At 71.0% G+C, this 115343-nt stretch carries 95 protein-coding genes and 1 pseudogene (2 of these 96 only partly in view); 45 read left to right on the forward strand and 51 right to left on the reverse strand.

Going from position 1 to position 115343, the window contains the following annotated elements:
• On the forward strand, window positions 1–284 hold the 3' end of the coding sequence (locus tag OHA25_RS49905; RefSeq protein ID WP_327583868.1) for an SDR family oxidoreductase. Its footprint begins 514 nt before the window's first position; the window shows 284 of its 798 coding nt (coding positions 515–798); its start codon lies off the left edge, out of view; the stop codon is at window positions 282–284.
• A complete protein-coding gene (locus OHA25_RS49910) occupies window positions 284–1012 on the forward strand; it encodes an SRPBCC family protein (RefSeq protein ID WP_327583869.1) in 729 nt (242 codons plus the stop codon). The genes OHA25_RS49905 and OHA25_RS49910 overlap by 1 nt, the downstream gene beginning before the upstream one ends.
• On the opposite strand, the gene OHA25_RS49915 is transcribed toward OHA25_RS49910, so the two are convergent.
• From OHA25_RS49915 to OHA25_RS49940, 6 genes are read right to left on the reverse strand one after another with little or no spacing between them, the layout of a single operon-like run.
• Entirely contained in the window at window positions 966–2804 is a 1839-nt protein-coding gene (locus OHA25_RS49915) for an alpha/beta fold hydrolase (protein WP_327583870.1), read from the reverse strand. The two genes, OHA25_RS49910 and OHA25_RS49915, sit on opposite strands and share 47 nt — an antisense overlap.
• Complete coding sequence (locus tag OHA25_RS49920) at window positions 2801–3400, reverse strand: TetR/AcrR family transcriptional regulator (RefSeq protein WP_327583871.1); 600 nt, start codon at window positions 3398–3400, stop codon at window positions 2801–2803. The genes OHA25_RS49915 and OHA25_RS49920 overlap by 4 nt, the downstream gene beginning before the upstream one ends.
• Window positions 3401–3443: 43 nt before the next feature.
• A complete protein-coding gene (locus OHA25_RS49925) occupies window positions 3444–4265 on the reverse strand; it encodes an ATP-binding cassette domain-containing protein (RefSeq protein WP_327583872.1) in 822 nt (273 codons plus the stop codon).
• Window positions 4262–5260, reverse strand: coding sequence for an ABC transporter ATP-binding protein (locus tag OHA25_RS49930; protein WP_327583873.1), 999 nt, complete (start codon window positions 5258–5260; stop codon window positions 4262–4264). Before OHA25_RS49930 ends, OHA25_RS49925 begins: the two co-directional genes overlap by 4 nt.
• Window positions 5257–6990: an ABC transporter permease subunit gene (locus OHA25_RS49935; RefSeq protein ID WP_327583874.1), complete on the reverse strand. Its 1734-nt coding sequence runs from the start codon at window positions 6988–6990 to the stop codon at window positions 5257–5259. Before OHA25_RS49935 ends, OHA25_RS49930 begins: the two co-directional genes overlap by 4 nt.
• Window positions 6991–7001: 11 nt before the next feature.
• On the reverse strand, window positions 7002–8372 hold the full coding sequence (locus tag OHA25_RS49940; protein WP_327583875.1) for an ABC transporter substrate-binding protein: 1371 nt from the start codon (window positions 8370–8372) through the stop codon (window positions 7002–7004).
• Between the two features lie 245 nt (window positions 8373–8617).
• On the opposite strand from OHA25_RS49940, the gene OHA25_RS49945 reads away from it, so the two are divergent.
• From OHA25_RS49945 to OHA25_RS49955, 3 genes are all read left to right on the forward strand, one after another.
• A complete protein-coding gene (locus OHA25_RS49945; protein WP_305915960.1) occupies window positions 8618–8887 on the forward strand; it encodes a metal-sensitive transcriptional regulator in 270 nt (89 codons plus the stop codon).
• A 63-nt stretch (window positions 8888–8950) separates the two neighbouring features.
• Window positions 8951–10255 (forward strand): MBL fold metallo-hydrolase, encoded by a 1305-nt coding sequence (locus tag OHA25_RS49950; protein WP_327583876.1) that lies wholly within the window; start codon window positions 8951–8953, stop codon window positions 10253–10255.
• Window positions 10256–10290: 35 nt separating this feature from the next.
• Window positions 10291–10581, forward strand: a complete 291-nt coding sequence (locus OHA25_RS49955) for a rhodanese-like domain-containing protein (protein ID WP_442941981.1) — start codon at window positions 10291–10293, stop codon at window positions 10579–10581.
• Window positions 10582–10695: 114 nt separating this feature from the next.
• On the opposite strand, the gene OHA25_RS49960 is transcribed toward OHA25_RS49955, so the two are convergent.
• Entirely contained in the window at window positions 10696–12867 is a 2172-nt protein-coding gene (locus tag OHA25_RS49960) for a glycoside hydrolase family 6 protein (protein ID WP_327583877.1), read from the reverse strand.
• Window positions 12868–13068: 201 nt separating this feature from the next.
• Here OHA25_RS49960 and OHA25_RS49965 point away from each other — a divergent pair, with 201 nt between their 5' ends.
• The 3 genes from OHA25_RS49965 (at window position 13069) to OHA25_RS49975 (ending at window position 16431) form a co-directional block, all read left to right on the forward strand.
• Entirely contained in the window at window positions 13069–14586 is a 1518-nt protein-coding gene (locus OHA25_RS49965; protein ID WP_327583878.1) for an alpha-N-arabinofuranosidase, read from the forward strand.
• 43 nt (window positions 14587–14629) lie between these two features.
• Window positions 14630–15628: a LacI family DNA-binding transcriptional regulator gene (locus tag OHA25_RS49970; protein WP_327583879.1), complete on the forward strand. Its 999-nt coding sequence runs from the start codon at window positions 14630–14632 to the stop codon at window positions 15626–15628.
• A 107-nt stretch (window positions 15629–15735) separates the two neighbouring features.
• A complete protein-coding gene (locus tag OHA25_RS49975) occupies window positions 15736–16431 on the forward strand; it encodes an enoyl-CoA hydratase/isomerase family protein (protein WP_327583880.1) in 696 nt (231 codons plus the stop codon).
• Between the two features lie 2 nt (window positions 16432–16433).
• Here OHA25_RS49975 and OHA25_RS49980 read toward each other — a convergent pair whose 3' ends face one another.
• From OHA25_RS49980 to boxC, 6 genes are read right to left on the reverse strand one after another with little or no spacing between them, the layout of a single operon-like run.
• On the reverse strand, window positions 16434–16961 hold the full coding sequence (locus OHA25_RS49980) for a gamma carbonic anhydrase family protein (RefSeq protein WP_327583881.1): 528 nt from the start codon (window positions 16959–16961) through the stop codon (window positions 16434–16436).
• Between the two features lie 3 nt (window positions 16962–16964).
• A complete protein-coding gene (locus tag OHA25_RS49985) occupies window positions 16965–17801 on the reverse strand; it encodes an amidohydrolase family protein (protein ID WP_327583882.1) in 837 nt (278 codons plus the stop codon).
• Between the two features lie 8 nt (window positions 17802–17809).
• Complete coding sequence (fdxA, locus tag OHA25_RS49990; protein ID WP_327583883.1) at window positions 17810–18142, reverse strand: ferredoxin; 333 nt, start codon at window positions 18140–18142, stop codon at window positions 17810–17812.
• 15 nt (window positions 18143–18157) lie between these two features.
• Complete coding sequence (locus tag OHA25_RS49995; protein WP_327583884.1) at window positions 18158–19135, reverse strand: NAD(P)/FAD-dependent oxidoreductase; 978 nt, start codon at window positions 19133–19135, stop codon at window positions 18158–18160.
• Window positions 19132–20673 carry a benzoate-CoA ligase family protein gene (locus OHA25_RS50000; RefSeq protein ID WP_327583885.1) on the reverse strand — a complete coding sequence of 514 codons (1542 nt, stop codon included), beginning with the start codon at window positions 20671–20673 and terminating at the stop codon, window positions 19132–19134. Before OHA25_RS50000 ends, OHA25_RS49995 begins: the two co-directional genes overlap by 4 nt.
• A 2-nt stretch (window positions 20674–20675) precedes the next feature.
• Window positions 20676–22322, reverse strand: coding sequence for a 2,3-epoxybenzoyl-CoA dihydrolase (gene boxC, locus OHA25_RS50005; protein ID WP_327583886.1), 1647 nt, complete (start codon window positions 22320–22322; stop codon window positions 20676–20678).
• Between the two features lie 160 nt (window positions 22323–22482).
• On the opposite strand from boxC, the gene OHA25_RS50010 reads away from it, so the two are divergent.
• Window positions 22483–23388 (forward strand): PaaX family transcriptional regulator, encoded by a 906-nt coding sequence (locus OHA25_RS50010; RefSeq protein WP_327583887.1) that lies wholly within the window; start codon window positions 22483–22485, stop codon window positions 23386–23388.
• A gap of 6 nt (window positions 23389–23394) precedes the next feature.
• Here the strand turns inward: OHA25_RS50010 and boxB are convergent, their stop codons facing one another.
• Genes boxB through OHA25_RS50025 form a run of 3 tightly spaced genes read right to left on the reverse strand, consistent with a single transcriptional unit; the run spans window position 23395 to window position 27289 of the window.
• The gene (gene boxB, locus OHA25_RS50015; RefSeq protein ID WP_327583888.1) at window positions 23395–24873 is read right to left on the reverse strand and encodes a benzoyl-CoA 2,3-epoxidase subunit BoxB; all 1479 of its coding nucleotides are present in this window, start codon (window positions 24871–24873) and stop codon (window positions 23395–23397) included.
• 23 nt (window positions 24874–24896) lie between these two features.
• On the reverse strand, window positions 24897–26435 hold the full coding sequence (gene paaZ, locus OHA25_RS50020) for a phenylacetic acid degradation bifunctional protein PaaZ (RefSeq protein WP_327583889.1): 1539 nt from the start codon (window positions 26433–26435) through the stop codon (window positions 24897–24899).
• Window positions 26432–27289 (reverse strand): 3-hydroxyacyl-CoA dehydrogenase family protein, encoded by an 858-nt coding sequence (locus OHA25_RS50025; protein WP_327583890.1) that lies wholly within the window; start codon window positions 27287–27289, stop codon window positions 26432–26434. The genes paaZ and OHA25_RS50025 overlap by 4 nt, the downstream gene beginning before the upstream one ends.
• 293 nt (window positions 27290–27582) lie before the next feature.
• Between OHA25_RS50025 and OHA25_RS50030 the strand changes: the two genes are divergently transcribed.
• The 8 genes from OHA25_RS50030 to OHA25_RS50065 all read left to right on the forward strand — a co-directional run bounded on the left by OHA25_RS50030 (window position 27583) and on the right by OHA25_RS50065 (window position 36461).
• Window positions 27583–28776, forward strand: a complete 1194-nt coding sequence (locus OHA25_RS50030; RefSeq protein ID WP_305915943.1) for an ABC transporter substrate-binding protein — start codon at window positions 27583–27585, stop codon at window positions 28774–28776.
• Entirely contained in the window at window positions 28773–29645 is an 873-nt protein-coding gene (locus OHA25_RS50035; protein ID WP_327583891.1) for a branched-chain amino acid ABC transporter permease, read from the forward strand. The genes OHA25_RS50030 and OHA25_RS50035 overlap by 4 nt, the downstream gene beginning before the upstream one ends.
• Window positions 29642–30640, forward strand: a complete 999-nt coding sequence (locus OHA25_RS50040) for a branched-chain amino acid ABC transporter permease (protein ID WP_327583892.1) — start codon at window positions 29642–29644, stop codon at window positions 30638–30640. Before OHA25_RS50035 ends, OHA25_RS50040 begins: the two co-directional genes overlap by 4 nt.
• On the forward strand, window positions 30637–31413 hold the full coding sequence (locus tag OHA25_RS50045) for an ABC transporter ATP-binding protein (protein ID WP_327583893.1): 777 nt from the start codon (window positions 30637–30639) through the stop codon (window positions 31411–31413). The genes OHA25_RS50040 and OHA25_RS50045 overlap by 4 nt, the downstream gene beginning before the upstream one ends.
• On the forward strand, window positions 31410–32117 hold the full coding sequence (locus OHA25_RS50050) for an ABC transporter ATP-binding protein (RefSeq protein ID WP_327583894.1): 708 nt from the start codon (window positions 31410–31412) through the stop codon (window positions 32115–32117). Before OHA25_RS50045 ends, OHA25_RS50050 begins: the two co-directional genes overlap by 4 nt.
• 31 nt (window positions 32118–32148) lie before the next feature.
• A complete protein-coding gene (locus tag OHA25_RS50055) occupies window positions 32149–33843 on the forward strand; it encodes a sigma-54-dependent Fis family transcriptional regulator (RefSeq protein WP_327583895.1) in 1695 nt (564 codons plus the stop codon).
• Window positions 33844–33909: 66 nt separating this feature from the next.
• Window positions 33910–35016 (forward strand): NAD(P)-dependent alcohol dehydrogenase, encoded by a 1107-nt coding sequence (locus OHA25_RS50060; protein WP_327583896.1) that lies wholly within the window; start codon window positions 33910–33912, stop codon window positions 35014–35016.
• Window positions 35016–36461, forward strand: coding sequence for an aldehyde dehydrogenase (locus tag OHA25_RS50065; RefSeq protein ID WP_327583897.1), 1446 nt, complete (start codon window positions 35016–35018; stop codon window positions 36459–36461). The genes OHA25_RS50060 and OHA25_RS50065 overlap by 1 nt, the downstream gene beginning before the upstream one ends.
• Window positions 36462–36570: 109 nt before the next feature.
• Here the strand turns inward: OHA25_RS50065 and OHA25_RS50070 are convergent, their stop codons facing one another.
• The 6 genes from OHA25_RS50070 to OHA25_RS50095 form a co-directional block, all read right to left on the reverse strand.
• Window positions 36571–36759 carry a hypothetical protein gene (locus OHA25_RS50070; RefSeq protein WP_327583898.1) on the reverse strand — a complete coding sequence of 63 codons (189 nt, stop codon included), beginning with the start codon at window positions 36757–36759 and terminating at the stop codon, window positions 36571–36573.
• 120 nt (window positions 36760–36879) lie between these two features.
• Window positions 36880–39621 carry a glycosyl hydrolase family 95 catalytic domain-containing protein gene (locus OHA25_RS50075; RefSeq protein WP_327583899.1) on the reverse strand — a complete coding sequence of 914 codons (2742 nt, stop codon included), beginning with the start codon at window positions 39619–39621 and terminating at the stop codon, window positions 36880–36882.
• A gap of 48 nt (window positions 39622–39669) precedes the next feature.
• The gene (locus OHA25_RS50080; RefSeq protein WP_327583900.1) at window positions 39670–40959 is read right to left on the reverse strand and encodes a Gfo/Idh/MocA family protein; all 1290 of its coding nucleotides are present in this window, start codon (window positions 40957–40959) and stop codon (window positions 39670–39672) included.
• Entirely contained in the window at window positions 40956–41771 is an 816-nt protein-coding gene (locus OHA25_RS50085) for a carbohydrate ABC transporter permease (protein WP_327583901.1), read from the reverse strand. Before OHA25_RS50085 ends, OHA25_RS50080 begins: the two co-directional genes overlap by 4 nt.
• A complete protein-coding gene (locus tag OHA25_RS50090; protein WP_327583902.1) occupies window positions 41768–42655 on the reverse strand; it encodes a carbohydrate ABC transporter permease in 888 nt (295 codons plus the stop codon). Before OHA25_RS50090 ends, OHA25_RS50085 begins: the two co-directional genes overlap by 4 nt.
• Window positions 42656–43924, reverse strand: a complete 1269-nt coding sequence (locus OHA25_RS50095) for an ABC transporter substrate-binding protein (protein ID WP_327583903.1) — start codon at window positions 43922–43924, stop codon at window positions 42656–42658.
• 78 nt (window positions 43925–44002) lie between these two features.
• Here OHA25_RS50095 and OHA25_RS50100 point away from each other — a divergent pair, with 78 nt between their 5' ends.
• The 4 genes and pseudogenes from OHA25_RS50100 to OHA25_RS50115 all read left to right on the forward strand — a co-directional run bounded on the left by OHA25_RS50100 (window position 44003) and on the right by OHA25_RS50115 (window position 52314).
• Window positions 44003–45124: an ROK family protein gene (locus OHA25_RS50100; RefSeq protein WP_327583904.1), complete on the forward strand. Its 1122-nt coding sequence runs from the start codon at window positions 44003–44005 to the stop codon at window positions 45122–45124.
• A 27-nt stretch (window positions 45125–45151) separates the two neighbouring features.
• Window positions 45152–45693 (forward strand): annotated as a pseudogene (locus OHA25_RS50105) (IS5 family transposase).
• Between the two features lie 96 nt (window positions 45694–45789).
• The gene (locus OHA25_RS50110; RefSeq protein WP_327583905.1) at window positions 45790–48159 is read left to right on the forward strand and encodes a S1 family peptidase; all 2370 of its coding nucleotides are present in this window, start codon (window positions 45790–45792) and stop codon (window positions 48157–48159) included.
• Window positions 48160–48411: 252 nt separating this feature from the next.
• On the forward strand, window positions 48412–52314 hold the full coding sequence (locus OHA25_RS50115; RefSeq protein ID WP_327583906.1) for a DddA-like double-stranded DNA deaminase toxin: 3903 nt from the start codon (window positions 48412–48414) through the stop codon (window positions 52312–52314).
• Window positions 52315–52483: 169 nt separating this feature from the next.
• Here the strand turns inward: OHA25_RS50115 and OHA25_RS50120 are convergent, their stop codons facing one another.
• The 3 genes from OHA25_RS50120 to OHA25_RS50130 are packed head-to-tail and all read right to left on the reverse strand — an operon-like array spanning window position 52484 to window position 59426.
• Window positions 52484–55087 carry an NACHT domain-containing protein gene (locus OHA25_RS50120; RefSeq protein ID WP_327583907.1) on the reverse strand — a complete coding sequence of 868 codons (2604 nt, stop codon included), beginning with the start codon at window positions 55085–55087 and terminating at the stop codon, window positions 52484–52486.
• Window positions 55084–55776, reverse strand: coding sequence for a hypothetical protein (locus OHA25_RS50125; protein WP_327583908.1), 693 nt, complete (start codon window positions 55774–55776; stop codon window positions 55084–55086). Before OHA25_RS50125 ends, OHA25_RS50120 begins: the two co-directional genes overlap by 4 nt.
• Window positions 55767–59426 (reverse strand): nSTAND1 domain-containing NTPase, encoded by a 3660-nt coding sequence (locus OHA25_RS50130; RefSeq protein WP_327583909.1) that lies wholly within the window; start codon window positions 59424–59426, stop codon window positions 55767–55769. Before OHA25_RS50130 ends, OHA25_RS50125 begins: the two co-directional genes overlap by 10 nt.
• Here OHA25_RS50130 and OHA25_RS50135 point away from each other — a divergent pair.
• Window positions 59400–60962: an ATP-binding protein gene (locus OHA25_RS50135; RefSeq protein WP_327583910.1), complete on the forward strand. Its 1563-nt coding sequence runs from the start codon at window positions 59400–59402 to the stop codon at window positions 60960–60962. The two genes, OHA25_RS50130 and OHA25_RS50135, sit on opposite strands and share 27 nt — an antisense overlap.
• 268 nt (window positions 60963–61230) lie before the next feature.
• Window positions 61231–61425 carry a hypothetical protein gene (locus OHA25_RS50140; RefSeq protein ID WP_327583911.1) on the forward strand — a complete coding sequence of 65 codons (195 nt, stop codon included), beginning with the start codon at window positions 61231–61233 and terminating at the stop codon, window positions 61423–61425.
• On the opposite strand, the gene OHA25_RS50145 is transcribed toward OHA25_RS50140, so the two are convergent.
• Both OHA25_RS50145 and OHA25_RS50150 read right to left on the reverse strand, forming a co-directional pair.
• Window positions 61409–63058, reverse strand: a complete 1650-nt coding sequence (locus OHA25_RS50145; protein ID WP_327583912.1) for an AbfB domain-containing protein — start codon at window positions 63056–63058, stop codon at window positions 61409–61411. The genes OHA25_RS50140 and OHA25_RS50145 overlap by 17 nt on opposite strands.
• A gap of 76 nt (window positions 63059–63134) precedes the next feature.
• The gene (locus tag OHA25_RS50150) at window positions 63135–67613 is read right to left on the reverse strand and encodes a hypothetical protein (protein WP_327583913.1); all 4479 of its coding nucleotides are present in this window, start codon (window positions 67611–67613) and stop codon (window positions 63135–63137) included.
• A 356-nt stretch (window positions 67614–67969) separates the two neighbouring features.
• Here OHA25_RS50150 and OHA25_RS50155 point away from each other — a divergent pair, with 356 nt between their 5' ends.
• The 5 genes from OHA25_RS50155 to OHA25_RS50175 all read left to right on the forward strand — a co-directional run bounded on the left by OHA25_RS50155 (window position 67970) and on the right by OHA25_RS50175 (window position 72951).
• On the forward strand, window positions 67970–68731 hold the full coding sequence (locus tag OHA25_RS50155) for a TetR/AcrR family transcriptional regulator (RefSeq protein ID WP_327583914.1): 762 nt from the start codon (window positions 67970–67972) through the stop codon (window positions 68729–68731).
• Entirely contained in the window at window positions 68715–69662 is a 948-nt protein-coding gene (locus OHA25_RS50160; RefSeq protein WP_327583915.1) for an alpha/beta hydrolase, read from the forward strand. Before OHA25_RS50155 ends, OHA25_RS50160 begins: the two co-directional genes overlap by 17 nt.
• Window positions 69663–69793: 131 nt before the next feature.
• On the forward strand, window positions 69794–71380 hold the full coding sequence (locus OHA25_RS50165) for a flavin monoamine oxidase family protein (protein ID WP_442941982.1): 1587 nt from the start codon (window positions 69794–69796) through the stop codon (window positions 71378–71380).
• A 16-nt stretch (window positions 71381–71396) separates the two neighbouring features.
• The gene (locus OHA25_RS50170; RefSeq protein ID WP_327583917.1) at window positions 71397–72026 is read left to right on the forward strand and encodes a Rid family hydrolase; all 630 of its coding nucleotides are present in this window, start codon (window positions 71397–71399) and stop codon (window positions 72024–72026) included.
• A gap of 91 nt (window positions 72027–72117) precedes the next feature.
• Window positions 72118–72951: a CPBP family intramembrane glutamic endopeptidase gene (locus OHA25_RS50175; RefSeq protein ID WP_327583918.1), complete on the forward strand. Its 834-nt coding sequence runs from the start codon at window positions 72118–72120 to the stop codon at window positions 72949–72951.
• Here OHA25_RS50175 and OHA25_RS50180 read toward each other — a convergent pair.
• Together OHA25_RS50180 and OHA25_RS50185 are read right to left on the reverse strand one after the other, a co-directional pair.
• Window positions 72905–73795, reverse strand: coding sequence for a hypothetical protein (locus tag OHA25_RS50180; RefSeq protein WP_327583919.1), 891 nt, complete (start codon window positions 73793–73795; stop codon window positions 72905–72907). The genes OHA25_RS50175 and OHA25_RS50180 overlap by 47 nt on opposite strands.
• Complete coding sequence (locus OHA25_RS50185) at window positions 73782–74333, reverse strand: RNA polymerase sigma factor (protein ID WP_327583920.1); 552 nt, start codon at window positions 74331–74333, stop codon at window positions 73782–73784. The genes OHA25_RS50180 and OHA25_RS50185 overlap by 14 nt, the downstream gene beginning before the upstream one ends.
• Window positions 74334–74497: 164 nt before the next feature.
• Between OHA25_RS50185 and OHA25_RS50190 the strand changes: the two genes are divergently transcribed.
• The 3 genes from OHA25_RS50190 (at window position 74498) to OHA25_RS50200 (ending at window position 76751) form a co-directional block, all read left to right on the forward strand.
• Window positions 74498–75478: a C40 family peptidase gene (locus tag OHA25_RS50190; protein WP_327583921.1), complete on the forward strand. Its 981-nt coding sequence runs from the start codon at window positions 74498–74500 to the stop codon at window positions 75476–75478.
• A 50-nt stretch (window positions 75479–75528) separates the two neighbouring features.
• A complete protein-coding gene (locus tag OHA25_RS50195) occupies window positions 75529–76383 on the forward strand; it encodes an aldo/keto reductase (RefSeq protein ID WP_327583922.1) in 855 nt (284 codons plus the stop codon).
• A gap of 122 nt (window positions 76384–76505) precedes the next feature.
• Window positions 76506–76751: a hypothetical protein gene (locus OHA25_RS50200; RefSeq protein WP_327583923.1), complete on the forward strand. Its 246-nt coding sequence runs from the start codon at window positions 76506–76508 to the stop codon at window positions 76749–76751.
• Here the strand turns inward: OHA25_RS50200 and OHA25_RS50205 are convergent.
• From OHA25_RS50205 to OHA25_RS50225, 5 genes are all read right to left on the reverse strand, one after another.
• Entirely contained in the window at window positions 76746–78041 is a 1296-nt protein-coding gene (locus tag OHA25_RS50205) for an acyltransferase family protein (RefSeq protein ID WP_327583924.1), read from the reverse strand. The genes OHA25_RS50200 and OHA25_RS50205 overlap by 6 nt on opposite strands.
• A gap of 9 nt (window positions 78042–78050) precedes the next feature.
• Window positions 78051–78905, reverse strand: coding sequence for a zinc metalloprotease HtpX (gene htpX, locus OHA25_RS50210; RefSeq protein ID WP_327583925.1), 855 nt, complete (start codon window positions 78903–78905; stop codon window positions 78051–78053).
• A 142-nt stretch (window positions 78906–79047) separates the two neighbouring features.
• A complete protein-coding gene (locus OHA25_RS50215) occupies window positions 79048–81465 on the reverse strand; it encodes a glycoside hydrolase family 95 protein (protein ID WP_327583926.1) in 2418 nt (805 codons plus the stop codon).
• 48 nt (window positions 81466–81513) lie between these two features.
• A complete protein-coding gene (locus OHA25_RS50220) occupies window positions 81514–83388 on the reverse strand; it encodes a glycoside hydrolase family 97 protein (RefSeq protein ID WP_327583927.1) in 1875 nt (624 codons plus the stop codon).
• Window positions 83389–83494: 106 nt separating this feature from the next.
• Window positions 83495–86056: a helix-turn-helix transcriptional regulator gene (locus OHA25_RS50225; protein ID WP_327583928.1), complete on the reverse strand. Its 2562-nt coding sequence runs from the start codon at window positions 86054–86056 to the stop codon at window positions 83495–83497.
• A 77-nt stretch (window positions 86057–86133) separates the two neighbouring features.
• Here OHA25_RS50225 and OHA25_RS50230 point away from each other — a divergent pair, with 77 nt between their 5' ends.
• Window positions 86134–87195 (forward strand): phosphotransferase, encoded by a 1062-nt coding sequence (locus tag OHA25_RS50230; protein WP_327583929.1) that lies wholly within the window; start codon window positions 86134–86136, stop codon window positions 87193–87195.
• An 11-nt stretch (window positions 87196–87206) separates the two neighbouring features.
• Here the strand turns inward: OHA25_RS50230 and OHA25_RS50235 are convergent, their stop codons facing one another.
• The 6 genes from OHA25_RS50235 to OHA25_RS50260 form a co-directional block, all read right to left on the reverse strand.
• Entirely contained in the window at window positions 87207–87974 is a 768-nt protein-coding gene (locus OHA25_RS50235; RefSeq protein ID WP_327583930.1) for an IclR family transcriptional regulator, read from the reverse strand.
• 14 nt (window positions 87975–87988) lie between these two features.
• A complete protein-coding gene (locus OHA25_RS50240; protein WP_327583931.1) occupies window positions 87989–89122 on the reverse strand; it encodes a PDR/VanB family oxidoreductase in 1134 nt (377 codons plus the stop codon).
• Window positions 89119–89370: a hypothetical protein gene (locus OHA25_RS50245; protein WP_327583932.1), complete on the reverse strand. Its 252-nt coding sequence runs from the start codon at window positions 89368–89370 to the stop codon at window positions 89119–89121. Before OHA25_RS50245 ends, OHA25_RS50240 begins: the two co-directional genes overlap by 4 nt.
• A gap of 5 nt (window positions 89371–89375) precedes the next feature.
• Complete coding sequence (locus tag OHA25_RS50250; protein ID WP_327583933.1) at window positions 89376–90428, reverse strand: aromatic ring-hydroxylating dioxygenase subunit alpha; 1053 nt, start codon at window positions 90426–90428, stop codon at window positions 89376–89378.
• 87 nt (window positions 90429–90515) lie between these two features.
• Entirely contained in the window at window positions 90516–91622 is a 1107-nt protein-coding gene (locus tag OHA25_RS50255; RefSeq protein WP_327583934.1) for an NAD(P)-dependent alcohol dehydrogenase, read from the reverse strand.
• A 10-nt stretch (window positions 91623–91632) separates the two neighbouring features.
• A complete protein-coding gene (locus tag OHA25_RS50260; protein WP_327583935.1) occupies window positions 91633–93090 on the reverse strand; it encodes an aldehyde dehydrogenase family protein in 1458 nt (485 codons plus the stop codon).
• 154 nt (window positions 93091–93244) lie between these two features.
• Between OHA25_RS50260 and OHA25_RS50265 the strand changes: the two genes are divergently transcribed.
• Window positions 93245–93718 carry a MarR family winged helix-turn-helix transcriptional regulator gene (locus OHA25_RS50265; protein ID WP_305915902.1) on the forward strand — a complete coding sequence of 158 codons (474 nt, stop codon included), beginning with the start codon at window positions 93245–93247 and terminating at the stop codon, window positions 93716–93718.
• Here the strand turns inward: OHA25_RS50265 and OHA25_RS50270 are convergent.
• From OHA25_RS50270 to OHA25_RS50290, 5 genes are read right to left on the reverse strand one after another with little or no spacing between them, the layout of a single operon-like run.
• The gene (locus tag OHA25_RS50270) at window positions 93675–95228 is read right to left on the reverse strand and encodes an acyl-CoA synthetase (protein WP_327583936.1); all 1554 of its coding nucleotides are present in this window, start codon (window positions 95226–95228) and stop codon (window positions 93675–93677) included. The genes OHA25_RS50265 and OHA25_RS50270 overlap by 44 nt on opposite strands.
• Window positions 95229–95244: 16 nt before the next feature.
• Complete coding sequence (locus tag OHA25_RS50275) at window positions 95245–96552, reverse strand: MFS transporter (RefSeq protein ID WP_327583937.1); 1308 nt, start codon at window positions 96550–96552, stop codon at window positions 95245–95247.
• A 34-nt stretch (window positions 96553–96586) separates the two neighbouring features.
• A complete protein-coding gene (locus OHA25_RS50280) occupies window positions 96587–97045 on the reverse strand; it encodes a MaoC family dehydratase (protein ID WP_305915899.1) in 459 nt (152 codons plus the stop codon).
• Window positions 97042–97920 (reverse strand): amidohydrolase family protein, encoded by an 879-nt coding sequence (locus OHA25_RS50285; RefSeq protein WP_327583938.1) that lies wholly within the window; start codon window positions 97918–97920, stop codon window positions 97042–97044. The genes OHA25_RS50280 and OHA25_RS50285 overlap by 4 nt, the downstream gene beginning before the upstream one ends.
• Window positions 97917–98828 (reverse strand): SDR family oxidoreductase, encoded by a 912-nt coding sequence (locus OHA25_RS50290; protein WP_327583939.1) that lies wholly within the window; start codon window positions 98826–98828, stop codon window positions 97917–97919. The genes OHA25_RS50285 and OHA25_RS50290 overlap by 4 nt, the downstream gene beginning before the upstream one ends.
• 181 nt (window positions 98829–99009) lie before the next feature.
• On the opposite strand from OHA25_RS50290, the gene OHA25_RS50295 reads away from it, so the two are divergent.
• Window positions 99010–99855 carry a PaaX family transcriptional regulator gene (locus OHA25_RS50295; protein WP_327583940.1) on the forward strand — a complete coding sequence of 282 codons (846 nt, stop codon included), beginning with the start codon at window positions 99010–99012 and terminating at the stop codon, window positions 99853–99855.
• Between the two features lie 6 nt (window positions 99856–99861).
• Here OHA25_RS50295 and OHA25_RS50300 read toward each other — a convergent pair whose 3' ends face one another.
• A complete protein-coding gene (locus OHA25_RS50300; RefSeq protein WP_327583941.1) occupies window positions 99862–100335 on the reverse strand; it encodes a luciferase domain-containing protein in 474 nt (157 codons plus the stop codon).
• 136 nt (window positions 100336–100471) lie between these two features.
• Here OHA25_RS50300 and OHA25_RS50305 point away from each other — a divergent pair, with 136 nt between their 5' ends.
• The 5 genes from OHA25_RS50305 (at window position 100472) to OHA25_RS50325 (ending at window position 104230) form a co-directional block, all read left to right on the forward strand.
• On the forward strand, window positions 100472–101752 hold the full coding sequence (locus tag OHA25_RS50305; protein ID WP_327583942.1) for a LuxR C-terminal-related transcriptional regulator: 1281 nt from the start codon (window positions 100472–100474) through the stop codon (window positions 101750–101752).
• Between the two features lie 71 nt (window positions 101753–101823).
• A complete protein-coding gene (locus OHA25_RS50310; protein WP_327583943.1) occupies window positions 101824–102378 on the forward strand; it encodes a TetR/AcrR family transcriptional regulator in 555 nt (184 codons plus the stop codon).
• A gap of 6 nt (window positions 102379–102384) precedes the next feature.
• Window positions 102385–103593, forward strand: coding sequence for an FAD-dependent oxidoreductase (locus OHA25_RS50315; protein ID WP_327583944.1), 1209 nt, complete (start codon window positions 102385–102387; stop codon window positions 103591–103593).
• A gap of 62 nt (window positions 103594–103655) precedes the next feature.
• The gene (locus tag OHA25_RS50320; RefSeq protein WP_327583945.1) at window positions 103656–103976 is read left to right on the forward strand and encodes a type II toxin-antitoxin system Phd/YefM family antitoxin; all 321 of its coding nucleotides are present in this window, start codon (window positions 103656–103658) and stop codon (window positions 103974–103976) included.
• Window positions 103973–104230 (forward strand): Txe/YoeB family addiction module toxin, encoded by a 258-nt coding sequence (locus OHA25_RS50325; protein ID WP_327583946.1) that lies wholly within the window; start codon window positions 103973–103975, stop codon window positions 104228–104230. The genes OHA25_RS50320 and OHA25_RS50325 overlap by 4 nt, the downstream gene beginning before the upstream one ends.
• Window positions 104231–104625: 395 nt before the next feature.
• Here OHA25_RS50325 and OHA25_RS50330 read toward each other — a convergent pair whose 3' ends face one another.
• The 5 genes from OHA25_RS50330 to OHA25_RS50350 all read right to left on the reverse strand — a co-directional run bounded on the left by OHA25_RS50330 (window position 104626) and on the right by OHA25_RS50350 (window position 108649).
• On the reverse strand, window positions 104626–104760 hold the full coding sequence (locus OHA25_RS50330) for a hypothetical protein (RefSeq protein WP_327583947.1): 135 nt from the start codon (window positions 104758–104760) through the stop codon (window positions 104626–104628).
• Between the two features lie 27 nt (window positions 104761–104787).
• Entirely contained in the window at window positions 104788–105603 is an 816-nt protein-coding gene (locus OHA25_RS50335; RefSeq protein ID WP_327583948.1) for an ABC transporter ATP-binding protein, read from the reverse strand.
• Window positions 105593–106687 (reverse strand): FecCD family ABC transporter permease, encoded by a 1095-nt coding sequence (locus OHA25_RS50340; RefSeq protein WP_327583949.1) that lies wholly within the window; start codon window positions 106685–106687, stop codon window positions 105593–105595. The genes OHA25_RS50335 and OHA25_RS50340 overlap by 11 nt, the downstream gene beginning before the upstream one ends.
• Complete coding sequence (locus tag OHA25_RS50345) at window positions 106680–107765, reverse strand: ABC transporter substrate-binding protein (protein ID WP_327583950.1); 1086 nt, start codon at window positions 107763–107765, stop codon at window positions 106680–106682. Before OHA25_RS50345 ends, OHA25_RS50340 begins: the two co-directional genes overlap by 8 nt.
• A gap of 278 nt (window positions 107766–108043) precedes the next feature.
• A complete protein-coding gene (locus OHA25_RS50350) occupies window positions 108044–108649 on the reverse strand; it encodes a hypothetical protein (protein ID WP_327583951.1) in 606 nt (201 codons plus the stop codon).
• 162 nt (window positions 108650–108811) lie between these two features.
• Here OHA25_RS50350 and OHA25_RS50355 point away from each other — a divergent pair, with 162 nt between their 5' ends.
• The 6 genes from OHA25_RS50355 to OHA25_RS50380 form a co-directional block, all read left to right on the forward strand.
• Window positions 108812–109333 carry a hypothetical protein gene (locus tag OHA25_RS50355; protein WP_327583952.1) on the forward strand — a complete coding sequence of 174 codons (522 nt, stop codon included), beginning with the start codon at window positions 108812–108814 and terminating at the stop codon, window positions 109331–109333.
• A gap of 98 nt (window positions 109334–109431) precedes the next feature.
• Window positions 109432–110829 carry a PepSY-associated TM helix domain-containing protein gene (locus OHA25_RS50360; protein WP_327583953.1) on the forward strand — a complete coding sequence of 466 codons (1398 nt, stop codon included), beginning with the start codon at window positions 109432–109434 and terminating at the stop codon, window positions 110827–110829.
• Window positions 110830–111980: 1151 nt separating this feature from the next.
• Window positions 111981–112517: a GNAT family N-acetyltransferase gene (locus OHA25_RS50365; protein ID WP_327583954.1), complete on the forward strand. Its 537-nt coding sequence runs from the start codon at window positions 111981–111983 to the stop codon at window positions 112515–112517.
• 380 nt (window positions 112518–112897) lie between these two features.
• Complete coding sequence (locus tag OHA25_RS50370; RefSeq protein WP_327583955.1) at window positions 112898–113491, forward strand: ABC transporter permease subunit; 594 nt, start codon at window positions 112898–112900, stop codon at window positions 113489–113491.
• Window positions 113492–113508: 17 nt separating this feature from the next.
• Window positions 113509–114159: an ABC transporter permease gene (locus OHA25_RS50375; protein ID WP_327583956.1), complete on the forward strand. Its 651-nt coding sequence runs from the start codon at window positions 113509–113511 to the stop codon at window positions 114157–114159.
• A 10-nt stretch (window positions 114160–114169) separates the two neighbouring features.
• Window positions 114170–115343, forward strand: the 5' portion of a protein-coding gene (locus tag OHA25_RS50380; RefSeq protein WP_327583957.1) for an MDR family MFS transporter. The gene runs 113 nt beyond the window's last position; only the first 1174 of its 1287 coding nucleotides appear in the window; the start codon lies at window positions 114170–114172; its stop codon lies off the right edge, out of view.

The raw sequence follows: 115343 nt of genomic DNA on the forward strand, positions 1-115343 counted from the left end.
CCGAGCAGTACGGCCGGTACGGCGTGCGCATCAACACCGTCAACCCCGGCCCGGTCAACACCGACCGCTGGGACACGCTGGAGAAGGCGTTCGCCCGGGACAAGGGAGTGAGCCAGGACCGCGCGCACGAGCTGGCGGTCGCCTCGATCCCGCTCGGCCGCATCTGCGAGCCGGAGGAGGTCGCCTCGGTCGTCGCCTTCCTCGCCTCGCCGCGGGCGAGTTTCGTCAACGGCGCCCATCTGCCGCTCGACGGCGCCCAGCGCAAGGGCATCATGGACACCTGATGCGACTACAGCACACCTTCACCCTCGCCGAAGAGCCGGCCCGCGTCTTCGACCTCCTCCTCGACGTCGAACGGATCGCCGCGTGCATGCCAGGCAGCCGCCTGCTCGGCCGCACGGGCGACGCTTACGAGGGAGAGGTGAAGGTCAAGGTGGGCCCGCTCAGCGTCGCGTACCAGGGCAAGGTCCGCTTCCTGGAGGCGAACGAGGCGAGCCGGCGCGTGGTCCTCAGGGCCTCCGGCGCGGAGCGGAACGGCAACGGCAACGCCGACGCCCACGTCGTGGCAGAGCTGGCGCCGGACCCGGCAGGCACCAAGGTCTCCCTCGACACCGACCTGATGATCCGCGGCAGGGTCGCCCAGTTCGGCCGCGGGGTCATCGCGGACGTTTCCCAACGGCTGATCGACGAATTCGCCACGAACCTCGAGACCCTGCTCACCCAGCCCGAGCCCGCTCCAGCGGCAGACACCAGAGGATCCGCCCAGCCGGCACCGGCGCCATCGTCCGGGTCTGGAGGATCCGCCGGCCGCGCGGCATCATTCCCGTCCGGCGTCTGGGGATCGGCCGATCCCGCGACGGCGTCGACCTCCGAGCCGGAGACCCCCGCGCTCGACGGTCTGCGACTCGTCGCCCTACCGCTGCTACGGCGCGCCGCGCCGGTGCTCACCGCCTTCGCGGCCGGGGTCATCGCGGGAGCCCTCGCCACCCGCTCCCGCCGCCGTCGGCGCTGATGTGAGGCCCGAGGGCGTGCTCCCGGATCGTCCGGGCGAGTTCCTCGCCGTGGGTGAGCTGCGGGTGGTGGCCCACCCCGGCGATCGTGGACACGCTCGCCCGCGGGCCGAGCGTGTCCACCAGCGCCCGGCCTTCGCCGGACAGCGGGTCCTCGGACCCGACGATCACGTGGACGCGGCCCGGGTAACGGCCGAGCTTGGCTCGAAGGTCCCGCCGCCATCGTTCGCGGCCGGCGGCGGACAGGAGCTGCGCCACGTGGGCGGCAACGCGGGCCCGGCGCAGGTCCTCGGCGCTGGACGCGAGCTGGTCCGCATGGGACGTGTCCCCGGTGAGCAGCCGTGACAGGGCGCCGGGACGTGCCCGGCGGAGGTAAAGACGGGTGAGCGGGGCCAGGCGCGTGGCGAACGGGGCGCCGGCCTGCAGGAAGAAGGGCGACACCAGAGTGAGCTGCTCGACGCGATCCGGGCGCGCCAGTCCGGCCTCGAGCGCCGCGGCGGCCCCGAGGGAGTGGCCGACCAGGTGCGCAGGGCCGGTCTCCTCGACCAGCGCGGCCAGCCACGCGGGCAGGTCCCGGGGACGGCCCGCGCTGAGGCCGAGGCCGGGAAGGTCCACCACGCGCGCGTGGCCGAGCGCGGCGGCGACCGGCGCCCAGGTGTCGGCGTTGACGGGAAGACCGGGCAGCACCAGGACCGGCGCGCCCGGGTCGCCGATTCCGAACGTCCGCACGCCCGCGTGCCGGGTGAACCGCCGCGCCGGTCCCTCGGCGGACGCGGCCCCGAACCGGTGGGCGGCCAGGTGGTCGGCCCATCGCAGGATCGACTCGACGGTGTCGGGGAGCTCGAGTCTGTGACGTCCGGCGAACTCGCGGGCGGGCCCCGTGGGATAGCGGTCGGAGGACATGAAGGTCAGCGTCTCCGGGTCCGCTTTGGTCAGCGCGGCGGGCAGCCGCCGGATCACCGGCACGGGGACCCTCAGCCGCGGGACCTTGACCTGATAGTGCCGGCCCACGAGCGAGAGAAGATCCGGCAGCGGCGGAGTGTCGTCGTCCAGGATCCAGAACGCGGCTCGCGCGGCGGCCGGGTCCTCAGGGAGCAGCGTCATGAATCGAGCCAGATAGTCCACGGGGATCACAGGGACGAACGTCCGCGCGTCGCCCGGCAGGGCCGCGACCGAGCCTCGCCAGATCTCCTTCAGGGTCGCGGCAAGACCGAGCTGCTGATCGGACTCTCCGCTCGTGCTGACCCCGATCACACTGGACGGGTTGACGATGGACCAGGGCACGCCCAGCTGATCGGCGAGGGCCCGCAGGACGGCGTCCGCCTCCATCTTGGACCCCTCGTAGGCGCCGACGCGCTGGTAGACCTGCCGGACGAGCTCGTCGCTCCACGGCACCGTCGCGGGGTCCTGGCCTCCCACGCGGTAGCCCGAGACGTGCACGAGCCGCCGCAGGCGCGGCAAGCGCGCGGCGAAGGACACGATCGCCCTGACGCTGTCGACGTTGGCGCGACGCGCCTCCGCTACCGTCATCCCGAACCGGTAGGCCCCCGCGCAGTTGTAGATCTCGGTGACGTCGTCCGCGTCACCGTCGATCAACGCCGGCGCGTCGAAGCTGACGCGTACGCCGTCCACGGCGGCCCGGCATCCGTGCGCGGCGAGCCAGCCGCTCAGCCTGGCGAAGGACCTGCTGTCCCGCGTGGCCGCGGTGACCCGGACACCGGTCTGGTCCAGCGCGAGGATCACATGGCGGCCGATGAACCCGGAGGCCCCGAACACGAGCGCATGCCGGTTCACGAGGTCTCCTCTTCGGCGGGCGGCTGGTCGAGAAGTGCGCCGAGAACCAGAGCGGCGTTGCGCAACGCCTCCACGTCGCGCCGGGCCCTGGACATGATCACCGCGCCCTCCAGCGTGCTGACGACGGTGGTGGCCATGGCACGTGCCGTCGCACGCGCGTGGCCGCGGCCGGCGAGGTGGTCGGTCATCGGGGCGATCCACGATTCGAAGGCGGCCGCGCAGGCCGTGCGCAGGCGCTCGCTGTGCGCCCCCATCTCCAACGTGACCACCGAGACCGGGCAGCCGAGCCGGTAGTCGTTGCCGGTGAGGATGCCCGCCAGCACGTCGACGACGCGCCGGAGCACGTCCCCTGGGCTCGCGGCCTCCGCCGCCATGTCGGTCACGAGCCTGCGGAACTGCTCGGCGGCCAGCTCGACGGCCTTCTCGCCCAACGCCTCCTTGCCCTCGGGGAAGTGGAAGTAGAGCGACCCCTTGGGGGCCTGAGCGTGCTCCACCACCGTGTTGAGGCCCGTGCCGCTGTAGCCGCGGGCCTGGATCAGTTCGAGCATCGACTCCGTCAGGCGCGCGGTCGTCCGCGCTCCCTTGTCAGTGACCATGAAATAAAGATAGACCGGTCTATATATTTATGCAATCGTGCGTTCATGGCGTGAGGCGGGCGGCAGCGAGGAGCTCTCGGGTGTAGGGGTGGGCGGGCGCGTCCCAGACGCGATCGGCCGGGCCGGATTCGACGATCCGGCCGTGGTGCAGCACCGCGACCTGGTGGCGGGCCACGTGCCGGACGAGGGCCAGGTCGTGGGCGATGAACAACTGGCTGAGCCCCAGCTCGTCCCGCAGGTCGGCGAGGAGGTTGACGATCCCGGCCCGTACGGACGGATCGAGCGCGGACACGGGCTCGTCCAGCACCAGGAGCCTAGGGTCGCAGGCGAGCGCACGGGCGATGCCGACGCGCTGGCACTGGCCGCCGGACAGCTCGTGCGGTCTGCGGCGGGCGAGTGAGCCGTCGAGGCGTACGAGGTCGAGCAGCTCCGCGACGCGGGCCGGTCCGGTCAGCGGATCCCAGCGTCCCTGGACGCGCAGCGGCTCGGCGATCGTGTCGTGCACGCGCAAGCGAGGGCTGAGCGAGCCGTAGGGGTCCTGGAAGACGGGTTGCAGCGCGGGCCGCAGCCGGCGCAGGGCGCGCTCGTCGAGCCCGGTCAGCTCGTGGCCGTCGAACCGCACCGACCCGCTCTCGGGTCTTCGCAGCATGAGGACGGCGGCGGCGATGCTCGACTTGCCCGATCCCGAGCCGCCGACGAGGGCCAGGGTCTCGCCGTGCGGCACGGTGAAGGAGACGTGGTCCACCGCGAGGACCGGCGGCGTACGGCGGCCGCGCGCTGGATACCGGACGGTGAGGTCGCGGACGCCCAACAGGGGCGGCGGCGTCATGCGGGGGCCCTCCGATCGCGTGGCCTGCGGCGTCATGCCGGCTCCTCGAACAGCTCGCTCACCGGATCCGGCAGGTCGCCGACCCGGTGGCAGGCGACCAGCCGCTCGTCGCCGGCTTCGTGCGGCTGCGGCTCCCGCTGCCGGCACTCGTCGGCGGCGGCCGGGCAGCGGGGCGCGAAGGCGCACCCTGGCGGCAGCGCGCCGGTCCGCGGTGGGAAGCCGCCGATCGACGGCAGCCGCCGGCCCGTCGCGGCCCGCCCTGGCAGGGAGGCGAGGAGCCCGCCGGTGTAAGGGCTGCGGGGGCGGCGCAGCACCGGGCCGACCGGGCCGGACTCGACCAGCCGCCCCGCGTACATGACCAGCACCCGGTCCGCGTGCGCGGCGGCCACCGCCAGATCGTGCGTGACCAGCAGCAGCCCCGGCCGCGTGCCCTCGCGCGGCTCCCCCAGCATGCGCAGGATGCGATCCTGGACCACCGGATCCAGCGCCGTGGTCGGCTCGTCGGCGACGATGAGGGCGGGTTCGTTGACGGTGGCCATGGCGATCACGACCCGCTGCCGCATCCCGCCGGAGAACTCGTGCGGGTAGGCACGCGCCCGCCGGGCCGCGTCGGGGATGCCGGCCCGCTCCAGCGCGGCCACCGCCCGTTCCGCCGCGGCCCTGCGGCTCAGCCGGCGCACCGATCTCGCGGCCAGGGCGAGCTGGTCGCCGACGGTGTGCACGGGGCTGAGCACCGACAGCGCGTCCTGCGGCACGAAGGCCACGCGTCGGCCTCGAACCTGCCGGTAGCGGCGCTCCGGCGCTCCACGCAGTTCCCGCCCGTCCAGGCGTACGCTGCCGGAGACGCGCAGGCCGGGTGACAGCAGCCCGAGCACGGCGCGCGCGGTGAGCGACTTGCCCGCGCCGGACTCGCCGACGACGGCCACCGTCTCGCCGTGGTCCACTTCGAAGGACAGGCCGCGGACGAGCTCGGCGTCCGGACCGGCGATGCGCAGGTCGCGCACGCGCAGCAGCGGTTGGGCGCCCGTCATGCCGGCCGTCCCCGCGTACCGGCGAGGGTGGACAATGAGACCGCGAGAGCGGCCAGGAGCAGGAGCATCCCCGCCGGGACCAGCGACGCCCACGGGCCGCGTTCGACGTACGGGAGCGACTCGGCCAGCGTCAGCCCCCACTCGGGAGCGGGTGGCTGAGCCCCCAGGCCCAGGAAGCCGAGGGAGGCCATGGCCAGGGCGATGCTGGGCAGGCGCAGCACCGCGTGCCGGGCGAGCGGACCGGCGACCGCGGGAAGGACGTGACGGGTCAGGATCCAGGAGGGTGGCGAGCCGATGGCGCGCTGGGCCACCAGGTGGGCGGCGGCGCGGGTCTCGGAGACCAGCGCGGCCGCGTGGGCGGCGAGCATGGGCCAGGACACCAGAGCGACCGCGACGGACGCGCCGAGCGTGCTGGGACCCAGCAACGCCGCGGCCAGGATTCCGGCGATCGCCGGCGGCACGGCGTTGCCAATGTCGGCGGCCCCGGAGGCGACGCCCGGGAGGAAGCCGAGGGCAAGGGAGACGACGTAGGAGGCGGCGCAGACCAGCGCCGCCACCCCGACCGTGGCCGCCGCCCCGTGACCGGCCCTGGCCAGCACGTCCCGGCCGAGCGCGTCGGTGCCCAGCGGATGGTCCCAGCTCGGACCGGCGAGCCTGGCGGCCAGGTCCACGGCCAGCGGATCGAGGAGCAGACCCCAGCCGATGGCGGCCGCCAGCACCGCGGCGCAGGCGGCCGGGATCAGGCGGCGCGCCCGGCCGTCACCCGTCACCGGCGCGGGCAGTGACAGGGCGGCGTCACGCAACCCGGGGCCGAGCATCCAGCGCCGTGCGGCGCCCGACAGGATTCCGGCGAGTACGCCGAGCAGGACGAGGGCGAGCACCGCGGCCTGCAGCAGCGGCAGGTCCTGCGCCTCCGCCGCGCCCAGCGCGGTGCGGCCGATACCGGGCACCGCGAACACCGTCTCGACGGCCACCGCGCCACCCGTCAGCCCCACCGCGACCAGCCCGAACTGCGGCACGAGGGCCGGCAGCGCACGCCGCAGCACCGCTCGCGCGAGCACGCCGGGACGGCAGCCGGCCGAGCGCCACAATCCGACCCACGGCTCGGCGAACGCGGCCGGCAGCGCGTCGTCCACCAGCCGTCCCAGCATCCCGCCGGCCGGGATGCCCAGCGCGAGCGCGGGCAGCACCATGTCCTGCGGGTTGTGCCAGCCGTAGGGCGGCAGCCAGCCCAGCCACACCGACAGCGTGATCAGCAGCAATGTCGCGACGAGGAACTCGGGCAGCGCGGCGAGCACGGCCGCCGCGGACCCCGTGCCACGGGCGCCGCGCAGGGTGCCCCGCGCGCCGCGCACCACTGTCGGCGCGCACAACACGCAGGCCAGGACCAGCGTCACGACCAGCGCCGCGCCCATCAGCGTCAGCGAGACGCCGAGCCCCGACACCACCGAGGGCAGTACCGGGCCGCCGTCCACCCAGGAACGGCCGAAATCGCCGCGCAGCACTCCTGCCAGCCAGTCGCCGAGCACCGCCACGGGACCGCCGTCCAGGCCCAGGTCGCGCCGGATGGCCTCCAATGCCTCCGCCGTCGGCTCCTGCTCGGCCGACCGGGCGCGCAGCAGAGACAGCGCCGCGTCGCGGCCGGACAACCAGGGCAGCAGCCCGACCGCGACGATGATCGCGACGAGGGCGACAGCCCGCGCGGACAGCACGCCGGCGCGCTCCCTCACTGCCGCCGCCGTCATTTCAGCCGCGTGTCGGTGGTGATCAGGATGCGCTCGCGCGGGTCCTTCGCCGAGTCCACCACCGTGGTGGCGTCACCCTGGATGACGCGCTCGTGCAACATCGGGATCGCGGCGTCGGTTCTCAGGATCGCCGCCTCGGCCTCCAGGATCGCCGCGCGCCTCGCGGCGCCGGCCTCCGTCGCCGCGGCCTTCTTCACGGCCTGGTCGACGTCCTCGTCGCACAACTTGGCCAGGTTGAAGGAGCCTTCGCAGGTGAAGTCGGCCTGCAGGTACGCCACCGGGTCGCCCGAGTCCAGCACGGTCGCGCGGGAGAGGATGAACGCGTCGAACGCGCCGGCCAGCGCGTCCTCCTCGATGTGCGCGTACTCGCGGACCACGAGCTTGACGGTGAACCCGGCGGCCTGGAGGTGTTGTTGCAGCACCGAGGCGACCTCCGGCAGCTCCGGCCGGTCGGAGTAGGTGGCCAGGGTGATCGACACGCCCTTGGCGTCCGTGGGCGCCGTGCGCCCGGTCAGGGGGCGGCGGCCCTCGGCGGCCCACGGCAGCGCGGGTCCCAGGAGGCCGCGGGCGAGGTCGGCGCGGCCCTCGTACACGCCCGTGACCAGTTGGGCGGGGTTGATGGCCGTGCGTGCGGCGGCGCGTACCCCCGGGTCCTTGAAGGGACCCGACTTGGTGTTCAGGTAGAGGGTGTTGGTGCGCGGCATCGGCACCTCGCTGATCGTCTCCTTCTGCAGCAGCGCGGCCTGTGAGACCGGCACCGCCTCGGCGATGTGCGCCTGGCCGCTGCGGATGGCGGCGGCTCGGGCGGTGCCGTCCGGCACGAAAGCGACGTCGATGCCGGTCGCCTTGGCCTTCTCACCCCAGTAGCCGTCGTAACGATCGAGGGTCGCGGTCGTGGTGCCGTTGACCCTGGTCAGCTTGAAGGGGCCGCTGCCGGTGCCGACCGGGTTCACCGTGCCGTCCGGGCCGTAGGCGCTCTCCGCGAGGATCGACAGCTGCGGCGAGGACAGACGCTGCGGTACGAGCGGGTCCGGCTCGCCTGTGGTCACCACCACCTTGTCGCCCTCCGCCTTGGCGGTCAGCTCGACGCCGTCGAGGATGCGGGGTTTGGGGGTGGCCTTGGTGGCGCGGGTCAGCACGTTGGCGGCCACCTGGGCGGTCAGCCGGGTGCCGTCGTGGAACGTCACGCCGGGGCGGACGGTGAACTCCCAGGTCCGTGCGGAGGTCCGCGCCCACGCGGTGGCGAGCCCCGGTCGCGCGTCGCCGATCTCGTCCAGGTTGATCAGGGTCTCGGCGGTGGACCAGCGCGACAGCTTGAAGGCGTCGTCGCTGAACGGCGACAGGCCCGTACGCGGGGGCAGGAGCATCGCCAATTTGATCCGCCCGCCGGTCGAGGCGGAATCCGTGCTCTGCCCGCCTGCCGGCACCGAACATGCGGCCGCGGAAAGGGCACAAGCTGCCGCCAGGGCACGCAAAAAGCTGGGGTAACGCACTGAATGTCCCTAGTTCAGGGGGATTGGGGCGATCGCGAGATTAGCACATGAAAACCGTTTCCATAGTCGGGTCTCGCCCCATTGGTGAGCATGGATACCCCTCGGGGTATAGTCGAGACATGGAACTGACCGAGGGCATGGTGGGCGACGCGCTGACCCGGCTGAAGCGGGCGCATGGCCAGCTGGCCGGGGTGATCGCGATGATCGAGGCCGGCGAGGACTGCACAAAGGTGCTGACCCAGCTGGCGGCGGTCTCCAAGGCGCTGGACCGCGCCGGATTCAAGATCGTGGCCACAGGGCTGCGGCACTGCCAGGACGCGCAGGACCGCGGCGAGCAGCCGCCGATGAGCGTGGCCGAGCTGGAAAAGCTCTTCCTGGCCCTCGCCTAGTCCAGCGGCCGCGGGCTCCGCGGCCGCATTTTTGTACGATCTACATACCCCTGGGGGTATTTTATGGACGTCATACCTTTTCGCACCCCTGGCTTGGGCGACCAGACCTATCTGCTGACGCACGAGGGCAAGGGTGCCCTCGTCGATCCGCAGCGGGACATCGACCGATTCCTTGCGGCCGCGGCCGACGTCGAGCTGCGGTTCGTGCTGGAGACCCATCTGCACAACGACTACGTCTCCGGCGCCGCGCAGGCCGCACAGCGGACCGGCGCGGAGCTGGTGCTGCCGGCCGCCGCGGCGGCCGCGTACCGGCACACGCCCGCTTTCCATATGGAGGACATCGAGGGCGGCGGGCTCACCATCCGGCCGATCCACACGCCCGGCCACACCCCTGAGCACACCAGCTACCTGGTGCTCATCGACGGCGAGCCGGTCGTGGTGTTCTCCGGTGGCAGCTTGCTGGTGGCCTCGGCCGGCCGCCCCGACCTGCTCGGCCCCGAACGCGCCCCGACGCTGGCCCGGCTCCAGCACCTCTCGCTGCGCCGGCTGGCCGCGCTGCCGCCCGGCGTCGGCCTGTACCCCACGCATGGCGAGGGCTCGTTCTGCACGGCCACGGGCGCGGGCCGGCTCACCTCCAGCATCGGCGCGGAGCTGACGGACAACCCGTTGCTGGCCATCGACGATGCCGGCGAGTTCGCCGATCGGGTGCTCGCCGATCCCCTGCCCATCCCGGCCTACTACCGGCGCATGGGCCCGGCCAACACCCTCGGTGGGGCGCCCATGCCTCCGGTCGGGGTCCCCGAGCTCGACGCCGTGTCCGCCGGCTCGCACGTGGTGGACATCCGGCCCCGTCAGGTCCAGGCGCGCGGGATGCTGCCCGGCTCGCTCGGCATCGAGCTGGACGACGACTTCGGGGCGTGGGCGGGCTGGCTGCTGCCGTACGAGGAGCCCATCACCCTCGTCGCCGAGCCCGGCCAGGACGTCGCCGAGGCCGTCACCCAGCTGGCCAGGATCGGCATCGACACCGTCCGGGGCGTCGTCCGGGAGCTGGGTGAGGCCGCCACGCAGACGTACGAGCTGCTGGAGCTGAAGGCGTTCGCCGAGCGGCTCGCCCGGCCCGGGGCGCAGCTGCTGGACGTGCGGATGCCGAGCGAGTGGGCGGCGGCCCGGGTGGAGGGCGCGGTCGAACGCTTCCTGCCCGACCTGTTCACTCTCGGCGTTCCCGCGGAGCTCGACCCGGCGCGGCCGGTCCTGGTCGCCTGCGGCAGCGGCCGCCGCTCGGCCATCGCCGCCGGGCACCTGGCCCGCCTGGGATACCGCACGGCGGCCCTCACCGGCGCCGGCGTGCCCGACCTCGCCGCCGCCTGACCCCCGACATCCGCGAGCTCTGAGGAGAACCTTCCTTGTCCCGTTTCAACGCCGCCCGCATCGACGCCGTCTCCGCCCGCTCGCTGATCGCGGCCGACCCCGGCGTGCTGCTCGTCGATGTGCGCACCCCGGCGGAGTTCCGGTCAGCGCACCTCGACGGCGCCGTCAACCTGCCGCTCGAGCAGATCGACGCCGCGCACCTGCGGCGCATCGTCGCGAGCGCCGGCGGCCCCATGGTGCTCATCTGCCAGTCCGGCAACCGCGCGGAACGCGCCCGGCAGGCGCTCGCCGGAGCCGGGTCCACCGATGTCGCCAGGTCCGTCTGATCGCCGGCACGATCGTGCTCGTCTCGGTCGTGGCGAGCCCGTGGCTGCCCGCGGCGACGATCGCCGCCGGGGTCATCGGCGGCGGCCTGACGCTCGCCGCTCTGCGCCGGGCGGCTACCGTGCCGCGGGCGGCAGCGGCGGGACCGCGTTCTTCGCCCGTTCGAGGGCCTGGTCAGGCCACCACTGACCGGCGGCCGGGGTGACGATGCCGTACACCGGGTCGGCCGGTCCCGAGGTGCCCCTGGTGCACTGGCCGTTGGAGAACCCCGGGCTGTTGAGCCACAACAACGCGTCGGCCAGCGGGCTCCCCGTGTCGGCGGTCGGCCGCGCGCCCGCACCCCGGCCGGGTGGATTGCACCATTCGTCCGGCACGGGGAACCGCCCGGCCGGCGGCTCCCATTCCCCCGCCGCGTTGCGGCTGGTGTCGACGACGAAGTGGGGCAGGCCGGGCGCGGAGTCGGGCACGGCGGCCAGAGCCGCGTCGGCGCACGGCGCCGTCCTCGACGCGACTCTCAGGTAGACACATCTGGACAGCTTGGCGGCGTACGCGAGCGACAGCTCGGTCGTGCGGTAGCCGACCATGTTGACGTAGAAGCCGTCGGCGTGGACCACCCCCGCGTTGACCAGCCGGTCGGCGATCTGGGCGAAGGCGGGCCACCCCGCCAGCCCGCCGTCGAGGTACACGGCGGTGCGGGCCAGGCCGGTGAGGGTCTCCACGGCGTACGTGAGATCGGCGTACCGCTGGGCGGCGGCGCCCTGCCCACCCTGTGGGCACTCCGGGCTGCCGGGCATCCGTGCCAGGCCGCTGGGCTCCAGGGCGACGACCGCGGGCCGGCTCCCGATGCCCTCGGCCACCGCGTCGATCCACGCCCGGTAGCTCTCGGCGTTCGGGGCGCCGCCGTTCCAGCAATCACGTCCGGGGATGTGATCGGTGACGAACGCGGGGACGGTCCGCTGCCGGTCCGCCTCGGCGACGGCGTCACGGACTGTACGGGAGATGTCGGCGGGCGAGCCTCCGGCGAGCCACATGGCCGCGGGGACCTCCGACAGGGCCCGCATGAGGGCGGCGTCGGCCGTCCTGCCCTGCGTGGACCAGGTCTGTGCCTGCCGCGCCGCGTCGTTGTCCGGCTGCACGTGGAACCGCACGCCGTCAGCGTGGAGCGGGTTCTCACCGGGGAGTTTCCGCCAGCGTGTGCCGGCGTCCTGCGCGGACGGTTCATGAAGGGCCAGTTCGGCAGGCAGGAGGCTGCGGTTGGCGGCCGCCTGAGAGACGAGGACCGCGCCTGCCGTCACCAGGGCGAGCGCGGCCAACGCCGCACCGCCCCACGCCCAACGCCGGTACGGGGCCCGACGGCGTCTGCGCCCCTTTCCCGGCCTGGTGATCGCACGCGGCTCCGGGTCGGCCGGCCGGGCCTCGGGCTCCTGGCGGGCCCCCGGGATGGTCGGCGGGAGCCGGAGACCGGTGCCCCCGGCGAGCAGGTCCACGAGCTCCGCTGCCGACGGCCGCGCCGCCGGGTTCTTGCTCAGCGCCCGCGACACCAGTTCCCCCAGCACGCCGTCCAACGCGGGAAGCACGGGGTCGTCGTGAACGACGCGGTAGAGCACCTCGTGCCCCGCTCCCCTGCCGAACGGCGGCTGCCCACCGGCCGCGAAGACCACGACGCCGGCCCAGGCGAAGACGTCGGAGGCCGGCGAGAGCGGCAGCCCGCGCACCTGCTCCGGAGACATGTACGCCGGCGTGCCCATCCTGGTGAACGACAGGGTGGTGGAGTCGGCCGCGAAGGCGAGACCGAAGTCGATGACTTTAGGCCCCACGGGGGACAGCAGCACGTTCGACGGTTTGAGATCCCGGTGGACGACGCCGGCCGCGTGGATGGCCCACAGGGCGACCGCCGTGCTCATGGCGAGCCCTTCGAGCTCCGAGCCCGACATCGGGCCCCGCTCCTTGACCGCGCGGAACAGCGTCGGCCCGGGCACGTATTCGGTGACGACGTACGCGAGGTCGCCGTCCAGATCGGCCTCGAGCACGGGCGCCGTGGAGAAGCGGGCGACCCGCTGCGTGGTCGCGACCTCGCGGCGGAAGCGCCGGCGGAACTCCGGGTCGCCGGCGAGATGCCGGTGGATGATCTTGATTGCCACCAGTCGCCGCGAAGGGCTCTGCGCCAGGTAGACGACGCCCATCCCGCCCGCGCCGAGCCGGCGGATCACGCGATGGCCGCCGACCTGCAGGGGGTCACCGCCGGTTCGCCCACCCACCGCCTCGCCGCGCTTGGTGCCGTGTGCCATCGCCCGCCCATCCAGGACCCGAGGGTCCTCCTGAGACCAGAACGCAACAGGACTCTCTCCTCCAGACAGTCGACAGGAGGTACGGATCCGGCGGCCTCCGGGTTCAGCCCTTGACAGTTGTGGCTGTATCGATAAAGTTGCCTCGCTTTACCGATCCATGTATCGGTAAAGCAACCTCCACCACCCCTGAGGGATTCATCCATGAGCAATGTCGTCGTGCCTGCCATCATCAATGTCGACGTCGAGGGTCCGGTGATCAACCGGCATCTCTACGGTCATTTCGCCGAGCATCTGGGCCGCTGCATCTACGGCGGGTTCTATGTGGGCGAGGACAGCGACCTCCCGAACGCCGGCGGCATCCGCCTGGACGTCGTCGACGCGCTGCGTGCCCTGAACATCCCCAACCTGCGCTGGCCCGGCGGCTGCTTCGCCGACGAGTACCACTGGATGGACGGCATCGGGCCGAAGGACCAGCGCCCCGCGATGGTCAACACCCACTGGGGCAACGTCGAGGAGAACAACCACTTCGGGACCCATGAGTTCATGGCCCTGTGCGAGTTGCTCGGCGCCGAGCCGTACATCAGCGGCAACGTCGGCTCGGGCACGGTCAAGGAGATGAGCGACTGGGTCGAGTACCTCACCCGCGAGGGCGACTCGCCGATGGTGCGCCTGCGCAAGGCCAACGGCCGCGAGGAGCCCTGGCGGGTGCGCTTCTGGGGGCTCGGCAACGAGACCTGGGGCTGCGGCGGCCACATGACCGCCCAGCACTACGCCGACGAGGCCCGCCGCTACGGCACCTACTGCCGCGACCACGGCGACAACAAGCTCTACCGCATCGCCGCCGGCGCGAACACCGACGACTACGCCTGGACCGAGACGCTCATGAAGCAGCTGGGCGACCTGGGCTGCGCCTACCGGCCCCAGCCGTTCTACCAGGCGCTCTCCCTGCACTACTACACGATTCCGGGCACGTGGCAGGACAAGGGCGACGCCACCGTGTTCGACACCGACGACTACTACCGCACGATGGTCCAGGCGGCGCGCATCGACGAGCTCCTCACCGGCCACTCGAACGTCATGGACTGCTACGACCCGGGCAAGAAGGTGGGCCTGGTGCTGGACGAGTGGGGCACCTGGTGGAACGTCGAGCCGGGCACGAACCCGGGCTTCCTCTACCAGCAGAACACCCTCAGGGACGCGCTGGTGGCCGGCCTGCACTTCGACATCTTCCACCGCCACGCCGACCGGCTGGTGATGGCCAACATCGCCCAGACGGTGAACGTGCTCCAGGCCATGATCCTGACCGACCCCGACTCCGGCGCGCTCGTGCTCACGCCCACGTACCACGTGTTCGAGATGAACAAGGGCCACCAGGACGCGGCCTCGCTGCGGGTCGACCTCCCGGCGGGCCTGCCCGGCAGGGAAGCGCTGAAGACGGTCTCGATCTCGGCGAGCCGCAAGGACGGACGGATGCTCGTGTCGATGTCGAACCTGGACGCGGCCGAGGCCGTCGACGTCGAGCTAGACCTGCGTGGCGGCGCCGTGGCCGGCGCGCGCTCCCGGATCCTCACCGCGGAGAAGCTGCAGGCCCACAACACGCCCGAGACGCCGGCCGCCGTCGCCCCGAGGCCTCACGAGCAGGTCACGGCGACCGCTTCCGGGCTGCGGGTGCACCTGCCCGCCCACTCCTTCGTCACCGTGGAGGCCCGCCTCGGATGACGGTCACCAGGGCCGCCGAACGCACCGCGATAGGCTCACAGGCATGGTGACCATGAACGACGTCGCCCGGCTGGCGGGTGTGTCGAAGATGACGGTCTCCAACGTGGTCAACAACCGCGCCGGGGTCAGCGACCCGGTCCGCCGCCGGGTGCTGGAGGCCATCCGGCAGTCGGGCTACCGCGTCAACCTCTCCGCCCGGACGCTCAAGTCCGGGCGGACCGGCATCATCGGCCTGGCCGTGCCGGAGATCCACAGCCCCTACTTCGGCCACCTCGCCGCCCACGTGATCGACGAGGCCGCGCAGCGGGGGTTCCACGTCGCGATCGAGCAGACCGGGGCGGCCGCCGCCGGGGAGATCGACGCGATCGCCCATTCGCACACGCTGCACTTCGACGGCCTGATCCTCAGCGCGGTCGAGCTCGGGCGGGAGGATCCACGGCTGGCCGGCGCCGGCTACCCCATCGTCATGCTCGGCGAGCGGGACTTCGGCGGCCGTTTCGACCACGTCGCCATGCCCAACGAGGAAGGCACGAAAGCGGCGACCACGCACCTGATCGACCGGGGATGCCGCAGGATCGCGATCGTCACAGGCGACGCCCTGGAGGGGGTCAACGTGGTGACCCGCCGCTACCAAGGCTACCTCGCCGCCCTCGCCGAGCACGGGCTCGAGCCCGATCCCGGGCTGCTCTTCACCGTGGGCAGGATGACGATGGAGGCCGGCCGCGAGGCGGCGCACCGCCTGGCCGGCTCCGGCCGCGAGGTCGACGGCGTGATCGCGGTCACCGACACCGTCGCGCAGGGAGTGCTCCGCGGCCTGGCCGACCGCGGCCTCCGGGTCCCCGGCGACGTCCGCATCGTCGGCTTCGACGACATCCCCGAGGCGGAGTTCATGGTGCCCTCGCTGTCCACGGTGGCGCCGGATCACCGGTGGATGGCCGCGAAGGCCGTCGAGCTGCTGACCGGCCGCATGGGGGCGCCCGCACGCGAGGCCCGTGAGCACACCGCTCCCTTCGAGCTCATGGTCCGCGAATCCACCACCTGACCGTCGCTCTACGTTAGAGTGTCGTATCATCATGGATCTGTAGCACGTTCTGGATAGAGGAGCGTCCGCTGAGCGACACACTGAGGATCGAGGACGGTCAGGATCGGGTGCTGGTCCGGCTGGACCGCCCGCACGTGCGCAACGCGATCGACGCGGCGATGGTGGCCGATCTGCACGAGGTGTGCGCCGAGTTGGAGCGCCACCCCCGGATCCTGGTGATCACCGGGTCGGACGGCGTGTTCGCCGCCGGCGCCGACATCCGGGAGCTGCGCGAGCGCCGCCGCGAGGACGCGCTCGCCGGCATCAACAGCGGCCTGTTCGACCGCATCGCCCGGCTGCCGATGCCCACGATCGCGGCCATCGACGGGCCCGCCCTGGGCGGCGGCGCGGAGCTGGCCTACGCCTGCGACTTCCGCATCGCGACCCCGCGGGCCCGGTTCGGCAATCCCGAGGCGGGGCTCGGCATCATGGCCGCCGCGGGCGCGTGCTGGCGGCTGCGCGAGCTGGTCGGCGAGCCGCTCGCCAAGGAGATCCTGCTCGCGGGCAGAGTGGTGTCCGCCGAGGAGGCGCTGGCCGTCAGGCTGGTCAACGAGCTGGTCCCCGAGGAGGAGCTGGCGGCCGCGGCGGACCGGCTGGCCGCCCGCATCGCCAAGAACGCGCCGCTGGCGCTGCGCCTGACCAAGCTCGCCCTGGCCGCGCCTCCTGGCGCGCATCCGCGCTTCGACGACGTGGCGCAGGCCGTGTTGTTCGAGACCGAGGACAAGCACGCGCGCATGACGGCGTTCCTGGACAAGCGCCGCTGACGTCAGGGGTCGAGCCTGCGCAGTTCGTGCCGGTAGCGCTTGGCGTTGCCGCGGTATTCGTCCACGCCGAAGTCGATCCACTCGCTCTGCGCGGTGCCGTCCATGGGCCTGGGGCGGGCCGGCACGCCGAGCGCCAGGTGGCCGGCCGGGACCTCCAGCCCTTCCGGTACGAGCGCCTGCGCGCCGACCACCGACCCGGTGCGGACCAGGGCGCGGTTCAGCACGACTGCGCCCGAGCCGATGAGGCAGCGGTCCTCGACCGTGCATCCTTCGAGATGGGCGTTGTGCCCGACCACGCAGTCGCTGCCGATCACGGTGGGCCACTGCTCGGTGGTGTGCACGACGGTGCCGTCCTGGACGGAGGTCCGCTCGCCGATCTCGATGCGGCCGAAGTCGCCCCGCAGCACGGCGGCCGGCCACACCGACGACTCCGCGCCGATGGTGACGCTGCCGATGACGACGGCGTCGGGGTGGACGTACGCGTCCGGATGGATGCGGGGCACCTGGTCGCCGAGGGCGTAAACGGGCACCGGTCACACCCCCGCGTACACGCGCGTCGCGTTGCCCGCGAGCACGGCCGCGGCCACATCGGCCGGCAGCAGCCCGGCGACGGCACGCGCGTTGGCGGCGATGCCGGGCACGCCGGGCCAGTCGGTGCCGAAGATGCACTTGCGCGCCAGGCGGGTGAGGTCGTAGCGCGCGTAGTACTCCGGCAGCCGCTTGGGCGGCAGACCGGACAGCTCCAGCCACACGGTGTCGTTCGACAGCGCCAGGAAGGCCGCGGCGTCGTACCACCAGCCGCGCCCGCCGTGCGCGAGCACGACGTTGAGTCCGGGGAAGTCGCGCACGACCGGGATGAGGAAGCGCGGGTCGGCGTTCTCGTTCATCGAGCCGGGGAAGGAGCTCGTGCCGCAGTGCACGACGAGCGGGACGCCCCGCTCCTCGAGCACCTGGTAGGCCGGGTAGAGGGCCGCGTCGTCGCAGCGGAACCCGCCGTGCACCGGATGCAGCTTCAGCGCGGCGGCCCCGAGGTCGAGTTGCCGCCGCACCTCCTCGGCGATCGGGAAGTGCAGGTGCGGGTTGACGTTGGCGACCGGGCGGAACCTGGCCGGGTTGTGCTCGACGATCGGCAGCAGGTCCTCGAAGGACTGCAGGCCGGTCGCCTTGGGGCTGTATTCGCAGAACAACAACGCCACGTCCACGCCCTGAGCGGCGAAGATCTCATCCAGGCGGGCCGGGCGCGGCCTGCCGCCGGAGTCCCAGGCGTCCTCCATGAGGCCGTGCTCGCCGAAGTCGCGGGCCCACTCCAGCCAGGCCGGCTTGAGGGTGTCCAGCACGGGGATGTGCACGTGCGCGTCGATGAGTCGCATGCCATCGATCATGACCGGTCCGCCACCATGGGAGTGTCCACGCCGATGCGGCCCGTCTTGTTCGACCCTCCGGGCGTGCCGATGGGCGCCTCGCGTCCCGGCAGCACCTCGATGAAGAAGCGGCGGTTGTCCTCGACGAAGCCGGCGTGCTCGGGGTCGACCCGGCGGTCCTGGCTGATCGCCTCGACGGGGCACACGGGCTCGCACGCGCCGCAGTCGATGCACTCCTTGGGGTTGATGTAGAGCTTGCGATCCCCCTCGTAGATGCAGTCGACCGGGCACTCCTCGACGCACGACTTGTCCATGACGTCGATGCAGGGTGCGGCGATGACGTACGGCATGTGAGAACTCCTGAACTAGACCGGGGCGGGGTTGTCGGTCGAGTGCCCCGGGAAGAGCTGGGCGGCGGGGTCGATGTGCACCGCGGCGTTGTTGACGGCCGTCGCCACCTCGCCGAACCCGACCGCGATCAGCCGCACCTTGCCGTCGTAGTCGGCGATGTCGCCGGCGGCGAAGATGCCGGGCACGTTGGTGCGCATTGCCGAGTCGACGACCAGGTGGCGGTTGTCGTGCAGGTCGAGCCCCCACTCGCGCAGCGGCCCCAGGTTGGCGGTGAAGCCGAGGGCCGCGACGAGCCGCTCGCACGGGAGGGTCTCCCCCGTGCTCAGCTCGACGCGTTCCAGCCGGTCGCCGCCGTGGGCGGCGGCGACCTGGGCGTTGGTGACGATCTCCACGGGCGCGGCCCTGAGCCGCTCGACCGAGCCGTGGTGGGCGCGGAAGGTGGCACGGCGGTGCACGAGCGTGACGCTGCTCGCGATGGGGTGGAGCATGAGCGCCCAGTCCACCGCGCTGTCGCCGCCGCCGACGACGACCACGTCCTTGCCCGTGTAGCCCGCGGCGTCGGGCACGAAATACTCAAGGCCCCTGCCGAGGAACTCTTCGCCGGCCGGGAGCGGGCGGGGCGTGAAGGTGCCGATGCCGCCGGTCACGACGACCGCCCGGGCGGTGATCTCGGTCCCGCCGCCGGTCTTCACCACCAGCAGGCCGCCGGGCGCGTGTTCGAGCCGCTGGGCCTCCTCGCCGAGCACGTACGCGGGCCGGTACGGCGCCGCCTGCTCCACCAGATTGGCGATGAGGCGGCGGCCGGAGACGGCGGGGAACCCGGCGATGTCGTAGATCTCCTTCTCCGGGTACATGGCGCTGACCTGGCCGCCGACCTGGCTGAGTGAGTCGACGACCGCGGTGCGCAACCCGCGCACCCCGGCGTAGTAGGCGCCGAACAGGCCGACCGGGCCCGCCCCGACGATCAGCACATCGACGTCGAGCACGCTCATCCGCGTACCTCCCGGTGGACGAGGAGCTCGCGGACCTTGAACCGCTGGATCTTGCCGGTCGCCGTCTTGGGCAGCTGATCGAGGAAGACCACGTGCCGGGGGCGCTTGAACGAGGCCAGCCCGTCACGGCACCACTGGACGAGCTCCTCGGCGGTGACCCCTCCCCTGGTGACGACGCACGCCACCGGCTTGTCGAGCCCGTTCTCGTCCGCCACGCCCACCACGGCCGCCTCCGCGACCTGCGGGTGCTCGAGCAGGCGGCTCTCGACCTCGGTCGGCGAGACCCAGATGCCGCCCGCCTTGAGCAGGTCGTTGCTGCGGCCCAGGCAGGTGTAGTAGCCGTCCGGGGACCGCACGTACGTGTCGCCGGTGTTGAGCCACTCGCCCGCGAACACGGTGCGGCTGGCGTCGGTGCGCCGCCAGTAGCCCAGGGCGATGGACTCCCCGCGGACGTACAGCGCCCCCGGCACGCCGTCGGGCACCTGCGCGCCTTCGGCGTCGCGCAGCTCGATGTCGTAGCCGGGCACCGGCACGCCGGTCGTGCCGGGGCGCACCTCACCGGGCCGGTTCGACAGGAAGATGTGCAGCGCCTCGGTGGAGCCGATGCCGTCGATGACCTCGACGCCGAAGCGCCCGGTGAACCGCTCCTGCAGCGGCGCGGGCAGCGCCTCCCCCGCCGAGGCGGCCAGGCGTACCGACGTGAAGGTGTCCTCGGGCAGGTCGGCGGCCAGCAGCGCGGCGTAGAAGGTGGGGACGGCGAAGAACAACGTCGGCCGGTCCGCGGCCATGCGCGAGGCCGTCACGGCGGGGTTGGGGCGGCGCGGCTCCAGCACTGTCGAGGCCCCGGCCGAGAGCGGGAAGAACATCGAGTTGCCGATGCCGTAGGCGAAGAAGAGTTTGGCGATGGAGAAGCAGACGTCGCCGGGGCCGATGCCGAGCACCTGGTCGCCGTAGGTCCGGCAGACGTGGCGGATGTTGGCGTGGCGGTGCATGGCGCCCTTGGGCACGCCGGTGGTGCCGGAGGTGTAGAGCCACAGGGCCCAGGAGTCCTCCTGGGTGACGGCGGGCTCGCGCGAGTGGCCGTCGCCCCCCTTGAGCAGCTCGGCCCACGTCATGGACGTGTCGCCCGGCGGGGCGTCGCCGTCCCACACCAGGTGGCGCACTTCGGGCGCCAGGGTGAGGGCTTCCTGGACCTGGGGAGCGTAGTCGGCGCTCGCCACGACCACGGCGGCGCCGGAGTCGGCGATGATCGTGCCGAGCTCCTTGGCTCCCAGCATGGTGGAGACGGGCACGGCCACGAACCCGCCGCAGAAGGCGGCGAGGATCCCGGCGAACATCGGCACGTCGTCGTTGGTGACGAACACGACGCGGTCGTCGCGCCGCAGGCCGAGAGAGCGCAGCCCGGCGGTGACGGTCCCGACGACCTCCGACAGCTCGGCGTAGGTGAGGGTGGCGGCGCCGCGCACGGCCATCCGGCCGCCGTGGCCCTCCTGGACGTGGCGGTGGACGAGCCAGGTTCCCGCGTTGAACTCGGTCATGGTCAGACCCGCCCGAGGTCGTAGTCGCCCTTGCGGCCGGTGCCGTAGCGGCGCAGGGCGCCGTCGGGGCCGGAGGCGTTCGGCCGGATGAAGATCCAGTTCTGCCAGGCGGTGAGCCGTCCGAAGATCTTCGTCTCCAGCGTCTCGGGGCCGACGAAGCGGTGGTTGGCCTCCATGCCGGTCAGCGCGTCGGGCGAGAGCGAGGCGCGTTCCTCCAGGACGATCCGCAGCTCCTCTTCGAAGTCGATGTCGTCCAGGGCCAGCGTGACCAGTCCGAGCTCCACCGCGGCGGCCGCGTCCAGCGGCTCGCCGATCCTGGCGCGCACGGCCTGCAGGTCCTCCTCATGGCCCCAGAAGCGCGACTGCAGGCGGGACAGGCCGTTGCCCATGGGGTAGTCGCCGTCGTTGACCGGGGTGAGCACGATGGTGGCGGGGACGGCATCGTCGTCGCGGTCCTCGTAGACGCCCTCCAGCATGTACTGCCGGTCGGCGGCCAGGGCCAGCTCGGCCAGCAGTCCGGCGAAGGCCGTGCCCGGCTCGATGACGGCGATGAGGCTGCGGCTGGTGACGTCGAGGCGCTTGAGCGTGCGCTTGTAGTAGTGGCGCACCTCGTTGACGAACCAGTCGCCGGTCAGCTCGCGCAGCTGGGCGTCGTAGGCCAGCACCCGCTCGTGATCGCCTGCCGCCCGCAGGACCCAGATGCCCAGATCCAGCTCATTGGTCCGCAGGTGCAGAATAAGGTCGTCCAGCGCCCGCGTCACGGCGAGCGGCCAGTAGTCGGCGCCCTGGGCCGCGGGGTCGGCCGGCGGGGCGTCGTGGGGGCCGCTCACGGTGATCTCGACGAGGCGGGCGGCCCGGTCGATCCGCGCCGACAGATACGGGTAGGTGATCACGTCGCCCTCATCCTTGCGGTCGAGCGGCGTCAGCGCCACGCCCTTCGCCTCCGAAGGCCGCTGGGACGTCGCCGCGGCGGCCGCGGCGCGCCTGGCGACCTCCTCGTCCAGGGCGTTACGCGGGACGGAGGCGTCCACCAGGCCCCACTCCACGGCCGTGCCGCCGCGGAAACCCTCGGACTTGGTGGCGAAGAGGTCGGCGCGGTCCTTGCGCACGTGGCGCTTGTCCACGACGCGGGTCAGGCCGCCGGTGCCGGGCAGCACGCCGAGCAGCGGCACCTCGGGCAGGGACACGGCCGAGGACCCGTCGTCCACGAGGACGATCTGGTCGCAGGCGAGCGCGAGCTCGTAGCCGCCGCCGGCGGCGGTGCCGTTGAGCGCGGCGATCCAGGTCTGGCCGGAGTGCTCGGTCGCGTCCTCGATGCCGTTGCGGGTCTCATTGGTGAACTTACAGAAGTTGACCTTCCAGGCGTGCGTGGACTGTGCCAGCATCCTGATGTTGGCCCCGGCGCAGAACATGCGTTCCAGGCCGCCGGTCACCACGACCGCCTTGACCTCCGGGTGCTCGAAGCGCAGCCGCTGGACGAGGTCGTACAGTTCGATGTCGACGCCGAGATCGTAGGAGTTCATCTTGAGCTCGTAGCCGGGGACCAGGCCGCCGTGCTCGTCCACGCGCAGCGTGACGGTGGCCACCGCCCCGTCCACCTCGAGCTTCCAGTGACGGTAACGGTCCGGGGAGGTCGCGAAGCGAACCACCGGCGGAGCCGAATGCGTTGTTTCACTCAATGCGTGCTCCAGGAGGTGCAGGGGGGCTTGCGCCTCCAATGTTCGACGTTTCGCAGATGTATCGTCAAGTGTTTGTAGCATTTTGGGGGAACGGTACGTCACGACGCGCAGGCTTGCCTAACCTGGCAGAATGCGCCTCACCAGCGAGACTGACGACAGGAGGGCGGACGTGGCCCCGCGCGAAGCGCACACGGAGACCGGCCAGGCGGCCGAGCGCCGCCCGACCGGCGCCAGTGCGCGCTCGCTGCTGCTGACCGTCCTCGGCGAGTTCGTGCTGCCGCGCAGCGGCGAGGTCTGGACGGGCACCCTGGTCACCGCGCTCGGCGCCCTCGGTGTCGAGGAGAAGTCCGCGCGTCAGGCTCTGTCCCGCACCGCGGCCGAAGGCCTGCTCACGTCGGTGCGGCACGGCCGCAAGGTGCGCTGGAACCTGACCGAGGCCGGCGACCGGCTGCTGCGCGAGGGCACCGAACGCATCTACGGCTTCATGCGCGGGCCGCACGGGTGGGACGGCCGCTGGCTGGTCCTCACGGCCGGGGTGCCGGAGGCCCAGCGCCAGCTGCGCCACCGCCTGCGCACCAAGCTCACCTGGCTCGGGCTCGGCTCGCCCTCCCCCACGCTCTGGATCGTCCCCGACGCGTCCAAGGAGGCCGCGGTCCGGGAGGTCATCCGCGAGCTCGACCTCGCCGACCGCGCCTACGCCTGGACCGGTCCGTCGGCGGGCATCGGCGACACCGCCACGCTCATCAACGCCGCGTGGGACCTCGACGACGTGGAGAAGCGCTACCTCGGCTTCATCGAACGCTTCGAGGGCCTCCCCGTCGAGTCCGACCGCGACGCGTTCGTCAACCAGGTGCTGCTCATCCAGGAGTGGCGGCGCTTCCCGTTCCTCGATCCCGACCTGCCCGCCGAGCTGCTCGAGCACGACTGGCCCGGCCCGCGGGCGGCGGCCGTCTTCCACGACCTGCACAACCGGTGGCACCGGCGGGCCCAGGCCGAGTGGGACCGCATGGACGAAGGCGCCGCCGCCCGCTCCTAGATCTTTCTAGAGGAGACCTTCGTCGGCCAGGTGCACGTAGTCGAATTCGACCGGCTGGTCGTTGATGCCGGTCTTCGGCGGGGCGATCCAGCCGGCGAACTTGCCGTACTCGTACTCGGGGACCATCAGGCCCGCCACCGCCTCGCGGTCGGCCGGCGTGGGCAGCCACTCGTCGGTCCTGGCCTGCCAGGCGGCCTCCTCGATGACCTCGCCCTGCGGGGTCACGTGGTGTCCTGCGTACACGCCGACCTTGCGGTTGAAGCCCTCGTGCGGCAGGTACAGCCGGTCGCTGAGCCCGGCGTCCTCCAGGGCCTGGTTCCAGCGGCGCACGCCGTTGGCGCAGTCGGCGACGTACTCGTCGCGCAGGTCGAGGTTGAGCGCGCTGAGCATCGGCACGGTCTTCGTCTTGATCTGGCCGTCCTCGACGTAACGCAGCTCGCGGGTGTCTTCCAGCAGCACGTGGTCGTCCTTGCGCCGGGTCTCCATCCACCGGCCCTTCAGGCCGGAGCTGTAGTAGTTGCCGGCGTTGGTGGACTGCTCGGAGCCGAACAGGTCCATCGACACCGAGAACTGGAAGTTGAGGTATTTCTGGATGATGTCCAGCGGGATGCCGCCGTGCGGGAGGACGTCGGCCGTGCCGTGCTCCTTCATGAGCTCGGCGGTGCGCTCCAAAATCCGCTGCACGCCGGTGGTGCCCACGAACATGTGGTGGGCCTCCTCCTTCAGCATGAACTCGCAGGTACGCGCCAGCGGGTCGAACGCCGACTCCTTCAACGTCCCGAGCTGATACTTGCCGTCCCGGTCGGTGAAGTACGTGAACATGAAGAACTGCAGCCAGTCGGTGGTCGCCTCGTTGAAGGCGCCGAGGATCCGCGGCGAGTCGAGGTCGCCCGAGTTGCGCTTGAGCAGCTGCTCGGCCTCCTCGCGCCCCTCCCTGCCGAAGTAGGCGTGCAGGAGGTAGACCATGGCCCACAGGTGGCGGCCCTCCTCCACGTTGACCTGGAAGAGGTTGCGCAGGTCGTAGATGCTGGGCGCGGTGTTGCCGAGGATGCGCTGCTGCTCGACCGAGGCGGGCTCGGTGTCGCCCTGCACGACGATCAGGCGCATCAGGTCGGCCCGGTGCTCGCCGGGCACCTCCTGCCAGGCCGGCTCGCCCTTGTGCTTGCCGAAGTTGACCTTGCGGTCGGGGTCCCGCTCGGCCAGGAAGATGCCCCAGCGGTACTCATCCATGGGGACGTGCTCGAAGTGCGCCCACCCGTCGCGGCCCACCGCCACGGCGGTGCGCAGGTAGACGTCCTTGGTCGGCAGGGCCGGGCCGAGCTGCTTCCACCAGTCGAGGAACTTCGGCTGCCAGCCTTCGAGCGCGCGCTGCAGGCGGCGGTCACCGGCCAGGTTGACGTTGTTGGGGATGCGCTCGCTGTAGTCGACCCGGCTGAGGGGGCCGGCGGGCGCGGGGGCGGCGCCGGTGCGGGAGTCGGTGCTCATCGCTGCTCTCCTGTCTGCATGTCTCAGTTGACGATCGCGTCGAGAATCTCTGGGCCGCCCTGGAGAGCGGTGCGCTGCAGGTGGGCGTGCACGGCACGCAGGCCGCCCTCCTCCTCGCCGCCGCCGGCGCGGCCGGGTCCGCCGTGGACGAGCTGCGGCATGGGCGTGCCGTGCCCGGTGGACTCTCCCGCGCTGTCGCGGTCGAGCACGAGAAGGCGGCCGTGGCAGGCGGCCGCGCCGAGCACGACCTGCCGGACGAAGTCCCGGTCGTGGGAGACGACGGACCCGGCCAGCGAGCCGTCGCCCCGGGCGATCAGCTCCGCCAGCTGCGCGGTGTCGTGGTAACGCATGAGCGTGCTCACGGGGCCGAACGCCTCCACCTCATGGGGCTCGGGGCGGTCCACGTCGTCGGCACGCAGCAGCAGCGGCGACAGGAAGGCGCCGCGTTCGGCGTCGGCGCCGACGACCTCGACCTTGTGCGGGTCACCGTACACAAGGGAGCCGGCCTCGGAGAGGCGGGCGACGGCGGCGCGGACGTCGTCGCGCTGCGCGAGACCGACGAGCGCCCCCATCGTCACGCCCGCCGCGCCCGGCGCGCCCGCGACCACGCGCGCGAGCCGTGCCTCGACCGCCTCGGACACCGGGTCGATGAGGTGCGCGGGCACGAACGCGCGCCGGATGGCGGTGCACTTCTGCCCGGCTTTGACCGTCATCTCGGTGACGAGCGCGTCGGCGAACAGGTCGAACTCCGGCTGCCCGGGCACGGCGTCCGGGCCGAGGACCGAGCAGTTGAGCGAGTCGGCCTCGGCGTTGAAGCGGGCCGAGCGGCGCGTGACGGCGGGGTCGGCCCGCAGCCGGGCGGCCGTGGCCGCGGACCCGGTGAACCCGATGTGGTCCTGCCCGCCCAGCAGCTCGAGCAGGCCGGGGATGCCTCCGGCGACGAGCTGGATCGCCCCCGGCGGCAGCGCGTCGGCGATGATGCGCACGGCGTGCGCGGCGATGTACACGGTCGGGGTGGCGGGCTTGACGATCGTCGGCAGCCCGGCGAGCAACGCGGGGGCGAGCTTCTCCAGCATGCCCCAGACCGGGAAGTTGAACGCGTTGATCTGCAGGGAGATCCCGCGGGGCGTGGTGAGGACGTGCCGGCCCGCGAACGTGCCGCCCTTGCCGAGCGGGATCAGGTCGTCCTCGACGATGAGGGTGTGGTCGGGCAGGCCCTTGCGGGCGAGGCTCGCGTAGACGAGGGCCGTGCCGATGCCGCCGTCCACGTCGACCGCGGCGTCCCTTCGAGTGGCGCCGGCCCGCGCCGACAGGTCGTACAGCTCCTGCTTGCGCTCCTGCAGTGCCAGGGCGGCGGCCTTGAGCGCGGCGGCCCGCTGCGGGAAGGTCAGCTCGCCGAGTGCGGCCAGGCCGGTGCGGCGCGCGTACGTCACCGCGGCGGCCAGGTCGAGCCCGTCGCTGGTGACCCGGGTGACGAGCTCGCCGGTGACCGCGTCGGCGACGGGCGTCCCTTCGCCGGCGCCGGTGCGCCAGGCGCCTTCGAGATAGCTCGGCAACGTCATGCGTCACTCCAGTCGTAGAAGCCCTTGCCGGTCTTGCGTCCGAGATGGCCCTGTTCGACGAGCCGGACGAGCAGGTCCGGCGGGGAGAAGCGGGGGCCCAGCTCGCGTTCGAGATAGCGGGCGATGCCCAGCCGCACGTCCAGGCCGATGAGGTCGGTCAGGCGCAGGGGTCCTGTCGGGTGGCCGTAGCCGAGCGTCATCGCGGCGTCGATGTCCTCGGCCGTGGCGACGCCGGACTCGACCATGCGGATCGCCTCCAGGCCGAGGATGACCCCGAGCCTGCTGCTGGCGAAGCCGGGCGAGTCGCGGACGACCACGGCGGTCTTGCCGATCTCCTCCACCCAGGCCGTGGCACGCTCCCGCAGGGCGGGTTCGGTGGCGGAGGCGATCACCACTTCGACGAGCTTGCTCGCCGGGACGGGGTTGAAGAAGTGCAGCCCGAGGAAACGTCCTGGCCGGGCGAGCGCCTCGGCGAGGGTGTCGAGCGAGATGCTGCTGGTGTTGGAGGCGATGACCGCCTCCGGCTCGACGGCGTCCTCGACGGCGCGGAGTGTGACGAGCTTCAGGTCGAGGTCCTCGGGCACCGCCTCGATCACCAGCCCGCATCCGGCCAGGCCGGCGGCGCCGGTGACCGGGTGCAGGCGGGTCATCGGCTCGTCGGCGTCCTTGATCAGGCCACGCTCGGCGCTGCCCCGGACGGCGCGGGCCACCCGGGCGCGGGCGGCGGCCGCGGCCTCCCCGTCGCGCTCCACCAGCGTGATCTCACAACCGGCCAGCAGAAGGGCGTGGGCGATGCCGGCGCCCATGCGCCCGCCGCCCACCACGCCGCATCGGTCCGGCAACGTACGGGTCATCGCAATCCTCCGCTCACATCCCAAACTTGCCACACTTTCATCGCGTTGCGAAAGGCTTATGTAGCAGATTGTGTTACCGCAACGCCGCGTCACACCAGCGTGACCTGCATCGACACACTAGATCCGACCTGGCTGGGAGCCGAATGGACCCGCCGACACGATCCACACCTGACGCCCCGCAGCTCAACGAGGTATCGATTTGTTACAGACTCTTGACGCCACAACACTCATCTGTGGATTCTGTGCGCACTGTGTCAGCGCAATGACGCCGACGTCACCCCCGGGAGTCGCACATGGGTGTTCTCTCTACTGTTCTCCACACGCTACGACCCGGCACCGCCGTCGTCCTGCTCGCGCTGTCGGGTTGTGCGGGTTCGAGCCTGACCCAGTCCGGCGGCGAGTCGACCGCGGGCTCCGTGAAGATAGGTCTGCTGGTGCCGCTGTCGGGGGTCTACGCCCCACTCGGCGAGGACATGCGCAATGGATTCCAGTTCTACCTGGACCAGCACAGCGGCAAGCTGGGCGGGCGCACGGTCGAGGTCGTGTCCGCCGATGAGGGCGAAGGGCCGCAGACCGGCGTGCCCGCCGCCCAGAAGCTGGTGACCCAGGATCAGGCGACCGCGGTCGTCGGAGTCGTCAACTCCGCCACCGCGCTCGGCCTGCGGGACTTCTTCCATGAGTCCAAGAAGCTGCTGCTGATCGCCAACGCCGGCGCCGACGCCATCACCGGTGCCCAGAAATCCGACTATGTCTGGCGTACCAGCTTCTCCAACGGCAAGGTCGCGGCCGCGCTCGGCCCCGAGGTGGCCAAGGAGACCGACGGCGGCGTCTACCTCATCGCCGCCGACTACGCCGCGGGCAAGGAGATGGTCGCGGGCTTCCGCAAGACGTTCGAGGCGGCCGGTGGCAAGGTCGCCGGCGAGAAGTACACGCCGTTCGGCAAGACCCAGGACTTCCAGCCGTTCCTGTCGGCGATCCGCGGCTCCGGCGCCAAGGCCGTCTACAGCTTCTACGCGGGCGCCGAGGCGGTCAACTTCGTCAAGCAGTACCGGCAGTTCGGGCTGGCCGACAAGACGCCGCTGTACGCCACGGGCTTCCTCACCGAGGGCGGCGTGCTGGACGCGCAGGGCGAGGCGGCGGTCGGCGTGAAGACCTCCCTGCACTACTCCACTGAGCTGGACAGTCCACGCAACAAGGAGTTCGTTGCCGCCTACCGCAAGGCCTACAACGAGGCGCCCACGGTGTACGCGGTGCAGGCCTACGACTCCGCGGCCGTGCTCGACAAGGCTCTCGCGAACGCGCCGAGCGGGAGCGGTGACGAGCTGGTCAAGGCGCTGGGCGCGGTCGGTCCCGTCGACAGCCCGCGCGGCCAGTGGAGCTTCGACGCCAACCACGACCCCCAGCAGGCGTACTACCTGCGCGAGGTCAAGTCCAGCGGCGGCGCCGTCGTCAACGCGGTCGTCGGCCCGCTCAGCGGGACGCCATGACCGGCCACCTGGTCAGCGTGCTCAACGGGCTGGCGATGGGCTCGCTGCTGTTCGCCATCGCGCTGGGATTGTCCCTGGTGTTCGGCATGATGGACGTGCTCAATCTCGCGCACGGCGCGGTCTACCTGGTCGGCGCCTACGTCGCGGTGGCGCTGGTCGCCGACGGCGCCGGCCTGGCGGCCTTCGTCCTGGCGGTGCTGCTCGCCGCCGTGCTGGGGGCCCTGCTGGGTGGCGTGCTCGCGGGCCTGACCCGGGCCACGCCGCACCATCTCGACCAGGCGCTGCTCACGCTTGGCGTCTCCCTCGTGGTCGCCGAGCTGCTGTCGATCTTCTTCGGCAACGACGTGCACTCCATCGCCGCGCCGGCCCCGGTCGCGGGGAGCGTCGTCGTGTTCGGCGAGACCTACCCGGTCTACCGGCTGCTGGTGATCGGGTTCGGGGTGGTGCTGGCGGTCGCGGTCTACGTCCTGGTCGAGCGGAGCGTGCTCGGCTCGGTGATCCGCGCGACCGTCGCCGACCGCGGCATGGTGTCGGCGCTGGGCATCAACACCGGACGCGTGCTGGTGGGGGTGTTCGCGGCGGGCGCCGGGCTGGCGGCGGTCGGCGGGGTGCTGGCCGGGCCGATCCTGGGCGCCCAGCCTGGCCTGGACGAGAAGGTGCTGCTGCTGGCGCTGGTCGTGGTGGTCATCGGCGGTCTCGGCTCGGTCCGGGGTGCGCTGCTCGGCGCCGTCCTGATCGGGCAGGTGCAGGCGCTCGGCACCTCGCTGCTGCCGGAGTACGCGTCCTTCCTGATCTTCGCCGCGATGGGTCTGGTGCTCCTGCTGCGCCCGGCCGGTCTGCTGCCCGCGGGCGGGGCGGTGCGCGCGTGAAGGTCACCACCACCATGGAACGGACGGAGACCGTGACTCCCGAGGTGACCCGCTCCTCGCCGCGCAAGGTCGTGATCGTCGCCGCCGTGCTCGCGGTGCTGGTGGCGGCGCCGGTGGTGCTGGGGGCGTACCCGGTGACCACGATGACGCGCATGCTGGCCTTCGCGGTGCTGGTGCTCAGCGTCGACCTGCTCACCGGGGTCGCCGGCCTGCCCACACTCGGGCAGGCCGCCTACTTCGGCGCCGGCGCCTACACGGCCGTGCTCATCGGCCTCCACATCACCTCGGACGCGATGGTGCAGGTGGTCGCCGGGCTCGCGGCCGGGTTGATCGCCGCGGCCGCCACCGGATGGGTCGCCGTGCGTGCCCGGGGCATCGTCTTCCTCATGCTGACGCTGGCCATCGGCGAGTCGGTGCATCAAGTGGCCGACACCTGGTCGGCCGTGGGCGGCAGCAACGGCCTGGCGGGGATGCCGCCGATCAGCCTGTTCGGCGCTCCGCTGCTGGCCAGCGGGTTCGTCTACTGGTGGGTGCTGGCGGTGGCCATCGTCCTCATCGCGGCGGTCGCGCTGGTCGTCCGGTCCCCGTACGGCAGGACGCTACGCGGCGTACGCGACAACGAGGCCCGGATGCGGGCGCTCGGCTACCGCCCAGCGCTCGCCAGGTATGGCGTGTTCTGCCTGGCGGGGGCCGTCGCGGGAGCCGGTGGCGCGTTGTGGGTGGCGCAGGCGCGGTTCGTCTCGCCCGGGGACCTGGGTTTCGAGGTCGCGGCGCTCGCCCTGCTCAGCGTCGTCATCGGCGGGTCGGGCAGCCTGTGGGGACCGTGCCTGGGCGCGGCCCTTGTGCTGCTGGTGCGCGACAACCTGTCGGCCTCCATCGACGGGCACGGCCCGCTGCTGCTGGGGCTGCTGTTCGTCGCGGTCGTCTTCGTCATGCCGCGCGGGCTGGCCGGCGTCCGCCGGAGAAAAGGCCGCGGAAAGGAGCGCTCGTCATGACGCCTCTCCTGGAGCTGCGGGGGCTCACCCGCGCCTACGGCTCGCTCACCGCCGTGGACCACGTCGACCTGGCGGTGTCGCCGGGCGAACGGCACGCCCTCATCGGGCCGAACGGCGCCGGCAAGTCGACGTTGTTCGCGACCGTGGCGGGCACGTTGCCGGCCACCGGCGGAAGCGTGATGTTCGCCGGCCAGGACGTCACGGCCCTGCCCGAGTCCGAGCGGGCCCGGCGCGGGCTGCTGCGCACCTATCAGCATTCCAGCCTCTTCCTGGACTGCTCGGTGCTGGACAACGTCGCGCTCGCCGTCCAGCGCGTTCACCGGGTGGCGTACCGGTTCGACCGGGCCGCACGGCGTTTCCGGCGCACCGAAGCCGAAGCCCGCCGCCACCTGGAATCGGTGGGGCTGGCCGGGCGGGCCGACGACCGGGCCGCCGACCTGTCCCACGGCGAACGCCGGCAGCTCGAAGTGGCGATGGTGCTCGCGGCGCAGCCGGCTCTCGTCATGTTCGACGAACCCACCGCGGGGATGTCCGCCGCCGAGACCGAGCGCTTCGCGGCGCTGGTGGAGCGACTGCCGGACGAGCTGACCCTGCTCATCGTCGAACACGACCTCGACGTGGTGTTCCGCCTGGCCGATCGCATCACCGTTCTGCACCTGGGACGCGTCCTGGCCACCGGGACCCCGCAGGAGATCCAGGCCGACGACGAGGTGCGACGCGCCTATCTCGGCTCCGCCAGAACCGACGAGCTCTTCCCGGGAGGTCTCCGATGACGGACCTGCTGACCGTACGCGACCTGCGCGCCGGCTACGCGGGCAGCACGGTGCTCGACGGCGTCGACCTCACCGTGCCCGCCGGCGGCGTCGTGGCCATGCTGGGTCGCAACGGTGCGGGCAAGAGCACCTTCGTCCACACCGTCATGGGCATGCTCAAGCCGTACTCCGGCAGCAGCATCCGCCTCGGTGACCGGGAGCTCGCTGGGGCGGCCGCGCACGTGGTCGCCCGCAGCGGCGTGGCGATCGTCCCCCAGGGCCGCCGCGTGTTCGCGCCGCTCACCGTGGCGGAGAACCTGCGCATCGCGTCCGGGCGCGGGCAGGACGGCTGGACACCGGAGCGGATCTACGAGCTGATGCCGCGGCTCGCCGAGCGCCGCGGCAACCGCGGCGACCAGCTGTCCGGCGGCGAGCAGCAGATGCTGGCCATCGGCCGCGCGCTGCTGCGCAACCCGCGCCTGCTGCTGCTCGACGAGCCGTCCGACGGCCTCGCGCCCGCGGTCGTCGACCAGGTCGCCGAGCTGCTGGAGGGGCTACGCGGCGAGGGCATCGCGGCCGTGCTCGTCGAGCAGGACCTGCACCTGGCCTTCCGCCTGGCGGACGAGGTGGCGGTCATGCAGAAGGGGCGCATCGTGCACCGGAGTTCCACCGCGGACTTCCGGGCGGATCGCGCCCGCGCCCACGCCCTCCTCGGCGTCGGCTGACCACGTCCACCCGGCCCTATCGGAGGTCGCCGTGCGTACCAGCGACATCGCACCGAGCCTGCGTCCCGAGATCGCGCTGTCATGGCGACGGTGCCGGATGAGCGGCCTCGAGCCCGAGGCGCCCGATCTGCGCATCGAGCCCGACGAGGTCGATCCGCGCAGCCGCCTCGTCGCCGCCGCCCAGCCGGTCCTGGAGCAGCTCGCCGAGCAGCTCGGCGACACCGACTACTGCGTGATCCTCGCCGACCGGGAGTCGCGGCTGGTGGACGTGCCCCTCGGGGCGCGTACGCTCCGCAGCCGGCTGGAGGCGCTGGGCGTGGTGGCCGGCGGGGTCTTCATGGAGGAGACCACCGGGACCAACTCGATCGCCACGGTGTACGAGCTGCGCCACGGCCTCGCGGTGCACGGCGAGGAGCACTACCTGGAACCGTTCAAACGGTTCAGCTGCTACGGCCACCCGATCAGGCACCCGGCGACGCGCCGGCTGGAGGGCGTGCTCGACATCACCTGCCTGGCCGAGAACGACTCCCCGCTGCTGGGCCCGTTCCTCGCCCGGGCCGTGAGCGACATCGAGGAGCGGCTGCTGCTCAGCGCGCGCCGGGCCGAGCAGCACATGCTCGCCGCCTTCCAGGCGGCCGCGGCCGGGCGCAACCGGCCGGTGCTGGTGCTCGGCGAGGGCGTGGTGCTGGCGAACCCCGCGGCGGTCGAACTCCTCGACCCGATCGACCACCTGCGGCTCCGCGAGCTGGCGGCCGACCTCGGGCGCCACCACCGGCACGAGGAGCGCGCGATCGAGCTGTCGTCGGGGCGTCACCTGCACGTCCGTCTCAAGGCCATCGCCGCCACCGCGGACGGGACCTTGTTCGAGTTCACCGACCCCGGCGAGGCCCGGCCGGTCATCGGCGGCGGCACGCGGCCTTCCGCCGCACCGGCGCGCGCCTGGGTCTCCACGGGCGCCGTGGCCTCCACAAGCGCCTCGAGCGCCTCGGTCTACATCGGCGGGGAGCCGGGGACCGGACGGACGACCACGGCGAGGTCGCTGGCCGGGGAGACCGGGTTCGTCACGCTCGACGCCTCGGAGGCGGCCGTCCAGGGCGAGGCCGCGTGGCTGGCCGCCCTGGAGCAGGCCTGTGCCTCCGGCCTGCTGCTCGTGGAAGACGCGCACGTGCTGCCCGGTGCGTGCGCGGTCCGGCTGCGGCGGCTCATCGAGCGAGCCCCCAGCGGCCAAGCAGCGGGGCGGATCCTCCTGACCGGGGCCCCGATCGCCGAGCTCGCCGGGGACGCCGCGGCGCTCGCGGCCGGGTGCGCCTCCCGGGTCGAGCTGCCGGCCCTGCGCGACCGTCCCCATGACCTGCCGGGGCTGGTGCGGGCCATGCTCGACGACCTCGGTGTGGGTGACCGGGTGCGGTTCACGCCCGCGGCGCTCGCGGCCCTGGCCGCGCACCCGTGGCCGGGCAACCTGCGTGAGCTGCGCGCGGTGATCGGCGCGGTCGTGGCACATCGCTCGGCCGGTGACGTGACACCGCGCGACCTGCCCGAGAGTTACCAGGTCAGCCCGCGGCGGGGACGGATGACGCCGTTGGAGCGGGCCGAGCACGACGCCATCGCCGCCGCCCTGCGCGAGTACGACGGCAACAAACTGCGTGCCGCGCAGCGGCTCGGCATCAGCCGGACGACGCTCTACAGCCGGATGCGCGCCCTGCAGATCACCGTGTCCAATAGTTGAACAGTGCACCGGGCGCGCGCCGCCATATGTTGCCGGTGAGAAACCCACCGGCAAAGGAGTCGTAACGTGCGCATCACCGCGGCACTGACCGAGACCAAAGGCGCTCCCTTCGCCCTCACCCCCCTCGAACTGGACGACCCGCGGCCGGGCGAGGTCGTCGTGCGGATGGTGAGCTCCGGCGTCTGCCACACCGACCTGATCGTCCGCGACCAGTGGTACCCGGTGCCCCTGCCCGCCGTGCTCGGCCACGAGGGCGCGGGTGTCGTGGAGGCCGTCGGCGACGGCGTCACCTACGTCGCCCCTGGCGACCACGTCGTGCTCACGTTCAACTCCTGCGGCTCCTGCCGCATGTGCGACCAGGGCCGTCCGGCGTACTGCGACCAGTTCTTCGCCTTCAACTTCGCGGGCTCGCGCGGCGACGGCAGCACGACGCTCCACCGGGACTCCGGCGACGTGCACGGCGTCTTCTTCGGCCAGTCGGCGTTCGCCACCTACGCCCTGGCCACCGAGCGGAACGTCGTGAAGGTGGACCGGGACGCGCCGCTGGAGCTGCTCGGCCCGCTCGGCTGCGGCATCCAGACCGGCGCCGGCGGTGTGCTCAACTCGCTCAAGCCGCCTGCGGGCAGCAGCATCGCGGTCTTCGGCGCGGGCTCGGTCGGCATCAGCGCCGTCATGGCCGCCGCCGTCGCGGGCTGCACCACCATCGTCGCCATCGACCTGAACGACCAGCGACTGGAGCTGGCCGAGCAGGTGGGCGCCACGCACATCATCAACGCGGCCGCGGGCGACACGGTGGAGCGGCTCCGCGGCCTCACCGGCGGCCTCGGCGTGGACTACACGGTGGAGACCACCGCGGTGCCCGCCGTGCTCCGGCAGGCGGCCGACGCGCTCAACCAGGGCGGCACCTGCGGCCTCATCGGCGCCGCCGCGCTCGGCACCGAAGTCTCGCTCGACATGTCCTCGCTGCTGTTCGGCCGCAGCGTACGCGGCATCGTCGAGGGCGACAGCGTGCCGCGCCAGTTCATCCCCAAGCTCGTCGACCTGTACCGGCAGGGCCGGTTCCCGTTCGACAAGCTGATCAAGACGTACGCCTTCGAGGACATCAACCAGGCAGTCGAGGACTCCGAGAAGGGCACCACCCTCAAGCCCGTCCTGACCTTTGGAGCGCACTGATGAACCTCCGCTACGACACCTTCTTCATCGGCGGCACCTGGGTCAGCCCCGCCACGGACCGAGTGATCACCCCGGTCAACGCCAGCACCGAGGAGCCGCTCGGCCAGGTCCCCGAGGGCGTCGAGGCCGACATCGACGCGGCCGTCGCCGCCGCCCGGCGGGCCTTCGACGACCCGTCCGGCTGGGCGAGCTGGGAGCCCGCCCGGCGCGCCGACGTCATGGACCGCCTGGCCGACGCCATCGACCGGCGGGCCGACGGCTTTGTGGAGCGGGTCAGCGCCCAGAACGGCATGCCGGTCGCCGTGGCCCGCCAGCTGGAGACCGGCTACCCCAGCGCCGTGCTGCGGTACTACGCCGGACTGGCCCGCGCGGCCGAGTTCACCGAGACCCGGGACGGACTGTTCGGCGGCTCGATCCAAGTGCGGCGGGTGCCGGTCGGCGTCGTGGCGGCCATCGTGCCGTGGAACTTCCCGCAGGCGCTGACCATGTTCAAGATCGCGCCGGCGATGGCGACCGGGTGCACCCTCGTCATCAAGCCGTCGCCGGAGACCGTACTGGACGCCTACCTGCTGGCCGAGGCCATGGAGGAGGCCGGCGTCCCCGCCGGGGTCGTCAACATCGTCCCCGGCGGACGCGAGGTCGGAGCCTATCTGGTCGCCCACCCGGACGTGGACAAGGTGGCCTTCACCGGCTCCACCGCGGCCGGCCGGATGATCGCCGAGACCTGCGGGCGGCTGCTGCGCCCGGTCACTCTGGAGCTCGGCGGCAAGTCCGCGGCGATCGTGCTCGACGACGCGGACCTGGACCTGGCCAAGATCGGCGAAGGGCTGTTCGGGTCCACGCTGCTCAACAACGGCCAGACGTGCTTCCTCGGCACGCGGGTCCTGGCCCCGCGCAGCCGGTACACCGAGGTCGTCGACGCCTTCACGGCCCTGGCCGGCTCCCTGACCGTGGGCGACGCCGGTGACCCCGCGACCCAGATCGGGCCGATGGCCACCGCCCGGCAGCGCGACCGGGTCGAGTCGTACATCGCCAAGGGACGTGGCGAAGGGGCCCGGATCACGGTCGGCGGCGGGCGTCCGGCCGGACTGGACCGCGGCTGGTTCGTGCAGCCGACCGTCTTCGCCGACGTCGACAACGGCTCCGTCATCGCCCAGGAGGAGATCTTCGGCCCCGTCCTGTCCCTCATCCCGTACGACGACGTCGACCACGCCGTCCGCATCGCCAACGACTCCGACTTCGGGCTCGGGGGCACGGTGTGGACCAGCGACCCCGAACGCGGCGCCGCCGTCGCCCACCGGGTCCGTACCGGCACCATCGGGGTCAACCGCTACATCCCCGACCCCGCCGCCCCCTTCGGCGGCGTCAAGGCCAGCGGCCTCGGCCGCGAGCTGGGCCCGGAGGGACTGGCCGGCTACCAGCAGATCCAGACCGTGTACGTGTAACCCCTGCCCACGCCGCCCGCCTGATCGCCGGCGGGCGGCCACGTCGGGAGTCGAGATCAGTGGGCGGACCGGAGACAGAACTCAGGCCGGCACCTAACCGATGGGCGAGTCACGTGCCCGTCCAAGCCGGCGTCATCCAGCAACTAGCCGGCCAGGTCCGCGACTCGTCCTCGGCAGCCTGATCGACAAAACGCGAGAACCCCTGGGGACCGGTCCGGCTCTCGATCTCCTCGGCGAGCGAGCGGCGAAGGGTCACCGACTTCTTGATCGTCGGATCTGTGGGCGGTGTCAAGGCCATGGCCTCATTGTGCTACTTGAAGTCGCATAAATGAGGCCATGGATCATCACCAGGTCCCGCAGATGAGCGGTCGCCGTAGCCCCAGCCAAGCCGAACGGTTGGCAGGGCGTGCGTGCCTCGTTAGCGCGCGGACACCTTGTAAGTACGGCCCGGGCTGGTGGGGAAGGAGAAGGTCGTTTCGCCGGTGTCGGCGTCCCGGCCGAAGGTGAGGGGCACGGGACGGTGGGTGGACCGGTCGATCACGACCGGCCGCCCCGTACGCCACGGGCTGGCGAGCGTGGCCGTGCCGCCCTTCTCGCTGGTCACCTCGATCTCCGAGACCTCCTTACCTGCCTTGCGCTCGGCGGACACCAGGAAGGCGCCCTTCGCGCGCAGCCGGACGAACTTGCCGTCCCGCCCGGCCGGCCAGGCCGGGAAGACCCGGATGACGTCCTCGAACGTCTGCAGGAACATCGAGTTCACCGTCTCCAGCGACCCCGACGTCTCCTGCGCGCCGCCCGACTGGGACACGGTCAGGTTCGGCCGCCACAGCCGGTTGATCACCGTCGTGAACTTGCCGATGAGGTCCTCGGGATCCCACCCGGCTCGGGCCGCGATGGTGAACGTCTTCGGGAAGCCGTTGATGGACGAGCCGCGCGAGCCCGGCAGGAACGGGTCCACCCACTGCAGGGTGTTACGGACCATTCGCAGCTGCTCGGGGTTGCCGCCGATGGCCAGGTTGTCGCTCGGGTGGACGACACCTTCCAGGTTGATCGGCTGGTCGTTCTTGTTGAGCAGCGCGTTGCCCTTGATCGGGTTCTCGATCTTCGAGGCGAGGAGGATGACGTCCAGTCCATCCATGGTCGCGGTCGGGTACGGGGCCAGGTCGTCGAGGTAGCTCTGCCAGACCGGCCGCAGCTCAGCGTCCACGCCGAGCACCTCGCTGTACTCGATGAGCGCGGTCAGCGTGCGCCGGATGTAGCCGAGGTCGTAGACCGAGTCGACGTCGTCGCCGCCTTCGTTCACGGCGCTGTGGTAGACGTGGTACTTGCCGTCCTCGCCCTTGACCACGTAGTCCATCCAGAACTCGCCCAGCTCCTTCAGGAACGGGTAGGCCGTGGTGCGCAGGAACGCCTCGTCCCGGGTGTACTCCCAGTTCCACATGAAGGGGATCGCGACGAAGGTGCCGTTCGTCTTCTGGTCCGCGAGCTTGCCCGGCGACTTGGGACCGGTCACCGGGACCTCGGCGGGGGCGGGCCGGGTCTGGTTGTACGGGTAGACGGTGCGGCTGAAGGTCAGGCCCTTGTACCCGGCGGCGTGGGTGGTGTTGCGCTGGTACGGGATCTCGGCCGTCATCGTCTTGTAGTACGGCGCGGCCAGCTCGGGCCGGTTCGACGAGTAGACACCGTAGAACTGGGCCTGGGTGTTGTAGTTCAGCCAGTAGCGGTTGGCTCCGCCGGTCTGGTCCATGGTGCGCCACGGCGAATAGGTGCCGGGCAGGAAGTAGCCCTCGCGACTGGCCGCGCCCATCGCGTACAGGGCGCCGTAGTAGAACTTGTTCAGGGTCGTGTCGCCGGTGTCGACGTACGACTTCAGCCAGAACTTCTTCCACCAGTCGCGGTGGGCGGACTTGGCGCTGTCGAGGTCGCGGTCGCCGACATCGCCCGCCCGGTCCACCGCCTTGGTGACGAAGTCGGCCAGCGGCGTGGGGTTGGCGTAGCCGCCGTTGCCGTGGAGTGAGGTGACGAGCCGCACGGGCCGGCCGGGGGCCAGGTGGAAGGCGAGGCGGGCGAGGTTGCTCGACGGAGTGCTCGCGGTGACCGGGGTGCGCGAGCCGACGATCTTGGCTGATGCGGCCGCCTTGGAGGCCCAGCCGCTCGCGCCGTCCGCCCCGGTCGTGCGGGTGATCCACACCTGCCCGTCACCGGCGACGCCCGTCGTCCCGGCCGGCACGGTCAGATCGATCTGGAGCGGCAGCGGCTGCGCGTCGTCTTCGGGCAGCGACACCTCGGTGACCAGCAGGTTCTCACCGTCGGCGATCCAGGTGCGGGTGTTCAGCACCTGGCCGTCGACCGTCTGCGAACCCTGCACTTCCGCGTTGAGGATGTCCTGCCGCTGGCGGTAGTTCGGATCGTTGCCGAGCGCGCCCGTGACGACGTTCATCTGGCCGTTGAACAGCTGCAGGTCGCGGATGAAGGCCTTCTGGTTCGGGTCGGCGGGATCGCGCACCGCACCGGTGATCAGCAGGCGCACGTGGCGGGCGGTGAAGGGGGGCGCGGTCCGCTCGGTCAGCTCGGCCGTGTTGCCCGTGACGGCGTCCACGTCGGTCCAGGTGGTTCCGTCGTCGCTCTTCTGCAGGGTGAAGTGCTGGGTGTTGAGCCGCTGGAAGGCGTCGGCTCTGCCCTGGTAACCGTTGTGCCTGACCACCCAGCGGTCGATCGTCTTCGTCTCGCCCAGGTCGACGGTGACCCACTGCGGGTCGGACGCGCTCGCGTTGGTCTGCGACACCCAGCGGGTCTCGGGGTCGCCGTCGATCACGCAGGCGGCGCCGCACTCCAGAGTGTCCTTGGCGGAAGCGGTGGCGGGGGTGTGCGCGGGGCCGATGGAGATCTTGCCGAAGGGCATCTGCCCGTTGCTGCTGTGCCAGAAGTCGGACTTGGACAGGTAGTACGTCTGCCGCTGGTCGCGGGCGTCAGAGGCGACATGTAGGTCGCCGTTGCCGAGAAGCAGGCCGGAGGTGTAGCGGACGGTCTGCACGGTGTTGATCGCGGGCGGGGTGGTGTAGGCGTCGTCGATGGAGGAAAGGATCTTGCGGATGTCCTGCCACTCCGACAAGTCCGCCTGGGCGGGTGCCGGGGTGATGCCGACCATGGTGGTGGTCATCAGGGCAAGGGCGAGTAAGGCACGGTGCCTCATAGGGGTGCTCTCCGTTCAGCTGGACGAGAGGGTTTGTACGGTGGCCGTGCGCCGGGCCCGTTCGGCGGCGAAGACGACACGGTGGCTGTCGACGCTCTCCTGGATGCCGGACAAGATCAGCTCGGGCCGGCCCTCGTGGAGGGCGGTGACGAACGACTCGATCAGCGCGGCGTCACCGCCGGCGTGGCCCTCGGCCGTGCTGGAGCCGTCCAACGAGGTGTCGATGGTGGTCGTTTCTTCCGACAAGAAGTCATAAATGTTGATAAAGCGGCCGTCGCCGGTCAGCTGCCCTTGGGTGCCGAACAGCTTGGTGTGCCGGTTCTCCAGCGGCGTGAAGGCGGTCATCGTGAACGCAGCGGTGATCCCGCCCTCGTACTCGATGGTCACCACTTGGTGGTCCACCACGTCGTTGTCGCTGGCGTACACGCAGCGCCCGTAGGGGCCCTCGGCGAGCGCCCTGGTGACCGCCTCCTCGGTGAGCACGCCGCCGGTCGCGACGCGGGTGAAGTACTGCTTGGTGCCGCCGTGACGCAGCCCGTCGCGGTAGAGCCGCACGGCCGAGTACGCGCATGCGCGCTCGACCGGGCACTCCAGGCACCGGTCCGCGGCACCGGCCGGCCGGCGGTCGGCGCGGAAGTGGCGCAGCCCGCCGAAGGAGGAGACCCGCTCGGCCCTGCGGCCCACGACGTGGCCGAGCCAGTCGATGTCGTGGCAGGACTTGGCCAGCAACGCGAAGGTGGTCTCGTCCTCGCGCCGCCAGTTGCCGCGGACGAAGGAGTGGGCGAAGTGGTACCAGCCGATCGGCTCCAGGTGCTCGACGCTGACGATGTCGCCGATCCTGGGCAGCACCTCGCGGAGCTTGCGCGTGTAGGGGGTGTAGCGCATGACGTGGCAGACCGCGATCATCGCGCCGGTGCGGGCGGCCGCCTCGCCGATCGCCACGGTCTCCGACTCGGTGGGGGCGATGGGCTTCTCCAGCAGGATGTCGTAGCCCTGCCCGGCGAAGACCTCCGTGGGCGCCAGATGGTCGGCGTCCAGCGTCGCCACGATCACCGCGTCGGCGATCCTGCCGAAGTCGGCCAGCTCCTTCCAGCACCGGAAGACCCGCTCGGGCGGCAGCTCGTGCCGGGCCGCGAACTCCTGGCGGACGCCGGCCCGCGGCTCGGCCACGGCCACCACCCGCACCCGGTCGGGCCACCGCGCGGCCAGCTCGGCGTAGGCCGCGCCGCGTGCGCCCGCCCCCACCACGGCCAGGGTGATCGGCCGGTCGAGGGCCTCCCCGACATGGTCCCTCAGGTTGATCATCCTTTGACCGCTCCCCCGGTGAGTCCTTTGACGAAGTGCTTCTGCAGCAGGAAGTAGAAAATGAGGATGGGCAGGGCCGACAGCACCATCAGGCCGAACATGCCGCCGTAGTCCCGCTGGAACTGGCCCAGCGCGCGGTAGACGCCCACGGTGACCGTGGTGCCGCCGGCCGGGCCGAGAATGATGAGCGGGTTGAGGAAGTCGTTCCAGATCCACACGCCCAGGAAGATCAGCACGCTGGCCGTGGCCGGCCGCAGCAGGGGGAAGACCACCCGCCAGAACGTGCCGAACCGGCCCGCCCCGTCGATCGAGGCGGCCTGCTCCAGCTCGACCGGGATGGCCCTGATGAAGCCCGAGAAGACGAACACCCCGAACGGCACGTAATAGCCGACGTTGAACAGCACCAGCCCGCTGATCGTGCCCATCAGCCCGGTCACGTTGAGCACCTGCGTGACCGGCACCAGGATCACCTGGGGCGGGATCATGAGCCCGGCCAGCAACACCAGCAGAGTGATCCGGGCGAAACGCGACGGCGTGCGGCAGATGTAGTGGCCGAGCATGGCCGAGACGACCGTGAGGAGCACGATCGACAACAACGTCACGGTGACGCTGTTGATCAGGCCGTTCCAGAACAGGTTGTCCGGGCGGGTGAGCGCCTGCGTGATGTTGTCCAGCGTCGGCGGTATCGGCAGCGCGGCCGGCGACGCGGTGATGTCCGGGCCGTGCTTGAAGACGTTCGCCGCGACCAGGTAGAGCGGCAGGAAGAAGGCACTGGCCACGACGATCGCGACCAGCGGGCGCAGCTGCCTCATAGGTCCACCTCCCGGCGGTTGAGCACGCGCAGCACAATGCCGGACACCGTCGCGATGATCACGAGCATGAGGATGGCCATGGCCGACGACTCGCCCGTGCGGTTGGCGGTGAAGCCGATCTGGATGACGTTGAAGGCCACGGTCGCCGTGGTCCCCAGCCCGGGCCCGCCCGCGGTGAGGACCTGGATGTGGTCGTACGCCTTGAAGCCGGTGATCAGCAGCATCACCGTGTTGGTGGTCAGCGCGGGCGCCAGCAGCGGCCAGGTGATCTTGCGGAAGCGGGTCCACGTGCCGGCGCCGTCGATCGACGCGGCCTCCAGCAACGACTGGGGCACGCCCTGCAGCGCGGCCAGGTAGACCACCGAGCAGAAGCCGAGCATCTGCCAGCTGATGATGAAGCCGATCGAGTAAAGCGCCAGATCAGGGTCGGACAGCCAGCCGACGCGGACGCCGAGCAGCTGGTTGATCAGGCCTTCGTCCTGCAGCATGGCCATCCACACCACGCTGACCACCACCGAGCTGAGCACAACGGGGATGAAGAAGACGCTGCGCAGCACGCGGTAGAGCCAGCCGGTGCGGTCGAGCAGCACGGCCACGCCCACGCCGGCCACGTTCGGCACGATCACGATGATCAGCGTCAGGATCGTGGTGACCTTGAGTGAGGTCAGGAAGGCGGGGTCGCCGAGCAGGCGCAGGTAGTTGTCCAGCCCGACGAAGCGGGTCCGCGTCGCGAAGAGGCTGGCGTTGGTGAGGCTGTAGCCGAAGCTGAGCAGGATCGGCGCGAGCACGAAGCAGGCGTAGACCAGCACGCCGGGCGCGACGAAGCTCAGCAGGTACGGCAGCCGCCCCGACGAGGCGGCCGCCCGCAGGTGACGCAGGGGCATTTACTGGCCGCCCGCCTTGACCCACTCCTCGTCGAGCGCCTTGGCCGCGGCTGCGCCGTCGGTCTTGCCCGCAATGATCTCCTGTGCCAGCGCGAACACCTTGTCGCCCACCCCGGGCAGCAGGGAGTCGTCGCCCGTCTCGACCGTGAAGGCGTTGACGACCTGGCCCGACTTGAACACCTCGAGCGTGGCGTTGTAGACCGGGCCCATCTGCGGCGGCTGGTAGCCGTTGATCGCGATGATGGCCGCGTCGGTCTTGACGAGCACGTCGTTGTTGGCCGCGTTCTGGTTGAACTCCAGGGCGAAGGTCCTGGCCGCCTCCAAGTTCTTGGACTTGGCGTTCACGATGGGACCGCCGCCGGTGTACGACGGCACCACGACCTTGCCGTCGTCGGTGGGCCAGGCGAAGACCCCGATGTCGAACGGCGGCTTGCCGGCGTCGGCCGAGGCGGCGAACCACGACCCCATCGGGTACATCGCACCCTTGCCGTCCAGGAACGCCTTCTCCGTCGACGGGTAGTCGCGCGACAGCCCGGCCTTGTCGATGTAGCCCTTGCCGACCAGGTCGGCGAACTTCTGCGTGGCCTTGACGAAGACCGGATCGGTGAACTTCGCCTGTCCGCCACGCCGCTTGACCAGGAAGTCCGGCTGCTGGGCGTAGACGTCGGCGCCGACGAGCGCGATCCAGATGTAGCCGGCCGCGAACGCGTCCTTGCCACCGCCGCCCACCACGAACGGGTTGATGCCCTTGGCCTTGAGCTTGGCTGACACCTGCAGCAGCTCGGCGTACGTCGTCGGCGGCGCAGTGACGCCGGCCTCGGCGAACAGGGTCTTGTTGTAGTAGACCAGCGGGGTCGGCTGGGAGTTGTAGGGCAGCTGGTAGATCTTGCCGCCCAGCGGGTTGGAGCGCGGGTAGGTGTAGTTCTTCAGCTCTTCCTCGCTCCAGGCGTACAGGTTGCCGCTCTCTGCGAGCCCACTGGGCGCGATGGCCTGCAGGACGTCGGGGAGCTGACCGGAGGCCAGCAGCTGCTTGGCGTAGGCGTTGCGCTCGCCCGCGCTCGGCGCCACCAGCTTCTTGACCGCGATGTCCGGGTGCTTGTCGGTGACGCGCTTGATGGCCGCGTCCCAGTACTCCGGCGTCAGGTTGGGTGTCTCGAACACCAGGAAGGAGATCTCCTTCTTGCCGCTCGCCGCTGGTTGTTGCGACCCTGCCGGCGCACACGCGACAAGCGCCAAGGCAGCGGTGGTCAGCACTATGGCCTTCTTCACCTGGGGGTCCTCTCTCAAGGGGTGCAGATATATTTTTAGGGGTTCCTCTAATAATTCGCAATGCCCTACCATCACTTCGTGACCTTGACCGGACAGGACCCGGCGCTCCTTCGCCGCCTCAACTCCGCTGCCGTGCTGCGCGCGCTGCACGCCGCGGACGAGCTGACGCTCACGCAGCTCGTGAAGACCACCTCCATCTCCCGCGCGACCGTCGAGGACGTGATCGCCGGGCTCGACGACCTCGTCGAGGAGGTAGGGCGCAAGGAGGGGGATCCCCGTCCGGTCGGCCGACCGGCCAGGCGCTACCGATTCCGCGCCGACGCGGGGCACGTCGTCGGCCTCGACATCGGCCCCCACAAGGTGCTGGCGCTCACCGCCGACCTCAAAGGGCGCATCGTCGACCGCAGGCGCACCGTCGTCACACCCGAGACCAGCACCGGCGACCGCATCGCCGCGGCGAAGTCGGTGGTGCGCAGGACCCTGCGTGCCGCCGGTGTCGAGCCAGGTAGGGTACGGGCGCTGGGCGTGGCCACGACCGGCGTCGTCGACCCCGCCACCGGCACGATACTGATCAGTGACCGGCTGCCCGGCTGGGCAGGTGTCGATCTGCCTGCCACACTCTCCGGCCTGGCCGACGGGCCCGTCCTGGTGGGCAACGACACCAACCTGGCCGCGCTGGCCGAGCACTGGTGCGGCGCCGCGGTCGGGGCCAAGGACGTGATCTGCATCCTGGCCGGGCGCAGCATCGCGGCCGGACTGCTCATCGGCGGCAAGCTCCACCAGGGCCGCAACGGCGCCGCCGGCGAGATCGGCGTCATGCGAGCCTTCGGGTGGTACACCGCGTTCGACCGTTTCCTCGCCTACGGCGGCGACGTCCCGGCTGCGGAGGCCGCCGAGCGCGTGTTCGAGGCCGTGCGGCAGGGCGACGCGGAGGCGGCGGCCATCGTCCGCGCCTTCGCCCGTGACCTGGCCAAGGGCGTGGGTGCGGCCGTGCTCACGATGGACCCCGAGCTGGTCGTCCTGGGCGGCGGGCTATCAGGCGCGGGCGAGTTGCTCGCCGCGCCGCTCCGCGAGGAGCTCGCCGAGCTCTGCCTCTTCCCGGTGCGGGTGGAGACCTCCGCCCTGGGCGGCGAATCCGTGGCGCTCGGCGCCGTACGGCTGGCGCTAGATCACGTCGAGCACACGCTCTTCGAAGTGTGACCCATCCACACAGTGGATGAGGAGCGTCTGAGTTGCCATGATCTGACCGACGAGGAGTGGGAGCGGCTGGTGCCGTTGTTGCCCGTCAATCCGCGGCAGGGTGGTCGTTGGGCCGATCACCGGATGGTGATCAATGGGGTGTTCTTCCGGACGCGGACCAACGTCAGCTGGCGTGATCTGCCGCCCTGCTATGGGAACTGGAAGACCGTCTACAACCGGCATCGCCGCTGGTCGATGGACGGCACCTGGGCGGAGATCCTGGACGGGTTACAGGCTGGATGCGATGCGGAGGAGGGTGCGGACTGGACGGTGTGTGTGGATTCCACCGTGGTGCGCGCCCACCAGCATGCCGCCGGAGCGCACCTGGCGCTGCCGCCCGATCGCGACGATGGTCAGTCCTGGCCAGCATGGGGACAGCCCGTACTTCCGGCAACCCCGTCGAACGCTGCGTGAACAAGCTCCGCAACAACCGGGCGGTGGCCCTGCACACCAAAAAACGCGAGCGAATCTACCAGGGCACCATCGACGTCGCCTCGATCAGGATCTGGCTCCGTGACCCAACTCCGTGATCCACAGGACACGCCCTCGGCCCTGCTGAGCAAATGGCCGCTTTATGTCCGGTAGATGCCCTGGTTCACCCATGTCTCCACTCGCACACTCGTGCCGTGAACCTCCAGCGAATGATCCGGATATTACACATCACGACCCTCTCCCTCCTGATGGTCGCCTCCTCAGCGGTGCTCTGGGCAGGGGCGACGCCGGCCCAGGCCGTCAAGGGAGCCAGCCCGGTGGCCGACGGCACGTACGGTTTCGTGGCGAAGGTGAACGTCGGCGAGACGCACAGCTGCACCGGAGCCCTCGTCAGCCCGCAATGGGTGATCACCGCCACCAGTTGTTTCGCCTCCCAAGGGCAGTCCGTCACGAGCGGAGCGCCGAGGACGGCGACGACGGTGACGGTCGGCAGGACGGATCTGTCCGGTACGAGCGGGCGGGTGCTGCCCGTGGAATGGATCCACCCGCACCGCGACCGGGACGTCGTGCTGGTCAAGCTGGCGCTGCGAGCAGTCGGCATCACGCCTGCCGTGGTCGGCTCCGCCGTTCCTGCCGCGGGGGACGCGCTGCAGGTCGTGGGCTATGGACGAACGGCTGAGCAGTGGGCGCCCAACCGGGTGCATGCCGCGCCGGTCGTGGCGGGGGCCGTGGACGCCGGCTCGTTCGGCTGGACCGGGGCGAACGGCAGTGACGTGAGCGCCTGTCAGGGGGACGCGGGCGCGCCGGTGCTGCGCACGAGCGGGGGCCGCGCGGAGCTCGTCGGGCTCAGCTCCGGCGCGGGCCAGGGAGGCTGCCTGGGCGCGGCCGGCGACGGGGCGCGCGGGGGCGATGCGGCGCGGGTGGACGACCTGGCGAGCTGGATCCGCACGGTGGCGATCGAGCCCACCACGTCCTTCGCACAGTACGGCGGCAGCGTGACGGGTATCGGCGGCTATGACATGGATGACAACCGTGATCAGGCGGTGGCCTTCGATTACGACCATTCGGGAAAGCTGGATCACCTGCTGCTCTACCGTCCGGGCTCGCAGATCGTCTTCATCGTCAAGCGGAGGACGGACGGCACCTACGCCCCGGTCTTCTCCTCGACCACTGGTATCGGTGGCTATGACCTGAAGGACAACCGGGACCGCATCATCGCCTTTGACTACACGGGTTCGGGAAAGCTGGACCATCTGCTGCTCTACCGTCCGGGCGGGCAGACGGCCTGGATTCTCGAGCACGGTTCGGGCAACACGTTCAAAGCCGTCTTCCACAGCTCGGCAGGCATCGGCGAATATGACCTGAAGGGCGCCGAGGACCAGATCATCGCCTTCGACTACGAGCATTCGGGGAAGCTGGATCATCTGCTGCTGTACCGGCCGGGGACCGGTATGGCCCGCATTCTCCGGCACAACGGTAATGCCACGTTCACGACGGTCTTCGCCACGGCCGATGGTGGGATCGGCGGGTACAACCTGAAAGATGCCCGGGACCGCATCATCGCCTTCGATTACACGAGTTCAGGTAAGCCAGATCACCTGGTGCTCTATCGTCCGGGCGGGCAGACGGCCTGGATTCTCGAGCACGGTTCGGGCAACACGTTCAGAGCCGTCTTCAACAGCGCGGCGGGCATCGGTGGCTATGACCTGAAGAGCACGGCGGATCAGATCATCGCCTACGACTACGAGCACACGGGCAGGCTGGATCATCTGCTGCTCTACCGTCCGGGCGGAAAGACGGCCTGGATCCTGCGGCATGGCGCGGGCAATTCGTTCACGGCGGTGTTCCACAGCTCGACCGGCATCGGTGGCTATGACCTGGAGCTGGCGAAGGACCGCATCATCACCTTCGACTTCACGAGCACGGGCGGGCAGAGCCATCTGTTCGCCTACCGTCCGGGTGACCAGATCACCTATTTCACGGGACGGGCCCTTCCGCCGGTACGGGTGGTTCCGGTCACCGTGACGCCCGTCATCGGCCCGGACTCCATCGTGGAGAGGTTCGCCTACCCCGCGCACTTCCCGCACGAATACGCGGGCACCTCCGGTCAGACCGATTGGGGTACGGAAAAGGCCGAGGAGAAGAACTTCGAGCTGATCTCCGGGAACGGCGGGATCATCTGGGTCTCGTGCAGCTCGTCCCCGGAGAACGGGGTCGGCGTGCTCAAGGTGTTCCCGGGCCTGCTGAACGGCCAGCCCGTGGTCGGCGAGCCGCACCTCGGGGTGATGGCGGTGTGCTTCAAGGTCCTCGCGCCCACGGGATGGGTGAAGCTCCGGATCCCGAACGTCTTCGAGGTTCAAGGAGACAGCCGCTCGCCGGGCGCCGGCCACGACGTGGACGCGACAGTCGTCAACGTGGAGACCGGAACGGAGCGGACCAAGCGCGTCGAACGGGACGAGAGCGAGCAGTTCGGACGCTCGGATACCACCACCTGTGACGCGAGCCACCCCGATTATCCCGAGAACTGCAGCGAGACCCTCCTGGAGCTGCGGGTCGTCAGCTGAGTACTGAACGGCCGGTCGGGCGCATGAGCTCCGGCCGGCCGTTCAGCCCGTTCATTGACCACATCGACGGAAATGGTGGAAGTGAATACGATTCGAGCGTTACGTGGTGGCAGGACGGCAGGGGCCATCGGCACCGTGCTCTCGCTGCTTCTCGCAGGCAGCCCCATCACCGAGGCAAAGGCGGCGGCGGACCCGCCCCCAGCACCGGTATGCGAACGTCAGGTGGTTCTGGAAGCGTGGGTGACGGGCGGCGTGAACGTGCGTCCGGCCGCCGAGAGGGCGCTGCTCGGGGACAGAGCGGCGGTCTGTGCCCTGCTCGCCGAGCTTCCCCGGCTCGTGGCGCAGGACGATCGTGAGCAGGTCGGCCGCATCAAGTCCCAGGGCGAGCCTGAGGTGGCCGCCGCCGCCAATGCCGCTCTGGTCTCGGACGACCCCAGCGCCGTGGCGAAGTTCCTCGACGGTGGCTGGGAGACCGCCCGGGAGATCGACCTGCGCGCCAGCGTGAACAAGATGAAGGCGGCCGGCGGACCGGAGGTCAAGGCTGCCGCGAACGCGGTGCTGCGCAACGGGTCGCGTGCGGACCTGGGGAAGTTCATCGAATCTGGCTGGCGGGTGCCGTACCGGATGGACCTGCGCGTGGTCGTCAACCGGGCGATGTCCGAGGGGGGCCCGCAGGTGCAGGCCGCGGCGAACCGGGCGCTCCAGGACGGCAGCCAGGAGATGCTGGAGCGTTTCGCCCAGATCGACTGGGGGGTGGCCCAGGCCCGGGACAACGAGGCCCAGACCTTGAACGATCTCCGGGCGAGCGCCGCGGAGGCGACCCGCCGCGCGGCGTTCGAGACGGTCTCCGCGGTCGCGCAGGCCGACCGTGCGAAAGCCGAGGCCGCTGCGGCCAAGAGCGACGCGGAAGAGGCGCAACGCCTCGCCGCGCTGGCCGGGCAGGAGTCGGCGGAGGCCAAGCGTCAGGCCCAACGCGCTGCTGAGGCCGCCGACCGCGCCGCGGCCGCGTCCCGGGTCGCCGTACAGGCCGCGCGGACAGCGGCGACGGCCGCGCGCGCAGCCTCTGGGGCCGCCGCACGCGCGGCGACCGCGGCGGCGCGGGCGCACACGAAGTCGGACGAGGCGTGGGCGGCCGCGACGGCGGCAGAGCTGGACGCGGCAGCCGTTGCCAAAGCGGAGAAGCACAACCGGGACATGCAGCGGATCGGTCCGGAGATCACCGCGTTGATCTCGCCCATCAATCAGATCATCGCCGTGACCGAGCAGGCGCACGCCGCGGTCGCCGCCGCCAATTCGGCCAGGGCGAACACCGAGGCCGCCGGACGCGCGGCCGAGGCCGCCGGGCGTTATGCGGGGCAGGCCAGCGCCGAGGCCCGAAACGCGTTCGCAGCGGCCGCGCGGGCGAAAGCGAGCGCGGACCAGGCGAGGCGCGCCACCGAGGAGACGGTACGTCAGGCCGACATCGCCAAGGACGCGGCCGGAAAGGCGCGCGACGCGGCGACGCGCGCCGTGACCTACGCGGAGCAGTCGGCAAGCGCCGCGGCGAGCGCGGCCCAGCATGCGGGCGGCGCCGTCAACGCGGCCGAGCTGGCGACGCAGCACGCGAACAACGCCTACCGCGCGGCGGAGGACGCGTTGCAGGCGGCTGAGACGGCCCAGATCGTTTACAAAGCGGCGCGTGAGGTGGACGCCGAACGACTTCAGAAGGAGCTGGAACTTGAGCTGTCCTTCGCCCGGCACATCAGCCAGAAAGCCGCCGAGGCCCGATTGGGGGAGGCTCGCGGCTTCGATGTGCCAATGGGCCAGTACCACACCCCGCAGATCGACGCGCTGATCGCCGAGGTCGCCAACGCGCCGGAGACCGAGGCCGCATCGGCGGCCCTCAAGGCGCGGGAGGTGGCCCGCTACTTCGCGACCGTGCCCGGCACGTGGACCAGTTCGGCGGCCATGACGGCTCTCGGCGAGGACGATGACCTCATGGTCATCGAGTTCGTCAAGAGCGGACTCGCCTCCGCCGAAGAGCAGGACGACCGCACGAGGCTGACCGGCCTCATGATCACCGGCAGCGCGGCCATGAGAGCAGCCGCTCAGGACGCTCTCGACAGCGGATGGTCCGACGTCATCGAGTTCCTCAAGGACCCGGACTACCCCGAGCGACCCGCCGAGGACCGGGAGGAGGTCAACGGCATCCTTTCTGACGCCCGCAGCACCGGCCACACCCACATCGAGGAGGCGGCGAACATCGCCCTGCGTTCGAACGACCCGGACGCCCTCAAGAAGTTCCTCGATAAGGAGCACAACACCGCTTACGCGATCGACGTCCGGGCGAAGGTCGGCGCGATCGCCGGGGACGACTCTCACGGGACCGAGGTGCGCAACGGCGCCCAAATCGCGCTGGCCGGCACGACGGCGATGCAGGTCGAGTTCCTGGAGGTGGAGCGGCACCGTGCGGCCCAGCGCGACTACGCGACCGCGACGCACAACTACATCGCCAGTTCCTTGATGATCGAGACCTCGCAGATCGCGCAGCAGGCCGTCGACTTCGCGCGCACCGCGCAGGCTGCGGCGGCTGAGGCCCGCGGTGCGGCGGAGGAGGCCATCGGTTACGCGAACGACGCCGGCAAGGCGGCCGAGGAGGCGAAGAAGTTCGCGACCGATGCCGTCGCCCACGCCCGCGACGCCGCCGCGTCCGCGGAACGGGCCGCCGAGGCCGTCCGCACCGCCGCCGCAGCGACCAAGCAGGCCCAGCAGTCGGCCAGGTCGGCGTCCCTCTCGGCCCGCTGGGCCCGCGCCTCGGCCGTCTCGGCGGCAAAGGACGCGGCCAGCGCCTACGCCGCCTATGACACCGCGTACGCCGCGCAAATCGCGGCCGGCAAGAGCGCGTCCGAGGCGGCTCGCATCGCCGCGGAAGTGTTCGAGACTTATCGGCTCGAGGCCGAGGGACATTTGCGCGAGCTCAAGAGGGAGTTGAAAGAGCACTGCGAGAATGCACCCAAACTCGGCAACCCTGGATACCACGACTGCGACGCACGCGCTGAAGAGATCCTGAACGACCCCAAGGGGCCGCTCCACGATCCGGACGGCTTCGCCAAGGACAACATCGAGCACTGCAAGAGGCAGTTCGTCGGCAAAGCCCAGGACGCCTGCATGTCCATCGTCCTGAGCCCGATATTCTCCTTCGCGGCAAGGGAAATCGGTAACCGGGAGACTGACGCTCAACGCCTCGCCGAAGAGTACATAGCTCTGACCGGCATGGACCTGATCAACGCCGCCTCCCAGTACGGCTTGGTCGGCGATTGCAAGAACGCCCTCAAGGGCGGTGTCGCGGATGCGGCGCAGTCGGTCACGGACTGCCTCACTGGAGCCCTGGAACTGTCCGAAGATCCCGACTGGGACGAGTATGCGTCCCAGTGGAGGGGGACCTTCGTGGAGTCGCACGTCCCGGAGGAACTTCGGTTCGGCGAGTACAACTCGATCTGGGGAACGATGTACCTGCTCGCGCGCCAATCTGATCTATCCATCCTGTGGGCGACCCGCGAGACCGAGCTGGCAACGTCGATACTGCGCACTATTCCGATCGGATGCATCCAGGAAGGCGGACACTGCCCGTTCGAGGACGCGGCGCGCCAGCTCAAGGACGTGAGCGAGACCATCAAACGGCTCAACAACCAGGGCTACATCGTGGACGAGTCCGGACGGGTGCTCGATGCGAACGGCCTGCCGATCGCGACTCTGCCACCGGTCACCGATCTGGAGAAGTGGGCGAACTACACCGTCGAGAGCGGTCTGCACGACGACCTCGCGGCCCTCGAACAACGTCTCAGCCTGCTGTACACGCAGCAGTTCGGCCTGCCCATGGCGCCCCCGGCCTGGCACCTTGAGACGCAGCTCGCCTATCGCGTCGCCACGCGGGAAGTGGCGCTACGCGAGAACACGCTACGGCTTGTCATGAACAATCCGGGCGGTGTCTGTGACGCGGTGCCGATCGATGGCACCGGACCTGATCAGCGGCGCCAGGCCGTGGCAGGATGCATCCAAGCCGTCAAACTGCTGCTTCCGGCCGGCACGACCATGATCATCCACTACCCGGACCCGGACAATCCGGCAGAGCTGCTTGAAGTCACCGTGCGTGGCGTCGGCCGCTGGCTGGACTGAGCCTGCCAGACGCATGCGGATGGTTCCGTAGCGAACTGGCCGACTTGAGATATGCGCCGTCCCGGCGTCAACCGGTGTTCTCTCCGCTCACCAGGTAGCGTCCATCCTGCCTGGTGAGCGCTTGCCCATGGAGCGCCGGGCAGTGCCGAAGGCGATCAGCGCGCGCCAGCTAACGACCTTCAAGCGGCTGACCAGCTAGTTCGCTGGACAACCCCAGATAACGACTGTCGCCCTCGGACGGGGTCAGGAAGTCCTGGAGTTCGCGGTGCCGGAATTGGTAGGTGGCGCCGCTGACGCGCAGCAGCCGTGCCTCGCAGGCCCAGTCGAGAAAGGTCCACAGCCGCAGCGGAAGCACCCCACGCGCGGCCGCGATGATCAAGCCGATCATGGTGCGGGACCAGGCGATCGCGCCAAAGGCGAGTCCGAACGTCACCCCGCCGACGACCGCGCACGCCAGCGACGTGAGGACGCCCTGATGCATGACGAACACGAGAAAGGCGGCGACGCCGCCGATGAGGCCGAAGGCCACGCCGATCAATGGGTTGCGGTGGAGGGCCTCTCGCGGATGGGCCAGCTCCGCGTCCTTGCTCCAGCCCCCCGTGGCGATCTTGAACACGATCCCGAGGGCGAAGGCCAGGGTGAAGGCCCCCATGACCTCCGCGGCCAGTGCGACCGGGCCGGCGCCGACGAGGCGCAGCGGCGGCAGCCCGGTGAGGGCGCCGCACAGCCCGAACCCCAGCAGGGTGACCGGCTCGGCGCGGACCGCCTCGGATACGGTCATGCGCTCGGCTCCCCTCCGCGCGGCGGCGGTCAAGCCGATGACCGCTCCGAACACCGAGCCCCCGGCCGCCCCCGCGGCGATGGCGAAACCAGGACCGAAGACCCCGCCTCCGGTCAGCACGAGTCCGGCCAGGCCGCAGAGCACGCCGATCGGGCTGCCCGCCAGAGCGCCGAGCAGACCCCCGATCACGCGCCGCCTGCGAGGGACGTTGGTCCGCCCGCCGGCGGCGGCCGGCCACGGCGACAGCGACAGGCCGGTGGCGATGGCCACCCAGCTCCCCATGAGCGCCAGGGTGAGCCCCTCGCCCAGGTCGAGCGAGTCGCGCAGGTCACCGGGGCGATCGGCCGCCGACCCCGCCCAGAACGCCAGCATGGCGATGACGGCGAAGATCGCACAGCACAGACCGTGCAACGCCCGGACCCGGCGCCGGCCACCGATCGGCCACAGCAGGTGCGGGACGATGTCGATCGGTGTCAGACCGGGCGGCGGCCGATCCGTCTCGGCGGTGTGGGCAGCCTGCCACCGCAGGTGGGAGGCCAGGTTCTCCAGCCAGGATCGCACCTGTTCGGGACGGTACGGAGCGCCGTGGGCGGTGCGTGGGGTGAGTTCGGTCGCCGCCGGGACGTACGCGTCGAGCAGCCTGCGGGCGATCCGCGCCGCCGCCACTCGAGGGTCGGGGTCCGGGTCGGCGTCGAGCAGCTCGGCCGGGTCGGCGCCGGACTCCACGGCGGTCACGGTCAGCAGCAACCGCCAGGGGGTGGCCAGGGCGGTGTGGACGGCCGTCCCCGACGGTCCGGACAGTGCCGCGTGGATGCCGTCGCGGTGGGTGTCGCAGGAATGGCCGTCCGGCCAGCGGGTGCGCAGGTACGCATTGATCTGTTCGATGGTCAGGTCATGCAGATGGATCCGGGTGGCGTTGTCGAGCCCGCTGCGTGCTTCGGCCAGCTCGGTGTAGCGGCCGGCTCGGCAGGTCACGACGACCGCCCCCGGCCGCCGTCCGGAAAGGTCGCTGTACCGGTTGAGCTCGGTCAGCAGGCCGATCGCCCGGCGAGGCGTCCCCATGGACGGCTCGGGGTCCAGTTCGTCCAGACCGTCCAGCACCGGCAGCACCTGGCGGTCCCGCACCAGCCGATCCGCGTCCTTGGCCGCGAGCCCGAAGTCCTGCACCAGCTGTTCGGCCAGCCATGGTTCGAACGGGCTTCCCAGGGTCCATCGTGCGGCGTTCAGGCGTACCGGCACCATCTGCCGGTGACCGGGTCGTCCGCCGGTGGTCAGCAAGGGCTCCAGCAGCTGCAGCACCAGTTCGATGGCGAGCACCGTCTTGCCCGCTCCTGACTCGCCCACGACCAGCAGGCGCTGCGGGTGCAGACCGCCGAAGAACTCGCCGATCGCGTGCAGGTCGGCACCGGTGCCGACGTCGTGGCGGATCAGGTCCGCGTGCGGCCCGAAGGAGACCGGCGCGATGCTGTAGCCTCCGAGCAGCCCTTTGCGCGCCCTGTCCTCTTCCCGGGCCACCCGACGCGCCAGGAGATCAACGGCCGGGTCCGGCCCGAGAGGACCGGTGGTTTCCGCGATCCCGGCCGCGACCGCCGGCGGCTCCGGCCCGACCGCCGAGGACGTTCGCCGCTCGCCGCCGGATGGTGTACGGGTGTCCGGCTCGGCCAAGGCGGTCCTGGCCGCGCGCCAGCGTTCGAGTTCGCCGGGAATCAGCTCGGCTGGATAGTCGCGGTAACGGAGGCAGGCGGTGACGAAGGCCTTCACGAAATCCCACCGCGGCAGCCTGTCGGTCTGCCGGAGAACGTGTGAGGTCGTGCTCTTGGGCAACGCGTCGATCGTGACTCCGTCCGAGGTCACCGTCTGGCCGCCGAGAGACCGCAGCCTGCTCAGGGACGGCTCGCCCGCCCACTGTTTGAGACGGACCAGCGACCGGACGAAGTCCGCGGCGCTTCCGGCCTCGGTGGGATCGGGCGGGCAGGGGTGGTCTGCGGTCATCCGCGCCCCGTCCTCACCAGCGACCATTCGAACCTCGCCGCGCCGCGTCGCGGCCACCGGCCATCCACGCAGGTCCCCGCCAGGGTCTGAACATGACGACACTCCATCAGGAAGTTGCGCGCCTCGTCGGACTCCACCAGGTCCCGCCCGACCGCGATGGGAACGAATCCGTGCCGCGGAATGTAGACCCATCGGCCGCGGTCCCAGTCGTAAGGGTCGAACCAGTGGTGGCGTACCGTGCCGGACACCCGTACCTCCGCTCCGGTCCTGGTCAGGACGAACGAGCCCTGTGAGCGCAGCAGGCTCATCCTGCTGACGTAGAAGAGCTCCGTACCGATGAACGCGTTGATCCGCGCGTCCCAGTGATCGTGCAACCAGGTGGAGGCGCCGTCGCCCAACCGCCCGGCCTCCCGCGCGAGCTGCCGTTCGAACCGGCGCTGGTTCTTGCGCTCGGCCTTCTTGATCACTCTGAACGAGCGCAGCCAGCGCAGTGACATCGTCCTGGAGGCGCCGGCGCCGTCCATGAAGTGTTCCAGGAAATCGGAGGCCATCGGGTGGAGCTGGCGGCCGCCCTCCACGATCGAGCGGAACAACTCGACCAGTTCCGGGACGGGCCTGCCCGTCCGCCGCCGCAGACCTCGCAGGAACATGCTCGCCTTCTCCATGATGGGGTCCAGGGTCACGGACACGTCTGGCGGTACTTCTCCTGCGGCACGAGATTCTCCCATTCCTCGCGGGTGAGAGACCGGCCCGCGTTGGCGCACGCCGCGGCGACCAGGTCGGGGGGCCTGCGGACGTTCCACAGCCGCGCGCTGTTGTCGCCCGCGACCGTGGCGACGATGGTCCCGTCCCGAGCGTAGGCGAGCGCGGTCACACCGCTCTTGTGCCCGACCATCGGGGCGCCGAGCCGCCGGTAGGTCCGCAGATCCCACAGCTGCACATCCCCGCCGGTCAAGCCGGTGGCGAGAACCTGACCGTCCGCGCTGAACGCGAGGCTGTACGTTACGTGGTCCTCGACGATCAGACCGACGCCGACCGAGTGGCGGCCGGGCACGTCCCAGAACCGGACGCTGTTGTCGGAGGCCGTGAGGGCCAGCCTGCCGCCATCGGGACTGAACGCCAGGGCGTTGACGAACCCGCCAGCGCCCTTGAACGGCGGGCCCGGGATCTCGCGGCCGGTTGTCACCTCGAAGAGCCGTGTCCGGTTGTCCCAGCCCGTGGTCGCCACCATCGCCCCGTCGGGGCTGATCGCCATCCCCGTGATGATGTCGGTGTGGCCGGGTACGCGGATGCGCGTCCCGGTCTCGCGGCGGCGCGCGATGTCCCAGAACACGATGGCGTCGTCCTCGTTCACGGCGGCGAACCTGCCGTCGGGACTGATCCTGGCCACACCCTTGAGCGCCGGGTCATGGGCTATCTCGCGGCGCCCCGCGACGTCCCAGAGGCGCAGGCCGTCCGCGTGGGACGTCAGGAGCATCCGCCCGTCGGGGGTGAATTCGACGTGGTACACCGCGCGGCGCGTGCCCTTGGGACTGAGTGGCGGGCCGAGGGGACGCTGGGTGGCCACGTCCCACAGCTGGATCGCGGGGTTCTTGTCGTCGGGCACACCGGCGGCCAGGATTCGTCCGTCAGGGCTCAGCGCGACGGACGACATCGCGGGCATGGGGGTCCCGAGCTGCTGGAAAACCTGCGGGTCGGCCAGCCGTACGTCGCCGTCGTCGCTGGCGGCGGCCAGCAGCTTTCCGTCCGGGCTGAACGCCACGCCGTTGACACTGCTGAAATTGTCGGCGAGCACGAACACCTGTTGCCGGCTGACCGTGTCCCACACGACGGTGCGACCGCTGTCTCCGCCGGTGACGATCCGTGTGCCGTCGGGGCTGAAGGCGATCGACTCGTAACCGGCGGTGCGGTCCTTGAGCCTGCCTGTCTCCTTATGCGTGGCCATGTCCCAGAGGCGCCCCGTCCGGTCCCAGCCCACGGTCGCGAGGGTGGTGCCGTCCGGGCTGATGGCGAGATCGGTGACGGATTCGGTGTGTCCTGCGAAGGGGGCGCCGAGCCGGCGGGAGGTGGCGGTGTCCCATAGTCGTACGGTGTTGTCCCCGCCGGCGGTTGCCAGGATCTTCCCATCCCGGCTGAACGTCACCCTGGTGACGGAGGTCTCGTCGCGCGACTTGTCACCGGGGTGGCGTATGGGAGTGCCGTGCGGGCGGCGCGTGGTCGCGTCCCACTGCCGGACGACGCCCTTGCTGTCTCCGGTCACGATGGTCTTCCCATCCGGGTTGTACGCGAACGCCCTCACGACCGACTCCTGGTCCAGCGGGGCGCCCACCTCGCGGTGGGTGGCCACGTCGTAGAACCGGACGGTGCTGAGACACGCCGTGGCCAGCGTACGGCCATCGGGGCTGAAGGCCAGCTTGGTGCCGCTCAAGCAGCTGTACTTCGGCCGGGTGATCGGGGCGCCGAGCTGCCGTCGCGATGCCGTGTCCCAGAGCCGTACGGTCTCGTCGTCGCTTCCTGTCGCGATGATCGAACCGTCAGGGCTGAACACCAGGCCCGTGACGCCTCGCGTGTGCCCGGTGAGGATCCCGCGGCCGGTGCGGGTGGCCGCGGACAGCACGCGGTTGCGGGCCTCGTCGGTGTCAGCGATTCGCCACGCCGCCACAGCCAGCATCGACGACAGGGCGGAGTCGCCGGTGACCTCGCTCTGCGCCGCCAACTGGCGGGAGCTCGCCACGCTGCGTTGCCGATCAGCCTCGTTCGCCGCATCGACGGCGTTGCGCGCCGCGTTGACGGCGGCGCCGGCCGCGACGAGGGCGAGAGCCGACAGCGCCCCGAGCCCTGCGATGACGAGACGCCGACGGCGGCCCGCCCGCCGTGCCGCCTCGGTCGACGCCGCGAGGAATCTCTCCACGGTCGGACCGGGCGGCGGGAAGCTGTCGGGGTCGCGGTCCCAGCGGGGCCGGCTGTCATCGACCGCCAGCAGACGGGCGCCCCGGTAGAGGAAGGCGGGGTCGCGGTGGTTCTCGGCCCACTGGGCGGCGTCCGCGGCGAGCTGGTCGTACACCGCCTGTGCGGTCATGTCCGGTTCGAGCCACTGCCGCAGGGTGGGCCAGGCGGTCAGCAGGGCGTCGTGGGCGATCTCGACGCTGTCCTCGTGCAGCGTGAGAAGGCGCCGGTCGGCGAACGCCGAAAGCAGCTCCTCGACCTGGGCACGCCGCTCCGCCGACTGCGCGGCCGCGGCCGCGTGGACCTCGGCCGGCGTCACCCGGCGCCGCCCCAGCCGCCCGCCCGCGGTGATCAGCGTCATCCGCCGGAAGATCCGGAGCGCGGCCTTGCTGTCCTCCGGCGACAGCCGTCCGAGGACCTCGTCGGCCGTGCGCCGCACGGAGTCGCGGACCCGGCCGGATTCCTCATAGCCCCGGAGGGTCAGCCGGCCGTCCTCACGTCTCTCCCAGGTGTTGCGCAGCGCCTGCGAAAGCAGCGGCAGGGCCCCGGCCTCGTAGCGATCACCGGCGGCCTGGTCGACGCGTAGTTCGCCCAGGATGGTCTCCACCAGACCGGGCTCGATCTCCAGGCCCACCGCGGCCGCGGGGCCGGTGATGGCCAGCCGGAGGTCCGACTCCGTCATCGGCTCGACGATGACCTGGCCGTCCTGGATGGCCTCGGCGAACTGCGGGTAGGCCGCGCAGCGGTCCCAGTAGTCCGCACGTACACCGATGATCACTCCGGCGCCGGACGGGCCTTCGGTCAGCGCGTGCAGAGCCCTCACGAACGATTGGCGCTCCCGCTCGTCGGTCACCAGAGTGAACAGTTCCTCGAACTGATCGACGACCAGGACGAGACGGCGGTCCGGTGAGAAAGCCTCTGACACCATCTGCTTCGGATCGTCCCGCAGTTGCTCGTGCACCGTTTCGACGTGCCCGCCGAACGCCGCCATCCAGCCTTCGGCAAGTGCCTGTAACGGCCTCGAGGTCGGCGTGATGAGCAGGCGCGGCCAACGCTGCGATCCGGCGAGCGGCAGCAAGCCCTTGGTCAGCGCCGGCATCAGCCCCGCCCGTAACAGCGACGACTTGCCCACACCCGAGGCGCCCGAGACCAGCAGGATGGACCCGTGCTCGTCCAGGCGCGGGCCCAGGCGCTCGAGCAGACCGTGCGTCGCCCGCGCGCGTCCGAAGTAGAACTCGCTCTTCTCGGTCTCGAACGGTGCGAGGCCTTGGTAGGGGCACACGTCGTCCGAATGGTCGGACGGCAGCGGGACACCGCCACTCCGGGGCGGCCGGAGACCGGTCGGCGCCTGTGCCCGCGGCGGTCGGTGGCCGCCCCCGTCACCCTCACCCATGGCCTCATTCTGGCCAATCGCGGCGAGGCCGATCAATCGAGATACCCGCGAATCGCGATCATGCGGCCCCACCTTCAGTGCGTCCAATTCCGTTCGCTTTCGTCCGACCGTGGTCTGAACAGCCGGGACGCGCCTTTGATGGACCTGCGGATCTCAGCGGCCAGGGGGCGACGAGACGGGGGGTGTCGACCGACCGTGATCACTGGTAACAGACTTTCGACGGAGTGGCCCGACGCCGGGCTGCCCTTGGGAACGCTCCTGCGCAGGTGGCGGGAGCGGGCGTTGCTGACACAGGAGCAACTGGCCCAAGGGGCCGGCCTCAACGTCCGGACGGTTCGCCGGTTGGAGAGCAGCGGGCTTCAGCAACCTCGCATGGAATCGATCCGGCTGCTGGCGGAGGCGTTGGGGCTGGACGGGGAAGAGCGCGCGACGCTGGCCGCCGTCGCCCGGAGCCTGCCGGCTTCCCCTGAACGCGATGATCCGGCAGGCACACCGCCGGCAGCGGTGACCGTTCCCCGGCAGTTACCGGCCGGTGTGGCGGCGTTCGTCGGCCGAGAGCGCGAACTGACGGCCTTGGAGGATTACGAGAACGCGAACACGGCAACCGTCGTCGCCATCGACGGCATGGCCGGAGCCGGCAAGACGGCGCTGGCGGTTCATGCCGCCCATCGGCTCGCACCCCGGTTTCCCGACGGGCAGTTGTTCGTGAACCTCCACGGCCATACCCAGGGAATGACACCGGTCGATCCGGGCGACGCGCTGGCCCGCGTGCTCAGAGCACTCAGCGTTCCCGGCGAGCGTGTCCCCGAGCATGTCGACGACCGCGCCGCGCTGTACCGCAGTGTGGTGGCCGATCGCAAAGTCCTGATCGTGCTGGACAACGCCGCCGATGAAGATCAGGTCTGCCCGCTGCTGCCCGCCGGCCCGGGCTGCCGGCTGATCGTCACCAGCCGGCGCCGCCTGATCGGCCTCGACGACACCCGGACCTTGTCGTTGGACGTCCTGCCGCGGGAGGAGGCGGTCGCCCTGTTCACCCATACGGTTGGGCGGGAGCACGTCATGGACGCGCCGGGGGGTGTCCTGACGGAGACCGTGGAGCGGTGCGGGCTGCTCCCGCTCGCCATCCGCATCGCCGCCGTCCGGCTTCAGGCGCGTCCCACCTGGAGCGTGAGACATCTGCTTGACCGGTTGAACGATGATCGACTGGCCGAGCTGACGGTCGGGCGGCACAGCGTCACCGCCGCCCTGGATCTGTCCTATCAGCGGCTTTCCGAGGACCAGCGGCGTGTGTATCGGCTGCTGGGCTCGCTCGTCGGCGCCGAGTTCGGCGTTGACGAGGCCGCCGCCGTACAGGACACGACCGTGGTGCGGGCCAGGCGGGAACTGGACCAACTGCTGGACGTCCATCTCCTGCAAGAGCCCGCCCCCACCCGGTACCGGTTCCACGATCTGGTCCGCGACCATGTCTCGGCGTTGTCGCCTGGCGGGGCTCCTCGACGAGACAGAGATCCACCTGGTCCCGGTCCTGCTCGGTGAGGGCCGCCGGCTCTTTGAACACCTCGGCGCCGACGGCTGTACGCCCCGAGCTCCCACAGCGAGGCCGGCTCCAGCAGCGTCGCAGCCCCATCTGATGAGCGCGAGGTCGTAGGTGCAGTCGAGCGCGCCGCCGTACTCGGGAGAGAAGGCCGTCGGCAGGCGCCGGTAGTAGTTGATCGATCGGCGCAGCAGCGGGAACAGGACGTCGCGGAGCACGTCGGTGTCCATGGTGTGCCGGTAGGACAACCAGACGTTGTGCAGGGCCCAGGTGAGGTTGCCGATCTCGGGAGCCGTGCGCGTGCCGTACGAGGAGCTGGGCCGCAGTGCCGTGCGGCTGGGGTTGGAGCTGAAGGAGGGGTGGGCGCGCAGCGGCTCGGAGCAGCACGCCGTGTTCGGCACCCACGTCGTGGTGCGCCAGTCCGTCGCGCCACCCGCCCGCGAACCGGTCAAGCCCAGGCGGTGACGGCCGTGAAGGAGCTGTCGTCGCGGAATCCGCTCGTGCCGTCGTAGGCGTCCACCCAGAGCTCGTAGTTGCGGTGCCGCAGGTAGCGGCCGGGGTAGTTGCTCGATTCGAGACGCACCGAGCCGCTCGCAACGCCGGGGACGGCGTAGAAGGTGGCGTCGCTCTTGAACGTGGCCGTCCCGTCGTCGGCGGCCAGGCGCACCCGGAAGTCGTAGTGGCGCAGGTATTGCCCGTTGGCGGCGCGCAGCGAGTAGCCGTTCGGCGCGGCCAGGCCGGGCACGATGGTGAAGGTGGCGTCCTGCCGGGTCTGCGCGTCGCTGGAGGCGCTCACCTCGTGCAGGTAGCCGAGGTAGTTCTCGTGCCTGATGAAGCGGGCCGGATAGTTGACCGACCGTAATGATCGCGTCGTCCCCGTCGGGAGGGTGGCGGCGCCGGCGGCTCTCGTGTGCGTGAGCGTGCCGAACCCGAGCTGGTCGAAGCCGCCGCTGGTGGTCCCGTAGTCACCGCCGCCGCCTTCCGGCCGAACCTGGGCGACGAACGCAGCCGCGTACGGCATGGGCAGGCCGCGCCTGACCGCGTAGTGGTTGTAGACCGTCTCCCAGACGGGGCGCACGTGGCCGCGGCCCGCCGACGAGATGACGGTGTGCGTCTGCTGGGCGCAGTTCTGGCCGGTGCCCCAGGTGTAGGCGGTGAACGGGACGTCCTCGCCCAGGTTGTACTTGGCGATGTACTCGCACGCCTTCATGAACCGGTTGTCGGCGTAGCCGTACAGGTCGATGCCCTGGTTCCAGGCCATCTCGCAGAAGGCGCCCATCTGGCCGACGCCCATCACAGTGTGGCCCTGGTCGCGCCCGCTCTCCTGCCACTGCGCGAGCCCGCCGCTGTGCAGGAACGGGACGGCGTGCATGATCGAGCCGTTGCCCGCGCCGGTCCTGAAGTAGGTGACGGCCCGGTCGATGAGGTCCTGGCGGTCGCAGAGCACGCCGATGGCCAGGACCGAGTTCATGGTGCACAGGTCCCAGTTGGCCCAGTAGTTGGTGATGCAGGCGCCGTTGTGGTTGGTCAGGAACTGGTCGTTGAGCGGATAGAAGACGTTGAGCATCATGCGCTGGAAGCGGGCCAGGTCGAAGCCGCTGTAGCCACGCATGATCTCGCCGACGTTGGCGAACTGGTAGCCGTAGATACCCGCCGCCAGGAACCTGTCGGCGTTGCCGGTGACCGTGGTGAGCGTTCCCGACCAGGCGTTGAGGATGTCGCGGGCCTTGTTGCCGTGCGCCGTACTGCCGCTGACCTTCCACCGCAGCGCGTTCTGGTAGGCGGCGTGGATGTCGTTGTAGAGCTGCGGGTAGTTCTGGCCGTCGCCGCCCCGGATGATCGTCGCGGTGGGGCGGGGCGTCCAGGTGCTTTGGGAGTGGGCGTTGGCCACGAGCCGGTCCCAGCCCGCCTTCCACGGCTGGGCGCCGGCGTTGACCTGGGCCCGCATACGGTCGAAGTCGGCCTGGGTGTGCAACAGGCCGGGGTGGGTCGCGGCGGCGGCGGGTTCGGCGCGGATGAGCAGGGCCGCGCCGACACCGGCGGCGAGTCCCGTCTTGAGCGCTGTCCGGCGGCTGACGTGGGGCGTGCGAGCGGACATGATCTCTCCTTCGGGCGTGCTCCTTCAGGGGTGTGGAGTGGTGGTACGGCCCGTGGCGGGCCGTACCACCGGTGGTTCACAGGTTCGCGAGCGCGAGGCGCAGCCGCTCGGCCGCCGCGTCGATCTGGTCCTGGCCGGCCAGGTCGGATCGGGCGTGCTCGAGTGCCGCGGTCAGCTCGGCGGTGTGCCGGCTCGGGTCTATGGCCTCGGCCTCCTCGATGAGCAGGTCGAGCAGGGTGCGGTCGTCGGTCATGGACAGGAACTCGATCTCGGCCACGTTCGTGTTGCCGGTCGGGAAGGCGACGCGCAGCCATGGGTGGGCGGCGGTCCGCGGGATCGGGACCGTGTACCACTGCGCGGCCGCGACCCCGCTGACCGTGTGCAGGTCGGTCCAGGTCGCGCCGCCGTCGGCGGATGCCCTGAACACGGCCCCGTTCAGCCTGGTGACGTGCGTGACCCGCGGGTGGTAGCGGAGGGCGTCCAGCGCCACCGCCTTCGGCAGGCGCACGTCGATCCAGCCCGACGCCGTGGTCGTGTCGGTGGCGGTGGCCAGGTCGCCGTCGAAGGCGCGCCAGCCGTTCTCGGCCTTGGTGCCGCCGCCTCCCCACGCCTCCGTGGACGCCTCCACCATGGACGGGTCGACGGTCACCTTCTGCAGCAACGCGCCTATGGGCACGAGTTGCTCGACGGCCGCGTAGATCCGGTCGATCAGCTCGCCCTCGTCACCGCCTGCCTTCGCCTCGGCGATCGCCTGGGTCAGCAGGTAGTAGCTGCCCTTGGTGTAGTCGGCCGCGGGCAGCTTCTCCGCCTCGGCGATCACCGCGGCGAGCGGCTCGGCCGTCGCCATCAGCAGGCCGGTACCCGGCCGCTCGGCGCCGTCGGCGCCGAGCGTCGTGATCCGGTAGAAGCGGGTGCCGTGGCGCAGCGGCTCGTCGGTGAAGCTGAAGGTCAGTGCGTTCGACAGCACCGGGCGCCACGTCCCGGCCGCTCCGTCCTTGCGGTACACGGTGAACCGGGTGGCGGTGTCCGGCTTGCTCCAGTGCAGCGTCACCTGGTCCCTGACCCGCTCCACGCGGGCGTACAGGGTGCCGTCGCGGTCGGGCGAGACCGTGACGTCGGTGAACGTGGCCGCCGTGGCTGCCACGACTCCGGCGTACACGCCTTCGGGAAAGGGGGTGAACAGCTCGGCCACGAACGACCACGACCGGCCGTCCTTGCTCGCCCACGCCCGCACGAAGTGGGAGTCGGCGTCCCGCACCAGCTTGACGAAAGGGTACTCGGCCGCGGTGTAGCCATGGACGTTCGCGTTGATCGGGCTGCGCCGGTCGTCCTGCCAGTCGTGGCGGGAGTCGCGGGTGCGGTTCTGCAGGACGAGCCGGCCCTCGGCGTCGGCGCCGAAGTAGATGTAGCGGGCGTCGGCCCGGAGCATGACCCCGCTCGCCGGGCCCTGCGCCTGCTCGATCCTCGCGCTGACCGATCCACTGCCGGTGAGCACCTCGTTGGAGAACAGCAGGGTGTCCTGGATATCGCGCTTGTCCAGGTAGTAGTCGTCGCCTTCGCCGAGCCCCTTCCCGTTGCCGCCGGTGAGCTCGACACGTTGCTTGCTCGTCTTGACGCGGCCGGTGATCTCGCCGATGCGGTCGACCGGCTCGGCGGGCGGCTCGACGGCCTGCGACGCCCACCCTTCGCCGTGCCGGTTGACCCCGGTCACGGTGTAGGCGCCCTGCTGGTCGGCCGTGAACGTCGTGCCGCGGACGCCGGTGGCGATCACCTTGCCGTCGCGCCTGATCGTGTAAGACTCGGCGCCGGCGGAGGGCTTCCAGGTGAGGGTGACGCCGTCGCGGTCGCGCAGCGCCTGCACGAAGTCCACATGGTGTGGCCTGGGCCGCTCCGTCACGTCCAGCTTCAGCACCATCGCCGTCTCGGGTGGCACGCTCACCGTGCCCTTGGCCACTTGCTTGCCCGAGACCAGGTCCACGGCGTCGCCGGGCACGTCCAGGGAGAACGACCGCTCGTTCCCGTAGACGTCCCTGGTGGTGTTGAACGCGAACAGGTAGCTCCCGTAGCGGGCGGTCAGGAAGTCGGCGTAGCCCGAGTAGGGGGTGTCGAACTCGTAGTTCTCCCGCCGGACGGTGCCGACGCCCGGCTGGTGGACGGCGGGCAGGATCTCGCCGGCCAGCGCCTGCGGCAGGCCGCCGTCGCCCTTCTGCTGGTCCTCCATGAAGTCGACGTCGATGTTGTCCATCCGCACGTTGTAGTCGCGGAAGGTGAACTGCGTGTCCGTGGCGAGCTGCACGATGGCGTGGTGGTTCTTGGCCAGGACGTGCAGCCGCCCGTTCCCGGCGACGCCGCGCTGCCGTTCGAACAGCGAGCCGAAGATCCTTGTGTCGCCATCGCGAAGGGAGACGAACATGTTGTCCACGTCCGCGAAGGCGAACCGCTCGTAGCGGGCCGGATCGACGCCCATCGCGGCAAGCTGCTCGGACGTGTACGCGGCGAAGTCCGTCTGCGGGAGCACGACCCCGGCCGCGGGCCTGCCGCGCAGGTAGGCGTAGGTCTCGGGCAGCCACAGGTCGTACTTCCGCTTGGCCTCCACGGAGGAGAACGTGTTGAAGTACTGGTTGTCGGCGAGCTGCTGCTGGACGAATCCGACGGCCTCGTTCGCGTAGCGCCGGTACGGCTCCCACTCCGCGCCCGCGTAACGCTCGGCGTGCTCGGCCATGTGCTTGTCGAGCGCGACGTACTCCATCGTGCGGCCCTCGGTGTTGCGCAGGGCGTAGGCCGGCCAGCCCGGGTAGCTCGCGTTGCGCTCGTCGACGACCATCTCGGCCAGAGCGACGCGCTTGCCGTTCGCGTCGACGCCGGTGTAACGCGTATAGCCGCGCGCGTGCAGGTTCTTCAGCGCCAGCTTGAGGATCTCGTCGTTGATCTTCTCGTCGCCCTTGTGTCCCCAGGTGCGGAAGAACCACTCCGGCAGGTAGTTGGTGGCCTCGCCGTAGTTGGCGACGAAGGTGTTCTCCCTGGTCAAGCCCGCTTTCGTCAAGCCGGTGTAGTGCTCGCCGTACGGCAGGCGGCGCACCACCTTCCCGTCCGCGTCGAGCTTCGACTTCGCCAGGCCCTTCGCGACGATCTGCGCGAAGTCGTCGGTGAAGCGGGCCGTCTGGTCGTGGTAGAAGAGCGAGTGGTAGAGGTCCAGGTCCTTGCCGTCAGGCCCCACCAGCACCTCTTCACCGAGGAACGGCTCGGCGCCGAGCGACTCCAGCAGGATCCGGTGGCTCCTGGCCTTGCCCTCGTAGAACCGCGACCCGATCACCCGCAGGCCCTCGTGCGCCTCCCACGCGCCCTCGTAGGTGTACATGACCTGGTTGAAGATGTAGGACAGGCGCGCTCGGGCGAAGTCGAAGTTGGCCTTCAGCACCCGCTCGTACGCCTCCCGCCTGGACAACTCGCCGCCGTCCCAGTCCACGCCCTTGAGCGAGGACGGCCCGTCCAGCGTGCCGGTGACGAAGGGCTCGTCCAGGAACGCCGCGAACTCCTCCGTGCCGTAGACCTCGGGGATCAGATTCTCCACGATGTACAGGGCCTCGCCGAGCGCCCCGTAGTAGCCACCCCAGTCGCCCTGGTGGCCGCCCCTCAACAGCAGCCGGGTGTTGGCGTAGTAATCCTTCACGTGGTTGTCGATGGCCTTGAACAGCCGCCGCAGCGCCGCCTTCTTGAGCTCGGGCGTGTTCGCCGGCACCCACGGCTCCAGCAGCGCGGAGGCGTAGAAGCGCAGGTCCTCCTGGTAGCGGACGATCGACAGTTTCGCGGTCGGTGAGGCGTCGAGCTGCGCGCTGTACTGGTTGAACAGGGCGATCTGGCTCTGCCGGTAGCGGTCGACCATCGCCTGCTTCTCGGCGTCGGTGGGGCCGGCCGCGGGCGTGGTGTCCGCGGTGACCGCCCCCTGCTTCTCGCCGGACACGTCCAGGGAGGCGGTGGTGTGCGTGTAGGCCTTGTAGTAGCCGCGCGAGTCGGCGGTCACGGGCTGGCTGAACCCGGCGTCATACGTCCTGACGGTCATCTCCGCCACCCGCCGGCCACGCGTGTGCTCCAGCGGCAACATGATCGTGTTGTAGTGGAACAGGCCCGGCAACGGCCTGCTGGACCCGATGTTGATCGCTTCGTAGTCGCCGGAGCGGCGGTAGCCGATCTGCTCACCGTTGATGTAGGCGATCGTCTTGTACGGAGAGACGTCGCTCCCCCAGAACTTCAGCGTGAAGTAGTTCTGCGCGACGGGGTCGACCGCCACCCTGAACCGCAGCTCACCGCCCTTCACGCTCGGCGGGTCGGTCGGCTTGGCGACCCTGGCCGGCTCTCCCAGCGCCCCGTCCACCACCGCGGTGGACGCCGCCTGCAGCGCGTGCGCGCTCTCGGACGCGGTGTCGCCGAACGTGACCATGTCCACGTATCCGGCGGGCAACGGGGCGGTGGCGGTGGCCGCGGCGGGTGCCGGGACATGAAAGGGCAGCAGCAGGATCGCGGCCAGGAGGCCGCGTAAGGGGTGCCGTAGGCGCATGGGGGGTGCTTTCGGGCTAGATAGAAACCGTTCTCCCGGAGAGTAGGCCGGAAGTTAGCCGGCCGACAAGAATCTGTTACCTAGGCGTTACATAGGTGCACTGCGAACGCAGACGCGTTTCCGCAGCTAGTCGGCTAAATAAGGGGCTGCAGGGTCGCGGTCGAATATGTCCACCCTCTTGCCACCCCACCCGCCCCCGGTTCTTGAGGGCACTGCTGATAGAGACCGATAACTACGATGCGGCGACTACGGGCCATGTGGACATCGAAGGGGCGTCGACCTGCGGTATCGGATCTTATGGACATGTGTCCGACAAGTACTGGACATGTGTCCGATACCTTTCTACAGTGTCCGGCATGGCTCTCACCGGAGTTCCCCCCGCGGCGTTCATGCGCACCGGCGACCTGGCGGATCCGCGGGCACAACGCACCCGCGCTTTACTCCTGGCCGAGTTCGAGCGCCAGCTCGCCCTCACGGGTCAGGTGCCGACCGTGGCCTCTCTCGTGCGCGAAGCCGGGGTGAGCCGCAGCGCCTTCTACTGCCACTTCACCTCCATCGAGGAGCTCGGCATCGCCGCGGTCCGCACCGCGCTCGATGAGCTGGGCGAGCGGGACACCGCGATGCGGCGGGCCAACGACCTGTCCGGCGCGAGCGTCACCCGGATGACGTACGGCGCCTTTTTCGCGCACATCGCCGGGCATCGGCACCTGTACGCGACGCTGGTGGCCGCGGCCGGCGACGGCTCTGCGCGCGATGAACTGCGCGAGGCGCTGGTACGCCAGACCCAGCAGTCAATCGAGGCGGTGCCAGGACGCCCGCAGGGGCTCGACAGCCGGCGGGCGGCGGCGTTCGTCATCGGCGGCGTGCTGGCCGTGTTGTCGGAGTGGCTGGCCGATCCTGACCCGTGCAGTCCCCATGAGCTGGCCGAAGCGATCACGGCGCTGATGCCGCCGTGGCTGGTCGGCAGCGGCAACGCCCTGCCTGCGCTCCAGGTCGACGTCGGCCCGCAAACACCCGCCACCCCAGCCGACATCGCCACACAGACACTCCCCACCCCAGCCCACATCGCCGCACAGACACCCCCCACAGGAGGAACCCCCCATGACGATGACGCTTGACCCGGAGATCGCGGCCGTCTTGATGGCCCAGGCGCAGACCATGGCCGACGTCATCCTGCCCGAGCGGGGTGACGCCATCGGCCTGCGGGCGATGATCGACGAGACGTTGAAGATGACCTTCGACGCCCTGCCGGACGCCCCCGATGTGACCATGACGCCGTGCACCGCGACCGCCGCGGACGGCGCCGCCATCCCCATGCGCTGGTACACCCACGCCGGGTCGCGTACCGGCGCCGCGGTGGTCTACATCCACGGCGGCGGCATGATCTGCGGATCGCTGGACAACTACGACCGGCTGGTGCGGCACTACGTCCAGCTCACCGGGGTTCCGTTCCTCGCCGTCGGCTACCGCCTGGCGCCGGAGTTCCCCGGCACCACGCCTGCCGAGGACTCCTTCGCCGGGGTCAGGTGGCTGTTCGACCACGCCGGCGAGCTGGGAGTCGACCACGCGCGCATCGCGCTGATGGGCGACAGCGGCGGTGGCGGCGTCGGCGCGGCCGCGGCCATTCTGGCCCGCGACAACGGCGTGCGGCTGGCCAGGCAGATCCTGATCTACCCGATGCTCGACGACCGCAACACCAAGCCCGACCCGGTGCTGGCGCCCATGGCGGTGTGGACCTACGACAATAACTACACCGGCTGGAAGGCCCTGCTGGGCGACGCGCTCGGCACGCCGTCGGTGCCCCCGGTGGCGGCGCCGGCCCGCCTGCGCGACTTCGCCGGGCTGGCGCCGGCCTACATCGAGGTGGGCGACCTGGATATTTTCCGCGACGAGAGCATCGCGTACGCCGGGAAGCTGCTGGCCGCGGGCATCTCCTGCGAGCTGCACGTCCACCCCGGCGCCCCGCACGCGCACGACTGGCTCAACCCGAACGCGGACATCAGCAAGCGCGTGGTCGCCGACCGCGTACGGGTCATCACCGCCCTGTAAGGGAACCCCAAAGACCTCACCTATTCCCGCCGGCCCCGATGACCGTGCCGAAACCCATTTAGAACACACGGCATGATCACCGGCAACAAAACACTCGCAGACTCACCTCCGACCAATCATGGAGGTGCGTGTTGGGGAACAGCAGACGCGAGTTCCTGTCCGCAGTGGGGTTGTCCGGCGGGGCAGGCGCGCTCTTTGCGACTATGGGGGCGCTCGGGCTCGCGCCGACCGCCGAGGCGTCCGCGAAGGGCGCCTTCGACCCACCGCAGTCATCCGACTTCTCGCTCACCGGACGGTCCGCGAAGAAGGTGGTGGTCCTCGGCGCGGGAGTGGCCGGGCTGGCCACGGCGTACGAGCTGGGCAAGGCAGGGTATGACTGCACGATCCTGGAGGCCCTCGACCGGGTCGGCGGGCGCAACTGGACCATCCGCGGCGGCGACCGCGTCACCGAGTTGGACGGCTCCACGCAGGTCGCGCGCTTCCGGGACGGCGCCTATCTCAACGCGGGACCGGCGCGGCTGGCGCAGTGGATGGTCACCATGGACTACTGCCGCGAGTTGGGCGTGGACCTGGAGGTGTTCACGAACTCCAACGCGCAGGCGTACATCTATCACCAGGGCATGCCGGCTCCCGTCCGCTGGCGCACGGCCAAGGCCGACGTCTACGGGTACGTGTCGGAGCTGCTGTCGCGGGCGACCGACGCGGGCGCGCTGGACGGGGCGCTGACCGCGCAGGACAAGGAGCGGCTGATCGCGTTCCTGTCGAGCTTCGGGGCGGTGGGCAACAAGGCGAGCGGGTTCAAGTACTCCGGGAGCTCGCGCCGCGGCTACGGCGTGAACCCGGGAGCGGGCGAGCAGCCGGGCACGGTGCTCGGGCCGGTGCCGTCGCTGTCGGAGGTGTTGTCGAGCGGCATCGGGCAGCGCTTCGCGTTCGAGTTCGGCTACGACCAGGCGATGCTGATGTTCCAGCCGGTGGGCGGCATGGACCAGATCCCGCGGGCGTTCGCCGACAAGATCGGGCGGCAGCGGATCAAGCTGCGGTCCGCCGTCACCAAGATCACCGATCTGCCGGACGGCGTGGAGGTGGAGTACACCGACCGGCACGGCCGTACGCAGAAGATCAAGGCGGACATGTGCGTGGCCGCGATGCCGCCGCACATCCTGGCCAAGACCCCGCACAATCTAGGTGCGGAGGTGCAGTCCGCGCTCACCACGCCTACCGTGGCCAGCTCGGGCAAGATCGGGCTGGAATACCGCCGCCGCTGGTGGGAGACCGACGAGGACATCTACGGCGGCATCACCAGCACCGACCTCGACGTCGCCACGATCTGGTACCCCTCCTCCGGGTACGGCTCCGCCCGCGGCCTGGTCGTCGGCTACTACAACTTCGGCGCGCAGGCCGACGCGTACGCCGCGCTCAAGCACGCCGACCGCGAACGCCGCGCGGTCGAGCAGGGCATGCTCATCCACGGTGCGAAGTACCGAGACGAGCTGGCGTCGTCGGTGTCCGTCGCCTGGAAGCTCCAGCCGCACATCGAGGGCGCCTGGGTGGGGTGGCCGTCCAGGCAGGGCGCGTACCAGCTGCTCAACAAGCCCGCCGGCCATGTGTACTTCGCGGGCGACTGGCTGAGCTACATGATCGCCTGGCAGTCGGGTGCTCTGGAGTCGGCCCGCAAGGTCGTCACCGAGCTGCACCAGCGCGTCCTGAGCACCTCCTGAGAGGAAACCCTCCCCTATGAAGATCCGCACCGCCGCTCTCGCCGCGGCCGCCGTCCTCGTCCTGGGCTCGGGTACGGCCGCCGCCACCACGTGGTGGTCGCCCAAGCCCACCGAGGTCAAGCCCTTCCTCCCGGCGGGCAACACCAACCCGGCGATCGCCGACGGCGTGGCACTCGGCAAGCTCGTCGCCACGTACACCGCCAGCGGGCTGGGCCCGGCGGCGGCCAACCCCGCAGCCCCGGCCGACTCCCCCGAGCGCTACATCGACTTCCCCGGTGCAGCGCTCCCGCCGGGCGTCACGATCACCGAGGCGCAGGCCCTCAACGTGCTCAAGCGCATCAAGGCCAACCTCACCGCGGCCGGCCTGGGCCTCGGCGACGTGGTCTCGATGCGTGCCTACCTGGAGAAGCCGCCGGGCGCGGCGGAGGCGGACTTCGCCGGCTGGAACCGCGCCTACCGCCAGTTCTTCGCCAACGTGGACCTGGCCACCGGCATGCCCGTCCCCGTCCCGCTGGGCACGGCGCCGCCCGCCCCGCCGATGGAGGCCAACGCCGCCCGCCCGGCCCGCGTGACGATCGAGATCGCGAACCTCCCCGTGGCGGGGTGGCTCGTCGAGGTGGAGGTCGTCGCCGCCTACAACCGCTGACCCGGCCGTCCCGGGACCCCGGTCCTGTCCTGACAGGACCGGGACCCGAGCCTCATGTGCTCGGGACCGCCGGCCTGGTGGGGTGCTCGGCATGAACCGACAGCTCACCACCTTCGCCGTGGCGCTCCCCGCGCTGGTCCTGCCCACCGTGGCCCTGGCCGTCGCCCAGGGCGCGAACGTCGCCCACGTTGACCAGGCCCCCGTCCTCGCCCAGATCGCTCTCTTCGGTCAGGCGTTCCTGCCCGCCCTGGCCGCTCTGATCGCCACCCGCCGCCTCGACTGGGGCTTCCGCCGGGTCCCGCTGCGCCTGCTGGCCCTGGCCTGGCTCCTGCCGATGCTCTGCGTCGGCGCCGGATACGGCGTCGCCTGGGTGACCGGCCTGGCCGCATTCGTCCCCGGGTCGCCGCTGGACGTGCTGATCGGCCTGGTCCCCGGCGTCGTGCCCTTCCTGGTGCTGGCGCTCGGCGAGCAGCTCGGCTGGAGCTCCCTGCTGACCGTGCGCCTGGCCGAAACCCGCGGCCCCGACGCCACCGCGCTGATCGTCGGGCTTGCCTGGGCCGCGTTTCACTATCCGCTGATGCTGTTCGTGCCCGGCGCGGTCGAGCCCGGCGTGCCCGCCGCCTACGCCATGGCGATCTTCACGGTCGAGGCCGTGGCGCTGGCGTTCCCGCTGGTGTGGCTGCGGCTGCGGACCGGCAGCATCTGGCCGGTCCTGCTCTTCCACGCCACGCTGAACGCCTCCATCTACTTCGTCGCCCAGCCGATGACCGGCCCCGGCACGGCATCGGCATGGCTGCTGGGCGAGGGCGGCCTGCTCACCTCCGCGGCCACGGTGCTCGTCGTGCTCGCCACGGCGCGCCTGTGGCGGGTCAAGGACTTCAGGACCCCGGCAGCGGAGCGTCCGGTTTCAACGGCTGCGGCGTGACCACCAGCTTGACCACCCCTTCGCTGTGCGGCACCGCCCGCCACACCAGCCAGTCCGAGCGCACGGTGTCGGCGGCGATGGGTTCGTACTTGACGCGGAAGGCTCCCTTCCTGCCGTCGAGGAAGAAGAAGATCGTGGTGCCGCCGGGGTCGGACTTCACCAGCTCATAGACGACCTGCAGGTCACGCTTGTGTACCTCGTCGAGCACCTCGCCGACGGTGCGATCCTCCAGCCGCACGCCCTCGAGCGCCTCCCCCGGCATCGTAGCCGTGGCCGCCGCCTGGTAGATCTCGCCGGGCTCCGCCGGCCGACCGAGCTGGGCGCGTACGTCGCCCTCGAAACCGACGGGAACCCGGAATGCCAGATGACATCCCGCCTCGCCGATCTTGCAACCGCTGGGTTCGAGGCCGCCCTCGAAGGTCCCCGCGGGCTTCGGTCCGGGCCGTGCCCGGACCAGATCACCGACGAAGCTGGGCGAGACGGGCACGAGCTGCAGGTCGACGTTCAGCCCGACGGCACGGAAGGCCTTGGCATATTCGGCGTGCTCGGCCAGCGGATCCTTGATCCTGGCCACCCACTTCCCGTTCTCCTGCCTGATCTCGATGGCCGAGCTGGCATAGGACGTGGCGCTTCCCCCGATCCCGGCCACGACGCTCGGGCCGACCACGGCGGCCGCTGCGAGCCCGGCCGTCACCACCACGCCGGCGACCAGCCGACGCCACCGATGAGGTCGCCGCGTCTTCGCCGGCTCCCCCGGCCGCCAGCCGATGGCCAGGGCGAGCTCATCGGGATCCCGCAGGGCGATCTGCGATCTCATCTTCTCCAGCAGTTCAGTCTCGTTCATCGAGCGCCTTCCGAACTTTGGTGCGGGCGCGGTTCAGCCGCGACCGCACGGTTCCCACAGGAATGTCCAGGACGTCAGCCACCTGCTGGTAGTTGAGGTCGCCCCAGGCGATCAGCAGCAGGACGTCACGATCTCCTTTGCGCAGGCCGGCCAGCGCTGCCGCCAGGTCTGAGGTTCCCGCGGCGGCGGTGACCTGTTCGGCGACCAGGTCGGCGTGGCCTTCCAGCACAGGGTCGACACCGGTGCGGGCCAGCGCGCGGTACATCCGCGACTCCGACCGGTGGTGGCGGCGCATCAGGTTCGTCGCGATGCGCCACAACCACGGCAACGCGTCGCTCCGGGCCTGGTCGTAGCTCTCCCGCTTGCTGAACGCCAGGTGGAAGGTCTCCGCCACGATGTCGTCGGCGAGATCGCCGCCGAGCCGGCGGGCGGCGTAGCGGTGCAGGGGCGGGGCGTGTCTCCTAAACAGCTCACCGAAGTATTGGGGGTCGTCGAAGGAGCGCGCGATTAACGTCGCGTCGTCACTCTCCGAACGCATCACATCAGGGAGGGGCATACGTGTCCTTCTCACCGTGACCGGCTTACACCCGGTACTAGCCCGGTACGGCGCCAAGAGTTCACGCCCACTGAACATCCTGGAGCCGGCCCGCGTATCTCCCCATGGATCGGCACCACAGTCCACTCGGACGAGGAGGCATGGTCGTGGCCGCGGCGACATGGCGTGGGCGAACAGCAGCCGCATTAGCGCTGGCCTCGGTCGCGCTGGCCGCCACCCCTGGGGTCGCGCGGGCCGATCCGTCGCCCGCCCAGGCCAGGGCCCGGCTGGTGAAGCTGAACGAGCAGGCCGACCAGCTGGTCGAGAAGTACAACCAGGCCACCGAGACCTACAAGACGGCCAAGAAGAAGTACGACGTGCTCAAGACCGAGCTCGCCGGCAAGGACGCCCGAGCCGACGCCCTGCGCCGGGACCTCGTCACCCTTGCCGTGAACGACTACAAGTTCGGCCCGTTCGGGAGCTGGGCGCCGTTGACCGCCCCGAGCAACCCCGAGGCGATCCTGGGCACGATGGCCTCGCTCGAGGAGATGGCGCGAGCGCGGGCGGCGAAGGCGGACGCCTACGAGGCGGCCATCAAGGAATTGCGCGACCGGCACGGCGAGGCCAAGACCGTCCTGGCGGCGGCCGAGGCCGCGCGCGACAAGGTCCGCGCGGAGAAGTCCAAGGTCGACAAGATGGTCACGGCGCAGACCAGGCTCATGCGCCGGCTGGGCCTCTTCCGGACCGGCAACCCCGAAAGCCCTGGGATCCAGTACACCGGGCCGGCCTCCGGGAACGCCCGATCAGCGCTCGAGTTCGCCTTCGCCCAAGTGGGCAAGCCGTACCGGTTCGGCGGCACCGGGCCGGGCTCCTTCGACTGCTCCGGCCTCGTCCAGACCGCCTGGCGCACTGCCGGCGTCTCCTTGCCGCGCACGACCTATGACCAATGGAGCTGGGGCGCCGGCCGTCGTGTCTCCCTGGACACGATCGAGCCGGGGGATCTGCTCTTCAGTAAAGGGCTCGGGCACATGGGCATGTACGCCGGCGACGGGAAAATGGTCCACGCGCCCCAGACCGGGGACGTGGTCAAGGTGGTCGACCTCGACGACTACTGGCGTACGCGCCTGCTCGGCGCCGTGCGCCCATGACGGGCCGGCCGTCTTGACCTGGAGTGCGCTCCAGCAGACAGGGTGGACCCATGAGAACACGTCCCTTGGGAAATCACAGCGTGGGCGTCATCGGGCTTGGGGCCATGCCCATGTCGGTGGCCGGTCACATGCCGGACGAAGCCCAGTCGATCCGTACCATTTTGGCGGCCCTGGACGCGGGCGTGACGTTGATAGACACGGCTGATGCGTATACGCCGTCGCACACCGACGTCGGACACAATGAGCGGCTGGTCGCCCGGGCGCTGTCCCTGTGGGCCGGGGACACCGGCACGGTGCTGGTCGCGACCAAGGGCGGGCACACCCGCGTGCCGGACGGCTGGGACGTGGACGGCAGCCCGTCGTACCTGAAGGAGGCCTGCGACCGGTCGCTCAAGGCGCTCGGCGTCGACAGCATCGGGCTCTACCAGCACCATCGGCCGGACCCGCGGGTGCCGTACGAGGAGACGATCGGCGCGCTTAAGGACTTGCACGACGCCGGCAAGATCCAGATGGCGGGCATCTCGAACGCTAACCCGGAGCAGATCCGGCTCGCCCACGAGATCCTCGGTGACCGTCTGGTGAGCGTCCAGAACGAGTACTCGCCGCGGTTCCGCTCCAGCGAGCCCGAGATCGACGTCTGCGCCGAGCTCGGCCTGGCCTTCCTGCCGTGGTCGCCGCTGGGCGGCATCAGCCGTACCGGGGAGCTCGGCCGGCACAACGCCGCCTTCAACGAGATCGCCGAGGAGCGGGGCGTGTCGCCGCAGCAGGTCTGCCTCGCGTGGGAGCTGGCCCGCAGCCCCGTCGTCATCCCCATTCCCGGCGCCAGCCGCCCGGAGACCATCCTCGACTCCGTCGGCGCCGCCACCCTGGAGCTCAGCAAGGAGGAGCTCGCCCGCCTCGGCTGACCCAGGGGTCACGACGTGACGGTACGTGCCGTGGCGAGGTCGGGGGCAGGTGTCGGACGCCGGTCGCGGGGTAGGACGGGGCGCATGATCGGACAGCGACTTCCCCCCGCACGTCCGGTGTTGTGGCCACTGCGGCCCGCCGAGTCGGCGCTGGTCTGGCACCCGCTGGACCACATCTCGTACCAGGTGATCCGGGCGGCGGCGTCGGCCCGGGCGCACAGCTGCACATCACCGAGGCCCTCGGGCGCGATCCCGGCCGGCTGATCGACATCCGCGTCCGGGTCGAGGAGCTGGGCGCGGCGGGCGCGATCATCGCCAAGCGGGTCGCGGGCACCCACCTGGTTCGCTTGGAGAACGAGGAGTCATGAGGCCGATCGCCACCGGGCGAGCCGCAGGACACCGGCGCCGGCGAAGTAGGCGATCAAGGTCGTGGCGGGCCAGCCGTGCGCGCCCGGGCCCGTGAGCGCGACCCCGAGCAGGCCCGCGAGCACCCCGCCCACGCCGAGGACCGTGAGGACGCCCGCTATCGCGCCGGCCACGGCTCCCGCCGCGGGGCGGGGGCCGACCCGCCGTTCGACAGGACCGAACACCAGCACCAGCACGCCGAGGATCAGCGTCAGCACGACCAGCCAGGGCAGCCGCATCAGCACCCACGCGGGCGACCCGGGCGGCTCCGCCAGCACGGCCGTCCGGTGCAGCGCCAGGGCGCCGAGCACGGCGGCCGTCATGTGCCACAGGAACAGCGTCATGATGACCAGGTTGACCGCCACGATCACCGTCCAGGGCCGCGGCCGTCGCAACCACCGGGCAGCCGGAGCGCGGAACGCCAAGGCGAGCCCGGTCTGCGTCAGCGCCAGCGCCAGCAGCGCCAGGGTGGGAGGCGAGGTGTTCTGGATCTCCTGTCCCGCGATCCCCACCATGCTGGTCGGGTAGGGGCCCGCCACGGTGAGCGCCACCAGCGCGGTCAGCCCGGCGGCGGCCATCGGCAGCCCCACAGCGGGCCTGGCCGGCAGCCGCCCGTCCTGCCAGGAGAAGCCGAGCTGGTGAACGGCCAGCCAGGCGAGCAGGAAGTTCCCGTCGGCCGCGACGGGCATCTTCAGCACCAGCCGGGCCGCGTCGCCGACGCCGACCAGAACCGTCAGCGCGATCGGCACGGCCAGGCCGTAGCGGCGGTGGAGGGCGTGGGTCAGCGGGGTGAGGACGACCACGGCCAGGTAGGCGACCAGGAACCACAGCGGGATCCCAGCCGCCCACACCGCGGTGCCGACCAGCGCGGGATCGGCCCCCAGCGCCCGCGCTGCCAGGGCGGATCCGGCCAGCACGGCCAGCACTACGGTGGTGGGCCGCACGAGCCGGTCGGTACGGCGCAGCACCCATGCGGCCGCGTCGCCGCCTCGTTCGCGGTGGGCGGTCAGCGAGACGGCATTGGCGTAGCCGCCGACCAGGAAGAAGACGGGCATGACCTGGAACAGCCAGGTCAGGGGGCGCGTCCACGGCACGATCTCCAGCACGTTGCCGGTTTGGACGCCCCTGGCGGGGGTTGCCTGGACGTGCACCGCCAGCCAGTGCCCGACGACGACGGCCGTGATGGCGATCGCGCGGAGCAGATCGACATGGCGCTCCCGCTCCGGTGGCGTCCTCTCCGCCAGCCGCCGCATTTCCCGCGATCAGCCCTGGATCCCGGCCATGGACTCCAGCCGGCGGATCCGATCGGCGATGGGCGGGTGCGTGGAGAACAGCCGCCCGAGACCGCCACCGCGGAACGGGTTGGCGATCATGAGGTGGGAGGTCGACTCCAGCCGGGCGTTCTGCGGAAGCGGCACCTGCCGCGTCCCGGCATCGATCTTCCGCAGCGCGGCGGCCAGCCCCAGCGGGTCCTGCGTCAGCCGGGCGCCCGATTCGTCCGCCTGGTACTCCCGCGCCCGCGAGATGGCCATCTGGATCATTGCGGCGGCCATCGGCCCGAGAATCATCAGCGCCAGCACCCCGAACACCCCGGGCCCGTTGTTGTTGCGGCCACCGCCCCCGAAGAACCCCACCATGTAAGCCAGGTAGGTGATCATCGTGGCCAGCGCGCCCGCGACCGAGGAGATCAGGATGTCGCGGTTGTACACGTGCGACAGCTCGTGACCGATGACCGCGCGCAGCTCGCGTTCGTTCAGCATGTGGGTGATCCCGAAGGTTACGCAGACGGCCGCGTGCTCAGGATTGCGGCCGGTGGCGAACGCGTTGGGCTGCAGCATCGGCGACATGTACAGCCGTGGCATGGGCTGGCCCGCCCGGTCCGACAGCTCGCGGACCATCCTGTGCAGTTCCGGCCAGTCGGACTGTCCGACCGGCTGCGCGCGCATCGCCGACAGTGCGATCTTGTCCGAGAAGAAGTAGGCGACGGCGTTGCTCGCGAGCGCGACGAGGACCGCGATCTGCACCCCGCGCCCGCCGCCGAGCCACCACCCCACCAGAATGATCAAAGCGGACAGCGCACCGAGGAGAACCGCGGTACGCAGGCCGTTGTGCTGCATGACGGCCTCCTTTCCCCCTGCGCACCCCCTACCCCCTCCGGGCCCGCGGATGCCGGGCCCGGAGAGGGCAGGGTCCCGAGACCGCCTCCGGCGGCTCGGGCCCCGCGCCGTCTACCGGCCGGCCGGGACGATCCGGTGCCGTCTACCGGCCGACCGGCACGATCCGGTAGTCCCCGCCGGGCCGGGTGCGGAAGGTCACGGTGTCGCCGTCGGTGGTGTGGGCGACCGGCCGCCCGCGATCCGTCGTGACCCGGACCCCGCCGCGGAACGCGTCACTCCGCAGGGTGACCGTGCCGCCCTCGTCGGCCGTCAGCCGCGCCTCGGACAGCCGCCCCGACGCCCACGTCAGCCCGAGGGTGTGGCCGCCGCGGGCACGCAGTCCGGAAACGCTGCCGTCGGCCCAGGCGGCGGGCAGCGCGGGCAGCAGGTCGATCATCCCGAGGTGGCTCTGCAGCACCATCTCCGTCATGCCGGAGGTGGCGCCGAAGTTGCCGTCGATCTGAAACGGCGGGTGCGTGTCCCAAAGGTTGGCCAGCGTGCTGGTCTTCAGCTGGTCGGCCAGCAGCTTGTGCGCGCGGTCGCCGTCGAGCAGCCGCGCCCAGAAGTTGATCTTCCAGGCTTTGCTCCAGCCGGTGCCCGCGTCAGTGCGGGCGTTGAGCGAGACCTTGGCCGCCTGCGCCAGCTCCGGCGTCGTACGCGGCGAGACCTGCCGTCCCGGGTGCACCGAGAACAGGTGGGAGACGTGCCGGTGGGTCTCCGCCGGGTCGTCGATGTCCTCCTTCCACTCCTGCAGCTGCCCCCACTTCCCGATCCGTAGGCCCGGGTCGAGCTTGGCCAGCACGTCGCCGGCGGCGTCCGCCTCCTTCTCCTCGCCCACCAGCTCCGCGGCCTCGCGCAGGTCGGTGAACAGGTGCCAGAGGATCTGCTGCGACATCGCCGCCCCCGCCGTGGTGGGGCCGATCTCGGGGGATCGGCTGGGGATGGCGACGAGCCTGCCGTCCCTGGGGTCGGTCTGCAGGAAGTCGTGCCAGAACGCCGCGGTCTCCTTCATGACCGGGTACGCGGTCCGCTTCAGGAACTGCTTGTCCAGCGTGAACCGGTAGTGGTCGTAGAGCTGCAGCGACAACCAGGCGCCCGACTCGGGGAAGAAGTAGGCGGGATGGTCCCATGCCCCGGTGTGGCCGAAGACGTTCGAGGCGTGGTGGGCGACCCAGCCGTCCGCCCCGAACATCTGCTTGGCGGTGACCCGGCCGGGTTCGCGTAGCCCGTCCACGTAGGTGTGCAGGGGTTCGGCGAGCTCGGCCAGGTTGGTCATCTCGGCCGGCCAGTAGTTCATCTGCAGGTTGATGTTGAGGTGGTAGTCCGCCTGCCATGGCGGGGCCTCGAGCACGTTCCACACGCCCTGGAGGTTGGCCGGCAGTGACCCGGGGCGGGAGGAGGCGATGAGCAGGTAGCGGCCGTACTGGTAGAAGAGCTGCTCCAGCGCCCGGTCGGCGGCCGGGGCGGTGCCGTACTGGGCGAGCAGGTCGTCGGTCGGCACGGCGGGCAGGCTGCCGCCGAGGTCCAGCCGTACCCGGTCGAACAGGGCGGCGTGGTCGGCCCGGTGCGCGGACAGCAGCTTGGCGTAGCCGCGGGCGGCGGCGGCGTCGACCCGCGCCGTGAGCTTGGCGTGCGGGTCCTCGCCCTTGTAGGCAGGGTAGTCGGGGGCGTAGTCGGTGCCGGTGCCGAGGATGAGGACCACGGAGTCCGCGCCGGCCACGGAGACGGTCCCGTCGGGGTTATCGGTCCTGGTCCCGCCCTGGTTGAGGACCTGGAGCTGGGCCTCGTACGCCATCGCGTTGCTGGTCAGCGCCCCCTTGACGGTGACCCGGCCGCCGGCGGCCGTGGCGGTCGCCGAGCGGTTGGCGGGCACGGCGACCCTGGCGGTGAACGTCACCCCGCCGGGCCGGGCGGCGGCGACCCGGGCCACGACCACGCCGGCCGGCGCGGAGGCGAAGTACTCACGCGTGTGGCGCACGCCGCCGGCCGTGAACGACACACCGGCCACGCCGCGCGCGATGTCCAGCTCCCTGCGGTAGTCCGCCACCTGCGCCGGCAGCTCGGGGAAGGCGAGGCGCACGTCGCCGAAGCTCTGGTACGCGCCGAACCTGCGGTGTCGTGGCGTGTCCGACTTGTGCCCGAGCGCGGCCAGCACGTCGTTGGGCGAGATGCCGCCTTCCTTCCAGATCCGCTCCCTGATGGCCTCCAGCGCGCCGGGCCGAGGGGCGTCCCAGTTGCCGTAGGTGTAGTCGGAGACGCCGGGGCCGCCGGTCCACAGCGTCTTGTCGTTGAATTGGAGCCGCTCGGCCTGCACGCCGCCGAACACGGTGGCGCCCATGGCGCCGTTGCCGATCGGCAGCGACCGGGTCTCCCAGCCTTGGTTGGAGTCGGGGGCCGGCTCGTCGTACCACAGCGTGTACGGCTGCGCCGCGTACCCGGCCTGCGCCTGCGTGGCCGGGACCACGGTCAGCGCCGCGCCGAGTGCGAGGGCGATCGGCCCTGCCAGTAACCGTTTCTTCATGAGGGTGCACCTATACATCGGATGTGTGACAGATGGCAGATCGGAGGTCTATCGGTCGCACGTGGTGATCGCGGCGTGCCGGCGGCAGGCGATCGCCGCGTAGCCGCCCTCGGCGGGCACCGCCACGCTCAGCCGGTCGCGCGGCCCGTCGATCACGTGGCTCTCGCGTACCAGGCCGTTCGTGCCGTCGCGGACGACCTCGACCAGCCACCGGCCGTGCAGCATGCTCAGCGGGACGTCCAGCGTGCGGGCCGCGCCGGACACGCCGGCCCCTATGAACCACCGGTCGCCGCTGCGCCGGGCCAGCACCACGTGGTCGGCCGGGCGGCCGGACAGCAGCCGCGTCTCGTCCCAGGCGGTGGGCACCTGCTCGAGGAACCGTTCGGCCTCGGGCCTGGTCTGGTAGGACTCGACGGTGCCGGCCAGGTTCTGCAGGCCGGACTCGTACGTCACCGCCAGCCCCAGCTCGTGCGCGTCGGACGTGGGCCGGCTCGGCCGGTGGAAGGCCATCGGCGTGTAGTCCATGGAGCCGATCACGTTCCTGGTGAAGGGCAGGGTGGTCAGGTGCGCGGTGGTGAGCGTGCGCTTCTCGCCGCCGTGCACGCCTTCCATGGTCATCACGTGCGGCCAGGTGCGGTGGATGCCTTTGGGGACGGTCGAGCCGTGGAAGTTGACCAGGAGACGGTTCGCGGCGGTGGCGGGCAGGATCTCGTCATACCAGCGCAGCCGCTCCTGCGACTCGGCGTCCATGAAATCGATCTTGACGCCGCGCACGCCCCAGCGGTTCAGCGTGGGCAGCCACAGGTCGCGTTCCTCGGGGGTGTCCAGGTCGCGGAAGTGCACCCAGACCAGGATCTCCACGCCCTTGCCGCGGCCGTACTCGACGAGTTGCGGCATCCAGCTGGTCGCCGGCCAGTCGGGGTCGGTGACGTCCCACTGGTCCCGCAGGAAGTACCAGCCTGCGTCCACCGCCACGTAGGGCCAGCCGCGCTGGGCGGCGTAGTCGACGTACCCCTTCTGGATCTCCAGGCTCTGCCCGGCCTCCCTGCCGCCCGCCAGCCACGTCCAGAGCACCTGGCCGGGCCGGATCCACGAGGTGTCGCGCACCTCGGAGTCGGGAGCGAGGTCGTCGACCAGCGTGGACTCGGTGACCGTGGCCAGGTCCCCGATGACCAGCACCCGCCAAGGAGTCTCCCCCGCAGCCTGGACCTGCTGGTCCCACAGCTGCAGCCGGTACGTGCCGCTGCCCTCCTCGTGCGTCAGCCGCGGCCCCGAGTAACCCCCGCCCAGGGCCGACTCGGTGATCAGGAGGTGGCCGCCGCCGGTCTCGAACAGGGCGGGCACCATGAAGTCGGCCGCGGGCGCGCTCAGCGCCGTGTACTGGACGAAGGGGTTCTCATAGTCGCGGCGGTGCCGGGCCAGCCAGGCGGTGGCGTCCGGACGGAGGGTGAACGCGGACGTCTCGCGCAGGACCGGCCCGTGGTCGCCCGGCCACTGATACCGGTAGGCGACGCCGTCCCTGGCGACCCTGACGACCAGGTCGAGCCGGGCGCCGGCGGCATTCTCGAAGGCGAACGTGGCCTCCCGCATGAGCGCCGACCGCTTGAGCCGCTTGCCGACGGTGGTGGTGTAGTGCTCGGTCACCACGCGTTCGCTGTCGTGCATGAAGCGCAGCCCTTGGGACAGGTCGGCCCGCTCGGTGACGAGGCCGACCGGGCTGGGCTCCAGGACCCGGGCGCCGTGGCGCTCGGCGGCCAGGGTGAGCGTGCCCGCCCCGGGGTCTAGTGCGAGTTCGGCCGCCGGGCCACCCGGGAGGCCGGAGACCCTCCAGCTCTGGTCGGCGGCCCGGGCAGGCAGGGCGGGGAGGAGACAGAGGGTCAAGAGGAGTGCGGCGCACAGACGTAACGGCGTGGCGGTCGGCATGAGGGCTCCTGCAGCCGGATACATCGGACCTATTTCCGGATCGTAAACCCTCCGTTTCGGTATGGCCAGGAGGAGATCCGATCTCTTTCGCCGATCAAACAGTCCGTCAGAGGGTGAACAGCAGCTCGGCGAGCTCCGTCCGGTTGCTCAGGCCGGTCCGCTCGTACACCTGGACCAGCGTGTTGGCGACGGTCCGCCGGGAGAGCACCAGCTGGTCGGCGATGTCCTGGTTGCTCATCCCGGACGCGGCCAAATGGGCGATCTGCCGCTGCCTGGGGGTCAGCTCCGGCGTGGCCAGGCCTGTCAACACCGGAGTACGCGCGCCTGCGCAGCGGCGGGCCAGCTTCCAAGCGCGGGTCTCCGCGGCTCGCTGCTGCCGCACCAACCCTTGCCGCCCGTACGCCGCCGCCGACTGGGCGGCTGCCTCCGCCGCGTGCAGCAGCATGCCGAGCCCTTCGAAGGCGAGCGACACCGCCTCCAGCTCCTGGGGATCATCCGTGGCACCCGCGTGCCGGGCGAACAGCGGGGCCAGGTCGCCTTCGACCGTCGCGGCCAGCCGGGTGAGCCGCTCCGCGGCCCGGTCCACGGCACCGAGCCGGACGGCGTCGTGCAGGGCGTGCAGCTCGTAACCCGGCAGCCCGTCCGCCGCGTCGGCGGCTTCGAGCGCCGCCTCGACCGCTCCGGCCACGTCACCGGCGGCGGCGAGCATCCACGTCCGGGCCGACCGGAAGGCGAACTCGACCTGGTAGCCGATGCGCCGGCCCAGCTCCCCGGCCAGCTCCATGGCGGCCCGCGCCGCGGCCACGTCCCCGGTCAGGGCGTACGCGTGAGCCAGCTCGGCCAGGCACAACGCGCCCTGCGGCGTCCGGCCTCGTAGCCGCACCGCCGCCTGCCTGCACAGCCGGACGGCCTCGGCAGGCCGGCCCTGGAGCCTGCACACCCAGGCGCGTAACGTGCCGAACAAGACCAGTGCGCGGTCCCAGCCCACATAATCCTCGCCGATGCGGTATCCGGCGTCGGCGAACCTGCGCGCCGCCACCAGATCCCCTGCCGCCACGGCGGCGACGACGCCGGCGTCCGCCAGGGCGGCCGTGAGTGCCGGCAGCCCCGCCGGCTGCGCGTCGACGGCGTCGAGCCCTTCGCCGGCGCGGCCCATGGCCCGGCGAACCCGTCCCTCGTGGATGAGGAGGCGCGCATCCAGCGACCCCAGGCCGATCTCGAGCCGGGTGCTGAGGGGGCCTATCCGGCGGATCTGCTCCACCGTCGCCCTGACCTCGTCGAACATGCCCATCGCCTGCTCGAAGGAGGTTCTGATCACCAGGACGCCCTGGCGCGACTCCGGCTCGGTCATCGTGTCGTACGCGTCCGTCAGCGCGGCCCGCGCCTCGGCCTCCCGGCCGAAGCCCCAGAAGAGGTTGAGCCCGTGCACGGACATCAGCTCGGCACGCGTCATGTCGTCGAGCGGCTCGCCCGCCACCTCACGCAGGACCGCCTCCGACTCTTCGTACCGGTCGGCGTAGTTGAGCACGGCGGCCAGCGCGGTGACCGCCGCGAGCCCTCCTCCGGCCGCCAGCGCGGCCCGCCCGAGTCTGGCGGCCAGGTCGAGCGCGCGTACGCTCCGCGCGACCTGGCAGGCCTCGACGAGCAAGGCAGGGTCGCCGGCCGTCCCGCTGTCGAGCCGCCAGAGCGCGACTCGGAGCACGTCCTCGCCGCCGCGGCCCTCGGCCTCCTCGACCGCGTCGGCCAGACTCCGCAGCACTTCACGGGTGCGCAACGTGCCGCACCCGGCCCGGATCACCTCGCTGTAGAGGGGGTGCGCGAGCCGTACCGTCATCCGCTCCCTGGACACGGTCACGAGCTGACGATCCTCCAGCCGCCCCAGCGTCGCCGACGGGACCAGCGTGGTCAGCACGTCCGCGGCCAGCGGCTCACCGTGGGCGACCAGTTCGAGCGCCGCCCGTTCACCGGCGTCGACGTCGCCGATCCGGCCCTCGATCAGCTCGCGCAGCCGCATCGTCACCGGGATCTCCCCCACCCAGTGCCACACCCCGTGCCGCTCGGCGAGCACGCCGCCCGCCTCACCGGCCAGCACGAGCTCACGCAGGAACAACGCGTTGCCGTCGCTCGCCCGCCACAGGCGCCTGACCGTCGGGGCCTCCACCTGCCCGCCCAGCGCTCCGGCCAGGACGAGCCCCGTCTCCTTGAGCGTCATCGGGGCCAGATCCAGGCGCGGCAGCAGGTCGTCCTTCCACAGCGCCGTCACCGCGTCGGGCGCCCGCTCGCCGCTGCGCGTCGTCGCCAGCACGCGTGCCCGGCCACCGGCCACCATGTGGTGCACCAGCGCGGCCGACACCGGATCCAGCAGGTGGGCGTCGTCCACCATGAGCACCTGGTGCTCGCGCCGCAGGACGTCGGCGGCCCAGCGGATCACGTTGCCGCTGGGCGGCTGGTCGGGCAGCAGATGTGCCATCGCGCCCAGCGGGACCTCCGAGGCCGCGGCCGTGGCCATGATCCAGGCCACGCCGCCGGTGTCGCGCAGCGCCTCGGCCGCCAGGCGGCTCTTGCCCGCGCCGGCCGGCCCGGCCACGACGGCGCCTCCGGATTCCAGTGCCGATCGGATGGCCGCGAGCTGGGTTTCCCGGCCGGCGAAAGGCCACGAGGAGCGCACATGGGGATGGTACGGGGGAAGATTTGAGTAGGCCATGCTCTACCCGGGATCGTGCGGAGCACGACACCGTGGTGCCCATGACCGCGATCACCCCGCTTGTACGGAAATATCTGGACGATGAGCGTGCAGAGGTGGCCTCCGTCCGGGTGGAGACGATGGATCACGCGGCCGGCACACCGTCCAGCGGCGGGCTGCGCCGGGTCAGCGGCACCACCACCTGCGGCCGTCCGTGGTCCTTCGTCGTCAAATCCATCCATTCCGCCCGGCACTGGCCGCACATCGACTCCGTCCCCGAGCCTTTCCGTACGGAGTTCATCGGCGAGTTCCCGTGGCGTACCGAGGCCGACGTCTACACCGCAGGCCTCCCGATGCCGGCCGGGCTGCGGCTGCCCCGCCTGTTCCTCGTGGAGGACCTCGGGGACGACCGTCTCGACCTGTGGCTGGAGGACGTGCGCCCCGCGCCCGGCGAATGGGACCTGACGAGGTACGCAGGCGCGGCACGGGGCTTGGGCCGGCTCGCCGGCCTGCGACCGGCCGGCGGGCCGCAGACCGACACGGCGCTACGGATCTACGTCACCAAGCGGATCATGAACCATGCGGTGCCCGCCCTGCTCGAGCCCGCCGTCTGGCGGCATCCCCTCGTCGCCTCGCACGCCGACCCGCTGCTCCAGATGGATCTGGACGCCTTGGCCCGCCATATTCCCGCGCTCCTCGCAGCCGCCGCGTCCCTGCCTCACACGATGGCCCACGGCGACGCCAGCCCGCAGAACCTGATGGTGCCCGTGGACGCACCCGGCGAGTTCGTGGCCATCGACTGGGGGTGGCAGGATCCCGTGCCGATCGGTTTCGACCTCGGCCAGCTGCTCGTCGGCCTGGCCCATCTGGGGGCCACCGAACCCGGAGAGCTGCCGGTGATCCATCGGACGATCCAGGAGGCGTACACACGGGGCCTGGCGGACGAAGGAGTCGCCGGCGATCACGTCGCCGCCGGGTACGTCACCACGCTGGTGCTGCGCAGCGCCTTTACGGCCATCCCCGTGGAGCGCCTCGGCGAACCGGTCACCGACGGCCTGCAGGACCTGTTCCGCAAACGTGTCGGCCTCGCCCGCTTCATCGCCGATCTCGGCCTCGCCCTCTGATCCGGGGCTCGTCACCGCCCGGCCGCGAACGGCGGCAGGGCGCGGGAGATGGCGCGGGCGCTGGTGCGGACGAGGTGGGCGAGCGCCTGCGTCGAGGCGGTGCCGTGGTGGACGACCAGGGACACGGCGGCGACGACCTCGCCCTCGGAGTCGTGGATCGGGGCCGCGACCGACAGCGCGTCCATGGTGACCTGGCGGTCGCTGACGGCGTAGCCGCGGGCGCGGGTGTCGGCGAGCGCGGCACGCACCTGGCGCGGGTCGGTCATGGTGCGTTCCGTGTAGCGCTGGATCGGGCAGGCCAGGACGAGTTCCTGCACGTCGGAGGGTGCGTACGCGAGCAGGACCAGGCCGACGCCGGTTGCCGTGAGCGCGAAGCGGTCGCCTACCCTCGTCAGCACCGGCACCGCTCCGCTGCCCGCGATCCGTTCCACGAACACGACCTCGGTGCCTTCGCGTACCGCGAGCTGCACGTTCTCGCGGGTCACCTGCGACAGGTCCTCCAGGTACGGCAGCGCCGCCTCGCGCAGGCCGAGGCCGCGCGGGGCGAGCGAGCCGATCTCCCACAGCCGCAGGCCGATGTGGTAACAGCCGGCCGGGTCCCGTTCCAGCGCACCCCAGGCCACGAGCTCCGCCGCCAGCCGGTGCACGGTGGACACCGGCAGCCCCGAGTGCCGGGACAGGTCGCTGAGCGTCAGCGAGCGCCGGTCGGGCGTGAACGCGCCGAGGATCTGCAGGGCGCGCGCCACGACCGGCCCGGTCCGGGCGACGGCTGACGGCATCGGCGGCTCCATGGTCAGAGCTCGAGGACCAGCTTGGGGCAGGCGGCGCGGGAGACGCAGATGAACATGACGTCGTTCGCCGCCTCCTCTTCGGGCGTGAGGAGCGAGTCGCGGTGGTCCACGACGCCCTCGAGGACGGGCGTCTCGCAGGTGCCGCAGGTGCCCTCCCGGCACGAGGTCAGGACTTGTACGCCTGCCTCCTCCACGACCTCCAGGATCGACCGGTCCGGCGGGACCGTCAGGGTGAGACCAGAGGTGGCCAGCTCGACCTCGAACGACCCGGTCATGATCGGGTCGCCCGCGTCCTTGGGGGTGAAGCGCTCCACGTGCAGCGGGCGGTTCGCGCAGCGCTCCTCGACGGCCTGCAGGAGCGGGGCGGGGCCGCAGCAGTAGACGAGGGTGTCCTGCGGCTCCTCCGCCAGCAGGGCGTCGAGGTCGAGCAGGCCGTGCTCGTCCTGCGGCCATAGGAGCACCCGGTCGCCGTGGGCGGCGCGCAGCTCGCTCGCGAACGCCATCGACGCGGCCGTGCGTCCGCCGTAGGCCAGCCGCCATTGGGCGTCCCGCGCGGCGGTGAGCATGGGGAGGATGGGGGTGATCCCGATGCCGCCCGCGATGAACAAGTAGCGGGGGGCAGGGTGGATCGGGAAGTTGTTGCGCGGGCCGCGCGCCAGGATGGTCGCCCCCGGGTGGAGCTCGTCGTGCACGTGGGCCGACCCGCCCCGGCCGTCCGGCTCGCGGAGAACCGCGATCCGCCATGTGGTGCGGTCGGCAGGGTCGCCGCAGAGCGAGTACTGGCGGACGAGGTCGCCGGCGAGGACCAGGTCGATGTGCGCGCCCGGCGCCCACGCGGGCAGCTCGCCACCGGCGGGGTCGCGCAGGTCCAGCGCGACCACCCCATCGGCGACCTGCTGGCGGGCGTGCACGACGAGCTTCAGCTCGGCTCCCGACTCAGAACCGCCACCGGCGACGGCACGACCCGCAGCCTCGGCACCGCTTACGGCCTGGCCGGCGACCTCGACACCGGCCATCGCACCACTCGTGCTCCCGGCACCGGTCATCGGGCCGCCCGTCACGGGGCGGCCGGTCACGGCCCGGCCAGCGACTCCGGCGCCGGCCATCGCGCCACCCGTGCTTTCGACGCCCGTCATAGCGCCGCTCCCGCACCGGAAAGGGCCGCCCGACCGGGAGCCGTCGCTGGGCCCGGGACGGATGCCGGGCCGGGATGGGTGTCCGCGGTGTGGCCGACCGGGTGGGCGAGCAGCCACTCCCACACCTCGATCGGGCCCTCGGCGAGGTGCGTGGCGCCGCAGTGGCAGGTGCCCTGCAGCAGGTCGCTGCCGGGCAGCCACACCACACGCAGCACCTCGCGGCCGGGAAGCATGCGCGTCGGTTCCATGCCCGTCACACCCGGCTGCCCGCGCTCTGCCCGGCAACCAGCTTGGCCAGCATGCGCCGCGCCGCCAGCCCGCCGGTGTCGATGTTGATCGACAGCTCCTGGTAACCCTCGGCCTCGGTGGCGATCACCTGCTCCAGCACGTCCAGCGCGACGACGTCCTGCAGCACCACGGTCCGGTTGTTCTCGGCCAGGAAGTCCGACACGCCCTGGTCGTCGAGGGCGAAGTCACGGGCCACGGCCCAGAAGTCGTGCGTGGTGTGCTCGGTCTCGGGCGTGATGGCGTACACGACCTCGACGTGGAAGGCGTCCGGGTCGCTCCCGTCGGCGTTCGGCAGCACCCCGAGCGGCGCGATGCGCGAGTGCAGCTTGTACAGGCACGGCGGGGTGTACTCGATGTCCTGCCAGCGCATGATCCGCCCGGTGAGCCCGGTGGACTTGGCGTAGAACGGCGGGCACTCGGCGTCGTCCATGTGCCGGCTGACGTAGACGATCCCGGCCTCCTCGTCCACCTCGGTCGTGATCGGGGTGGCGGCCACCTCGGGGGTGCCGATGTAGCCGCCGTGCAGGTACGTCTCGTGCGACAGGTCGAGCAGGTTGTCCACCAGCAGCCCGAACCGGGCCTTCAGCGGCTCCATCCCGGAGACGGTGGTGTAGTCCGGCGAGTCCAGCCAGGGCGCCCGCGGGATGCGGGTGGCGTCGGCCTTGGCCGGGTCGCCGATCCAAACCCACACGAACGAGTCCTGCTCGACGACCGGGTAGCTCTTCAGCCGCGCGGTCCGCGGCACCCGGGTCTGGCCGGGCACGGCCACGCAGCCGCCGTCGGCGCCGTAGGTGAATCCGTGGTAGCCGCACACCACCTGGTCGTCGAGCAGCCGGCTCGGCGCCTGGGACAGCGGGAACCGGCGGTGCACGCAGCGGTCCGACATGGCGGTGACGGTCCCGGCGCGGGTCCGCCAGAACAGGATCGACTCACCGCAGATGGTGCGGCTGAACAGCTCGTGGGCGATCTCGCGCCCGTACGCGGCGACGTACCACTGGTCGCGGGGGATGCTTGACATGGGCGACTCCTTCTCAGTGGAACGATGGTGACGTCGGTCACGCAGGGCGCGGAACCGCACTTCCCGGATGCCGGAAAACGAATGTGGTCAGAACCGCAGCACCGGCTTGATCGTCGCGCCGGAGACGATGTCGCCGATCGCGCTCTGGATCTCCTCGAACTTGTAGTGCCTGATCAGCCGGTCGATCGGCAGCCGCCCGGCGGCCACCAGCTCGGCCAGCACCGGGATCAGCGACTCCGTCTCGCTGTCGCCCAGCGTCAGGCCCACCACTGTGCGGCCCGGCAACATGTAGTTGACGTCCACGGGGATCGACGAGCCGAACGGCGGGGCGCCGACCAGCACCGCGGTGCCCCGGGCGGCGAGCACGCCGACGGCGGCGCCGGCGACGCCCACGTTGCCCGTCGTCTCGACGACGCCGTCGGCGCCCTGGCCGCCGGTGATCTCGCCGATCGCCTCGGCCAGGTCGGCCGTGGTGGTGTCGACGGTGTGGGTGGCGCCGAGCTCGCGGGCCAGCTCCAGCCGGGCCGGCACCCGGTCGACCGCGATGATGCGGGTGGCCGGGGTGAGCCGGGCCGCCATGACGGCAGACAGGCCGACCGCGCCCGCACCGGTCACGACGAGGGAGGCGCCGGGGCGGGGGCGCAGGACATTCCATACCGCCCCGGCGCCGGTCTGCACGCCGCAGCCGAGCGGCGCCAGCAGGTCGAGCGGCGCGTCGGCGGGCAGCTTGACCAGGCTGCGCTCGTCGACCAGGGCGTGCCTGGCGAAGGAGGACTGGCCGAAGAAGTGCCCGCCGAGCGCCGCGCCGTCCCTGGTCACGGTGGGTGAGCCGTCCGCGCGGGCACCGCCGAGCAGGTTCAGCGGCAGCCAGGCCGCGCAGTAGGCGGGGTGCCCGTCACGGCAGTTGGCGCACCTGCCGCACGAGGTGAAGGAGAGCAGCACGTGATCGCCGGGGCTGACCCGGGTCACCGCGGAGCCGACCGCCTCCACGACGCCCGCGCCCTCGTGGCCGAGGACTCCGGGCAGCGGGAACGGCAGGCCGCCGGCGGCGACGCCCAGGTCGGTGTGGCAGATCCCGGCGGCGACCATGCGGACCAGCACCTCGTCCGGGCGCGGGTCGGTCAGTTCTACTTCGCTCAGCTGGAAGCCCGCGCCGGCGGACTCGACGACGGCTGCTGACGTGGTGGTGGTCATGGCTTACCTCTCACAGGGCGATGACGACGGACTTGACCTTGGTGTACGACTCCAGCACCTCAGGGCCGTACTCCCGCCCGTAGCCGGACTGCTTGACGCCGCCGAACGGGATCGCCGGGTCGAGCATCGCCCAGTCGTTCACCCACACGATGCCGGCCTCCAGCCGCGCCGCCACCCGGTGCGCGCGGGCCAGGTCGGTGGTCTGCAGGCCGGCCGCGAGCCCGTACGGGGTGCCGTTGGCCATGGCCACGGCCTCGTCCTCGGTGTCGAACGGCTGGACGGTCAGGACCGGCCCGAAGATCTCCTCCTGCACGACGCGGGAATCGTCGCTGAGGCCGGCGATGACGGTCGGCTTGTAGTAGTAGCCGCCGCCGGCCTCCAGCCGCTCGCCTCCGGTGACGATCCGGCCGCCCTGCTCCTTGGCGATCCGCACGTACTCCTCGACCTTGGCGAGATGCCGTTCGGCGGCCATGGGGCCGACGACGGTGGCCGGGTCGAAGGGGTCGCCGACCGGCACGCCGGCGACGGCGCCGGCCAGGATCTCCAGGACGGTGTCGTACAGGGAGCGGTGGACGAGCAGGCGCGGGCCGCCCATGCAGAACTGGCCGGTGTTGAAGACGAACGCCTTGATGGCCGAGCCGATCGCCTTGTCCAGGTCGGCGTCCTCGAACACGATCTGCGCCGCGTTGCCGCCCAGCTCCATCGTGACGGGCTTGAGCCCTTCGCCGGCCGTGGCGGCCGCGTACCGGCCGATCTTGGTGGAGCCGGTGAAGGCGATCTTGTCGATGCCGGGGTGGCGCAGCAGCGCCTCGCCGGCCACCGCGCCGCCGCCGGTGACCACGTTGAGCACGCCGTCCGGAACCCCGGCCTCGGCCAGGATCTCGGCCATCAGCAGGGCGCTGAGCGGGGTGTCCTCGGCGGGCTTGTGCACCACGACGTTGCCCGCGGCCAGCGCCGGGGCGATCTTGGAGCTGCTGAGGATCAGCGGGAAGTTGAACGGGGTGATCGCGCCGACCACGCCGATCGGCTCGCGGCGCGTGTAGGCGTGCGACGGGATCGGGATGTGCCGGGTCGCTCCTTGGATGGTCTGCGCGAGCCCGGAGTAGTACTCGTAGATCTCGGCGGCCGTGGCCACGTCGACGGCGCGGCACAAGCTGACCGGCTTGCCGACGTCGACGCTCTCGACCGCGACGAGCTCGTCCTCGCGCCGCCGGATGATGTCGGCGACGCGGTGCAGGATGCGTGCCCGCTCGCGGCCGGACGTCTGCGACCACGCGCCGAACGCCTTGCGCCCGGCGGCGACGGCCGCGTCCACGTCGGCGGCGTCGGCCTCGGCCACGGTGGTGATCACCTGTCCCGTGGACGGGTCGATGATGTCCCTCCGGCCCTTGGCGACCGCCTCGGCCCACTCGCCGCCGATGAACAACTTGCCCGGCTCGATGTGCGGCCGGCTCACGGAATCCGTCATGACCCGCTCGCTTCCCGGTGCGGTCGCACGCCGCACCGTCCTGGTCCCGACCTGTTCAACCAACAGGTTTCCTGATAATTACGCTTATATGGCGAAGAATGCAAGAGGGCTGAGATACTCAGGAAACCTGACTGTCCAGAGCAAAGGAGCGCACGTGACAAGCACCACCGGCAGCGACGGAGCCGTGGAGAGCGCCACCTCGCGCCCGTCGCTGCTGTACGTCGTGAAGCAGGTCGAGCTCGCCGCGCGCTCCCACATGGACGAGCTGCTCAAGCCGACCGGCATCACCGCGCTGCAGTACACCGCGCTCACCGTGCTGCGCCGCCGGGACGGGCTCAGCTCGGCCCAGCTCGCCCGCAACTCCTTCGTCACCGCCCAGTCCATGGCCGACATGATCACCGCACTGGAGCGGCGCGGCCTCATCGTCCGCCGCCGCGACCCGGACAACCGCCGCGTCCTGCTGATCAGCCTCACCGACGCGGGCCACGAACTGCTCGCGGCCCACGACGAGGCGATGGAGGCCCTGGAGGGGCGCATGCTCGCCGGACTCACCGCCCGGCAGCGCCGCGACCTGGAGGTCTACCTCAACCGCTGCCGGACGGCGCTGTCCGACCTGCCGCCGCACTGACGGCCGGCGCGGACAGGTTCCGGAGCTTGAGCTTCTGGATCTTGCCCGAGCCGGTCTTCGGCAGGTCCTCCACGAACGTGACGTACCGCGGGATCTTGTACTTGGCCAGCCGGGTTCGCAGGAATTCCTGCAGCTCCTCCCCCGTGACGGCCTGGCCGGGACGGGCGACCACGAAGGCGCGCCCGGTCTCCCCCCACGTCACGTCCGGTACGCCGACCACCGCCGCCTCGGCCACCGCGGGATGTTCGAAGAGGGCCGCCTCCACCTCGGCCGGGTAGACGTTCTCACCGCCGGAGATGTACATGTCCTTGACGCGGTCCACGATGTACAGGTGGCCCTCCTCGTCGCGGTAGGCGACGTCGCCGGAGCGGAACCAGCCGCCCTCGGCGAAGGCCGCGGCGGTGGCCCCGGCGTCGTTCCAGTAGCCGGGGGTGACGTTCGGACCCTGGATGAGGACCTCGCCGGGTTCGCCGGGCGGAGCGTCGCTGAGGTCGGGCCGGACGACGCGGACATCGGCGAAGAGGACGGGCACGCCGGCCGAGCCGGCCTTGCGTTCGCTCTCGCTCGCCTCCAGGAACGTCGCCCCCGGCGAGGTCTCGGTCATCCCGTACCCCTGGCAGAACACCAGCCCCCGCTCCTGGTAGGTGCGGATCAGCGCGGGCGGGATCGACGCACCCCCGGACATCAGGGTGCGCAGCGAGGACAGATCCGCACCGGCCCAGCGCGGCGAGGCGGCGAACGCGGCGAACATCGTGGTGACCCCGAACATCCACGTCACGCCGAACTTCTCGATCAGGTCGTAACACGCGTCCACGTCCCACGACGGCATGATCACCGAGCGGGCGCCCTTGGCGAAGGTCGGCAGCAGCGTCTGGTTCAGCGCCGCGACGTGGAACAGCGGGGCGCTGACCAGCGTCGTCTCGTCACTGGCCACGTCCACCCCGACGAACATGTTGTAGGTGTTCCAGATCAGGTTGGCGTGGCTGAGCATGGCGCCCTTGGGGCGCCCGGTGGTGCCCGACGTGTAGAGGATGAGCGCGATGTCGTCCTGCGCCACCGGCACATCGATCGGCGCGAGCTCCGTTCGGCCTCCCTGCGCCAGCCAGTCCTCGTAGGCCTCGAGCGGGATGATCTCGTCCAGATCCGGCGTGCCGGTGAGCGCCTCCACCACGCCGGCGCACTGCGGCGCGTGGATCAGCACCTTCGCGCCGGAGTGCCCCAGCATGTAGTCGATCTCCGGTGCCGCGAGCCTGAAGTTCAGCGGGACGAAGATCCCGCCGAGCATGTGCGTGGCGAACATGGTCTCGGCGAACGCGACGTGGTTCGGGCCCAGGTAGGCGACCCGGTCCCCGGCCCGCACGCCGCTGTCCCGCAGCCGATGCGCCAGCCTCGTCACCCGCTCGTGGACCTCGGCGTAGGTCAGCGAGCGGTCCTCGTAGACGAAGGCCGTGCGGTCCGGCGTCATCATGGCCCGCCGCGCCGGCCAGCCGCCGATCCCGGAGTTGTGCATGAGCGTGTCTTTCCTGTCAGGAGGCGACGGTCTTGGAGGCGCTGGCGGGGATCGGCTCCTCGGCCAGGTCGCCGCGGCTGGTTTCCTTGAGCGCCAGCGTGCAGGCCACGGCCAGGAGGCACGCGGCGGCGATGACGATGGACACCACGAGGGTCCCGCCGCCGCCGGCCTGGATCTGGGCGAACACCACAGGCGCCAGCCCGGCCCCGAGCCCGGCCAGCTGGTATCCGAGGGACGCGCCGGTGTAGCGGGTGCGAGTGCTGAACAGCTCGGTGTAGAGCGCGGCCAGCGGGCCGTACATCATCGGGTGCACGATGGCCTGGCCGAAGACGAGCGCGACCGTGAGCAGGGCGACGCTGCCGGTGTTCACCAGCGGGAACAGGGCGAACGCGAACACCGCCATGATCAGCGCGCCGGTGATGACGACCGGTCGGCGCCCGACCCGGTCCGACAGGGCCGACCAGCCGAGGATGCCGAGCACGGCCAGCGCCGAGGAGAGCGTCAGCCCGTTCAGCACGGCCTGCCGCTCGAAACCGGCACCGACGCCGTACGCGATGAGGAAGGTGGTGAGCGTGCCCTGCGCCACGAACGCCGCCAGCCCCACGCCGACGCCGAGCAGCAGCGTCCTGGGCTGGCCGCGCAGCACGTCCAGCAGCGGCACCCTGGAGGCGCTCTCCTTGACGGCGGCGCTGAACACCGGGGTCTCCTCCACCCGCGTCCGGACGAACAGGCCGATCGCGAGCAGGACGATGCTGATCAGGAACGGGACCCGCCACCCCCACGCCAGGAAGGCCTCGTTGCCCACCACGGCGGCGGTGCCGGTCAGCGCGCCCGTCGACAACACCATGCCGAACGGCGCCCCGGCATTGGTGAAGCTGGCCCACAGGCCGCGGCGGGCGGTGGCGTGCTCGGCCGACATCAGCACCGCACCGCCCCACTCGCCGCCGACCGCGACTCCCTGCACGATCCTGAGCAGGACGAGCGCGATCGGGGCGAGCACCCCGGCCTGCTCGTACGTGGGCAGCACCCCGATGAGGAAGCTGGCCACGCCCATCAGCACCATGGTGATCACCAGCATGCGCTTGCGGCCGAGCCGGTCGCCGAAGTGGCCGAAGACGACGCCGCCGATCGGCCTGGCCAGATACCCGGTGGCGAACGTGCCCAGGCTGGCCACTGTGGCGATCAGCGGGTCGAGGTTGGAGAAGAAGACCTTGTTGAACACGACGGCCGAGGCCGTGGCGTACAGGAGGAAGTCGTAGTACTCGATGACGCTGCCGAGGAAGCTCGAGGCCACCGCGCGGCGCAGCTGGACGGGGTTGGACATGAGTGGGGGGCTCCTTCACATCTGGAAGGGGGGATCAGGCGTAGTGCCGGTAGACGGCACGGGCGACGCACGCGGGCTTGGCCGCGCCGTCGATCTCCACGGTGAAGTCGAGCAACATCTGGACGCCGTCGCCGGGGACGTCCTCGACCTCGGCGACCTTGCCGGCGAGGCGGATCTTGCTGCCGACCTTGACGGGGCTCGGGAAGCGAACCTTGTCCAGGCCGTAGTTGATGCTCATCTTCATGCCCTGGATGTCGAGCAGCTCGTTGAACAAGGGGATGAGCAGGGCGAGGGTCAGGTAGCCGTGCGCGATCGTGCCGCCGAACGGCCCGTCCTTCGCCCGCTCCGGGTCCACGTGGATCCACTGGTGGTCGTTGGTGGCGTCGGCGAAGGTGTTCACCCGCTCCTGGGTGATCTCCAGCCAGCCGCTGTGGCCGAGGTCCTGGCCGGCCAGCGCCTTCAGCTCGGCGAGACCGTTCGCGACGGTGGTCATGACTGCGTCTCCTTGGGGGTGAGGCCGAGCAGGCGCGCGGCGTTGTCTTTGAGGATCTTGGGGCGGACCTCGGGCTTGATGTCGAGCTTGGCCAAGTCGGCCAGCCAGCGGTCCGGGGTGATCACCGGGTAGTCGGAGCCGAACAGCACCTTGTCCTTGAGCAGCGTGTTGGCGTACCGGACGAGCTGCGGCGGGAAGTACTTCGGCGACCAGCCGGACAGATCGATGTGCACGGACGGCTTGTGCGTGGCCACCGCCAGCGCTTCGTCCTGCCAAGGGAACGACGGGTGCGCCAGGATGATCTTCAGGTGCGGGAAGTCCACGGCGACGTCGTCGACCAGCATCGGGTTGGAGTACTTGAGCCGGATTCCGCCGCCACCCGGGACGCCCGCGCCGATGCCGGTCTGGCCGGTGTGGAACAGGGCGATCGCACCCAGCTCCTCGATCACCTCGTACAGCGGGTAGGCCAGCGGGTCGTTCGGGGCGAACCCCTGGATGCTGGGGTGGAACTTGAACCCGCGCACCCCGTACTCGGTGACGAGCCGGCGCGCCTCGCGGGCGCCCGCCCGCCCCTTCCACGGGTCGACACTGGCGAACGGGATGAGCACGTCGGCGTGCTCGGCGCAGCTCTCGGCGATCTCCTCGTTGGAGATGCGGGGATGGCCGGTGGCGTGCTCGGCGTCCACCGTGAACACCACCGCGGCCATCTGCCGCTCCCGGTAATAGGCGGCCATCTGCGGGATGGTCGGCTGCTCGTGCGCGCCGAAGTATTCCTCCGACGCCCCGAACAACGCCGGGCTGAGCGAGCCGTGCCCGTCCTTGGAGACCTCCGCATGCGTGTGGACGTCGATCGCGACCAGTTCGTCGACGTTCATGAAGTGGGCGCCTTCGGCGCGGGGATCCCGTACGTCTCCGGCTCGGCCCCGACACCCGCCTCCCACGAGGCGGCGATGGCGTCGGCGGACCAGCCGCCGTCGGCGTAGGCGACGGCCTTCTCCTGGGGATGCGACCAGAGGGCCAGCTTGTCGCCGCCGATGCCGACGGCCTGCCCGGTGACGCCGGCGGAGGCGTCCGAGGCGAGGTAGACGATCAGCCCGGCCACGTCCTCGACCGTGCCGAGGCCCTCGTCCTTGCGCAGCCAGTCCGGCAGCGGGTCACCGGTGCGCTCGGATTCCTCCAGGATCGGCGCGAACACGGGGATGGTCTTGGTCATCTCGGTGGCCGCGACCGGGACGACGGCGTTGACCGTGATGTTGGCCCGGCCCAGCTCCATGGCCCAGGTGCGGGCCATCGCCACGATGCCCGCCTTGGCGGCGGCGTAGTTGGTCTGGCCGAAGTTGCCGCGCTGCCCGGCCGGGGAGGAGATCAGGATCAGCCGGCCGCCGTCGCCCTGCTCGCGCATGCGTACGGCGGCCGCGCGGGCGCAGGTGAACGTGCCGCGCAGGTGCACCTCCACGACCGCGTCGAAGTCCTCGTCGGACATCTTCCACAGGACCCGGTCCCGCAGGATGCCCGCGTTGGTCACCATGACGTCGAGCCGGCCGAACTCCTTGACCGCGGTGTCCACCAGTCGCTGCGCGACCTCGGTCCCGCCGACCGCGCCCACCTCGGCCACGGCCTTGCCGCCCGCCGCGACGACGGCCTCGACCACCTGGGCGGCTGCCTCAGCGTCCACGTCGTTGACGACGACCGCCGCCCCGGCGGCGCCGAGTGCCTCCGCGTACGCCCGGCCGAGCCCACGACCGGCCCCCGTGACCACGGCCACCTTGCCCGACAAATCCATCTATTCCACCCCAAACACCGCAGGAGTCCATCGATGCCGGTCAATGTAGGGCACTTTTGTGACTCAGGTCAAAGTTTTGCCCAACATCGATCTCACAAACCAGACGCCCTCTACGTTGGGCATATTTCCAACCTGCGTCAAGAGTTTGCCCGACATCTGTGCTCCGTCTACGCTCATGCCTGTGAAGGACGAGGACGAGCAGGACCAGCCGCATCAGCCGCCTTCGGCGCGCCCGCAGTCGCTGATGTTCAGCTTTCTCGGCATCTACGTGCTGGGGCGCGGCACCGCGGTCTACTCAGGCAGCGTCATCGACGTCTTCGCCCGCCTGGGCGTCTCGGAGGAGGCGGTGCGCTCCACGCTCACCCGCATGGCCAAGCGCAACCTGCTGACCAGACACCGCCAGGGCAAGAAGGTCTATTTCGGCCTCACCGAGCACGCCACCGACGTGCTCGACGACGGGCGCCGGCACGTCTGGGAGACCGGCGCGGTCAACCGCGACTGGGACGGCACCTGGACACTGGTCGGCTTCTCCCTACCGGGCAATGAGCGCAGCACCCGCCACGACCTGCGTTCCCAGCTCATCTGGGCCGGATTCGGGCCGCTCCAGGGCGGGCTCTGGATCGCTCCCGGCGTGAAGGACGTGGAGTCGATGCTCGCCCCGCTCGGCCTCGGCGACAACGTCACGGTGCTCCAGGCGCAGGCGTACAAGCCGACCGAATCAGCCGACCTGGTCCGCAAGGCGTTCGACACCGACCAGATCGCCGAGCGCTACCGGGTCTTCCTCGACCGCTGGGACACCGCGCACCCGCTGCCGTCCGCCACCGACGACCTGGCCAGACAGCTGTTCCTGCACACCGACTGGCTGCAACTGGTCCGCCAGGACCCGCGCCTCCCGGCCGAGCACCTGCCCGCCGACTGGCCGGCCATCCGGGCGGAGAAGCTGTTCCACACACTGGCCCACCGCTACGAGCACAGCGCCGCGCAGCTCGCCGAGTCCGTGCTCGACGAGCTTCCGCTGCGCCCCTAAGCGGGATCACGCATATGCGGCGAGCGTCCTCCCGGTCGCGTAGTGGTAGGAGGCCGCGACCACGGTCTTGGCGACCTCCAGCTCGTCCGCCGTCCGGGGACCGTACACCATCACCACGTTGACGGCGGGCGAGTAGAGCGGATGACGTTCGCCCCAGCCCTTGGCGACGAGCTCCTCCTGATCGTCCGGTGACAGGGACACGTGCAGGCTGCCGTCCACGTGGATGTGGGCGAACTCCGCGGTGAGTCGCGGCGGCAGGAGCACCGTCCCGCGCGGCGGCAGCGTGCCTCCTTCCAGGAAGAACGCGGTGGCGCCGGGCTCGGAGATCTCGCTGGGCCTGATCCGGGTGCCGGGCAGCCCGCCGGTCATCCAGCGCTTCAGCTGCTCGCGGATCTCATCGGGGCTGTTCTGGCTGAGCTGGACGTGGGGTACGGAGGGCCCGGTGCGCGGACGGTCGCCGGCGCGGGTGGGCAGGATCATGATGGAGCTCCTCTCAGAAGTCGGATATCCACAGCCTCGGTGCCACAGGCCGCCGGGCTCACCGCCCGTTCGGGCGGTGTTCGCCGCCCGAACGGCCAGCGCCGCCGCCTGACCAGGCGCACCTAGCATGAGATTCATGGACCTGCCCGACCCGCGTGTCGTTCTGGCCGCCGCCGCCTCGATCCTCCAAGCTCCGATCGGCGCCATGCTGGAGCCCTTGTCCCAGGCGCTGTCGGGGTTCCTGCCGCACCGGGCGCTGGCCATGCTCACCGGCGACTGCGCCCGGCATCCCATGAAGACATACGGCGACCCCGTGCTCACCGAGAAGATCACCAGCGCCGAGCTGGCCCGCGTGGGCGGCGCCGTCGACGTGGGCGAGCCGTGGTTCGGCGAGCTGTGCCTCGCGGGCGGGCCGCTTCCGGCGCTGGCCGTCGCGGCCCGCCCGCCCGGGGCCTCCGGCGCCCTGCTCGTGGTGGTGACGGCCGGAGGGACCGAGCCTGCCGCCCCGGTGCGCGATCTGGTGCGGCGGCTGTGGGATCTGGTCGCCGTGGAGCTGTCGCACCGGGCCGCGAACCTCCCGCCCGCCGGCCTCAGCGGCAGCCGGGTGGCCGCCGGCGAGCGCGCCCGCGCCATAGCCGAGCTCACGGGGGCCCACGCCGCCACGCTCCAGGCGCTGCTCGGCGCGTTGCGCAGCCGCTCGCTCGACGACGGCGCCGCCCGCCGGGCCGCCATCGACCTGGCGGTGTCGGCGCTGATCGAGCTGCGTGCCGCAGGCGACCTCGACCGGTCACTGAGCGAGGAGCCGGCCGGGACGGCGTTCGACCGGCTGGCCGACAAACTCGCGCCGCTGACCCGCTACAGCGAGGTGTCGCTGGAACTCGTCGGCCCGCGCGAGCGCGACCGCGCCCTCCCGGGCGATCTGGCGGGCGCGGCCCAGGCCCTGGTCCGCGGCGCCATCGTGACCATGCTCGAGTACGAGGGCCTCACCAGGATCCGGGCGACCTGGGAGCTGTCCGATGCGGAGCTGCTCGTCACGGTTCGCGACGACGGTCCCGGCGTGCTCACCGTCGACGCCCTGCCCGTGCGCCGCCTGGCCGAGCTGGCCGCCGCCGTGGGCGGGCGCCTGACGCTGGACTCCGTTCCCGGATGGGGCACCACGGTGACCGCCGTGCTGCCGCTCGCGCCGGCCGCACACGGGAGCCAGGGCGACGCGCTGGCCGCGCTCAAGCCGCGCGAGCTGGAGGTGCTCGAACAGCTGGCGCGCGGACTGCGTAACCGGCAGATCGCCGAGGAGCTGCTGATCAGCGAGCACACCGTGAAGTTCCACGTGGCGAACATCCTGGACAAGCTGGGCGTGGGAACCCGCACCGAGGCGGCGGCCCTCGCGCACTCCTCGGGCCTGTCCACGGTCGCCTGACCTCAAGGCTTTCCTTGCGTCTCCGGCCTCATCTCCTCTACATTGAATAAACGTTTACTCAATGAGGAGTCATGGCGAGAACGCGTAAGGAACAGGCGGAATGGCGGCGCGAGCAGTTGCTCGACGCGGCGCTGACGGTTTTCGCCGGGAAAGGCGTGGACGGCGCGTCGGTCAAGGATCTCGCCGCGGCGGCAGGAGTGACGCCCGGCCTGCTCTATCGCTACTTCGACAGCAAGGAGGCCCTGGTCCAGGCGTTGCTGGCGGAGCGCGGCTTCCTGCCGCAGCTGCGCGAGCTCCTGACCGCCGACCACGGCACGCGGCCGGCCAGGCAGGTGCTCACCGAGTTGCTGGAGGCGTTCGACCACCTGCTCGCCGGCAACGCCGACCTCATGGCCGTGTTCTTCAGCGCCACCCAGGCGCGCGCCGAGCTGGCCGAGCTGATGACCGAAGGGCAGCGGCTGATCGGCGATTTCCTGGCCGCCCGCGTCGCGGCCGGCGAGTTGCGCCCCCACGACGTCGCGACCGCCGCCAAGACCCTGCTCGCCACCGTGGCCGTGAACCGCAGGACGGGCACCCCGGTCGACGTCGAACGCCTGGTCGAGCTGCTGTTCCCCGAGGAAGGATGAGACGTCATGCGTACGGAGAGCACGAGATGTTGTGTGGTCGGCGGTGGCCCCGCCGGGATGATGGCCGGGCTGCTGCTGGCCCGCCAGGGCGTCGAGGTGATCGTCCTGGAGAAGCACGCCGACTTCCTCCGGGACTTCCGGGGTGACACCGTCCATCCCTCCACGCTGGAGCTGATCGCCGAGCTGGGCTGGATCGAGGAGTTCCTGAAGCTGCCGCACACCAGGATGCGCGACGTCACCGTGAGCATCGGCGGCCGGGACGTCACCTTCGCCGATTTCACCCGGCTGCGCGTGCGCTGCCCGTACATCGCCTTCATGCCCCAGTGGGACGTGCTGGACTTCCTGGCCGGCAAGGCCGCCGCGTACCCCTCCTTCCGCCTGCTGCGCGGCACCAGGGCGACAGGACTGATCATGGAGGAGGGGCGCGTCACCGGTGTCCGGGCGGCCACCGCCGACGGGCCGCTCGACATACGGGCCGACCTGGTGATCGCCGCCGACGGCCGCCATTCCACGCTCCGCGACGTGGCCGGACTGGAGTCCACGGCGAGCTCGCCGCCCATGGACGTGTTGTGGTTCCGCCTGCCTCGCCGCGACGGCGACCGTATGCCCTTCTTCCAGCGTGGCCAGGGCGCGCTGGTCGCCATCGACCGGGGCGAGTACTGGCAGCTCGCCTACACGATCCCGCCGGGGGCGTTCGCGGAGCTCAAGGAGGCCGGGCTGCCCGCGTTCCGCGAGCGGGTGGCGGGCCTGGCGCCGGCCCTGCGCGATCGTGTCGGGCTGATCGACGACTGGGATCACGTCCACCAGCTGACCGTCAGGGTCGACCGGCTGCCGCGGTGGCACCGGCCGGGGTTACTCTGCATCGGGGACGCCGCCCACGCCATGTCGCCCGCGGGCGGCGTCGGCATCAACCTGGCCGTGCAGGACGCCGTCGCCACCGCCAACCTGCTCGGTCCCGTCCTCCGTCGTCAGGCGGGCGTCCCGGACGAAGACGCCCTCGCCAGAGTGCAGGCACGCAGGGAACGGGCCGTCAGAGTGACCCAGGCCTTCCAGGTTCGCATCCTCCGCGACCTGTATCCGAAGAAGACGGCGGACGACACCGCCGCGCACGTGCCGCCGATCTTCAGCGCCTTCAAGGCGCTGCCGCCGCTGCGGCATCTGATGGGGCGCTTCATCGGGTTGGGCGTACGACCCGAGCACATCGGGAAGCCCTGACCCGTGTCCGATGTCGGCGCCGGCGAACAGCCAGTACGTATCCCCGGCGTCGGGATGCGCGGATGAGCGTGGCCCTGGCCACTTCCTCCAGCCCGTGCTGGGCGAGCAGGCCGGTCAAGTTCCACCGATTGATGTCCGGCCGGAGGTGGCGGAGTCGACGAAGGCAGTGCCGGTCGGGCCAGGTGGGCAGCCAGGCGGACATTGCAATCGACGTACGCGCCGTTGTGATCAGCCTGCGCGAGTACGAGTCGCTGAAGGAGACGGCGTTCCTCCTCGGCATCCCGGCCAACGCCCGTCACCTGGCCGCCTCCATCGAAAGCCTGCGCAGCGGCCAAGCCCAGCCGCACGAACTCATCGAGGACCCTGCCCAGGACACCGAGTGAAGATTCTTTTCACGCCAGAGGCGTGGAACGACTACTTGTGGTGGCAGCAGAACGATCGTGCCACCCTCAAACGGCTGAACCGCCTGATCGAAGACATCTGCCACAACGGCTACGAGGGCATCGGCAAACCCGAACCCCTATGCCAGAGCCTCTCGGGCTTCTGGTCACGCCGCATCACCATAGAGCACCGCATTGTCTACGCCATCGAAACCGACACCGTCCAGATCGTGGCCTGCCGCACCCGCTATGAATAGCACGCTTCTCCAGGTCGGCGATTACGTGTTCCACGCGGCACATTGGCTCGCCCTCGGGACCGCTTCGTAGAGGCTCTGACCATCTCCAGCCGGGGCAAGGGCTGTTTCGTGCTTGCCGACCGGGGAGCGACACGGCACGCCGATCACGACGAGGCTCGCCGACTCCACTCCGCAGCCATCGAGCAGGGGACGGGTCGCCCCGTCCCCTCTTACATCGCCGGACGATATGCCCTCGGGCGTGTGGCAGCCGGAGCCGGGGATGGAAGTGAACGGCCCTGCGGTCGTGACCGCCATCCCTGGCCCTCGTCTTAGTGGGCGAGCTGAGGTTGGAGCGCCGTGTCGAAGGCTCCCGAGCGTGCTTTGTCGAAGAGGTCCTGGAACTGATCGACGCTCATCTAGATGCGCCGGCCGAAGTCGTCGGTGATGACGACCTCCTGGTCGGACGTCGCTTCGGGGTCGAGGTAGACCTCTGGGCAGCCGCAGTTGCCGCACAGGGTGGCGAGGCGAGTGAGTCTGCTGTCCTTGGTCATGGTTACCGCCTCTATGGATCGGTCTCGTTAGATGCGTGATGTGCGTTGTGATACGTGCGTGAGCTGGTTGCCTTCACGCGTGGGCGAGGCCACCGCGATGTGCGGGCGGCCGGTGATGGGATGCGGGCCGACATGGGCGCGTACGCCGAAGACCTCCTCGATGAACGCGGGCGTCAGCACCTCCAAGGGCGGCCCTTGCCCGGCCACGCGGCCGTCGCGCAGGACTACGACCTGGTCGGCGTACGCGGCGGCCTGGTCGAGGTCGTGCAGGGCGGCCAGCAGGGTGAGGCCGAGGGAACGGATGAGATCCAGCAGCAGGAGCTGAGATCCCACGTCCAGGTGGTTGGTGGGTTCGTCGAGCACGAGCAGCGGCGCCTCCTGAGCCAGGGCGCGGGCGAGCAGGACGCGTTGTCGTTCGCCGCCCGACAGGGTGGTCATCAGCCGGTCGGCGGCCCGGTCCATGCCGACGCGTTCGAGTGCGGTGGCGACCATCGCGCGGTCGGCCGCGTTCTCCCGGTCGAGCAGCCGTTTGTGGCTGTGGCGGCCCGCGGCGACGACCTCGCCGACGGACAGTCCGTCGGCGACCTGGTTGTGCTGAGGGAGCACGGCACGATGGCGCGCGGCCTGGCGGGGGCGCATCCGCCACAGGTCCTGGCCGTCCAGTCGGACCACCCCGCCGGACGGGCGCAGCGACCGGTAGACGGTGCGCAGCAGCGTGGACTTGCCGCTGCCGTTGGGGCCGACGAGCGCGACGAACTCGCCGGGCCCGACGGTCAGGTGGACGTCGTTCACGATGGGCCGCGCGTCGATGACGGCGCTGACGCCGGCCAGGTCAAGCCGCATCGGCGCCTCCGCTCGCCCGGCGGCGCAGCAGCCACAGGAAGAACGGCACCCCGAGTCCGGTGGTGAAGATCCCCACCGGCAGTTCGTTCGGCCGGTCGGCGATCCGGGCGGCCAGGTCCACCAGCACCAGGAACAGCGCCCCGGCCAGCAGCGACACCGGCAGCACCCGGCGGTGGTCGGCGCCGACGACGAACCTGACCATGTGCGGGACCATCAGCCCGATGAAGCCGATGCCGCCGACGACGCTGACCACTGTGGCCGTGAGCAGCGACCCGGCCACCAGCAGCCCGATCCTCAGAGCGGCCACCGGAACGCCGATGGCGATGGCGGCCTCCTCGCCGGCCAGCAGCGCGTTGAGCGCGCGGGCCTGAAGCGTCAACCAGAGCATGCAGGCGACGATCAGCAGGGCGGGCACGCCCAGGTCGGTCCAGGTGGCGCCGGCGACGCTGCCCATCAGCCAGAACATCATGCCCTGCAGTTCCGTGGGGTTGAGCTGCAGCTGGACGAACGTGGTGGCCGCAGTGCACAGGTAACCGACGGCGACCCCGGTCAGCACCAGCCAGGAGTCCAGCAGCCGCCCGGCGCGCTGGGCCAGGACATAGACCAGCAACGCCGAGAGCATGGCAGCGGCGAACGCGGCGCCGGTGACGCCGAGCGAGCCGGCCAGCATGGTGCTGCCGATGGCGGGGACCAGCACGGCTCCGAGCGAGGCCGCAGACGACACGCCAAGCACGTAGGGATCGGCGAGCGGGTTGCGTACCAGGGCCTGCAACGCGACCCCGGCCACCGACAGGGCGGCGCCGGCGAGCGCGGCCAGCAACGCCCGCGGGGTGCGGATCTCCCAGACGATCTGGCCGAACAGCGGGTCCGTCTGAGCGCCGCGGCCGGACAGATGCGCCCAGACCACAGCCCAGACCTGGCCAAGCGGGAGATTGACCGAGCCGACAGAGATGCCGACCACCAGCGCCGCGACCAGCCCCGCAGCCAAGACGGCCAGCAGCAGGCCCGTCGTCGGTCCAGAGATCAGATGCGGGCGCCTGGACGGCGCGGGTATGGCGCGCTGGGGCGTCAGGGTGTCAGTCACCGGGATGGACCACCTTGGAGATCTTCTCCACGGCCCAGGCGTTGAGCGGGCCGAGATACACGCCGTCGGACACCACCGTGTACGTCTTCGTCTTCGAGGCGGCCCAGTGAGGGTAGGCGGCGAACAGCTTGGCCGCTTCCTCGTCCCCCTTCTCGTCCGGGGTGAACAGCCCGACCACCAGCACGTCCACCTGCGCGGTAGCGAGCTGCTCCCGGTTGAGGGTGCGGGTCATGTCCGAGGTCTGGCCGGCGAAGGCGTTGACACCGCCGGCGGCCTTGATCACATCATCGTAGATGCCGCCGGTCATCACGGCGGGCAGCCCGTTGGCGTTCATCATGGCCATACCGGGATAGGCGATGAGCACCTTCTTGGCGGGCCGGCCCGCGACTCGCCCGCGTACGGCCTCCACGCGGGCACGCAGCTTGCCGATCAGGTCGAACGCGCGTTGCTGGACATCGAACACCCGCCCCAGCAGGCTGATGAACTCAAGAGAAGAGTTGATCGACTGGTTCTGGTACGCGCGCTTCTCCTCCGGCGTCGCCTCGGGCTTGCCCAGCGCGCAGTTGACCGGGTTGACCAGCGAGATGATCCCTGCCGCGGCGAGCTGCTCACGGGTGGCGAAGCCCCTCTTGGCGTCGAACCCACCCGACCAGGTGGACACCACCAGGTCGGGCTTGAGCTTGAGCACCTGCTCGGCGGGGACGTCGAAGTTCTTGTTCATCGTCAGCCCGCCGGTCGGCAGCACCTTGATCTTGGCGATCATGGACGGGTCGTCGGAGACGCCATAGCTCTGGGCGTTGGCCAGGATGCTCTTCTCCAGGCCGAGCAGGATGAAGCTCTCCACCTCTCCCACGCTGGTCCCGTTGAGGATCAGTACATGCTGTGGTGGCCGCTGAAAGGTGACCTTCATGCCGCAGTTGTCGAAGGTCAGCGGATAGGTGGTCCGGCCGGCGGACGCGGCGGCGGTGACGGTCGGCTCACTGGAGGAGCCGGCGGCGGCGCCGCAGCCGGTGGTGGTCAGGGCCGCGAGCGCGGACAGCGCGGCGGCCAGGGGGCGGCGGAAACGACAAGGTCTCATCGGAATGTGTGCTCTCTACGGGTTGGAGGTACGCGTGCCCGCACCGATGGCGACCGGTGGGGGTTGTCGTCAGAGGAACCGCAGCCAGCAACAACGATGGCGATGGTGATCAGTGCATGCCAAGGAAGACATCGCCGGATCCCGGACATGCCGCGATGACGCCCCGTCGAGGTGACGCATCGCGAACAGACCGAGCGACACGGCCAATGGCACGCTCGGCGAGCAAGCTATGACGTGAATCAAGGGCCGGCTCACACGGAAGGCACTCGATCACCCGATCACGCAGCCAGTGCGGTTCCCGCGCGCCTTCCAGGGGGCCCTCGCCGTACAAGGGCATGTCTGAGGAAAAGCCGGATGCACGCGGCCTCGTCCTCTCCCGCGCACACAGTCGCATGTTGTTCGCGGGAGGCGCACCCGGCCGCCATCAACAGCAGGACCAGTAGCGGGCGCAGCACCCAGCCGGCCAGCTGCCGCACCAGGGCGCACAGGCCCGCCTCGACCCAGCGCAGCCATACGGAGGTCAGCAGCACGGCCGTCGCGTGCATGAGCAGCATCCCCGAGCTCGTGGAGCCCGCGTGGTCCAGCTGGCTCATATCCATGCCCGGTGTGTGCACATGGTGTGCCATCGTCGGCCGGTCCGTGTTCCGAGTGAGCAGGACATGCAGGATGACCTGTGACAAGGCCGTGGCGGGCAGGATGGAGCTCAGGCTGCGTTCGCGTCCGGTCAACGCCAGTGCGGGCAGCAGGAGGAGCAGGAAGCCCTGCGAGGCCGACGCCGGATCGAAGGAGCCCCCACCAGCAAGGTGCCCGAGCACGGCCAGGGCGGCGCACGTGGCGGCGAAGCTCGCCGCGCGCACCCACCGCACCACCGAGAACGGACCCATACCGAGAAGATCCTCCCACACCACGGCCGAGGCCTGGAGATGGCTTATGAGGGAGATACGCAGCCTGCGCGTGCTCGGTTCAGCTCGCGGCTTCCGCTGGTCACTGTGCCGATCACGTGGCACCATGGCCGCGTGCATGCCGGTCAGCCCCTCTTGCGCGCGATGCGTTCCGCGGTGTTCGCGGCGGTGTGCGTGCTGGTCTCGGCTGCACTGCACGGGTTCGCCGGAGGCGAGCCTGTGCGCCCGGGCACGTTGCTCGGCGCGATGGCGCTGGCCTGGACGGGCGCGTTCCTGCTCGGAGGCCGCCAGCGTGGGATGGACGTGCTGCTCGGGGCGTGTTTCGCCACGCAGTACGGCATGCACCACATGTTCAGCGCAGGGGCCCCGGTTCCACCGCACGAACACGGCACCGGTCTGGGCATGCTGCTGGTGCACGCCATGACGGCGCTCCTGTCGGCCTGGTGGCTGGAGCGGGGTGAGTCGGCTCTGGCCGTCCTGCTGCATCTGGCCATCGCCTCCATCGGCCGCTGGTGGTGCGCCCTGCTGGTCCTGGCGGCCGGGCTGATCGAGGGAGGGCTCCACGGCCGCCGGCCGCCGCGGGACGGTCACGTGCCCTTCCCGCAGTCCCTGTTCGCGGCGGCGATCTCCCGGCGGGGCCCACCCGCGCGTTTCTCTCTCGTCTGATCTGGTCTCCCGGGGCCGCGGCCTGTCGTGCCGCCGCCTCTTCCACCGCCGTGCCTGCGGCGGAACCCGCGTCCCCCTTGTGAGCGGAGAAACGCCTCATGACCTCTACCGTCGACGCCACCGAGCACGCCCGCCCCCCATCTCCTGAGCGCCCGGCGTCCTGGACCGCGCTGCGCCCGCTGGTGCTGCGACTGCACTTCTTCGCCGGCATCCTCATCGCCCCCTTCCTGCTCATCGGCGGCGGCACCGGCCTGCTGTACGCCGCCTCCTTCCAGATCGAGCAGGTCGTCTACCAGCATGAGCTCACCGCGCCCGCCGGCCAGACCACACTCCCCCTGAGCCGGCAGGTCGAAGCGGCCCGCGCAGCGCATCCCGCGGGCGCAACCACGGCGGTACGGCCCGCCGCCGAACCCGGCCAGACCACCCGCGTGCTGATGGACCAGCCGGGACTGGCCGAGAGCACACAACTGGCGGTCTTCGTCGATCCCCACACCGGCCAGGTACGCGGCACGCTGGAGAGCTACGGCAGCTCAGGCGCGCTGCCCGTACGGGCCTGGATCTCCCACCTCCATCGCCACCTGCACCTGGGAGAGCCGGGACGGATCTACAGCGAACTGGCCGCCAGCTGGCTGTGGGTTGTCGCGCTCGGCGGCCTGGCCCTGTGGATCACCCGGCGCCGCCGCAACCGGCGCCACCTCATCGTCCCCGACCGCGCCGCCCGTGGACCGCGGCGCACGCTGTCCTGGCACGGCTCGGTCGGCCTGTGGGCGGTGCTCGGCCTGCTGCTCCTGTCCGCCACCGGCCTCACCTGGTCAAAGTACGCCGGGGAGAACGTCGACGAGCTACGCGCCGCGCTCAAGTGGGCGACGCCGTCGATCAGCACCTCGGGCGGCGACCACGCCGCGCACACAGCCGCGGGAGGACATGCCGCGCATGCGGGGACCGATGTCGGGGTGGACCGCGTCGCCCAGGCCGCCGCCAGCAAGGGTCTGTGGGGCCCCTTGGAGATCGTCTGGCCCGGTGAACCCGGCGAACCGTATCTGGTCAAGGAGATCGACAAGACCGCGCCCACCCGCCTGGACCAGGTCGCCGTCGACGCCACCACCGGCCAGGTGACCGCCGAACTGCGCTTCGCCGACTACCCACTGGCTGCCAAGCTCACCCGGTGGGGCATCGACGGGCACATGGGGCTGCTGTTCGGCCTGGCCAACCAGATCCTCCTCGCCGCGCTCGCCATCGGCCTGATCACCCTGATCGTGCTCGGCTACCGGATGTGGTGGCGTCGGCGGCCCACCCGCGGCTTCGGCAAGCCGTACCCGCGGGGCGGCCGGCGGCAGGCGCACTGGGCCCTGCTGGCGCCGCTGGGCCTGCTCGCCGTCGCCGTCGGGGTCTTCCTGCCGCTGATGGGGATCTCGCTGGCGGCGTTCCTGGTGATCGACGTCCTGCTCGGGCTCCGCGCCAGGGCAGGCTCCCGGGCGGCGCCGCGGCAGCCATGATGCAACTGCGTCCCCCGTGGAGCCGGTTCTGCGCGTGGCGCGGGCCTCCGTCTTCGCGGTGGTCTGCGTCCTCGTCTCTGCGGGCGGACATGTCTTCGCCGGCGGGGCCCGGTCACACCGGACGTGATGGTCGTCGGCGCGGCGGGGGCAGGCGCGCTCCCGACCTCTCAGCCCGCCACGGCCACATCAGCCTGGGCATGGCGTTGATCCATCTGACGGTGGCCTGGCTGTGCGGGTGGTGGTTGCATCGGGGCGAGAGTGCGTTCTGGCTCCTGCTGCGTGTGTGGGGTGCGGCGCCACTTGCCGCTCCGCGCTGGCCGCTGGCCACACCCTTTGCCGCTCCCGCCCCCGACCGGCTGCTCATCGCCCGTGACCGGCCGGTGTCGTGTTCCCCCTCTCAGCTCACTGCCGTCTTTCGCCTACGCGGTCCTCCTGCCCTTCATCACGTCGGCTGAGGGCCGCAGCCTGATCGCGATGGCGCTTGGCTGCGCGTTCCTCGTCCTCACCGCTTCGCCGGCCCTCGCTCACGACCAGCTCAAGCGCAGCTCCCCCGCCAAGAACGCCAAGGTGGCGTCGCTGGAGGAGATCGAGCTCGAATACAGCGCCCGCGTCAGATTCCCCACCGTCGTCCTGCGCAAGGCCGGGGGCGGGTCGGTCAACCTCGGAAAACCCCGCATCCCACACCGAGCCCTACCAGCTCAGAGACCGCATCGTCGCCTGCTGCTCGGACGCCTGCCGCCTCCTCCAGCCCTGCCGCGTCTGCCGCTTCCCCCGCTTCGGCACAGGAGGCGGCACAGGGTATGCCCGCGTGGCTGTGGGGGGTCGGCGTGGCCCTCGTGCTGGCGGGCCTTGGCATCTGGCTGTGGAGCAGGCGCGCCGGCACCTCCGACTCCGCATGAGCGCCGGACCCGCCGTCGATATCCCGCCTGAGAGCCGTAGGTAGCGGCTGACAGCACTCGGCCGACAGCACCGCACCGCCACCGCCGGTCGCGGTCGACCAGTGCCGACCCACCGTGCGCAGCGACGACCCGAGGCGGGAACGGGCCCAGTACGAACCCCGGCCAGCACGGCGGACAGCGGTGGTCCAGTGGGCTCCTCAACGCGTAGAGCGGCCACGATTGCCCTGCTACATTGTTGCAGATGATTTGCAGGTGCATTTAAATGGCATCAGAACGGCGAGCAGGGACGACCTCGACGAGGCGCGGGCCGTGATGCTCGACACCGTCTACCGGGACTTCGGCACGAGATACGTGCCGCGCTGGCACGGCGACATCATCGACCCGGAGCGCCTCTACCTAGCCCCGCCCCGGCACACGCTGCTGGTGGCCGTCGACGAGCGGGACGGGACGATGGCTGCCACGGCAGCACTGGACGCGCGCGGGCCCACGCACCCGCCAACTCCCCGCTGGCTGGCGGAGCGTTACCCGTCGGGCGAGACCGCGCAACTGCGGCGGGTGTACGTGCGGCCTGAGCACCGGCGGCGCGGGCTGGCCCGGCGGCTGGTCGCCGAGCTGCTGGCGTTCGCGAAGGCCGACGGCGGCTACCGGTCGGTCTACCTGCACACGTATCCGCACTCGCCGGGCGCGATGGGCCTGTGGCGGTCGCTGGGCACGGTGGTTTGCGACGAGCGCGATGAGGTGCCCGGCGGCGGGAGCGGCATCGTTCACTTCGAGATCCCGATGACGTGACACCTCAATTCAAAATGAAAACCATAATCAGGCTACTCTTCCAGATGTGCTCCATAGCCGGGACACCGGAAAGTCGAGAAAGACAAGAACGCGAACCATGGGAACCCCCCGCCGTCGGCTGATAGCCGGCCTCCTCCTCGCCCCGCTCCTGTCCGGTTGCTTCGCCTCCCCCGACGGCTCGTTGTCCGCGAACTCCTCCGGCTCAGGAGAGGGTGACCGGCTGCGCGTAGCGCTCGCCTTCCCATCCACGCAGAACTTCTCCCCGTATGGCGACGACGCCTATCTCCTGTCCCGGCTCGGCGTCTCGGAAGGCCTGACCCAGCTGGATGCCAACGGCACCGCGGCCCCGGCACTCGCCGAGTCCTGGAGCGCCGAGAACGATGCCCGCCGGGGCGGTCCTCGGGCGGATGCTGGACGACCTGCTGCCCGGCGCGTTCGCCGAGCCGTGGGCCCTGGCAGCCGCTGCCCGCGGCCTGCCGCCCACGTCGGTGGCCCGGCAGGCGCTGCGGCGCTGCGTGCCCGCGCTGCTGCCCAACCTGGGACTGTTCGCGGTCGGCCTGACCGGCGGCGCCGTCGCCGTCGAGCAGATCTTCGACATCCCCGGCCTCGGCCGGCTCACCCTGCGCGCCGCCCTCGCCCAGGACCTTCCCGTCCTCCAGACCGGCACGCTCGCCCTGGTCCTGCTCGCGACGACCGCCGGGGCCCTGGCCCGGCTCGCGACCCTGCTGCTTATCGGACCCGCGCTGCGCGACCACGCCCTGCACAGCCTGCAGCGGCCCACCCCGCCCCCGCGCCCCGGACGCTGCCCCTGCTGTACGGGGCGCTGCTGGCCGTCGTCATCTGCCTCGGCCTGCCGCGAGACCCGCTCGTCCTGGACACCGTCGCCCGTCTCCAAGCTCCTTCCTGGGCGCATCCGTTCGGTACCGATGCCCTCGGCCGCGACATCCTGGCCCGCATCGCCCACGGCGCGCTGAACACCCTCGCCATCGCCGTGGCAGTGAGCGCCGCCGCCCTCGTCACCGGCGTGCTCCTGGGTCTGCTGCCCGGGCTGTCCAGGCCGATGGCCGATACCGTCAACGCCGTACCGGCCGTCCTGGCCGGCCTCCTCGTCACCGGAATCGCGGGCAGCGGCCCGTGGACACCCGCGCTCGCCGTGGCCGCCGTCGCCTGGTCGCCACTGGCCACCCACACCTCCGCTCTCCTTCAGCAGGAGCGCGCCACCACCCACCTGACCCCAACCCGCGCGCTCGGCGCCGGACCCTGGTACCTGCTCACCCACGAACTCCTCCCACCCGTCCTGCCACCCGTGATCCGTCACGCCCTGCTCCGGCTGCCCGGCATCGCCCTGAGCCTGGCCGCCCTCGGCTTCCTCGGCCTCGGCTCCCAGCCGCCGTCACCGGAGTGGGGCCTGCTGCTCGCCGAGAACCAGCCCTACGCAGAACGCGCCCCCTGGGCCGTCCTCACCCCGGCCGCCGTCCTCGCCCTGCTCGGCGCGCTGGCGGTGACGGCGGCGGGCGGAGTACGCCGTCCACGGCTGAAGCCGCAGTCGAGGACGCGCCCAGGCCAGCCGGCCCAGCAGGAGCAAGCCGTGCCCGAGCCGCCGCAGACACCCGCACTCACACCACCCACGCACACCCCTTGAGCGGACCCCCATGACCTCCCTGATCTCCCGCACCCTCACCCGAGCCGCCCGGATCCCCAAGCCCCCACGCCAGCGAACCTGGACGGAACTCTCCCCCCTCCTGCGCCTGCTGATCCTCACCCAACTCGCCTTCAACATCGGCTTCTATGCCGTACTGCCGTTCCTGGCCGAACACCTCGGCACCGCCATCGGCATGGCCGGCTGGATGGTGGGCTTCGTCCTCGGCCTGCGCACCTTCAGCCAACAGGGGCTGTTCGTGGTCGGCGGGTGGCTCGTGGACCGCTACGGCGTACGGCCGGTCGTCCTGACCGGCTGCACTCTGCGTGTCGCCGGGTTCGCCTGGCTGGGGTACGCCGAGGCGACCTGGGCCGTGATCGGCGCGGTGCTGTCGATCGGCTTCGCCGCCGCCCTGTTCTCCCCCGCCGTCGAATCCGAGGTGGCCCGGCAGGCGGTGACCTGGGAAGAGGAAGGGCACGGCCCCCGCACCCGGCTGCTCGCCCTGTTCACCGTGGCCGGCCAGGCCGGCGCCTTCGTCGGCCCGCTGCTCGGCGGCCTGCTGCTCGCCGTGGACTTCCGCATCGCCTGCCTTGCCGGGACCGCCGTCTTCGTGCTCGTCCTCGCCGGGCACGCGTGGCTGATGCCCCAGCACATCCCCGGCCGGACGCGGACCCGGGAGCGAGGCGGGGTACGCGCGCTGCTGCGCAACCGCCGCTTCCTCGCCCTCTGCTGCGCGTACGGCGCTTATCTGCTCGCCTACAACCAGCTCTACCTCGCCCTGCCGGAGGAGGTGGAACGCGCGACCGGCTCCCAGGCGCCCCTATCCTGGCTGTTCGCCCTCTCCTCCCTGCTCGTCGTGTTCGCCCAGCTCCCCGTGACCCGCTGGGCCGGCGACCGGCTCGGTCTGCGCCGCTCCATGGCCATCGGGCTGCTGCTCGTCGCCGCCGGCTTCGCGGTCGTGGCCGCCGCGCGCCCCGCCGAGTGGACGGGTGCCGCCGGTCTGCTCCCCGCCGCGGGATACGTCGTCCTGCTCACCCTCGGCCAGATGCTGATCGTCCCCGCCGCCCGCGCCTGGGTCCCCGACCTCGCCGAGGACGGACGGCTCGGCCTCTACACCGGCGCGCTGTTCTCCGTCTCCGGCCTGATCGTCCTCATCGGCAGCTCGGCCACCGGATCCCTGCTCGACC

It is taken from the genome of Nonomuraea sp. NBC_00507 (assembly GCF_036013525.1).
In the GTDB taxonomy this organism is placed as follows: Bacteria; Actinomycetota; Actinomycetes; order Streptosporangiales; family Streptosporangiaceae; genus Nonomuraea.

Coding starts and splice junctions, on each gene's coding strand:
- OHA25_RS49910 (WP_327583869.1), top strand. CDS start 284: ATGCGACTACAGCACACCTTCACCCTCGCCGAAGAGCCGGCCCGCGTC.
- OHA25_RS49920 (WP_327583871.1), bottom strand. CDS start 3,400: ATGGTCACTGACAAGGGAGCGCGGACGACCGCGCGCCTGACGGAGTCG.
- OHA25_RS49925 (WP_327583872.1), bottom strand. CDS start 4,265: ATGACGCCGCAGGCCACGCGATCGGAGGGCCCCCGCATGACGCCGCCG.
- OHA25_RS49930 (WP_327583873.1), bottom strand. CDS start 5,260: ATGACGGGCGCCCAACCGCTGCTGCGCGTGCGCGACCTGCGCATCGCC.
- OHA25_RS49940 (WP_327583875.1), bottom strand. CDS start 8,372: ATGCTCCTGCCCCCGCGTACGGGCCTGTCGCCGTTCAGCGACGACGCC.
- OHA25_RS49945 (WP_305915960.1), top strand. CDS start 8,618: ATGGAACTGACCGAGGGCATGGTGGGCGACGCGCTGACCCGGCTGAAG.
- OHA25_RS49950 (WP_327583876.1), top strand. CDS start 8,951: ATGGACGTCATACCTTTTCGCACCCCTGGCTTGGGCGACCAGACCTAT.
- OHA25_RS49960 (WP_327583877.1), bottom strand. CDS start 12,867: ATGGCACACGGCACCAAGCGCGGCGAGGCGGTGGGTGGGCGAACCGGC.
- OHA25_RS49965 (WP_327583878.1), top strand. CDS start 13,069: ATGAGCAATGTCGTCGTGCCTGCCATCATCAATGTCGACGTCGAGGGT.
- OHA25_RS49970 (WP_327583879.1), top strand. CDS start 14,630: ATGGTGACCATGAACGACGTCGCCCGGCTGGCGGGTGTGTCGAAGATG.
- OHA25_RS49985 (WP_327583882.1), bottom strand. CDS start 17,801: ATGCGACTCATCGACGCGCACGTGCACATCCCCGTGCTGGACACCCTC.
- fdxA (WP_327583883.1), bottom strand. CDS start 18,142: ATGCCGTACGTCATCGCCGCACCCTGCATCGACGTCATGGACAAGTCG.
- OHA25_RS49995 (WP_327583884.1), bottom strand. CDS start 19,135: ATGAGCGTGCTCGACGTCGATGTGCTGATCGTCGGGGCGGGCCCGGTC.
- OHA25_RS50000 (WP_327583885.1), bottom strand. CDS start 20,673: ATGACCGAGTTCAACGCGGGAACCTGGCTCGTCCACCGCCACGTCCAG.
- OHA25_RS50010 (WP_327583887.1), top strand. CDS start 22,483: ATGCGCCTCACCAGCGAGACTGACGACAGGAGGGCGGACGTGGCCCCG.
- boxB (WP_327583888.1), bottom strand. CDS start 24,873: ATGAGCACCGACTCCCGCACCGGCGCCGCCCCCGCGCCCGCCGGCCCC.
- paaZ (WP_327583889.1), bottom strand. CDS start 26,435: ATGACGTTGCCGAGCTATCTCGAAGGCGCCTGGCGCACCGGCGCCGGC.
- OHA25_RS50025 (WP_327583890.1), bottom strand. CDS start 27,289: ATGACCCGTACGTTGCCGGACCGATGCGGCGTGGTGGGCGGCGGGCGC.
- OHA25_RS50030 (WP_305915943.1), top strand. CDS start 27,583: ATGGGTGTTCTCTCTACTGTTCTCCACACGCTACGACCCGGCACCGCC.
- OHA25_RS50035 (WP_327583891.1), top strand. CDS start 28,773: ATGACCGGCCACCTGGTCAGCGTGCTCAACGGGCTGGCGATGGGCTCG.
- OHA25_RS50045 (WP_327583893.1), top strand. CDS start 30,637: ATGACGCCTCTCCTGGAGCTGCGGGGGCTCACCCGCGCCTACGGCTCG.
- OHA25_RS50050 (WP_327583894.1), top strand. CDS start 31,410: ATGACGGACCTGCTGACCGTACGCGACCTGCGCGCCGGCTACGCGGGC.
- OHA25_RS50065 (WP_327583897.1), top strand. CDS start 35,016: ATGAACCTCCGCTACGACACCTTCTTCATCGGCGGCACCTGGGTCAGC.
- OHA25_RS50070 (WP_327583898.1), bottom strand. CDS start 36,759: ATGGCCTTGACACCGCCCACAGATCCGACGATCAAGAAGTCGGTGACC.
- OHA25_RS50075 (WP_327583899.1), bottom strand. CDS start 39,621: ATGACCACCACCATGGTCGGCATCACCCCGGCACCCGCCCAGGCGGAC.
- OHA25_RS50080 (WP_327583900.1), bottom strand. CDS start 40,959: ATGATCAACCTGAGGGACCATGTCGGGGAGGCCCTCGACCGGCCGATC.
- OHA25_RS50085 (WP_327583901.1), bottom strand. CDS start 41,771: ATGAGGCAGCTGCGCCCGCTGGTCGCGATCGTCGTGGCCAGTGCCTTC.
- OHA25_RS50090 (WP_327583902.1), bottom strand. CDS start 42,655: ATGCCCCTGCGTCACCTGCGGGCGGCCGCCTCGTCGGGGCGGCTGCCG.
- OHA25_RS50120 (WP_327583907.1), bottom strand. CDS start 55,087: ATGACCGCAGACCACCCCTGCCCGCCCGATCCCACCGAGGCCGGAAGC.
- OHA25_RS50130 (WP_327583909.1), bottom strand. CDS start 59,426: ATGGGTGAGGGTGACGGGGGCGGCCACCGACCGCCGCGGGCACAGGCG.
- OHA25_RS50145 (WP_327583912.1), bottom strand. CDS start 63,058: ATGTCCGCTCGCACGCCCCACGTCAGCCGCCGGACAGCGCTCAAGACG.
- OHA25_RS50150 (WP_327583913.1), bottom strand. CDS start 67,613: ATGCGCCTACGGCACCCCTTACGCGGCCTCCTGGCCGCGATCCTGCTG.
- OHA25_RS50155 (WP_327583914.1), top strand. CDS start 67,970: ATGGCTCTCACCGGAGTTCCCCCCGCGGCGTTCATGCGCACCGGCGAC.
- OHA25_RS50160 (WP_327583915.1), top strand. CDS start 68,715: ATGACGATGACGCTTGACCCGGAGATCGCGGCCGTCTTGATGGCCCAG.
- OHA25_RS50170 (WP_327583917.1), top strand. CDS start 71,397: ATGAAGATCCGCACCGCCGCTCTCGCCGCGGCCGCCGTCCTCGTCCTG.
- OHA25_RS50175 (WP_327583918.1), top strand. CDS start 72,118: ATGAACCGACAGCTCACCACCTTCGCCGTGGCGCTCCCCGCGCTGGTC.
- OHA25_RS50180 (WP_327583919.1), bottom strand. CDS start 73,795: ATGAACGAGACTGAACTGCTGGAGAAGATGAGATCGCAGATCGCCCTG.
- OHA25_RS50185 (WP_327583920.1), bottom strand. CDS start 74,333: ATGCGTTCGGAGAGTGACGACGCGACGTTAATCGCGCGCTCCTTCGAC.
- OHA25_RS50195 (WP_327583922.1), top strand. CDS start 75,529: ATGAGAACACGTCCCTTGGGAAATCACAGCGTGGGCGTCATCGGGCTT.
- OHA25_RS50205 (WP_327583924.1), bottom strand. CDS start 78,041: ATGCGGCGGCTGGCGGAGAGGACGCCACCGGAGCGGGAGCGCCATGTC.
- htpX (WP_327583925.1), bottom strand. CDS start 78,905: ATGCAGCACAACGGCCTGCGTACCGCGGTTCTCCTCGGTGCGCTGTCC.
- OHA25_RS50215 (WP_327583926.1), bottom strand. CDS start 81,465: ATGAAGAAACGGTTACTGGCAGGGCCGATCGCCCTCGCACTCGGCGCG.
- OHA25_RS50220 (WP_327583927.1), bottom strand. CDS start 83,388: ATGCCGACCGCCACGCCGTTACGTCTGTGCGCCGCACTCCTCTTGACC.
- OHA25_RS50230 (WP_327583929.1), top strand. CDS start 86,134: ATGACCGCGATCACCCCGCTTGTACGGAAATATCTGGACGATGAGCGT.
- OHA25_RS50235 (WP_327583930.1), bottom strand. CDS start 87,974: ATGCCGTCAGCCGTCGCCCGGACCGGGCCGGTCGTGGCGCGCGCCCTG.
- OHA25_RS50240 (WP_327583931.1), bottom strand. CDS start 89,122: ATGACGGGCGTCGAAAGCACGGGTGGCGCGATGGCCGGCGCCGGAGTC.
- OHA25_RS50245 (WP_327583932.1), bottom strand. CDS start 89,370: ATGGAACCGACGCGCATGCTTCCCGGCCGCGAGGTGCTGCGTGTGGTG.
- OHA25_RS50250 (WP_327583933.1), bottom strand. CDS start 90,428: ATGTCAAGCATCCCCCGCGACCAGTGGTACGTCGCCGCGTACGGGCGC.
- OHA25_RS50255 (WP_327583934.1), bottom strand. CDS start 91,622: ATGACCACCACCACGTCAGCAGCCGTCGTCGAGTCCGCCGGCGCGGGC.
- OHA25_RS50260 (WP_327583935.1), bottom strand. CDS start 93,090: ATGACGGATTCCGTGAGCCGGCCGCACATCGAGCCGGGCAAGTTGTTC.
- OHA25_RS50270 (WP_327583936.1), bottom strand. CDS start 95,228: ATGCACAACTCCGGGATCGGCGGCTGGCCGGCGCGGCGGGCCATGATG.
- OHA25_RS50275 (WP_327583937.1), bottom strand. CDS start 96,552: ATGTCCAACCCCGTCCAGCTGCGCCGCGCGGTGGCCTCGAGCTTCCTC.
- OHA25_RS50280 (WP_305915899.1), bottom strand. CDS start 97,045: ATGACCACCGTCGCGAACGGTCTCGCCGAGCTGAAGGCGCTGGCCGGC.
- OHA25_RS50285 (WP_327583938.1), bottom strand. CDS start 97,920: ATGAACGTCGACGAACTGGTCGCGATCGACGTCCACACGCATGCGGAG.
- OHA25_RS50290 (WP_327583939.1), bottom strand. CDS start 98,828: ATGGATTTGTCGGGCAAGGTGGCCGTGGTCACGGGGGCCGGTCGTGGG.
- OHA25_RS50300 (WP_327583941.1), bottom strand. CDS start 100,335: ATGATCCTGCCCACCCGCGCCGGCGACCGTCCGCGCACCGGGCCCTCC.
- OHA25_RS50305 (WP_327583942.1), top strand. CDS start 100,472: ATGGACCTGCCCGACCCGCGTGTCGTTCTGGCCGCCGCCGCCTCGATC.
- OHA25_RS50310 (WP_327583943.1), top strand. CDS start 101,824: ATGGCGAGAACGCGTAAGGAACAGGCGGAATGGCGGCGCGAGCAGTTG.
- OHA25_RS50315 (WP_327583944.1), top strand. CDS start 102,385: ATGCGTACGGAGAGCACGAGATGTTGTGTGGTCGGCGGTGGCCCCGCC.
- OHA25_RS50320 (WP_327583945.1), top strand. CDS start 103,656: ATGAGCGTGGCCCTGGCCACTTCCTCCAGCCCGTGCTGGGCGAGCAGG.
- OHA25_RS50330 (WP_327583947.1), bottom strand. CDS start 104,760: ATGACCAAGGACAGCAGACTCACTCGCCTCGCCACCCTGTGCGGCAAC.
- OHA25_RS50335 (WP_327583948.1), bottom strand. CDS start 105,603: ATGCGGCTTGACCTGGCCGGCGTCAGCGCCGTCATCGACGCGCGGCCC.
- OHA25_RS50345 (WP_327583950.1), bottom strand. CDS start 107,765: ATGAGACCTTGTCGTTTCCGCCGCCCCCTGGCCGCCGCGCTGTCCGCG.
- OHA25_RS50350 (WP_327583951.1), bottom strand. CDS start 108,649: ATGGGTCCGTTCTCGGTGGTGCGGTGGGTGCGCGCGGCGAGCTTCGCC.
- OHA25_RS50355 (WP_327583952.1), top strand. CDS start 108,812: ATGCGTTCCGCGGTGTTCGCGGCGGTGTGCGTGCTGGTCTCGGCTGCA.
- OHA25_RS50360 (WP_327583953.1), top strand. CDS start 109,432: ATGACCTCTACCGTCGACGCCACCGAGCACGCCCGCCCCCCATCTCCT.
- OHA25_RS50370 (WP_327583955.1), top strand. CDS start 112,898: ATGCCCGCCGGGGCGGTCCTCGGGCGGATGCTGGACGACCTGCTGCCC.